Origin of the sequence: Siccibacter colletis (assembly GCF_000696575.1) — a bacterium.
In the GTDB taxonomy this organism is placed as follows: domain Bacteria; phylum Pseudomonadota; class Gammaproteobacteria; order Enterobacterales; family Enterobacteriaceae; genus Siccibacter; species Siccibacter colletis.
Genome location: NZ_JMSQ01000006.1, coordinates 458,124 through 573,466 on the forward strand (window position 1 = coordinate 458,124; position 115,343 = coordinate 573,466).

Genomic DNA, 115,343 nt, shown 5'->3' on the forward strand with positions numbered 1-115,343 from the left:
CGAAGGGGCCGTACCGCTGCAGTGTATTGCTCAGGGTGAAATTGTGGCATGGCGACTTCAGCAGGATTATCACCAGCAGCCTTATGGAGAGGCGGCGGAGGGTGAAGAGGCGATCAACCTGAAGTACTCCAGCGCATTTGTGCTGGTGCGATCCGTGCACAAACCGGATGAAAACCCGGCCACCTGGCTGACGTTTTATACCCTCTATATGCACCTTGCGCCGTTAAGCTGTTTTCCAAAAATGGTGGTGTATGAGGTGACGCCTGAGGGGCAGGATCTGAGGAAGCGGCTTTACAGCGGAACCGAGGAATCTGGTCAAATAGCTCCGGATCCCTGCGGGAAGCTCAGTGCCGGTGATAGGTTAACCTTCTTTGACGAAATCACATTCTTACTGCAGCGGAAAGGCCGGGATAATTCAGGTCGTGCTCTGCCTGATAAGCCCGCACAGTTTGGTCTTGTGCAACTGTTGAAAGATGGCGTTCCCACGGGAGACAAATTCTGGACATCGAGTTTACCGGAACACATAGCACCACAAGGTGAAAAATATGCTTATCTGCCCGACTGGATGGATAAGGCCGTGCAGAACGGGACAATGGATGCGGTGGTGGTTCCTCCTCAACCCATCGCCATTCGTGCCGGGGATGCCATTGGTTTTCTGGCGCAGGATGATGCGCCTGTCACTGGCGGCGCGGTGCAGAGCGACTGGTTTATGCACATTGAAGTGCTCAGCAACGATGCCAATATGCCGGCGTTTTTAAGCAACCCCGGCCATCTGACAAAAGGCACTCTGTACATTGAAGTACAGGGTGGTCAGCCGCTGTACCGGTGCGAAGAGAAGGACGGTAAAAAAATCTTCACGCCACCGGAAAATACCAGTGATGCTGAGGCCGGTAAATTGCTGCGGCGGGACGATGCCAAACCATTTAAAGACGAGGCGGGTATCAGCTGGTATCTCATAAAGCCTGAGACATGGATAAAGCAGGACGGCATAAAAGAGATTATTCAGCACGATCTTAAGGCCCTGCGATTTACCCCGCTTGAGCAGGAACCGGCAAAGGATTTTCAGCAAAGCCTGGGCGAACCATGGCTGAGTAAAGCGTTCAATTTTATCAGCGGTGCCGTTCATCCCGAAAGAGCACTGGAAAGTCAGGAGCTTAGCGAATACTATTCGCAGATAGCGAAGGTGCTGGACGCTAACGGCGATGGCAAAATATCCGCTACGGAATTGAAATTGTACCGGACCGCTGTATTGCAGGGCTTACGACACAACAATGAGGAAGTTGAAATGCTGCTGCGCCGTCTCATCGTTAAGCACGAAAGCGAATGGTACGGTAAAAGCTCGCACCCGCGCTGGCAGACGCTGCTGGGTTCACTCCCGAAAGCCGGACAGGATTACGCCAAGATCTGGATTGATAACCATGAATGGATGAGTCAGGTGCCTGCGTTAGCGAAAGATGAAGCAGTGTGGCATTTCCATCCGGTGGAGTTTGTGCATACTTTATACTTTAAATCAGAACTCATTGATGTTGATTCTTTTATGTCTCAATATGAAAAAGAACATATTTCATTTGCTCCGAAAACGACAGCGCTCTCACAAGTTTCTAAAATTAATTTGCGTAGGATCTTGGCAAATATAAATGAATTCTACCCTAAGCACAAAGAATATAAACCCAATTTATATTGGGTTTCATATATGTTAGCTACTGCCAGGCATGAAACATATCATTATCCTTCAATGGAGTATTTTAGCGAAAAGCCAGAGGTTGGGGATCTGAAGTACTTCAATAAATATGACCCAATACTTGCGGCAACGCCATTCTATAGAAAAAGAGCAATAGATAATGGTAATACAAAACAGGGGGATGGATATAAATATAGGGGGCGAGGATGCGTGCATCTTACATGGAAAAACAACTATCAGAAGGCAAAAGAAAAGTTTGGATCTGACTATGTTATGCAGCCCGAACTCGCAGCTAATTTTGATCATGCTGTCCCTATTATGATTTGGGGGATGTATGGGGGAGTATTCACCGGAGGTAAACTTTCCTCCTACATAAACAGTAAGGAAATTGATTATGTGCGCGCGAGGGGGATCATTAATGGCAGCGATCAGGCGGTTTTAATTGCCTCATACGCAGATAGGTTTCAATCAATTTTAGAAAGAACTTCAAACATTCCAAAGGATTTTTAAAATGAAGCAATGTAATTTTTTAATGTTCTTTGCGCTTTGTGGTTATTCATTATTAAGTTATGCTCATGGCTCTTTTGGTTATGGATATGACAAAGAAAAAAGTGTTATTTACGCCCAAAAAAACAATATGGAATTGACGTTGCAATTCAAGCAGGATTATAACGGGAATCCTTCTTATGCCTTTGATTTTTTTAACGGCTTTCCTGCGATAGTTGCTGACAGCCGCTCGCTACATGATGCTACAATCTATGCCACATTAAACACTATTGATAATGAATTCTTTATTGATTGTGTTTATTTAGCTGTAAAAAGTAAAAGAAATGGTATTTTTGCCAAAGAGGGTATTTGTGGTCTCGAACGGGTATCTGCGCACAACTACAAAAAATTTCTAGATGAAAAAAAATCCGAAGTTGTCAATGATATAGACTCTGTCGACACGAGTTTACTTTTAAATGGCAAAAAAGATTACTTACCGATTGTTATCTTTAATAGCAAAGGCGTGTTGCTTTATAAGTTGTATAAAAGCAAAGAGGCATTATTAAGTGATGAATATTCTATTTTAGCGTTGAAGGATGATGGGCAATGTGAGGTTTATGAAAATAGCCCTTGGACTATATTTCACAGAATATATCAGGATGATATTGTAATCATGGATGAGATTAACGTAGGCGATAAGCTAGAATTAAGTAAATCAATACCCAACAAGTCCGTTGCTAATATATGTTCATCTTATCCTGCGATGATTGTAAAAGCATCAAAGTCTTACTTTTATGATTCTTCCTATAAGCCCAAAAATTCGTATCTTATAAAAGGTGATAAAATCAATTTACTATCAATTAGCGGTAATCAAAAATGGTGTAAAGTAAGATATATTAATATTAAAAATAAATCGATTGATGATGTGATGTTATGTTCAGATTTGATACTTTAGCTAAATTTAAATGTTACATTGTGTTCATCAAGTGTCATTTGTATTGCAGAACCTATGTAAAAAACAAAATAATGATGAGTACAAATCAATAGATTATTTTTGAAATGCATCAGAGAGCTTATTTTACGTAAAAGGGTGCCATTACAAACAAAATATCGAGGTGGTTTATGTGAGAAAAATAATTCTATGCTTTTTATTGATTACTTTTAGGGTGAGCGCGAGTGACTCTTGTGAAAACATTCAGTTGTCCGATCAAATATTTTCATGTGCAAAAAATAAATATGCAGCTAGTGACGCGTTGCTTAATAAGTCTTATAAAGAACTCATGGCTAAAATAGCTAAAGACTATAAATCAAAGCCTGACCTGAAAGCTGATTTCATAGGTAAAGTTAAAATTTCTCAAAGAGCCTGGATTATTTTTAGAGATACTAATTGTTTAGTTTATTCGTACCAGATTGATCCGCAATCACAGGCATATGAAACATCTTTGTACTTATGCAAAATAGATATGACAAATCAGAGGGTTGTTGAAATTAATAAAATGCTGATGCAGTGACAATAATATAAATAACCACAAATCATTGATTTTTTAATTGGGGTCTATCAGGGTAAGTATTAATCAATGTGCCCTTCCCTTGGGACTGATGCGAAAAAATTAAAGACGTCATTAGACGTGTCATGTTCCAACACATGATTTTTCAGCCTAAAAGCACATGCAGGGGATGACAAATATTTTATTAGGCATGTTCGAATACCTTAAAAGGTTGTTTATGGCAAAATAGCGATATCTAATGAAAACACACACAGCGGATGAACTGGTTTATAAATAAAAGTCAAGCAGGCGCAAATCTTACTTAGAAAAAAATTATCGGAATGCAAAATTGGATGTAAATACGAAGTTATTCAAAACATTAAATTTTATTTCTTATATTACAGCCATATTTTCAACTGGAGTACATGCTGATGTCATCATGAAATCTCCCTTAGGAACCGAGCTGAGATTTTCTGATATAAAAACTGGGCAGAACTATGATAGTGATGCCTGGGGAGATATGTTTTTTAAAAATAAAAAAGGACTTATTAACCTTAGCATTGAAGGCCGTTATCTCAGCGGAGAGCGCCGAAGGGGCCGTCCCGCTGCAGTGTATCGCCCAGGGTGAAATTGTGGCATGGCGACTTCAGCAGGATTATCACCAGCAGCCTTATGGTGAGGCGGCGGAGGGTGAAGAGGCGATCAACCTGAAGTACTCCAGCGCATTTGTGCTGGTGCGATCCGTGCACAAACCGGATGAAAACCCGGCCACCTGGCTGACGTTCTATACCCTCTATATGCACCTTGCACCGTTAAGCTGTTTTCCGAAATTGATGGTGTATGAGGTGACGCCTGAGGGCGACGGGCTGAGCAAACGTCGCTATAGCGGAACGGAAACCTCAGGCCAGGTGGCCCCACATTCTTTTGGCGCTCTGAGTGCAGGTCAAAAGGTAATCGTGGAACAGGAGATGATGTTTTTGGTGCCTCAGAGACATCGTGGCAGGGACGGGCAGCGGCTACCCGATGTGCCATTCCAGTTCGGTTTAGCGCGAAATATAAAAGATGGTGCGCCTTCCGGTGAGAAGTTCTGGACCTCGGTTATGCCGCAATTTGTCGCACCAGCGGGGGAAAAATATGCTTATCTGCCCGACTGGATGGATAAGGCCGTGCAGAACGGGACAATGGATGCGGTGGTGGTTCCTCCTCAACCCATCGCCATTCGTGCCGGGGATGCCATTGGTTTTCTGGCGCAGGATGATGCGCCTGTCACTGGCGGCGCGGTGCAGAGCGACTGGTTTATGCACATTGAAGTGCTCAGCAACGATGTCAATATGCCGGCGTTTTTAAGCAACCCCGGCCATCTGACAAAAGGCACCCTGTACATTGAAGTACAGGGTGGTCAGCCGCTGTACCGGTGCGAAGAGAGGGACGGTAAAAAAATCCTCACGCCACTGGAAAATACCAGTGATGCTGAGGCTGGCAAATTGCTGCGGCGGGATGATGCCAAACCCTGGAAGGACGAGGCGGGTATCAGCTGGTATCTCATAAAGCCTGAGACATGGATAAAGCAGGACGGCATAAAAGAGATTATTCAGCACGATCTCAAGGCCCTGCGATTTACGCCGCTTGAACAGGAACCGGCGAAGGATTTCCAGCAAAGCCTGGGCGAACAATGGCTGAGTAAAGCGTTCAATTTTATCAGCGGTGCCGTTCACCCGGAAAGAGCACTGGAAAGTCAGGAGCTTAGCGAATACTATTCGCAGATAGCGAAGGTGCTGGACGCTAACGGCGATGGCAAAATATCCGCTACGGAATTGAAATTGTACCGGACCGCTGTATTGCAGGGCTTACGACACAACAACGAGGAAGTTGAAATGCTGCTGCGTCGTCTCATCGTTAAGCACGAAAGCGAATGGTACGGTAAAAGCTCGCACCCGCGCTGGCAGACGCTGCTGGGTTCACTCCCGAAAGCCGGACAGGATTACGCGAAGATCTGGATTGATAACCATGAATGGATGAGTCAGGTGCCTGCGTTAGCGAAAGATGAAGCGGTGTGGCATTTCCATCCGGTGGAGTTTGTATCGGCGCTAAAAACACAGGAAGATTGTGCGGAATTGATTTGGGGTGAAGTAGTGAACCAGAGGCTAGGATCTGCGAAGGCATGCCTCTTTAGAAAGAAAGTTGTCAAAATATGCGCCGAAATGTGGGGTGAGGATGAAAAATTAAGGTATGCAAATGTCCTAATGGGTTGTATGTCAGTTGAAACGAACCGGATGTTCACATCATCTGTGATTGCATACAGAAAAGCACGCCATAAAAGTGGCGAAATTATATTTGTTTCTACCGCATCGGGAACTAGGCCGAAAATTGAACTTCATGTTTATACAAAGGATGAAATAATAAATGATAAAACCTTAGTGGAAAGGAATGCGGTAGGATTGATACAGTTTACATCAATAGCAGTACAGCAAATAAATATAACATATAATATGGCGCTAACCAAGATGCAATTAGCGCTGATGGACGAAATAGAGCAGTTAGATTATGTGAAGTTATATTTCACATCTAATAAAGAGAAATTCAGTAAGATAAAGAACCCTGAGGATGTATATACCTATATATTTTGTCCAGAGGGAGTTGGTGAACCAGATGATGCGGTACTCTATTCAAAGGCAGACAATGAGAAAGCTTACAATAAAAATGCTAGTTTAGATTCATCAGAAAATGGAAATCAAGGAAATGGCGATGGAGTTATACAAAAAAGAGAACTGCTTGTTCGACTGAATAGGTTGATTTCTGAAGGTGAAAAATATAAAAATCTATGTATGTGTAAAGCACAAACAAACGATGGGCCCGATTGGATGCTAGTCGCTCTCGAAGAATATAAACAATATAAAGGCATGATTGAAACTGACACGTTACTAAATAATAAGATAAAAGAATACCACAATACAACTAATGTTAAAGGTAGTGATGGTGCGATTTCATGGTGTTCATCATTTGTGAATTGGTGTTTCAACCAGACGAAGTATGCATCACTAGCTACAAATAGTGCAATGGCATATTCATGGGGGCAAGGTTCGTGGCGAAATGGCGAAGTGGTGGATAAGCCATTTTATGGAGCTATTGCAGTAATGAAATATAGCCACGTTGGGTTTGTCTGCGGCATGAGTGCGGATGGACGGTTGTTAATACTTGGAGGAAATCAGGGTGGTGGTAGAGAAGGAAAAGCAAACTGCATTTCCGTTAGAGCTAACCCATCATCATCGATTAAGTTTTTGATGAAACCTAAAGGTTATAATGTGAAACCAGAGGATTATGACTTGAAAGTTGTTAACATCATTGGTTCCAGTTCAAGTTATAGTGACACGCATTAAGGGTTGCAAATGAAATATATATTATATTTTCTTATGTTTGTTAGTTTCAATTCGAACGCCAGCGATTCAATATGTTATAATTATTTCAAGGAATTTAGTGCGGTTTTTTCTCGCTCCGCCATTTCTGAATATGATTATTCTAAATTATCTTCTTATAAGCTTACGCCTGCACTGTTTATCAATTTTGATAAAACTCCACCAGAAACATATAATGATAATGAAAGGGAAAATCCGAATGTCATTTTTAATGGCGCGGTTTCAAAAAAATATTTTTTGAAGTTTATAAACTCCAGTTTGCTACAAAACAATGCGGTGAATGTGAATGCTAAAAAGCAGTTCGTAGATGATGCTGGTAGCTATGCCTTTATAGCCACAATAAGAAATGGAAATCTATTAATTATAGAAAACATCCTTATTTCTACTCCATATGATATGGATGCCGAAATTAGTTGCACTTACAAATTCAGCTTATTAAGTAAAGACAAATTAATGTTATCAGACGTAGTTTGCGCAGGATAAAAGGTTAGAATTATGGCGAAGCTAATAAATTGTTTTGGGCTGATGATGTTAATCTTATTTTCAGGCTTTTCGCAAGCATCCGAACGTCCTCAGTCAAAAGAAGAATTTTTTTTTGAAATGAATGGTGAAACATTGTCTGATGGTTCTCAGGTTTATATCAGATATGATATCTCACTATCATATTCAAATAAATTAGCATATGTTAAAGTAACAACCTGGCATGCTCCTGCCCCATGTGAGGGCAATTACGAAATAAAGGAAATTGATGGTGAGTATAATTTGTATTACTTAGGAGGTAAGGATGCTTGTATGTATCCATCGCCACAATTTAATATCGTTAACAAAGGTGGTGAAATGTATATAAAAGGCATGCCTCTTATTTATGAACCCGGCGGGTGGCTAAAGTTATCACGTAAATCACACTAATATATCTTATTATATATCCGGTCAAAATTACTACTGAGAATTCGGAATAAAGAGCATAAACATATTGATGCAAAAACATCGAACAGTTAAGAGAAATTCTGTCGATAAGAGTGAACATTTCAGGTTGAAATTTAAGAGTGCTGTTGACCGGTTTTATACTCACGATTCGAATGTCAGTCGACTTTGGCTACGTAAGTTGTTAACCTTTATTAAAATAAATAATTAGTGGAATAATATAAAACGATACGAAAATTACAGGTTTTTTAGGCAAAAGTAAATCATCAAAGTGGAACTCATGAACTTATTAAAATTTTTGTGGTTGATTTTTTATATAGCAGCCATATTTTCAACTGGAGTACATGCTGATGTCATCATGAAATCTCCCTTAGGAACCGAGCTGAGATTTTCTGATAAAAAAACAGGGCCTAACTATGATCGTGATGCTTGGGAACAATTGGTGTTTAAAAATAACAAAGGCGTTATCAATTTGAGTATTGAAGGGCGTTATTTTGTTGAGAATGGTAGTAAGGATTTCTCTCCTTCTGGAAGATACATTGTTGTCGATAGTGTTGCAGGTGGATATGTCGATATGTTTGATGGAAGGGGCGAGCAGTATGTTGACAAAGCTTACTGCAGTGTAGTGGATATGCAGACGGGATGCATCATCAGTGACTGGGATGGTGAAGCGTGCGGATATGACTGGAAAAAAGATAGTGACGAACTTGCTAGTTCAGACGAGCAAGATACAGAGACTTTTGATTTCCTTTCATTTAAACCGAACATTAATAGCTTAACCAAAAAATTGTCGTCTTTAAATGTCGAAGAAGTTGATGGTTATCTTCGTTGCGATTATGTTAGCAAGGATAATATAAACACATATCAAAAGTTGATAAAAGAGAATAAGTCCGCGAAGAAAGTAGTTGAGCCGTATTTGATAGAATTTATTGATGGATCAACTCAAAATGCGTCAGTAATAAAAAAAACCTTTTTGTATTCTTTACCCGATGAAAGCAGTAAAACTAAGGCTTATTTGATAGAGGGAGATAAGATAAAAGTCATCCAGTTCTCCAAAAACGATCAGTGGATCAATGTAGGCTATGTGACTTCTAAAGGGGCACCTTTAATCGCATGGATTAAAAGTGACGCTATCGAAATGTAAATCCTATATAAGGGATACATATTAAAATAAGCCCTGAGGTTTGTAAGGTTTCGTTAAACATCCAGACTTGTTCATTAGCACTATCAAGTAAAAAAATGAATCTGCTTGTTCATTTGGGACAAGCAAAGGACTAAACGAAACGGTTAAAATATTTCCTTGAACAGATATGCGGATCGTTTAAATAGATTCAACAGAGCCGCTAATTTTTTGAAGGTCGGAGAGGATTAATGCAAATGTTTAAGTTGATTCTCGCTTCATCATTGCTGTTTGCGAGTTTTCTTACTTATTCTAACTCTGAAATAGTACAGGGGGCATTTGAGATAAGACAGAACGCTAAAGTATATCTTCAGAAGGAGAACGATGATGATTATCCTCTTGCTCTTTATTTTTTGAAAGATAATAAATTAACCAAAATTGATACTTATGAGACTGAAGGTGGTAAACCTTCGGTGGAAGCTGTTTTCTTTATGACAATTCATAACAAAACAAATGTCATAGTGTTAATCTCATGGGCACAATTGCATCGAGCAGAAAATATAAATGGTAAGTCGTTTAAAGTTTACGGGTACATTTATGAGAACAATAATCTTACAGTGAACAATGAAATTAATAGTGATCCTAACCTAAGTGGTGCGGAAGGAGATTTTGGCGGCGAGCGACTTTTTTTCAAATATCAAAACGCAGAAAAAATTAAAAATTACATTTTAGGGAAATATTAATAATCATTCAGGAAATTATTTTTCTTGAGAGTGCTTTATCCTGGCATATTATGTTATTGGTTCTGGTCAGAAAAAGTGGAGTGTTTTAAACTGCATGGAAGTGACGGTAAAAATAGCGTATTAATTGATCTAACTTTGGACGTTATGGCAAGGCAAGCCGACCTTCATGGAACTTGTCATTTTAATTGTACATTGGAAGGAATCGACGTTTAAGAATTTAGATAGGTTCTCGTATGGATAATTTACCTATAACAAATAGCGTAACGCTGCCATTATAGTTCCCCATGATAAAAAACATGATCTTTTTTTACCGGCAATTATAATTTTTCGCAGCAATAGCTAAGGAAATCGATGAATAATTATTTTGGTGTAATCTGTGCATTATCTCTAATATTGTCAGGAATGGCACACGCAAAGAATCCACTTGACGCGTCAATTTGGTTTTATAATAAAGTGTCAAACGCTAATGTTTTAGGTAAAAGAGATCCAGTTTTGCTTCATAAAATAGAAAGTAAGTTTAAAAATGTTTCATTGCTTTTTGATAATAAAGCTTTAACAATTAAAAATAAGATGTTAGAAAATAGCAAAATATGCTCAGTAGAATATGCGAGCGTTAAAAAAACACTTTCCGCATACTTCATGTCAAATACAACGACAAATCTTTATGAGGCATTATATGAAAATAATGGCATCACCCTGCCGAGTGAAATCAATTTGATAATTTCAGTAAATCCTGATAATAGCTGCCCATCGCCCTATGATGAAATCATTGCGATTGGTGACTATTTAACAATCATTGAGAATGACTATGTTATATTCTTTAAGAAAATAAAAGATGATGATCAGAAAATATTAAGTTCTCGAAATGGAAATCTGCTTAACTTTTGTAAGGAAGATAACCCCGGTAGAATTTATGACGGGATAGATAGCTATACTTGTTTCTTTCCAGATATGAACATACAAGAATCATATAAACTATTGAAGAATGCTTACTCGGGCAAGCAAGAAGTATTAAAAAGTATACCACCTGAAGCTAATGCTAACTATGAACTGAATGGAAACGAAACTACTTATCAGTGGGAAGGGAGGACTGTATTAAAAGTGACGGTAACCGGAGATAGTGAACGCGGAAGTTATATTTTTCATAAGCAAATATCCGGAACAAGTGTTGCGATCGAAAGTGAAACTCAATATTAGATTAGTATAGTCATTTGGATTGCTTAATTGTGCAGCATTCTTCCTGACAGGCCAGGAGCTTATGACTTGTCGTACTTAGTATGAAAACACAATCATTCATGAGCACGTTTGGAGGAACAGGCAAAGCAACTTTGACCATTAACAATGATAAGCTGATATTTGTTCTTAAAGACAACAAACCCTTTATTGAGGCTAATATGTCAGTCCCTGCTGTGATTGTGTTTGATAGAATCATCACGGAATAGCCAGCAAAGCGAAAAGATGAGTCCTTAATAGCAGGTGATTTAAAAGGCTATGCTATGACATTGATTAACTGGAGCGCAGCGAATGGTTAATAATACATTTATTAATTTTATCTATCTGAATGCAGCATTCGCAACCATTACCTTAACACTCATCTTTCCTTCGGTGGCACTGGCAACTCAAAGTGTTGGCTGTTTCAGCTCAGGAGAGATAAATGTAAAATTTGTGCAAATATCACAGGATGGCCTGGATATGGCCTATGTTAAGTATCAAAAGTCGAAGCAGGCTATACCATTGCTGTTTATTAAAGAAACTGAAGAGAAATTTCCCGAAGGGCGCCCTTCAGCATTTACCACTGAATGGGATGAGGTTTTGAAAAGCAAAATCAATGGTCGTTATACAGTAATGACGCAAGGCGCACGGTATTACCAGTTTGACTACAAAAGTAGCACAGGGCGCGTTGTCAGGTTTACAGAAAACCTGAATGCCTACGATAGCATTCGCCACGACTGTCAATGGTGATAACTGGTGGTTATGCTCGTAACCTGAAAAATGCATGAGAATACTACAATGAACTTTAATCAACGCTTTTCTCCGCTGATGCGTAAAAGCGTGCAGTTAATATTTCTGTTATGCCCAGTTGTAGCTAATGGAAATGTCACTATTTATAAGAATGACTATAGTGTGCTGGCTTATGAAGACGGGCAAGATAACGTTACCACCTTAACGTTGTCAGGTGGAAGCAACGATGCGGGAGCGTCATCACCCGCGGATTGCACAGTGAAACTGGCGCTAAAACAGAAGAAGGGAACCTGGAGTGCCGATCTTGCACCTTTCCATACAGAACTCATGGATTATGACGATGTATCCAGAGATGTCGCACTTATAGAACGCGACAGACAACAAATACGACTCTATTTCCCTGAATCCCTGAGTGTTTGTCCGCTCGGCACCGAGTTCAGCGGTGACTATAAAAAAATCGAAATGAACGATGCTTCTTTCAAAGATAACTTTAACGTTCTTCTGGCCATGAATTATTACAGCGCTATAAGCGAAGCCAGAGGAGGCAAGACGAAACAAGCTATAACGTATCTTGAGCCTTATATGAAGGAGTCATTGAGTAATAATATTTACAATATGGCTGTTTATAATGATTATGGCTACTTTTTGCAAGAGGCAGGGCGGGCCGAAGAATCAATCAGCTATTTTGAGAAGGTCATTGAAAAGAACCCCGGCAGGATAGTTGTTTATTTAAATATGGCTGACTCATACTGGATTATTGGTGAGAAAATCACCGCCAGATCATATTACTCTCATTACAAAAAGCTAATGAGTAAAGCAGGTAAAAATAGCCTTATTCCTGTGCGGGTTGCACATCGGCTGAACGAATAATTTCTCATATATGAAACGTGGTGTTTTCATGCAGCCTTCAAAATGTATGAAAGTTGATATCAATGATGAAGGTATTACAGCGCGCCCTGGAATCAATAATGAAATTTTGTATAAAAGCGATCCTGTCTTCGGTGTTCTTTTCAATCGCGATAGTCTCATCCGCTAATGAGGACAGGACGGTAACAAGCGTAAAACAGCATGATGGTAGTGAATGGTCTGTCGAGCAGGATGCAGATAAATACAGTCTGCTATACGCTAACATTAATAAAAAAGTTTACAGAAATACCGCTCTTATTGAGCCAGACAGTAATGAAAGTGATCTTTTTCTGAGCAGTCACTCTGATGGCACCGTTACAGTAGCCATCGCCTATCCGCGTGATACCCTGGCATATGAATTTTCAGGCGGCACTGTACCCGTGTTACGATCCGCTTGCAGAGAAATAAGGATCGCGTCATCAGATGAGATGGAAGCGGTAGCGCTTATGACACTCTGCGACATAAATATCCAGAAAAACTCTTACTCCTTGCCTGATGTGAAGGCAGATGCTTTATTGCAGGTGGACAACTTACGGCTACAGGCTCCAGTGAGCGCCCTGATAAGCAGCGATAAAGCTTTCTTGTTAGATCGCGCAGGTAATAGCAAACCCAGAAAGCCATACTTAATAAAGGGAGACAAGGTGGTAATCGAAAACTACAAACATCCCCTGGTGAAAATAAATTTTACCTCCCGGGGCAAATTGGCCAGCGCATGGATTAACGTTGCGGATATTCTTTGACAATCTAATGTTAGCTGCTGAATATAATGGGCATCAGCATATTTGTAAGCTTTCTCTGAAGCTGATATTGGTTGAGTTGTTTTTCTTCGGGAAGTTATAATTGATAATAAAAACGCAGCAGCGATTAAATCGTATCAAGAATCCCATTAAAAATAATATACTAAGCGTTTATTTGCCAGGCGGTTGAATATCCATTCTTAAATAAATATGCCGTTTGTTACTCCGCCACTGGTAGTAATACCTGAACAGTTCTTAACTTCATCATTTAAAAATAATCACACCCGGCAGGACGCCGGATATTTATTTTACGGAGATAACCTGTGAATACTTCACACGCATTTCTGTTACACAGCACAAGCTCACAGGCGCAGTGGCTGGAAAAACTTGCTCAGGGTGGCTGCTTCCTTATTGCCGAAGCCGCCATAAATAGCGCGGTTCCCGGCGTGGCGGAACGCTGGGGCGGGAGCCTGGAGCAAACCCGCCTCTACTGGGGCGAAGCCGGCCGCGTTCATGCATCGATCTCCCCGTACTGCTTCCCGGTTAATCCAGAAAACTGGGATGCGGTGCGCGAACAACTGCTGACGCAGCACGGCTGGGGGATTGGGATCCAGCTCGACTGGTTTATGCGCGCCATGCCGCCTGTCGAACAGCTTAAGTCACTGCAGAAGCATCTGCGCGAATGGAATACGGTGGTTACGCCTTCCGGTGAGAATGCCATTTTGCGCGTCGGCGACTGGCGGGTGGTAAAGCCTTTGCTGGAGGCCAGTACCGCCCCGGAGGCTTCCGCCTTTTATGGTCCGATCGGGTCGTTCTGGCAGCTCACACCGGAAGGCGGTGCGGAAACCCTGACCTTAACGCAGCGTGAAAAGGTTGCCGCCGCGCCGCCGCCGCGCACGCTCAGCGCTGCGCAGTGGCTGGCGCTGCTGGGTCCGTCCGAACTGGACGTGTATCAGCGCTACATGGCGCATCTGCGGGAATATCACGGACGCTGGCGGGATACGGATGACGATGCACTACTGGCGTTTACGCAGCAGCAGAGCGAGGCAGCCCAGCTGCACGGGTTCAACAGCGAGCGCGACATTGTGCGCTATCTGGCACTGGCATCTGAGCTGGAGCCGTCGTTTATCGAGGCAGAGTGGGCGCAGCCTGTTCTGAGCCAGCCGGAATATATCGGCACGCAAAATCGCATGGATCGGTTGTTTGAGAAAGCGATTCAACACCTGGAAAATGCCTGAACGGAAAGGGATGTCACATGAGCGAGAACAAATCCGCCACGCTGGTTGAAAGCAACAAAGCCATCGAGCAAAAATTTAACACCGACAACAAAATCTCCGGCGGCTGCACCAAATGCGGCTGCGAAGTGCTGATCTATTACCACTACGATTCCGGCAAACCGGTACCCAATGCGCCCTTTGTACTGACCGACAGCAAGGAAACCAAAATCGTGGGTAAAACGGATGCCAACGGCCTCTGTTTTATTCATGACATGGGCTGCGGTCCCTTCGAGATGCTGATGGAGGAGGGGTCTGACGATTTTAACCCGAAGCAGACGGTCGCTAATAATCCGGTGCTTCAGGCCAACCCGGACTATGCCCGTATTGCCGGGGAGTACTTCACGCTGTTTCTGATCCTGCGTAAGCAGGGGCTGATTGAATATGACGCCGATGACAGTAGCGACAACGAGGTCGACGTTGATGAGAGCGGCATGTTCGGTAATCTGTTTACTTCAATACCCGAGCAGTACCGCAAAGCCTATGCGCGATTCTGGGAGCTTGACCGCAAGATCAACCGCGGGAGCCCGGAATTACGGCGCGCGATAAATAAAATCCATCATAGCCTGGCGGCGGAAGTGGCAGACAAAGGCAACGATAACGCCGCGCTGCTGCTGTTCTGCGAGATTGCTCTCGGATTTATTCCGGTGGTGGGCCAGGCGATGGACGTTTACGCCATTGGCGAGTGGGGCTACCGCTCCTGGGAAACCCCGGCGCTACTGAGCGACAACATGCACATTGCCGAAGGTGCACTGTGCGTCATCGGCGTGATCCCAGGCCTGGGTGATGCGCTCAAAGTGGCCGGACGCGCCATTATCAAAGCGCTGCGCAATTCCGATGCCAAATCAATTCAGTTCGCGATCAAAACCATCCGTAACCTTTCAGACGGTAACCTGATTAAAGGCTTAACCAACATGCGCGGCTGCATTCGCGACTACGGTGCGAAGGCGAAAAAGCTGCTGCAGGAGATCCATGCTGCGCTGGTAAAAGTGATTGCCGAGTCGGCAGCGAAGGGCAACTGGATCGTGTCGATGATGAAAGAGAGCTTCGACGCCATGGTGAAGGCGATGGGCGATCTGATTAAAAAATTCGACCAGGCCCTGACGGATATCGACAGCAAGTTTAATGAGTTCATCGGGAAAGTGATTACCCGGCTGGATGACACCTCCAGAACCAAAGGCAGCTATAAACTCAAGGACGCGGACGGTAAACCGCTGGCGATGGCACCAAAAAATGCCGGGAGGAATGCGGACGAGGCAGCAGACAACACCGCGGCGAAACATCAGGCCGATGAGCAGAACGCGAAAAGTGAACAGTGCCCCACCAAATGCGATAAAGAGGGGGAACCGGTGGATATGGCCACCGGCGCGGTGGTCGACTGGCGTACCGATTTTGCCCTTAGCGGCCTGCTGCCGCTGGCAATGAAACGCTACTACCGTTCTGCGGGGGAGCGTCATCCAGGCTTGCTGGGCCGGCTGTGGCGCAGCAACTGGGACATCAACCTGACGCTGGAAGACGGTCTTGTCAGGCTGATGGACGGCGAGTTCAACCAGGTCTGGTTTGCGCTGCCAAACGAAGGGGAAGTCCTCAAAGCGGCGTCGAACCCGGTGTGGCGCTTGGCACGCGTCAACGGCGTGCTGACGCTGAGCCACCTCGACGGAATGCGCTATCAGTTCGAACATGCGCTCGGGAACCAGCTCTGCCTGACGAGCATGGCAGACCGGGCGGGCAACCGCGCCACGTTCCTGTGGGAGCGAAGCTGGTTGCGCTGGATTGCTTTACCCGACAGCCGCCTGATCCGCGTGGAAACCCGGGCTCATCGCATCACTGCGTTAACGCTCTGCGATGCCATTCGCCAGCCGCTAAAAAACCTGGTGCGCTATCAGTATGACGATAACGGTTATCTGCTCAGCGTGCGGGCTGATGAAGGGCATAGCTTCGATTACCGCTACTCGCCTGAAGGGTGGCTGCTGCGCTGGAACGATCTGGCGCATACCTGGGTGGAACATACCTATGACAAACAGGGGCGGGCGTTAAGCGATAATTGCGCGGGCGGCTACTGGTCCGGGCGCTTCAGCTATGACGACGCTAACCTGACAAACCACTACCGCAGCGGATTCGGCGGCGTGATCAGCTACATCCGTGATGAGCGTAATAACATTCTGGTGCGCCGCACGCCGGACGGCGGGGAAGAGAAAAGAGAGTGGCTCAATAACCAGCTGGTCGCCCACATCGATCCGCTCGGCAACCGCACCGAATTCACGCGCAACGACTGGGGCCAGATTGTTGAAGTGAAACGTCCAGACGGGGCGGTATATCGTTACGATTATGATGACGAAGGGCAACTGCTGAGCTGGACCGATCCGCTGGGTAACACCTGGTCCTACACCCGTAACGCACTGGGGCTGGTGGAGTCGGCCAGCGATCCGGAAGGGCGCAGCTGGCACTATGCCTGGAATGAGCAGGGGTTGCTGACCGCCGCGACCGGGCCAGACGGCAGCGTACAGCGCTACAGTTATAATCGCCGCGGTCTGCTGGACCGGCTGGAGCCGCATCACGCGCCGCCGGCAAGCTTCTTCTATGACTCTCAGGATCGCCTGATTGAACGCCATATCGCCCATGAAACCGGCACGCAGATCCGTCGCTGGGAGTATCACGGCTCGCGCACCACGCCGGCAAAAGTCATTTATGAAGATGGCACTGCCACCCGCTTCAGCTATGACATCGAAGGTAATCTTACCTCGGTGCAGGATGCGCTCGGGCAGACGCATCTTCTGCGCTACGGGGCATTCGACAACCTGCTGGAGGCGACCGATCCGCTGGGTGCCACGGTCCGCTATCACTACAACGCCGAAGCGGAGTTCGCCGGGGTCACCAACAGCCAGGGCAGAACCTGGTCTTACCGGTTCGATATCTGCGGACGGCTGAGCGAAGAGAAGCACTACGACGGCCGCGTCTACCGCTATGAGTACGACGTTGCCGGGCAACTGACCCACCGCCATGCGCCGGACGGCAGTACGCTTTTTTATCAGTACAATAAGGCAGGCCAGCTGGTACAGATTGATGCGCTGCGCGCGAATGGCGACAGCGATGGCATCACCACGTTTGACTACGATGCTGCCGGTAAGCTCCTTAAAGCCGCTGGCCCGGATGCGCTGGTGGAGTACCGCTGGAGCCCGGCCGGGCATATTGTCAGCGAGACCGTGAACGGTGCGGAAGTGCGCTCCGGCTACGATGACGCCGGGCAGCGCGCGGTGGTGGAGGGGCTGACCGCGTCGCTGGGGCTGAGCTGGCACCACGGGCGTCTGGTGACGCTGAGCATCGGGTCGCATCAGCCGCTGGCCTTCAGCCATAACACCCAGGGGTTTGAACAGCAGCGCAGCAACGGCCAGGGGTTTGCCCTGCGGCACGAGTGGACGCCGACCGGGTTGCTGACGCGTCAGAAGCTGGAGACGGACGCCGGACAGGTCAGCGACACGCTGGAGCGCCGCTATCAGTATGATGCCCTCGACCGCCTGACCGGGATCAGCGACAGCCACTGGGGCGACCAGGCGTTTCGTCTCAACGGTACCGGGCAAATTACCGCCGAACGCCGGGATAAAAACCGGGAACGCCAGGCGCGTCTGTTTGGCTATGACAGCGAGCAGAACCTGTGCGACGTGGCGTATGTTGCACCGGGCGCGACGCGCCAGGATGCCACCACTGAAACCGCGCAGTATGACGTTGCCGGGCGCACCATCCGGCGCGGCGACAGCTGGTATCAGTACGATGACTGCGGGCGTCTGGTGATGAAGCGCCGTACTCCCGCGGGGTTCCGCCCGCAGGAGACGCGCTACGAATGGAATGTTCACGACCGGCTGGTGCGCATTCAGCTCCCGGACGGGGCGCGCTGGCGCTACCGCTACGACCCGTTCGGGCGGCGCGTGAGTAAGGTGCGCGAGGGCAACGTGCCTTCCGCGCAGTCCGTGGCCCGCATCGACTACCGCTGGGACGGTGACCAGCTGGTGGGGCAGCAGCATTATCTCGCCGACGGCAGCGCGGCCCGCCAGATTCAGTGGGTGTACGAGCCGGGAAGCTTCCGCCCGCTGGCGCAGCTGGACGCGCAGGGTGAAAGTACGCAGCTGCATTACATCGTTACCGACCTCACCGGCACCGCCCGCGAACTCTGTAGCGAAGAAGGGGAAGTGCACTGGCGCGGCGAGCAGCAGCTGTGGGCCGGGCACCGCGAAGCGCGCAAACCCATGGCGCTGCGGCGCTACCTCGGTGACGCCGCTAATGAGGAAGTGCACTGCGACCTGCGCTACCCCGGCCAGTTGTACGACGCGGAAAGCGGGTTATACTACAATCGCCATCGCTACTACGATCCGGAGGCCGGGCAGTACATCTCCCCGGACCCGATAGGGCTGATGGGCGGATTACGCCCGCAGGGGTATGTGCATAACCCGCTGGAGTGGGTGGATCCGCTGGGGCTTGCTGGATGTCCTGTAAAAGCGTATGAAGTCAGTACTTATAACGACTTAAGAAATAGGTCTCAAAGCGGTGATGAGCTGGATATACATCATGCTATGCAAAAACATCCTGCTGGGCAGGTAGTGACAGGCTATGATCCGAAAACGGGACCATCAATTGCTTTACCGAGAGCGGAGCACCAGCAAATTCCTACTATGAAAGGACCTTACAGCGGCTCAGCAAGAGATTTATTGGCAAAGGATATACGGGATCTTAGAGAGTATACTAATGCACCAGCTTCATCTATAAAAGAATTAATTAAGCTCAATAAAGAAATGTATCCTGAAGCCTTTATGAAGTTTTAACAAAAAGAGACATAAGAATGAACACTGAAAGATTTATAGAAGGTATAAAAACAGTTGTAACAGAATCTTCCGTAAAAGGAGTTACATCTCTTTTGATTTCTCCACCAGGAAGAAAGCCGAAATCCGAATTATTAAAGATGTCTGAGTTTTATAACAAATGTACAGAACAAGAAAGGGAAGTAATTAAAAATATTATAAAACTTTCAGTTGACAATGGGGTGTTTGGTTTTTTGTGTGTTCTGGACGGAGTTCGAGCAATCGAAGATAATGATAGCAAAGGGCGTTTTATATTAACCTATCAGAGTGATGATGAATATGTTCTTAATCAAGAAGAAGATCTACATGAATACTACAATGCTATTTAAATGTTAATTGATATTTGATTTCGGCCAGTTGTACGCCTCGGAAGTCGGGATATTCTACAACCGCCTCGCTACTACGATCCGGAGACAGGCCATTACATCTCCCCAGACCAATATGATTGATGGGGGGATTGTGTCCGCAAAGGTATGTGCATAACTCGTTAACCTGGAACGATCCATTAGGTCTTGCTGGCTGTAGCGCTCAGTTCAAATCGAGAAATGAAGCTTTCAGAGCTGCAAAAAGAGATGCTGGTGTTCCAATGAGTCAACAACCAGATAGGATATTTAATCCTAAAACTGGATTTTATGGCGACCACAGTACTGTACCAATGACTGATTCCAGCAAAGATCCTATTTTCGATAGCAATGGTGATCAAATCTGGACAAGAGAATATCAGTTTACCAAAGCGGATGGCTCTAAAATTATTATACCAGATCATTCTGCTGAGCACGCCTATCCTGGCGGAGTAGGAAATCAAGGCCCTCACTTAAACGTAAGACCAATCGAGAATACGCGAACGGGTTCAGTTCCTGGTACATTTGATCATTATGAATTTTAAGGGGATAAGTATGTACTGGAATGATATTGATGGAAGTCTTTTGTTCAACAGAGTGTTTACGAATGCTATTGAAGTAAGTGAAATTGATATTTTTGAAATAAAAATAGACCGTGAAGTTGCTACCGTAATGATAATTTTTGATCTGGTAAATCAATTGCCAGATAACCCCCGGCCGAAATGGGTTAAAGGTTATAATAGATGCAGGTGTGGTATAAACTGTAGCGGCGTAAAAAATTTAAATATAGACGGTATGTCGACAGATATGTTGGCAAAGATAGAAATAGATACTAATAGTAATGAGGTTATAATAAAGGGAGATAGTATATTCTTAAATCTTGAGTGTGCACACATACAACTGATGGGTCCTTCAGTATATATCAGTCAATAAAATAAAGACGGGAAAGGAATTCAATCTTCCTGCTTTTTTTCTTAACTTCTGCCGGTCGACATATAAAAGGCTACGATGAAGCCGGGCAGCGCGCGGTGGTGGAGGGGCTGCCCGCGTCGCTGGGGCTGAGCTGGCAGCACGGGCGTCTGGTGACGCTGAGCATCGGGTCGCATCAGCCGCTGGCCTTCAGCCATAACTCACAGGGGTTTGAACAGCAGCGCAGCAACGGCCATGGGTTTGCCCTGCGGCATGAGTGGACGCCGACCGGGTTGCTGACGCGTCAGAAGCTGGAGACGGACGCCGGGCAGGTCAGCGACACGCTGGAGCGCCGCTATCAGTATGATGCCCTCGACCGCCTGACCGGGATCAGCGACAGCCACTGGGGCGACCAGGCGTTTCGTCTCAACGGCACCGGGCAAATTACCGCCGAGCGTCGGGATAAAAACCGCGAACGCCAGGCGCGTCTGTTTGGCTACGACAGCGAGCAGAACCTGTGCGACGTGGCGTATGTTGCACCGGGCGCGACGCGCCAGGATGCCACCACTGAAACCGCGCAGTACGACGTTGCCGGGCGCATCATCCGGCGCGGCGACAGCTGGTATCAGTACGATGACTGCGGGCGTCTGGTGATGAAACGCCGTACCCCCGCGGGGTTCCGCCCGCAGGAGACGCGCTATGAGTGGAACGTTCACGACCGGCTGGTGCGCATTCAGCTCCCGGACGGGGCGCGCTGGCGCTACCGCTACGACCCGTTCGGGCGGCGCGTGAGTAAGGTGCGCGAGGGCAACGTGCCTTCCGCACAGTCCGTGGCCCGCATCGACTACCGCTGGGACGGTGACCAGCTGGTGGGGCAGCAGCATTATCTCGCCGACGGCAGCGCGGCCCGCCAGATTCAGTGGGTGTACGAGCCGGGAAGCTTCCGCCCGCTGGCGCAGCTGGACGCGCAGGGTGAAAGTACGCAGCTGCATTACATCATCACCGACCTCACCGGCACTGCCCGCGAGCTGTGCAGTGAAGAAGGGGAAGTGCACTGGCGCGGTGAGCAGCAGCTGTGGGCCGGGCACCGCGAAGCGCGTAAGCCGCTGGCGCTGCGGCGATACCTGGGCGACGCTGCCAATGAGGAAGTGCACTGCGACCTGCGCTACCCCGGCCAGTTGTACGACGCGGAAAGCGGGTTATACTACAACCGCCATCGCTACTACGATCCGGAGGCCGGGCAGTATATCTCCCCGGACCCGATAGGGCTGATGGGTGGATTGCGTCCGCAGGGGTATGTGCATAATCCGCTGGAGTGGGTGGATCCGCTGGGGTTGTTTGGTGGTAAGCCCTTAAATTCTCCAGATCCATTAAAATGGATAGATAAAGGAGGGTCAGTCTGGAATGAGTTAGATGGTACCTGGGTATATCAAAACCGCTCTGGGACTGTTGTGCGCTATCCTAATGGGTATCCAGATTTCAATCCTTATGTAGTTCAGGAGATTGATGTTCCAGATTTGAAAGGGAACCATGGCCGTGGACCTTCAGGTGATTTTGGTAAAGCTGACGCACTAGCACCAGAGGGGCCAGCTGATTACTCGAAAAATACCTGGCACCATCATCAAAATGGTAAAACAATGCAGGAAGTTCCGAAAGATATACATTCAGAATTTACTCATCGCGGTGGCGCTTCTAATATCAAGCAAGATAAATGCGGTAAAAGGTGAAATATATGTCCATAATTAAATCAGTTGGTATTGATGCTGGCGAATTAAAAAAGATAGTTGATTTTTATAATGTGGTCTTACCATCTGACTACATGGATTTTTTGACACGTGAAAATGGGATGATAATTGGGTCGGGATCATATTGTACTATACCATTTTCCAAAGTAGATGATGGTCAGATTGATTTTCAGGAATTGTTTGGCATTGGAACAGTATCACCATTGTTAGATTTATTTAAAATCAACGAGTATAGAGATGAAATCACCGAGTTAGCCAACCCTCTGATTATCGGTGCCGATCCTGGAGGTAATTTTTTTGTAATGAACTGTAAGTTCAATGATGAAGCTATATATTATTGGGACAGGGGTCATATCCACTATAATGACTTCCCTGATCATCCCGAAAAAGACGGTGAGGGAAATATTTATAAGCTTTATGATTCTTTTGCTAGCTTCTACAAGGCAATATTAACTTATGTTGAGGGGGAGAAAAACGTTGAAATAAGTAAACTATAAATAAATATGTGGTCGCTCGTGGTTTAGGTTGTTACTAATAACTTTAAAAATTATCATCAGTGCTAATCAATTACACGCTTTTCAAATAATGTTTAATAAACGAATCAAGTATGCAATGCTAATAGATGGTAACATTTGATTTCACCGTTCATTTTGTGAAAAGAATTTTATTCACCATCGCGATGTTTCTCAAACTAAGTGTGGAAGGATGAATTAATGTTTTATTTGATGATGAACGATTACAACTCTTCAGTAATCCCCAGATATTTACATGCTTTGATTGATTATAGAAAGCAAATCAATTGTGACTGGGACTATGAGTCAAGTGATCAGTCTTTTCCAGAGTTTATGTTGGATGGTTCTTGCCCTGATTCACTATTTTTGTTATGTCGAAAGAATGCAGGAGCGTTAAAGTTTGACTATTATAAGCATGGTGCTGGACATATTGTTTCCAATAAGCTTTTGGATGTGATTAAAAAATTAAAGACGAGTCACTATATCGTCAAAAAGCTTGTTGCTACATCAATAAAGGATGGCGCTATCATCAGAGATGATTTGAATTATATTTATTTCGTTGGTGGTGAGAGTTTTATTAATGTTGATAGTTCATGTCTGGAAGAGGATAAACGCGGAAATATCATCCCAAGTAATTTAGTTTTCAACTCGACTGCGAATGAATATGATGTTGTTTCGATAAAAAAAACGCTGTTTCATAACTTTATTTTTGTTAATGAAGTTGCTTTGGGATCTTTAAAGAAATTTAAAGGGATTAAATTCGTTGCAACGGGAGATGCTTTGAATGAGTACTGCAAGGATTATAGGTATGACCTACAAGGTAATAAAAAAGTGAAAAAAATAAAATTACCTTAAGATGGAATAGAAACTCACTGACTTACGAAAGTTAGAAATATAAAGTTATTGGTGCAAGATTAATGACTTTATGATCTGCGTTCATTTTAGGGGCAGTGCGCTAATGCTATATAGACGCAGTTGGCCCTATGCCTGAAACGTTCGCATGGGCAGCCTGTTTTTGTAAATAATAAAGTTTCAAGGCTTTTCGTTATATTACACCTAATGTTGATAAACATAATGGTGGTTCTTAGAAGGCTGCAGACATTATAACAAGCTTTGTAATGGAATCACCAGAATACGCATATTTGATGAAATATAATAGAAATAAGCGATTGATATGAAGCTGTCTTACAGGATAACAAAATATACAGATAAACATGACAATGGGAGCTATTATAGTCATGATCAAGAATGGAGCAGTTTTTTTGATGTAGGCTCTAAAGTAACCTTGCAGGAGTACATTGCGGTAGAAGAATTATATGTTAATTTTTTGATGGATGCATGCAAATTTTACAAAGTAACGGCTTTACAGATTGTAGGGCTGGAGGTCAATGGATCGACTGAATATGAAGACATGTTGATTTTAGATATAGGTAGTATACCACAGATAGTTAGAGATATACTCCGAGGAAAAATTTGGGCTAAATTAGTGTCACCATATTTGGAGTTCCATTTTGGATATGATTTTTACATTTATTTTTTATGTGAGGATTATAAAGAGATGTTCATTACAACTGTCGACACACCTTTAACAGTAGATGCTTATATTTCACCGTACCTTAATTAACATAAATACAGTTAGGTTCATTATCCAGCACATCTTATAGCATGCATTATTATGATGATTTTTAGCAGTGTGGGGATAACACGAAGAATGTAAACCGGTGCTACTGCGGCGCTACTTAGCCGGCCCCGCCAATGAGTAAGTGCACTGCGACCTGCGCTACCCCGGCCAGTTGTACGACTCGGAAAGCGGGTTATTCTACAACCGCCATCGCTACTACGATCCGGAGGCCGAGCAGTACATTTCCCCGGACCCGCCAGGGCTAAAGATGGATTGCGCACGCAGGGGTATGTGCATAACCCGCTGGGTTAACCCCCGGATGTTCAAGTAATCATACTGATAACGTTAAGAAGAAGTAAACTCTGCTGAAATTGGGGATATGGTGAGAACGCCATCCTCGCACCCTGGTGATTTTACTAAAATTCGTGGAGGTGACTTTAAGAACACCAATACCGGGGAAATATGGAGTAAAAGTAATACTCAACATAGCGATAAGATTGGGGAATGGAAGGTCGGTATTGGGAAAAATGCGCCATCACCTCCCAAAAAAATAACAGTAGGTATGAATGATGGGAAAATTATCAAAATTGACAAATAAATATTTTAACTTGAATGATTTGAACTTCGATAGTTTTAGTCAATCGAAAAATTGGGTGGGATATTTTGAACGTAAGGAGTCTTTTTATTATGATTATGTAGAAAGATCTGTTTCGCATGTCATTGACTATTTTCAACCTGATAGTACTTTATACATTACCCTGTCTGCTTTATCTTATGATGATGAGCGCGAACAGGATCTAACAGTCATAAGTGATTACCGCGATATTTACAATAAAGCAAAAAAACGTAGGCTTCTTCATCCACTAACTGAAGAATACAATTCATTTTTATATGGTGAGTCCAGACTGCCTGTGGCGGATATCATCTTAGGTGTAAATGATAAATTCACATGGGATCTTTGCAGGCTATTTATGATACATGGTGGGGTACTGGGTGAGGTTCTTTTTATAGCATTCATAAATCACGGTGTTATTGTTTATCCGCATAAAGATACTGGCTTCGGAGTTATATCGATGACCCATGAGCTAAGTCATGCGAAGGATTTTTTAAAAGCAGTATCTTTAGATGAGGAATTTAGCGTCCACATGTAAATATGAATCTATCAATGAGTGATGTTAAAATTTAGCATCACTATTTCATCCTGCTAGTTTAAATGCAGAATATTACCAGACGTTTCGTCTCAACGTTATCGGACAGATCACCTTCGAACGGCGGGATTAAAACAGCGAACGCCAGGCGCGTCTGTTTGGCTCCGACAGCGAGCATAACCGATGCGACGTGGGCTATGGCGCACCGGGTGCGACGCGCCAGATACAAATGAAATATTAAGGTCTAAAGGTTCTGAATAGAAGAAATCCTGCAGGTAAGAATTGTTGGTTTGAACATCCAGATGGACATCCTGATGCGGGAATGCCGGGTGCTCCTGAGCATCATAGTGGCGGCCATATACACTCTGTAAATTCTAAAGGCGAAGAGGCAATATTTTTATGGTAAAAAATGAACGATTCATAACTTTCCCTGCTCCTGAATGGAATCTTCCCTATGTGAAAAATAATAATGATGATTTCTATTGTTATTGTGTTTGCTATCAATACGATTTCGATGATTCAGGCTATGGCCCGTATGGACTGACTACAAATAGCGCTGCTAACCTTGTTGGCGATTTTTTTAAAGATGGCTTGTTGACTTATAGTGAATCCCATAAAAATAAATTGGCACTCCATAAGTTTAGTTCCAGAAAGGGGCTTTATTTATTCTCGCGGAAAAAAAGGTCACTAATCTATATAACGAATGCACATTATATGCTAGTAATCTGGTCAAGTCTGAAATACTCAAGAAAAGAGGCGTTAAGATTGAATCGACACCCACCAAACCTCTGGTGCTTTCGTATCTACAAAAGGTTGAACGAAGCGTTGAGGATATTGCTGAGATAATGCATCAGGGTTATGGTGTCATGATAGTTAACTATTATATGCCTCAGGCGGGCGAGACTTTAATGTTTTTCGAGAAAGTAAGTTTCGATGCATTTATGACTAAAATAAAAAACAAGGGTATTGGTTTAGTGCATTTTGACTCGATTGATGAACTTAAAGCATGGTGAGCAAGTAATTCTGAAATAACTTTATCTGACTTGTAAGTAAAATTTTCATGAATTCATTAAAATCAAACCAGCCAGGCTAATTATGGATAATCATTGCAAATGATATGCCGTTTTCGAAAAGAAAGAGAACTTTTGTACCGCAGTGCTCAAAAAAAATTGAAGTTACCGGGACTGCAAAATAAAATAGCAAATCTGCTGGGTGATATAGGTATTAAGTCATTCTTAAGTCTAAGTGAAACGGATGAAATAGTTGAGCAAGCACTAAGGAATAATTTTTTTTACCATGAGGAGTTTGCGTTTTCGAGCTTAAATGATACGTGGAGGTATATTGAAGGGAAAATGCAAGAAACTGATTGTTATCTTTTAGTAGACACTGACTGGCAGTACTGCGGGGCGATTGTTGTTGATAAAGAGTTTCGTCTTTCAGATGATTTCAACTTTGATGATGTTGTATGTGATGAGCTGCGATTCTTTTCGAGGGAGGGAGATAAAGTCGCAACGGTTGATTTCAGCAACTCCATAAATGATGATACATATACATGTTCTTATACTGAGTATGAGAAGTGAAATGCTTTTTCTCCACGAATATTAGAGCCCCTGTAGTCACATACAAAAAAATAGAGGTTTATATGAAAAACCACACTTTTTATTTTTATGAGAATGATGAAGCCATGCAGTAAATTTTAACCTTCATGCTTTTGATGGAGTGAGTATTCGTGTTATTTTCTGTAGCCCGAATCCAGTGATGGAAAAATGATTGATGATATAAACTTCTTGGTTGAATATCAAAATGAGTTTTTTAATCTATCAAAGGTTAGCATATCAATATATGTTACCAGGGATTACAATGCTGGAAGTATTACGTTTAAATTAACTAAGATTTATATTTTGCCTATATGAATAATTGATTCGGCTTCGTTTTTGAATGGGGTGGAGACACTGAGCACGGTACAGGTATCAGATTTCTGGTCTGTCGATAAAAATCAGGAAGTCAGAGGTTTCTTTTTCATAATGTAAAATGTCGCATAAGACCGTTTCGAATATTCCCTCAGGGAAAGATTTTAAAGCTAACACGAGATGCAACTTTCAGAAATCAGACTGAAAATGGAGTCCTGAAATGAAACCTCTGCCGATATAGAAGCAAACAAAGGCTCGTCTTATTATGTGCACGACATGGGGAAAACTATCGGTTATAATAATGGTCAACCGACGCTGTTTATTCGTGTGGAAGTCACTAATAGACCTAATCCAGAATTTCATGGTCATCCAATATCACAGGATGATCATAATAATTATTTAAGGTGAAAAATGAACATTGTTCGCTGGCTAATAAAAAACCACCCTCTGGATAAAATGTTTGTCCCGTCAGGTTGGTTGATAGCGAAAAATAATCTTATCAAACTTGACGCTGGTTTTTTAAATCAGATTCCTGGCGTAGAGGATAGGTTTTTAGTCAAGGAAAATTTCTTTTCATCTTGTATATTTTATGCTAGTCACGAATTTCTAAATGATAATTTATTGTTTAAGTCTGTTATTGACGTCGAGTGCGTTATTAATAGAGATGAAAAGCGTGAGGCCATCATTAATTCATATTATGTTGTTAGTTATAATATTTACAAGGGAAAGTCAAAAAAACATATTTTCGGCTATGATATAAAGTGTGAAAGTCCTGAGTTACTGGCTACGGAGTTAAATTTTATTTTATGGTTTCATTCTTGGGTGCTCACGGATGAACTAAATGGTGGAATTGTTGAAAGCGAGATGCTTGATATGTTAAGTAAAGCAAGGTCAAATTCATGCTCTTAAGGGAGTAAGGATATCACTATTATAATGGCTTAATTCCGATATTATTACGGATTCACTGCCGAGCGGAATCTCCCCCTTTATTACGCTTTATCACAACCCCTCATCTTTGCCTCATTCTACAACTAAAAATATCAAGAACCATTATTCACTACAAGGACGTTACTATGCTCCCCCTGTTTAAAAAAAAGACCCTCCCTGAGCTTATCAAAGCAGGTCGACTGCGAGCTGTTCGCCATATCATCAATGCCGATAATTGTTGCGAGCCGGACGGTCATGGCATCGCACCGTTGCAATACGCATTGCAGTATCGGCAGGCAAAAATCGTTATTTACTTATTTTCGCTTGGATGCTCGCTTGATAACGAGCCTGACACGCTGATTAGCGAATGTCTCAGGCAGGGGGACTATAAAATGGTTGAAGTGCTATGCAATCATGGGCTGGCGCTACCAGCCTGTCTTGATGGCCTTCCACTTCTCCATCAGTTGATACTCAACCCGAAGGTAAAACGAGAGCATTTTACTCTCCTGACAGGCGTGGGTGCGAATATCAACCATATCGATACCCAAATAACACAAATGACAGTGCTGGCCTGGTATGTAAGCCAGCAGAATATTCGTATCAATACATTAACAGTGCGCTGGTTAATCGAGCTGGGCGCAGACGTTAATCTCGCGTCAGAGCCGATCAAAGCACCACTCTGGCAAGCACTTAATAACCCTGAATTACGCGACACGCAGGAAACCATGTCAGTGACACGGTTTGGCAGTGTACTGAATGAACTCGTAAAAGGCGGCCTCAGCTTTGATCTTGATCTGGAACGTTACGGTTTCAAATGCCTTGCAATGCAGCCTCTTTATCAGACACGCTATAACGGATTTATTCAACTGCTGGAAGCGGGTATGCCCGTGCCTGAAACGGCGAAAGAGGAATTAGGTAGTTATCTGGGGTCAGGCCGCTTCGGTAAAAACGGCGTAAAAAAACTGCTCAAAATCGATCGTGAACGTGGCCTTAATTTGCCGATGAGCATTCTCATTTATGATATTCCTCAGCAAAAAAAAGTAGTCGAGGCGTTGAATGACGGCGATACGCGAATCAACACGATGTTCAGCGATCTGGTCTTAGCCATAAATCACCGTATCGATGATAAGTTGTTTATGTTGGGGAGCCTGCTTAAAAAAGGAGCCGACATCAACACACCAACAAAATTCAGCGGCTATCGTTTTAGTCCATTGCAGATTGCAGTGTGCCAGCATCGTGAAATTGAAGATGCCGAGAAACTAATCGCCTGGCTACTTGATCATGGCGCTGCAATCGAGTGTCACGGTTATTCAGCATTACACCTTGCGGTCTGGCTGGATAATACCGCCCTGGTTCGATTGCTGTTTCAACATGGTGCTGACCTGCAGTGGCAGGATGAGAATAAAGGTACCGTACTCTCTTATCTGGTTTCATGTAATCCCTGGCGTGCACAGTCAACATCCACAGAGGCTGCCATGATGTTACGCCAGCTTGGTCTGCTATGGCGCACTAAAGGGATGACATTACCGCTTGCGGATAATATCTACTTCAACGCTGATAAATGGGGAGAGTTTGAGGAGCATAAACCTTTAGGCGTGATATTTGCGAGTTATCGCCCGGTCAACAGTATTACGCTTGTCAGGGCACTCCTCGATAGTGGTTGGCCAGTTAATCAGGTTATGACCACCGGCACTTTTAGCGGGAATATAGTGGCTTTTATGTTGCGCTATCTGAAATTCAATGAAGACATCAGCCCACTGCTGGAAAACCTGCCCGAACCGCTTGATGTTAATTCGCCAGAGTCAGGCGATCCCGTATGGCAAGCCATCAGTAGCATGGCATCACCGAACACATTTACGCGGTTATTGCCATTACTGGATAATATCAATCGCACCATTCGCGTCCACAAAGATAACGGCAGAGGTGGGCAATATATAGATCTCACTTATCTGCTTCATCTGCTCGATTTCCATTATTCCGAGTCTAAGCCAGCGATGCGAACCTGGCAGGTAGAGATCTGCCGGATGTTGCTTGACCAGGGTGCCAGTCCTGATGTTGTCGCGCAATGGGGGCCAGTCAGGTCTGACGATAGAGGATTTCTACGGAATGCATGGACTGCGCTTGAGTGGTCGGTTTATGCAAAAAATTTCGACATTTTCAGGCTGCTCCTCGATCGTGGCGCAAATCCGCACCGTGCTACCTGCGTCATGAAAGAACAGTTAGTTCATTTGCTCTGTTTGCGCGCCAGCGCTGAACCGCCTGAAACCATCATCCGCCATCTTGATGAACTTGAACGTCGCGGTCTTTTGGATATCGCAGCGCTAAATGGAACCAATGCGACGCCTTTGCTTAACGCGGTGTCGAAGTGCCAGATCCCCCTGATGCGTTATCTTATTGCGCGCGGCGCGAAACTGGATGTTTTTGGCGGGTTTGATAATTCAGGGACGCTGCATCGGGCAATCAGTAACTGGAACTGGGTGAATAAAAACACCCGGCGCGAGGCGGTCGAGCTGTTGCTCGATGCGGGTACCGATCCTAATCTGCGCGATCCGAACGGGGATTTGCCACTGATTGTTGCGGCGGAATATGGCAGCGTCACTGCCCTTGAGGTGCTGCTTTCCAGAGGCGCAGATCCAACACTGACACTGCCGGACGGTCAGACAGCCTTGCACCGTGCCGTCGCAGGTGCTGACAGCTACGATAGTTATCCCGACGGGGAGGACGGGCCACGTGGCGAGCATCCGCTTGATGAAAAACTAAAAATTACGTCCTTCGACAAACTTATCGAAGCAGGGGTGGATATTAATGCCGTGGATAATGATGGCAACACGCCGTTGAACATGGCGATCTAGAACGACCGGCCCGCCTTTGTAAAAGCACTGCTGGAAAGAGGCGCCGCGTGTAATAAGCCGGATGGCGATGGCTATTCTCCGCTCATGCTGGCCGTCAGGTATGGGTCACCTCTCATAGTACATACATTACTGAAGCATGCTGATGCGAGCCAGCTTCTGTCGTTTATCAGTAATGACGGTAGCACTGTGTTGCATGCAGTGTGCCTGCGCGAGGATCGCACCACCGCAGAGAAACTATTCCGCATACTTGAGATAAAGTTTGCCCCTGCCTGGAAAACGAACGAACACGGCATAACGCCACTACACTATGCGGCGTGGAAAGGCCATGTCGGGATCGTTGACGGCTGCTGCAAGCGTGGCGTGGATGTCAATACAGCGGATAGCAGCGGCAACACGGCGCTCCACACGGCCATAATGTTTGATACGGGCGCTACCAGCGAAGCGGATGTGCTCAACATTGTTACTACTCTGATTACCGCCGGGGCCGATCCGTCAGCCGTCAATGCGCAGGGCGAGACGGCGCTGTCGCTGGCTGCCCAGCGTAACTTACCCAGCGTAACTGCATTCATCACCCGAATTACCACAGCGCTACCTCCACATCACACCACCACGCTGCTGTCGTGATTTTTACACCTTTATTTTCATTGCCGGTCCTGGGCCGGCTCTATCTGTCAATTGACAAGGAATCACCATGAAACACCATTCGCTCACTTTAGCGCTCATCTCCTGCAGCGCGACTTTCGCCTGTTCACAGCAAGCACTCGCCGCCAGCGGTGTTACCGCCCCGTGGAAAACCATCGACGGCAAAGTGGTCTTTCAGCCAAATGAAAACACCCCACCGCAGCCGTTGACCGGGGCCGATGCGAATGCCTTTGCCGCCATCTATACCGGTGGCGATACCAATATTGCGCAGTCGCAGGGCTATTTTTACTGTAACGGCCAGACGTTGCCGAAGGGGTTCAACCCGGACAGCGCAACCGTGAATGAAAACTTCCTGTTCTCGAACGTCGGTTCCTTTGCCAGCTGTGAGAAAACCGCCGTAACGCTGGATGCGGAAACCTTCCATGCGCTGGCGTTCCCGTACTACACCGACGGCAAAACCGTGGTTACCATTAGCGGTAGTCTGGTGGAAGGGGCGGATGCGGCCAGCTTTACCGTGCTGAGGCAAAACCAGGCGAAAGATAAATCGCACTATTTCTTTAACGCCGGGGAAGATGTGACGCTGCCCGTGACCAAATCTGCCCACGCCTTTGCGCCGTGCTACGGCTGGGCCGATGTCGACGGCACGCTCTATTACGAAGGGATCAAGCAGCCTCATGCCGATGGCGCAACCTTCCGCTGCTTCTCGTTCAGCAATGCGGCGGATAAACACGGCTTTTACAGCGGCGGAGGCAAAGTCCTGGCGCTATTCCCGAAAGGCGTGGTCCCTGATCAGATCCGCGCCATTGATGAAGACGTCTATACCGACGGCAAGCACGTCTGGTTCGTCTCGGTTCGCGGCATGCTGCTGGAAGGCCTTGATGCGAAACACGTTAAAGTTGACAGCGCAATGGGCGATATAGAAGTAAGCGACGGCGCCGTCACCTGGCAGTGCCCGTCAATGGGGATCGTAGGTGAACCGCGCTGCAAAAAAGTGATGCCGGAGGCCTGAGGTTGCCACTTCAACCTTTATAAGGACGTTTATGAAAACGACGCTGTTATTCCTGCTGGCCTGTACCGCTTTCAGCGCCAGCGCCGACTGCTGGGTAGTCACTAACTTCAACGGTGAATTCACCAGCGGGCGCAACGAGTGGAAGTTCGAGCGGCTCAGTAAGCCAAACTACACCCTGCATATCGCCATCGACGGTAAAAAAGCCTCCATCACGGCGGGGCCGGGTACGCAGCAAGGCGAGCCGCGCGCGTTAACCATCCTCAGCCCGACCGCGCTCAACAGCTTTCGCAGCAACGACGGGGTAACCGAAACGGAAAACTTTGCTATCCAGAATGACAAGGTGTTTTACAGCTCGGTGATCCAGAATGTGCGTGGCACCGAAGAAGCCGGCGTGATTGTCATGGTCGGCGACGTTGCCGGCAAGTGCCAGGGCTAATCCCTTACTACGATGTGGTGACAGGCTCACCGCATCGCCTCTTTTTTCTCCGCGTTTCCTCACACCTCCTGCATCCATTAAATCCTGCTTAATATACGTTAATTATTACTTAATTATTGGGTGATATATCTTCGTGTCTATTTAAGTGAAATTGATCAATAAACGATCAATTTCACTGCGGTATCTTTTTTATTAGTAATAATACCGTCATGTGCATTCGCATATGATATTATCCTCCCTAAGTTAAATTTAATTTAGTAATACAGATAACGACAACGCGTAACAGGATTGCTTATATATTTCTCCGCGAAGAATATATCTTTACAATAAGCCAGTGAGTTTGACTTAAGGTCGAAAATAATGCGTAAACACGTTAGTAGATATCGTTAATAACGTTATTAAGGCTAAAAAAAGTATCCTTTTCGCTGGATTAACTGACCTGGATAGAGTAAAAATAGGTTAATTCTTACAGACTGCATAACATTTGGATGAAACGCGGCAACGGCTGGTTACGCGCATGCAGATTTGTTGAGATTCCGCTCGATCGTAAAGGGAACACGTTACAGGGAGGCAGTAGATATCAATGTCCAGACTACTAAATTTGGTAGGCCACGGCGCAATAACAAACGTAATGTAATATTCATTTTGCTGGTAACCTGTAAATAGCTATATGGCTGTTTTTTAAGGTATTTATCGCAAATTAATAAATGCCTTACAAAGCAACGCTATTGCGGTTTCAAAATATGTGCACGGCAGAAATATCGATTTAATCATCGCGTATTCGTCATGCCTGTAATTTTCCTTAGGCACATCTTTTGATCCGTGTATTCAGTCACGCATAACATGAATCTGGTGTGAGAATATGGGAAAAGGAATTGACGGAGCATCTGTAGCGCCGAAGGAACGTATTAATATTAAATACGTTCCGGCAACCGGTGGGCAGCAGGCTGAAATAGAACTGCCGCTGACCATGATGGTTATTGGCAATATGAAAGGTCGCACCGAAGAGACGCCAATTGAGGAGCGTCAGACGGTTTCCGTGGATAAAAACAACTTCACGTCGGTAATGAAAGAGGCCAATCTGGAACTCAATTTCTGCGTTCCCAACCGCCTCGAAGAAGAAAGTGAAGATGAACTTCCGGTGAAGCTGAATATTGCTTCTCTGGACGATTTCTCCCCGGACCGTATTGCTGAACAGGTTCCTGAACTGCGCAAGCTGCTCGAATTACGCGAAGCGCTGGTGGCGCTGAAAGGGCCTCTGGGAAATATCCCGGCGTTCCGTAATCGCCTGCAGGATCTGCTGGCCAGCTCCGATGCGCGTGAGCAGCTGCTCAAAGAGCTGGATCTCGTCAAACCCGCCGAATAACCACGCGGCTAACGTAAAGGGAAAAACACATGTCTACGGTTGAAGATCAACCTCTGGTAGCCGCAGCGGGCGCGTCGTCCTCACTGCTGGATGACATTATGGCGCAGGCGCGAATTACCCCTGTTGACGAAGGGTATACCATCGCGAAGCAGGGCATCGCGGCGCTGGTCTCCAATATTCTCGACAGCGGTAATGCGGCTGAGCCGGTCAACAAAGCGCTGGTCGACAGCATGATCGTTGAGCTGGACAAAAAGCTCAGCAAGCAGGTGGATGTGATCCTGCACGCGGCCGAGCTGCAGGAGCTGGAATCCTCATGGCGTTCGCTGAAGCTGCTGATCGACCGCACCGACTTCCGCGAAAACATCAAGATCCTGATGCTGCACGCCACCAAGCAGGAGCTGCTGGAGGACTTCGAGTTCGCGCCGGAAATCACCCAGTCTGGTTTCTACAAGCACGTTTACTCCACCGGCTACGGCCAGTTCGGCGGTCAGCCGATCGGCGCGGTGATTGGCGACTACGCCATGACCCAGAGCTCCCCGGACATCAAATTGATGCAGTACGTCAGTGCGGTAGGGGCGATGGCGCACGCGCCGTTCATCTCTTCCGTTGCGCCGACCTTCTTTGGCGTGGACAGCTTCGCCGACCTGCCGACCATCAAAGATCTGAAGTCCGTGTTCGAAGGCCCGACCTACACCAAATGGCGTTCGCTGCGTGAGTCAGAAGACTCCCGCTATCTCGGTCTTACCGCGCCGCGCTTCCTGGCACGTCTGCCGTATGACCCGGTTGAGAACCCGATCAAGGGCTTCAACTACAAAGAGAACATCAGCGCCAGCCACGAGCACTATCTGTGGGGCAACACCGCGTACCTGATGGGTACCGCGCTGACCGACAGCTTCGCGAAATACCGCTGGTGTCCGAATATCATCGGCCCGCAGAGCGGCGGCACCATCTCCGACCTGCCGGTTCACGTCTATGAGGCGATGGGTCAGCTGCAGGCCAAGATCCCGACCGAAGTGCTGATCACCGATCGTCGCGAATACGAAATGGCAGAAGAGGGCTTTATCACCCTGACCATGCGTAAAGACAGCGACAACGCGGCGTTCTTCTCGGCGAACTCGGTGCAGAAGCCGAAGGTGTTCCCGAACACCCGCGAAGGCAAAGAAGCGGAAACCAACTACAAGCTGGGCACGCAGCTGCCGTACATGTTCATCATCAACCGCCTGGCGCACTACATAAAAGTGCTGCAGCGCGAGCAGATCGGCTCATGGAAAGAGCGTCAGGATCTGGAGCGTGAGCTGAACGGCTGGATCAAACAGTACGTTGCCGACCAGGAAAACCCGCCGGCAGACGTGCGCAGCCGCCGTCCGCTGCGTGCCGCACAGATCAAGGTGCTGGACGTTGAGGGTGAGCCAGGCTGGTATCAGGTCGCGATCGCCGTGCGTCCGCACTTCAAATACATGGGCGCCAACTTCGAACTGTCGCTCGTTGGTCGTCTGGACAAGGAGTAACCGGCATGTCGTCTCTCTCGTCATGGGACAGAGGGAGCGCCGCCAGCCTGTTCGACAGGATCCGGGGTGAAGAACGCGTCACCTCGCCGGACGCACAGTTGACCGCTCTGATTAGCTCGGTGAAACGCCAGCTCGACAGAGTGCTCAATACCCGACCCGGCAATTGCCGCAGCGCCCCGGATCTTGGCGTCATCGATTTGAATGACGCCACGCAGGGCAGTGCCGATATTCGCAGCCGTATTCGCGAAGCCATCCGGCAGTGCATCTGCGATTACGAACCGCGCATTGTGCAGGTGGAGGTGTCGTTCTCGGACAACGTTTCCACCCCACTCGAAATGGCCTTTCGGGTGACCGCGCATGTGCGCCTCGACGAGCTGGAGCAGGTTACCTCGTTCAACGTCCATATGGACAGCCACCGCCACTACAGAATGATCTGACTATGCAGCTGGAACACTACTTCAGGGATGAACTGGCCTGGCTTCGCCTTCAGGGCCGCCAGTTTGCGCAAGCCCATCCCGAACTGACGCGCTTTTTGTCTGAGCAAACCACCGACCCGGACGTAGAGCGTCTGCTGGAAGGCTTCGCGTTTCTCACCGGCAGCCTGCGCGCAAAAATTGAAGACGAGTTCCCGGAGCTGACGCACGGGCTGCTCAACATGCTGTGGCCGAACTATCTGCGACCGGTGCCGAGCATGACCATCATGCAGTTCTCGGCGATCCCCGGCGCGCTGGCGCAACCGGCGTTTGTTGCCCGCGGCTGTCCGCTCGACAGCAAACCGCAGGATGAGGTGGTGTGTCATTTCCAGACCTGTCACGACATGTGGGTCTACCCGGCGGATATCACCGATGTCAGCGCCCAGAGCGGCAACGACGCTTCCGCCATTACCCTGGACATCGCGCTGCACAGCACGCTGCCGCTGGCCGAACTGGAGCTGAACAAGCTGCGCTTCTGGCTCGGTGGTGATAGCTGGACGGCGTATGAGCTCTATTTCTGGCTCGCCAGCAAGCTCTCCCACATTGAAGTGGAAGTGGACGGGAAACGCTTCCCGCTGCCGGCCAGTATCCTGAAAACCATTGGCTTTGACCGGGAAGATGCGCTGTTGCCCTATCCGGGTAACGTCTACTCCGGCTACCGCATTTTGCAGGAGTACTTCTGCTTCCCGGAAAGCTTCTTGTTTTTTCAGCTTGAAACCAGCGACTGGCCGCAACAGCCGCTGCCGGTGGACAGCTTTAAGCTGCATTTTTGTTTCGAAAGCCCGCTGCCGCCGGAGCTGAAGATCCGCAAGGACTCTTTCATGCTCAACTGCGTCCCGGCGATCAATCTGTTCCAGCACGAAAGCGAGCCGATCGATCTTAACGGGCGTCAGGTGGAGTACCCGCTGAAGGCCAGCTACCGCCAGGCGGACAGCTTTGAGATCTTCTCGGTGGATAAAGTCGAGGGCTGGGTGGAAGGGCAGCCGGGCCGCGCACGCGGTAAACAGCGCCTCTACCATCCGTTCGAAAGCTTCCAGCACCAGATTGAGCGCGCCAACGGGCGCCAGGCGCTCTACTACCGTATTCGCGTGCGCGAAGCGGTGAACGGGGCCGGGTTCGATCACGCGCTGTCGTTTGTGCGCGGGGATGAAACCGAAGTGGTGGGGCTGGATGAGTCGGTATCGGTCACCCTAACCTGCACCAACCGCGGACGTGCCGCCCAGCTGCTGGTGGGGGATATCTGCGTGCCCACCGGCGACTCGCCGACCTTCGCCACCTTCCGCAACATTGTGCGCCCGACGCGTCCGCTGCGCCCGGCGCTCGATGGCAGCCTGCACTGGACGCTGATCTCTAACCTGTCCCTGAACTACGTCTCGCTGCTGCGGCGCGATGCGCTGGTCCAGGTGCTGCGCACCTACGACTTCCCGACGCTCTACGACAAGCAGGCAGAACAGGCGTCGCGCAAGCGGCTGGCGGGCATTGAAGCGATTAATACCGTGCCGGTGGACAGGCTGGTGCGCGGTATGCCGGTGCGCGGCCTGAAGTCGGAGCTGTCGATTCGCCAGTCGGCGTTTGCCAGCGAAGGGGAGCTGTATCTGTTCAGCACCGTGCTGGCGCACTTCCTGTCGCTGTATGCCAGCGTGAACGCGTTTCACCTGCTGGAGGTGGTCAACCTCGATAACAAGGAGCGCTACCGATGGCCGGTGAAAGCGGGTCAGCACTCGATGATGTAATCGACCACAGGGCGCTGGCGAACTACTCCTTCTATCAGCTGGTTGAGTTGCTCAACCGCATGGAAGCTGTCGATCCGGAGCGCGGGCAGGATTTCGATCCGGTCAGCGAGCGGCTGCGGTTCAAATCCACCGCCTCGCTGGGGTTTCATCCCAGCGATATCGTCGGCATGTCGAAGGACGATGCCGGGCGGCATCACCTGGAAGTGGCGTTTATGGGGCTGCACGGCAGCCAGTCGCCGATGCCGGGCTACTACCTCGACGACCTGGCCTGGGAGTATGCCCAGCAGGAGCCGAAGCTCGGGCTGTTTCTCGACTTCTTCCATCACCGCCTGCTGACGCTGCTGCACCGGGTATGGCGAAAATACCGCTATCACGTGCGCTTTCAGGACAACGGCGAAGACGGCTTTTCGCGCTTGATGTTTGCGCTGGTGGGGCTGGGCAACGATGCGGTGCGCGAGAGCCTGCCGGTGAACCGCGCCAAGATGCTCTCCTACGCCGGGATGCTGGCCAGCCCCAGCCGTTCCCCGGAAGTGGTGGCCGGGCTGGTGATGCACTGTTTTGACCTTGAGAGCGTCGAGGTTGAGGTATGGCAGGCGCGCAAGGTGCCGGTGTGCGAAGAGCAGCAGAACCGCCTGGGCCGCGCCAACAGCCGGCTCGGGGACGACTTCGTCATCGGCGAAAAGGTCAGCGACTGCGCCGGTAAGTTTCTGCTGAAGATTAACAACCTGAGCTTTAGCGATTTCCTCAGGTTTCTGCCCAACGGCGATCAGTTTGAACCGCTGGTGCGCTTTGTTTCATTCATTCTGCGCGACCAGCTGGCGTGGGATTTACGCCTCGGTTTTGGCCTGGAGCAGGCCAGCGGGATGCGCCTCGGTGATGCGCGTTACGCCAGCCTGGGATGGAGTAGTTTTCTCGGTAACCCGCCGGCCGACCCGTGGGTAACGATTTGTGTACAGGAGTAAGTGTGAGCGACGGTAATCAGCAACTTTCGCTGTTGGTGCTTAACAGCGAGCAACTGGAAGGGAATACACAGGTTCAGCATCACTTCGGGCCGGAAGGCGGCTCGCTCGGTGCGGCGGATCGCGACGACTGGCAGCTCAAAGAGCGTCTCGGCGCGGTGCAGCCGGAGCACGCGCGCATTGAGATGGTGGATGGCCGTTTTTGCCTGTGCGATCTCAGCGGCCAGACCTACATCAATCAGGCCACCTCGCCGGTGGGCCGCAACCGCCGCGTGGCGCTGACCCAGGGGGACGAGCTGCTGATTGGCCCGTTCCGCATTCGGGTGTTTATCGGTGCCGTGCAGGTGGAGCCGCAGCTGGATCAGATCATCGGCAACCGCCGCGACAACGATATTGACGACTGGCTGGGCGACGAGTTTACCGGTTTTACCGCCCCGGCAGAGGACCGTCCGGGTCACGACAAACACAGCGATCCGCTCTGGGTACTGCAGCAGGAGCGCAACAGCGCCGCGGCCATGCTCAACGGCAGCGCGAGCGTGCCGGACATGATGCCGCAACGTAATCCGCTTTCGGGAATTGAGGACAAGATGGATCAGGAATTTATCGAACTCCCTGACGTTCAGGGTTACAGCAGTGATTTCAACAGCGCCGCTGGCGTATCGCTGGCCCCGCTGATGCGCGGCCTCGGGCAGACGCTGGCGCTGCGGGACGGCCAGCAGAGCCAGGAGATGCTGCACGAGATGGGCAAAACCCTGCGTGCCACGCTGGAAGGGCTGCTGACGCTGCAGGCCGAGCAGGCGGCGCTGGCGGATAAGCTGCTGCGTCCGATCGAAGATAACCCGCTGCGCCTCGGGCTCAGCTATGACGACACCCTGGCGCTGCTGTTCGCCGAAACCAAAAGCCCGGTGCATCTCTCAGCCCCGGCGGCGGTGGCGGAAGTGCTGCGCAATATTCGCGTGCATCACATCGCCAATCAGCAGGCCATTGGCGCGGCGCTTAACAGCATGGTGCAGGCGTTCTCGCCGGACGTGCTGCTCAAGCGCTTCAGCCACTACCGCCGCGGCGGGGAGGAGGTGCCGATGCACGACGGATGGGCGTGGGAGATGTACGAGCACTACTTCCAGGAGCTGACGTCAAGCCGTCAGCAGGGCTTCCAGCGACTGTTCCAGCAGGTGTATGCCCAGGCATATGACCGTGCGGTGCGTGAGCAGCAGGAGCAAGCATAATGCTGAAACCGGCACTGGTTTTTCTGGTGGCGTTAACCCTGGGCGGCTGTACCACCCTCGGCAAAATGGCGGATGTCGCCATGGATCCTGATATTCAGGTGGGCAGCAACAACGATCAGCCCTCCACCGTGGCCTTCAGCATGGTCGCCGAACCGGACATGAACCCCAACGAGAGCGGCGACGCGGCTCCGCTGGAGTTCCAGATCGTGATGCTGTCTGAAGACTCCCGCCTGCTGGCCACCGACTTCGATCAGGTCACCACCGACATCGAAGCGGCGCTGGCAAAAAACTATATCGACCACCAGGACTACACCCTGCTGCCGGGCCAGTTCAAATACCTGCCGCCGGTGAAGCTGGATGAGAAAGTGCGCTACATCGGCGTCATCGCCCGCTACGCCGACCCCGACAGCTCGGAATGGCGCAAGGTGATCAAAGTGAAAAACACCGGCCATGCTTACCAGATCCTGGTGCACCTGCGCCTGGATGAAGTCGAATTACAGCAAGAAGAAGAATAACGATGTCTATTCGAAACCGTGTTATCTGGCGTGAAGGGCTGTTTATCAAGCCTCAGCACTTTCAACAGCAGCAGCGCCACACCGATTACGCGCTCCACGCCCGACTGAGCGCGGTGAGCGACTACTACTACGGCCTGCAGAGCCTGACCATCAACGAAGAGTATCTCAACTTCGGGCGTATCGCGCTGGTGAGCGCCACCGGCGTGATGCCGGACGGTACGGTGTTCAACGTCCCCGGCGACGACGCGCTGCCGCAGCCGCTGGAGATCACCGATGCCTCGGTCACCAATCAGAAAGTCTATCTGGCTATTCCACTGGCGGTGAGCGGCGTGCGGGAAGTGAGCGACGAGGAGCAGCAGGTCTCTTCCCGCCTCGCGGCGCACCGCTATGACGTGCGCGATCTGCACAGCGACGGCGGGGATGTGGTGTCGCTGGACGTAGGCCGCGTCAGCCTGCGCCTGATGCTGGAGCGCGACGACCGCAGCGCCTACGCCTCGATGGCTATCGCCTGTATTCAGGACAAACGCCCGGACGGCGGCCTGATCCTCGACCCGACCTTTATGCCGTGCAGCGCCAGCGTGGCGGCGATCCCGGTGCTGAAACGCTTTCTCGGCGAGTCTGCCGGGCTGGTGGCCGAACGCGCCCGCAGTCTGTCGCAGCGCATTGCCGCACCGGGCCAGCAGGGGGTGGCTGACGTTGCCGAATTCATGATGCTGCAATTGCTCAACCGCGTGCAGCCGCAGCTCTCCCACCTGGCGCGTCTCGGCACGCTGCACCCGGAGCGCCTGCACGAAGCGCTGGTGAGCTTCTGCGGCGAGCTGATGACCTTTACCGACGAGTCGCGCCTGCCGCCGGAGTTTCCGGCCTACCGCCACGACGACCAGCGCGTCAGCTTCGAACCGGTGATGCAGGCGCTGCGTCAGGCGCTCAGCACCGTGCTGTCGCCGCGCGCCGTGTCGCTCCAGCTGCGTAAACACCCGTACGGCATCGTCATGGCGATCGTCGGCGACAGCGAGCTGATGAACAGCGCCGAATTTATCCTCGCGGTGCGCGCCCGCATGCCGCAGGAGCAGCTGCGCAAACAGCTGCTGCAGCAGACCAAAGTCGCCTCCAGCGAGAAGATCCGCGAGCTTATCAGCCTGCAGCTGCCGGGCGTTCCGCTGCTGCCGCTGCCGGTGGCCCCGCGTCAGCTGCCGTATCACGCCGGCTACAGCTACTTCCAGCTCGATCGCCAGAGCCCGGCCTGGCAGATGCTGGTGATCGGCAACACTCTGGCGTTCCATATCGCCGGCGAGTTCCCGGAACTGGATCTTCAGCTCTGGGCCATTCGTGGTCAGTAATCGGGAGAGGGAACGATGACCATCGAGGTACTGAAAAACGACAACCTGGGGGAGCTGCTGTTCGAGCACGCCCGCCAGATGGATATGGATTCCGACTACTGGTTCCGCATGCGCGGCCAGAGCATCAACCCGATGATCGACGCGGTCACGCCGCTGCTCGGCATGGTGGGGCGCGTGCGTCAGATGAACCAGTACACCGGCGTGCCGGATCTCTACCAGACCGTGGTGACAGAGATTCAGGCCATCGAGCAGGAGCTGTCCACCCACGGCTACGAAGCCGGGGTGATCCTCTCGTTTCGCTACATCCTCTGCACCTTTATTGATGAGGCGGTGATGAGCAAGGAGTGGGGCAGCCAGAGCGTCTGGTCGGAAAACTCGCTGCTGGCGCGCTTTCACAATGAGACCTGGGGCGGCGAAAAGGTGTTTGCCCTGCTCGATAAGTTGCAGGAGGAGCCGCAGCGCTACCGCGACATCCTGGAGTTTATCTGGCTGTGCCTGACCCTCGGCTTCCAGGGGCGTTACCGCGTGATGCCCCAGGGCCACGGCGAATTTTTAAACGTGATCCGCAAGCTGCACCGCACCCTGCGCCCGGAGCCGGTTAACGCCCCGACGGTGTTTCACCTTGACCTCGGGCAGCAGGCATCGCGCTACCGCCTGAAGCGCCAGGTGACGCTGCGCACGGTGTTTATCGGTATCTGCCTCACGCTGGCCGGGATTTTTGGCCTCTATCACTATCAACTCAGCAATCAGACCCAGGACGTACTTCGTCAGTTGGGAGAATTATTAAAATAAGGAAGACACCGTGATTCGTATTGACCTGCCGGTACTTGTTGAACGTCTGAACCCGGTATGCCGCCACATGCTTGAAGAGGCGGCGGCGCTGTGCGTTAACCATCAGGGCGCTGAGATCCGCATTGAGCATCTGCTGCTGAAAGCTATCGACACGCCGCTCTCCGACGTGCGGCTGATCCTGAACCGTGCCGGGGTGGATCTGGATGAGGCGAGGACGCTGCTGCAACCCAACGAGCATGACAAAACCCTGAATCCGGGCTATCCGTCGTTTTCTCCGCTGCTGGTGGAGTGGCTGCAGGACAGCTGGCTGCTGGCCTCCGCCCAGATGCGCCATCCCCAGCTGCGCAGCGGCGTGATGCTGCTGGTGCTGCTGATGACGCCGCACCGCTATCTCTCCACGCCGGTGACGCGCCTGCTGGCGAAGGTCAACCGCGACCTGCTTACCCAGCAGTTTGACGAGTGGGTAAAAACCTCCGCCGAAACCGAGGTGGTCAGCAGTGACACTGGCGCAAGCGCCCCGGTGGCTACCGATGCCACCCTGCTGGGCCGCTTCACCCAGAACATCACCGAGCAGGCGCGCCAGCAGCAGCTGGACCCGGTGCTGTGCCGTGATGAAGAGATTGACCTGATGATCGACATCCTCTCACGCCGCCGCAAAAACAACCCGATCATCGTCGGCGAAGCGGGCGTCGGGAAAAGCGCCCTGATTGAAGGCCTGGCGCTGCGCATCATTGACGGCCTGGTGCCGGAAAAGCTGCAGGGCGTGGAGCTGCTGTCGCTGGATCTCGGCGCGATGCAGGCCGGTGCGGCGGTAAAAGGGGAGTTTGAGAAGCGCTTCAAGGGCGTGATGCAGGAAGTAAAAGACGCGCCGCGTCCGGTGATCCTGTTTATCGACGAAGCGCACACCCTGATTGGCGCAGGCAACCAGGCCGGTGGCCTTGATGTTTCCAACCTGATTAAACCGGCGCTGGCCCGCGGCGAGCTGCGCACCATCGCCGCCACCACCTGGAGCGAGTACAAAAAGTACGTTGAGAAAGACGCTGCCCTGTCGCGCCGTTTCCAGCAGGTGAAAGTGGGCGAGCCGAGCGCCGAACAGGCAACGGTGATCCTGCGCGGTCTGCGCACCATCTATGAAAAAGCTCACGGCGTGCTGATCGACGAAGCGGCGCTGCATGCGGCGGCCACGCTGTCGGCACGCTATATCTCCGGGCGCCAGCTGCCGGATAAAGCCATTGACGTGCTGGATACCGCCTGTGCGCGCGTTGCCATCAACCTCACCACGCCGCCGCGCGCGGTGAGCCATCTGCAAACCCGTCTGCAGCAGCGCGAGCTGGAGATCGCTCAGCTTGAGCGCCAGCGCCGCATTGGTCTTGGCGATCACGCCGAGCGTCTGACATCCCTTGAAAGCGAGCAGGGGAGCGACCGCGCAACGCTCGCTGAGCACGAAGCCCACTGGCAGCAGCAGCAGGCGCTGGTGCAGCAGATTATTGCCCTGCGCGCTGAACTGCTGAGCGACGAGCCGCCGGCAGACATTGAGGCCGCCGGTGCGGAACTGAAAGCGCAGGAAGCGGCGCTGGCGGAATTTGAAAAGAGCGCAGTGCGCCTGTCCGCCCACGTTGACGCCGCGCAGATTGCGGCGGTGATCGCCGAATGGACCGGGGTGCCGGTGAACCGCATTTCCCAGAGTGAGCTGGACGTGGTGACGCGTCTGCCGGACTACCTGGGCGACAGCATCAAAGGCCAGGGGCTGGCGATCGCGCATCTGCACAAGCATCTGCTTACTGCCCGCGCCGATCTGCGTCGCGCCGGTCGCCCGCTCGGGGCGTTCCTGCTGGTGGGGCCAAGCGGTGTCGGTAAAACCGAAACCGTGGTGCAGATTGCCGACCTGCTGTTTGGCGGGCGCAACTACCTCACCACCATCAACATGTCCGAATATCAGGAGAAGCACACGGTGTCGCGCCTGATCGGCTCGCCGCCGGGCTACGTCGGCTTTGGTGAGGGCGGCATTCTTACCGAAGCCATCCGCCAGAAACCGTATTCGGTGGTGCTGCTGGATGAAGTGGAGAAGGCGCACCCGGACGTGCTGAACCTGTTCTACCAGGCGTTCGACAAGGGCGAGCTGGCCGACGGGGAAGGGCGCATCATCGACTGCAAAAACGTGGTGTTCTTCCTGACCTCTAACCTCGGTTTCCAGACCATTGTCGATTACGCCGAGCGCCAGGACGTGCTGCTGGACGCGCTCTACCCGGAGCTGACCACCTTCTTCAAACCGGCGCTGCTGGCGCGTATGGAAGTGATCCCGTACCTGCCGCTGGGCCACGACACCCTGAAAGCCATCGTGCAGGGCAAACTGGCGCGTCTGGTGACGCTGCTGCAAACCCGCTTTGGTGCCAGCGTGGAGATTGACGACGCGGTGCCGGAAGAGATCCTGCGTCGTGCCAACCGCAGCGAGAACGGAGCGCGCATGCTGGAGTCGATCATCGACGGTGCGCTGCTGCCGCCGGTTTCGCTGCAGCTGTTGCAGCGCATGGCGACGGGCGAGCCGGTGTCGCGCATCACCTTCACCCTGGCTGAGGGTGAGTTTGCGTGCGGCCTGGAGGGGTGAGCATGCAACGCGCGCTGGAGTTCGCTCTCTCGCTGACCCTGCCGGATGATGAGACCGCCCTGACCGACTGGCTGCTGGCGGTGCTGCACAAGCACTGGCAGCCGCAGGGGGTGCTGGTCGGTCTGCCGGAGTTCAGCGGGCGCCAGCTGGAGTGCCGTGGGCTGGCCGGCAACACGCCGGTCGCGCTCGCGCTCGAAGCCGATGATTTCGGCCAGCCGCTGGCCTACGTGATGCTGAAAAATCAGGTACGCATCTGGGACACGCTATATGGCGGCGCGCGCATCGACAATGCCGCGTTTCGTCAGCTGCTGACCGATATGGGGACGCACAACGGGCTGCTGGCGCTGCCGATCCCTGATGCCGCCGGCAAGCTGTGCGGCGTGCTGGGGATCTTCGACAAGGGCGACCAGCTGTGGGCCTGGCGTAATGCCGGCGATCTGGAGCTGCTGCTGCAGGTGTTTGGCCGTCAGCTGGCGCGGGTGAAATCCCTGCGCCGCAACCAGCGGGAAAGCACCCAGCTGCGCGCCTCGCTGCGCCAGATTGCCGACGAGAGCGAAGCGCGTCGCCACACCGCTACGCTGCTGGAAAATCAGCTGGTGGGGCAGTCAACCGCGGCGCGCCATCTGCGGGATCAGATTGCGCAGATCGCCGGGCACTCGCTGTCCGTGCTGATCCAGGGCGAAACCGGCTCCGGCAAGGAGGTGGTGGCCCGCCTGCTGCACCAGTGCTCACCGCGCGCCGACCGGCCCTTTGTGGCCATCAACTGCGCTGCCATTCCGGAAAACCTGATTGAGAGCGAGCTGTTTGGCTACCTTAAAGGGGCATTTTCCGGGGCGCAGAGCAACAAAGAGGGGCTGGTGGCCCAGGCCCACGGCGGCACGCTGTTCCTCGATGAAGTGGGGGATATGCCGCTGGCGATGCAGGCCAAACTGCTGCGGGTGCTGGAGACGCGCTGCTACCGTCCGCTGGGGAGTGACAAAGAGTGCCACTCGGATTTTCGCGTGATTGCTGCTACCCACCAGCCGCTGGATGAGCAGGTCGCCGACGGTCGTTTCCGTCAGGATCTGTTTCACCGCCTGTGTCAGAGCCAGATCCTCGTGCCCGCCCTGCGCGAGCGCGCCGAGGATATTGCCCTGCTGAGTAAACATTTCATCGCCGGCTTCGGCGAGCGGGAAGGGAAACGCTTCGGCACCCTGCGCCGTCCGCTGCTGGCTATGCTGCTGGCTTACTCCTTCCCCGGCAACGTGCGCGAGCTGCGCAACCTGCTGGAGGTGGCTTGCGCCCACACCGCCGACGGCGGCGACATCGGGCCTGATGCGCTGCCGCTGGAGATGCTCTCCCGTCTTGAGGACGATGCCTGCGACATGGGCGACGACTACAACCACATTCAGGATCTGCGCCAGGCGTTATGCGACTACGAGGCCGCGGTGATTGCGGCCCGGCTGCGCTACTACCAGGGCAATCGCCTGCGGGTCGCCGAGAGTCTGAATATCGCCCGGCGCACGCTGGATCATAAATGCATGAAGCTGGAGGTGCAGTAATGAGCGTCCTCACCCTGTTACCGCTCCTGACCTCGGCCTTCGGCCCGGCGCCGCTGGAGCGCAGCGTTCAGCAGTGTCAGAAGGAGCAGAGCGCTGAGCTGCGGCTGGCCTGCTACGACGCGCTGGGTCGCGTGTCGGCGACCACCGCCGCGCCCGCAGCCGACCCCACCGGCTGGCGGCTGGAGAAAGATGCCCTGAGCGGCGACCTGACCCTGATGCGCAGCGTGCCGCCGGGTGCCACCTTCAGCGTCGCCTGTCTGAACGCCATCACCCACATTCGCGTGCGCATGACCCTGCCCTGGGAAGGGGAGAACGTCACTGCCACCCTCGACGGCGTTCCCGCCTCGGGCAACTGGTTTGTGCGCGATAAGGGCCGCCTGCTGGAGTTTGGCCGTGGTCTGCCGGCCATCGACGAACTGAAGCGCTGGTCCGGTCAGCACGAACTGACGCTGACCAGCGATGAGGGGCGCGAGGTGCGTATCCCGTTAACCGGCATGGGCGAGGCGGTGAAGCCGCTGCGCCAGCTGTGTCGCTGGTAGGGGGCCGGATGGAGCATCGTCACCCCTGGTGTCAGCGACTGCTGGCCGCGCTGCCCGATGAGGCGCAGCGCAGCGCCATCGCAGCCGACGATCCGCTGTGGGAAAACATCGAAACCGAACTGGTGAAGCTTGGGTCGCTGGCGCACAGCCAGGTGAACCTGACCGAAGTGGCAGGCCTGTGCCTGACGCTGCTGGAGAGCAAAACCAAAGACATGCGCGTGCTGGTGCAGCTGGTGCGCTGTCTGCAGCACCCGGCAAAAGCCACGCCCTTCGGCACCGCGCTGATCCTGCTCGACAGCTGGGTCGAGGCTTACTGGGCCATCGCCTGGCCCGCCAGCGCCATGCAGAAGCAGCGCCTGCTGGTACAGATGGTGCGCCGCTTCGACGGGGCGCTCGGTCGCGTCGGCGAGCAGGCCTCTGCGGCCGAGCTGGATCAGCTGCTGGCCCACGCCGAACGGCTGGAGCAGACGCTGCTGCGCGTCGCGCCGGACAAGACCGATCCGCTGGAGACCCTGATCCCGGCGCTGCGTCGCGCCCGATCGCGCCAGCAGGAGCAGGCGAAGGCCGACAGCGCCCCGGCCCCGGTCACCGCCAGCACGGTGGTCACCACCCAGAGCAGCGCCGCCGCGCCGGAGATCGATACCTCGAATGAACGCGCCTGGCGGCAGACCCTGCTGAAGGTGGCCGGGCTGATCGTTGAACAGCAGCCTGATGCGGCGGTGGGCTACCGGCTGCGCCGCCACGCCATCTGGAGCACCATCACCGCCGCACCGGTGACCTCGCGCGGCAATCAGACCCAGCTCGCCCCGGTGGCGGCCGATCGCGTCAGCGAATACCACGCAGCGCTGCCCCAGGCGGATAACGCGCTGTGGAAGCAGATTGAAGAGAGCCTGGTGCTGTCGCCGTACTGGTTCGACGGGCATTGCCTGTCGGCACGCGTGGCCGCGCAGCTGGGCTTTCCCGAAGTGGCGGCGGCCATCGCGGCGGAGCTGGAGGCGTTTCTACAGCGCCTGCCGGTGCTGCGCGAGCTGACCTTCAGCGACAAGAGCGCGTTTCTCACCGAAAGCTGTGCAGAGTGGCTGCGCGGTGCGAAGGGCAGCGCCGGGCAGGGGAGCGAGCAGGGCCAGGATCTGGCCGCCGAGGTGGCTGCCTGCCGGAAAGCACAGGGGCTGAACGCCGCGCTGACGCTGCTGGATGACAAAACGCGGCAGCAGTCGGAGCCGCGCGAGCAGTTTTACGCCGGGATGATGCTGGCGGAGCTGCTGGCCGCCGAAGGCATGAAAACCCTGGCCGCACAGCACTATCACCATCTTTTGCAGGAAGCGCACCGCCTCGGGCTGGCGCAGTGGGAACCGGGACTGGTGAAACGCCTTGAGCGTCTGGCCAAAGCCCGTTAACAGGACTTTTTTGAGCGGTAACCTATGTTAAATAAACTTATTACCTTACTGCGTAAGCAACTGCCGAAACTCAAGCCGTCGTGGCTGCTGCTCGGTATCGTGCTGTGGTGTGTCGTGCTGGTGCTGGCCTGGTGGCTGGGACCAAAGCTGGCGCTGGCCGGGGCGCGCCCGCTGGAGAGCATCTGGGGACGGGTGATCTTCACCGTCGTCTGGCTGTGGGTGGCCTGCGGCGTCAGCGTCTGGCGCATCTGGCAACGTATGCAGCAGCTAAAAGCCGAGCGCAAGGAGCTGGTCGAGGTAGAGCAGGACCCCAACAAGGTGTTCGTCGATAACCAGCAGCGTTTCCTTGACGGCTGGATGACGGCGCTGCGCACCAATCTGGGCGCCGGTTCGCTCTACCAGATGCCCTGGTATCTGATGGTGGGCCTGCCGGGCAGCGGAAAAAGCAGCCTGGTACACCGCGCCAACAACGCCAACAAGCTCAATGCCCGTCTTACCGCCGAGCTGCGTGGCCTGGCGGTGGATCAGAAAGTGGATTGCTGGCTGGGGGAAGAGGCTGTGATCCTCGACCCGAAAGGGGAGCTGCTGATGCAGTCGGTTTCCGATCTGGAGCCGAACGGGCTGCGCAATGAGCGCCTGTGGCAGCACCTGCTGAACTGGCTCAATGACAACCGCAAGCGCCAGCCGCTCAACGGGCTGGTGCTGACCCTCGATCTGGCGTGGCTCTCCCAGGCCAGCGTCGCCGAGCGTAAGGTGTGCGCCCAGCTGCTGCGCGCGCGCCTGCTGGATATTACTTCGACCCTGAACACCCGGCTGCCGATCTACTTCGCCCTGACCCGGCTCGATATGCTGAACGGCTTCAACGCGTTCTTTCAGCATCTGGATAAAGAGACCCGCCAGTCGCTGCTCGGCGTCACCTTCAGCAGCGAGAGCCAGCAGCCGCACGAGTGGCTGGCAGAGCTGGACAGCTTCTGGGATCGCTGGGTGGATGGGCTGAACGATAACCTCGCCGACAAAATGCTGCCCTACACCGGGGAAGCCGCTGCCGCCGAGCTGTTCTCCTTTGTGCGCCAGCTGGCCGGTCTGAAGGATTATCTGCATGAAGTGCTGAGCGAAGCGCTGGTGCAGGACGACCGCAACATGCTGCGCGTGCGCGGCATCTACCTCAGCTCGGTTTACCAGCAGGGCGTGCCGTTCGATGCCTTTGCCCAGGCGGCCTCCCAGCGCTATCACCTGCCGGAGGCGGTCTATGCCTCCCAGCGCGGTGAGTCCAATACCTTCTTTGTGCGCGAGCTGTTTAAGAGCGTGGTGTTCCCGGAAGCGCACCTCGCAGGCGAGAGCCGTCTGCACAGCCTGTACCGCCGCCGCCGCATGTCCACCGGCGTCGGCCTGATGGCGCTGGGTGCTGTGGCGCTCACCGCCGGCTGGCATCACTACTACCGCACTAACGAAGAGGCGGGGCGCAACGTGCTGGCCCGCGCCCAGCAGTTTATTAACGCCCGGGACGTGGAAGAGAGCGGCGGGTTTGGCGTCAGCCAGCTGCCGCGCCTCAACCTGATCCGCGAGGCCACGCTGTCGTTCGGCAACTACCGTGAGAAGGACTCCCGGCTGGCGGATATGGGGCTGTACCAGGGCGACCGCATTGGCCCTTACGTGGAAGGCTCTTACCTGCAGCTGCTGCAGGTGCGTTTCCTGCCGGCGCTGATGGTGGGGCTGGAGCAGGATCTGCGCGATGCGCCGCCGTCGAGCGAAGCCAGGCTCAGCGTACTGCGCGTGATGCGCATGATCGAAGATGCCTCCGGGCGCAACAAGCCGCTGGTGCAGCAGTATATGGCCCAGCGCTGGCAGAAAGCTTTCCCTAACCAGGGGGCGATCCAGGAGCAGCTGATGCAGCATCTGGAGTACGCCCTCGACCACACCGACTGGCATAAAGCGCGTGCCGACCGCGACGCGGAAGCGATCGCAGCCTGGCAGCCGTTCGTTACGCCGGTGGCGGAGGCGCAGCGCGAGCTTAGCAAGCTGCCGCTGTTCCAGCGCGTTTACCAGAGCCTGGTGCTGCGTGCTACCGATGCGCTGCCGCCGGATCTGATGGTGCGTGACGAAGTCGGACAAACTTTCGATAACGTCTTTGCCCTGCGCAATGATAAAGCCGGGGCCGTGCCGCGCTTCTTCACCTGGCCGGGCTTTAATGACTACTTTGTGCGTCAGGATAAAACCCTGTTCGATCTCACCGCGCTGGATGCGTGGGTGCTGGGGCTGCGCGAACGCGTGCACCTGAGCGAGGCGGACCGCAACGAGATCCAGCGCCAGGTCAACGACCGCTACATCACCGACTACGTCAACCACTGGCAGAAAACTCTCGCCAATATTGATGTGCAGTCCTTTGAGACCCCGGAACAGGCGCTGGACGTGCTGACCACCATCACCGGTAACGAGCAGCCGTTCCAGCGCGTTATCACTACCCTGAGCGACAACACCCGTGCCCGTAAGCTGGGCGAGGAGAGCAGCGAGGCGGCGCAGAGTATCAACACCCGTATCGCCAGGCCGTTCATTCCGCTCAACGACACCCTGAGCGGGCGCGGCGACAACGTGGCGCTGATCCAGGAAGTGAACCAGAAACTGACCGACCTCTACCACTGGCTGGAGCAGATTGTGAACGCGGTGGACCCCGGTGCCGCAGCGCTGAAAGCGCTCCAGCAGCGCCAGGCGAACCAGTACTCCGACCCGGCGTTTGTGCTGCAGCAGTACGCCCGCAGCCTGCCTGCGCCGCTGGATCGCTGGGTCACCCAGATTGCTGAGCAGGTATCGGGCCTGACGGTTAACCTGGCGATGTCCTCGCTCAACGATGAGTGGATCAACAAGGTGGTGACGCCGTTTAACGATCAGCTGGCCCACCGCTATCCGTTCGATCCGCAGGCGGAAGACGATGCGCCGCTCTCGGAAGTGGAGCGCTTCTTCGCGCCGGGCGGCACGCTGGATGGCTTCTATACCAGCAACCTCAAACCGCTGGTGGATGCCGGGATGCTGGAGAGTGAATCGGGCAGCGAGGTGCAGATGGAGCTGCTGCGTCAGCTGGAGCGCGCTCAGAACATCCGCAACGCGCTGTTTAACACCCAGGGCGGGCTGGAGTTCCACTTCGTGATGGAGCCGATTGAGTTGACTGCCAACAAGCGGCGCAGCGTGCTTAACCTCGACGGTCAGCTGCTGGAGTACACCCACGGCCGCCGCCAGAAGATCCCGCTGGTATGGCCGAACGCCATGCGTGACGGGGCGCAGAGCAAGCTGATTCTGGTGCCGGACAACGCCGAACGTTCACCGCGCAGCCTGAGCTATGCCGGGCCGTGGGCGATGTTCCGCATGATGGACGCCAGCGCCCGCACGAAGATGAACCGCGGCTCCTTTGATGCGCGCTTCGCGGTGGATAACGGGTCGATGACCTATCGCGTCTACAGCGATGAGAGCCACAACCCGTTTGCCAGCGGCCTGTTCAGCCAGTTCCGCCTGCCGGAAACCCTTTACTAATTCACCGGGGCCGCGTGGCCCCGGTTCTTTGATGGAATTTGGTTATGCACGATGCACAGCAAGCAATGAATGTAGGCCGCGATCCGCGCATGTTGCCGGAGTATGAGCGCCTGCGCGGGGAGATCAACAAGCTCAGCCACGCCTCGCGCCCGGAGATTGACTGGCAGCTGGTTCACCAGATGGCGATGATCATCTTTGAGAAGCAGGGCGTCGATCTGCAGACGGCGATCTACTTCACGCTCGCCCGCTCGCGCCTGCACGGGCTGAACGGTTTTACCGAAGGCTGCGAGTTTCTCGCCAACCTGATCGTTACCCAGTGGGACAACTTCTGGCCGCCGGTACACCAGGCGCGGGCGCGCGTTGACATGCTGGACTGGTTTATCGCCCGCATCAGCGACGTGATCCGCCAGTACAGCATCAGCCATGAAGACAAGCGTTATATCTACCGCTGCGAGCGCGCCCTGCAGTTGATGAGCGAGAAGCTGCACAACGTCGGGTTGAGCCGCGTGCCGCGGGTCGAAAACCTGATCCACTTTATCGAAGGCTATACCCATCTGTTTGATGAAACCGAAATCGTGATTGTCTCGGACGAGCAGGACATTCATCAGCAGGACATGCAGATCCCGCCGATGGTGTACTTCCGTCCGGACAGCGATAGCGCCCAGCCGGGCATGGAGCAGGCAATGCCAAAAGGCAGCATCATCGTCGGGCGCGAGAAGGGCGCACTCAAGCCGACGGTACTGAAAATCGAAACCCATAAAAAAGCCAAACCGGCGTGGTTCTGGTTCGCCAGCGGCCTGCTGGCCTGCGCGCTGCCGGTGGCGCTGTTTGCCGGCTGGGACCGCTGGACCACCACCGAAGCGGCGCGCGAAAACGACGCCATTGCGCTGCTTGGTAAACCGGCGCGGGCGCTGCCGGGCGCGCTTAACTTCAGCGAGCTGCGCAATATTCGCATGGCGCTGGGCGAGCAGACCCTGCGCGAGATGGAGCCAGAGGTGACCAGCAACTATCAGGCGCAGCTCACCCGCGTGCAGCAGGCCTCGCCGCTGTGGCTCTATCAGTTCGGCGACGATCTGCGTAACTCGGTGCGCGTGCTCTACCCGGATTCGCTGGCGGTGAACGCGATGGATACCCAGTGGCAGCAGATGCTGCGCGCCCAGACCGGCGACAAACACGACGAGGCCGCCTGGCAGCAGGCGAACCGCAGCGTTGACGGGCTTATCGCTGAGCTGATGGATCTGGAGCGCAAGCGTAAAACCGTCACCATCTCTTACCTGAAGTCAGCGGTGTATGACATCCAGAAAAACCTCAACCGGGATGTGCCGTTCAGCGTGCGGCTGGGCCAGCTGGAAAAACGTCAGGCAGCGCAGGAGCGCATCAGCCCGACCGAACTGAACGCCATGCTGGACGAGCTGAAGGGGCTGAACACCCGCATGTATCTGCTTGAGCAAACCCGCACCGCGCCATGAAAGGGGGCCATGTGAAACAACGACTCGTCACGCTGGTTATTGGCGGCGTGCTGCTGACGGGCTGTGCTGCCAGTGTGGACTCCCTGTCGGAACGCGATCTGGCGCTGGCGGCGAAAGAGGGCAACCCGCAGGCGCAGTATCGTTACGCCCGCATGCTGGCGGCGCGTCAGGATTACCCGCAGGCGATGACGCTGATGAAGCAGGTGGGAGACAAGAGCATACTCGCGTCGGTTTCCAGCGAGCAGCGCGGCGATGCCGCCAGGCAGGTGGGAGACTGGTACAGCGCCGGGCTGGGTGAGCCGCGCAATGAGAAGCTGGCGCGGGTCTGGTGGGAAAAGGGGTCATCGCTCGGTAATGGTGAAGCCAGCTACCGTCTGGCGCAGGACTGCCAGCAACAGCACAGCGGTAAGCTGGAAACCGACTGCATCGACATTCTCGAAACCGCGGCGCAGCAGGGGCATGCTCCGGCGCAGCTTGCGTTAGCGCAGTGGTTTGCTGACCATGAAGGGGCGGAGCAGGAGGGGCTGGAGTGGCTGCAGAAGTCTGCGGATCAGCAACATCCCCGGGCGCTCTGGCAGCTGGCGCAGCGCTATGAAACCGGGGCGGGCGTGGAGAAGCGCAGCGACATGGCGCAGCGGCTCTACTTCGTCAGCGCTGAAAAGGGTTATGCCCCGGCCCAGCGCTGGATGGGGGAGCACACCAGCGGCAAAGAGGCGTACGGGTGGTATGAAAAAGCCGCCAACGGCAACGATGCCGCCGCCCAGCGCTGGATGGCTGAAACCTGGTTCACCGGCCGTGGCGTGGTAAAGAACGACCAGACCGGGGCGGCCTGGCTGCAAAAAGCGGTTAACGGCAACGATCCGCAGGCGCAGTACCTCTACAGCCAGCGTCAGCGCAGCGATGAGGCCCAGGAGCTGTGGCTGAAACGCGCAGCGGCGGGCGGCTACAGCGATGCTCAGTACGCGCTGGCAGGGCGCTATACCGCACGCGGCGAAGATAAAGAAGCGCGCGCCCTCTGGGCGGCGCTGGCGGAGAAAGGCGATGCGCAGGCGCGGCTGGCCTATGGGGAAATGCTGCGGCTGGGGCAGGGCGGAAAAGAGGATTTCGCCGCCGCCTTTAAGCAGTACCGTCTGGCGGCGAATGCCGGGAACCGCATGGCGCAGTACCGGATGGGCCTGCTGCGTCAGGAGGGCCTGGGTGCGCCGCGCAACCGTATCCACGCTTATGCCTGGTTCTCTCTGGCCTCGACCGAAGGCATGAAAGAGGCGCTGGCCGCGCTTAACGACCTCGAAGCTTCTATGGAGCCGGAGGAGATCAACCGGGCGCAAAAGCTGGCGGTGATCTGGAGCAAGCGCATCGCCAAAGCCGAGCGCGCCGACCTCGATAACGAGGGGTGATTCGGTTAACCGGGAGGCTCGGGTGGCCTCCCGCTCTCTTTTGCGGTGCGCTTCGCAGCGCGACTGCATCCTGAAGGTAACAGCGTAAAAAGCGTTGGCGCCTGCACACATATTCTTGATTTTACCGCTGCGTTTTAAACTCCCGTGCTGCACAGTGTGATATAGGCTTGAGATTATATAGCATTTAACCTATATTGCAGGGAGCAACGATGTGGACCATAGAAACAACGGATAATTTTGATGCATGGCTGAGTGAGCAGCGTGACGGACACCAACGCTTTTACAGCGTAACGATCCCCGTTGCTGACAGGGAGTTCACGCGTCACCTCAACACATTGATCAACAAGGAGTAGCCGATGGGCAGAACACTGGAACAGATGCTGGCGGATGAAAAACCGGAGGTGGTTGCCGCTGCACAGGCCGAAGCGAATGAGATGCTGCTGGAGGTTAATCTGGCCATGCTGCGCGATCGGGTGCGAAAAACCCAGATGGAGATGGCGCAGGCGCTGGGCGTGAAACAGCCGACCATTGCCGGCATTGAAAAGGCAGGGCGCGATCTTAAGCTTTCCACCTTGAAGCGCTATGTTGAGGCGTTAGGCGGAAAGGTTCGGCTTGATATCAAATTGCCAGACGGCACGCGCTACGATTTTACACTTTAGGTGTTATTGAATTATGTAGACATTATCAGCAAGTGATAAATACATATGTTTTTTGCCACTAGTCGCTGTTGCGGGCCAGCGACTATGTTTATTTTTTATTTAATCCAGCAGCCGTAATATTTCAAATGAAAACACCAAAGATAGTAACAGAAAATAATCAAGGCGATACGCACGTAGATTACGTTTCGTTTAAAAAAAATAAACGGTACAAAAAGTAGCAGAACAACCCATGTAAAAACGCCATCACCATCAGAATATGGAATATCGCAAATGCTGTTCACGCTGCCATCATCCACCATCCATTCATACTCTCGGATAGAGAAAACAGTGATGAACAGAGTTAAGAGAACTGAGTACAGATAAAAAACAAAATTTACCGCTATTCTTTCTTTATTCAACATAGCATGCCCTTGCTTTAATTTATTTACTACCCAGAATCTTAGCAACCCGACTTTTGTGCCGTATAAGACTTCGACCATACGAAGACCACTCTCTTTCAGGCGCACCCTCATTAGCATAGATCGAATGTATGAAATCCTCTAAGCTGCGTTGCGTGCCCCGGTTATATCGGGAGCCAAGGACAATTATTTGTTCATCGGACATATGAAGAGGATCTTGATTAGGGTAATCATATTTGATTAGGTCTCTCAAATGGTGTGCAACCATACTTAAATTAAAGTTATCTTTATGCAAACAATTTGAGATGTAGATCATTTCAGTATTGCTTAAACTAACAGGGTCTTTATTAAATATTTCAGCAACAACTCTAATTTGCATAGCTATGATTCCCATCGAGGTCTTTTCAGGCCTTGGTAGCACACCGATCTTATCATCAAGCCAGTTGTTTCCCATATAGTTTATTTGTCTGGAGAGAAGAACAGGATACTTGAAGTTATCAGGCATACCACCTGCTTCTGTTCTTGCTACCAATGCAAGAAGAATTGCTGGTATATTATTATCTTTCGCAATAGATTTTATCCTGTCTTTGTGGAAGGCGACATATCCATCTTTATACTTAGTGATATAGTCACTGCCACCAAAAGTTTTCCACCAGACAGCATCGATGAATGACCACCGTGGATAGTTGTTTGTAGAGTCATCATTGTTACAAACATCCGATAAGGTATTGTTCATAGGTTAATCAAAAAAGCTGTTCAGTTAAAAAGCTATAGCCTGATGTGCCGGCAGTATTATGTTGGCATGTAATATTCTCATATCTTAATGAAATGGTTTCAAATGGTTGCATGTCATTATGTGTTAGAGAATTAGGGTTTTGATTTGAAATGTTTGTTATGGACGCTTGACTAAGCTTTATAGTCATATAATTTTCCTGCGTTCCATTAGCAGACGTTCTGTAATATTTTAACTCACATTCCAGCAGTTCATTATCAGCAATGCTCGTTATCAATAATGGTGTTGCTTTATCTATAGTTTTTGTGATTAAAAATGGATGATGATTAACATGATTATCACGTGACAAGTCGTAATTTGTTGCATATACATAGATCTCATCTTCATGCCCGGCGATGTGCTTATTACCTACAGAATTTATGCTTAAACATCCACCAGATATCAGCCCTTGAGTTTTACCCGTTAACGTCATAAAGATTGAATTAGCCATCAAATTTCCCTTTAATATGATTATTGACTTGAACTATTCTATCACCAGATCCCGCATCACAAAAGTTACAAAATTAGTAGAAAAAGGCCGCGCAGTGTAATTTTAGTTAGGTTGTCTTATAAGCTGGTAAATACAAAAATATCATTATGCTTAAGATGTAAACTAGCAATTTGACTTAAATGAGGATACTGAAGCTATGCGTGAAGAAGTGTGCGCAGCACCTGCCATGGCCCGTAAAAGCAAAAAGCCCGCTTAAGTTTCCTTAAGCGGGCTTCTTAAATGTGGCTCCTCTGACTGGACTCGAACCAGTGACATACGGATTAACAGTCCGCCGTTCTACCGACTGAACTACAGAGGAATCGTGTGAACGGTGCGAATAGTAGCGGGGGGGCGGACGCTTGTCAAAGTCCGATTCACCTGCCGCGCATCGTTTGCTGACAATTTCAGCAGCCATGCGCATTTCTTATCGTTGTGCACCGTGATGGTGCAGAGATACCCCTTATGGGGCATATAACGAACCGATGTTTCAATAATGAAACCAGCCCACCTTATTAGTTTCTCTTATTATCCAGCCCCTTAGCCGGTTACGCAGACAATTCTTAAAACTGGCAAGCATCTTGCAACTCCTCCTGGGACATTACTGCCGACGTTGGCATCGGCATCCCGCACAGGAGACACCACATGAACTTAAGACGGCTGAAGTACTTTGTAAAAATCGTCGATATCGGGAGCCTGACTCAGGCCGCAGAAGTGTTGCACATTGCGCAACCCGCGCTGAGCCAGCAGGTCGCAACCCTGGAAGGGGAGCTTGACCAGCAGCTGCTGATCCGCACCAAACGCGGTGTCACCCCGACCGAAGCGGGTAAGATCCTCTACACCCATGCCAGAACCATTTTACGGCAGTGTGAACAGGCGCAGCTGGCGGTAACCAACGTCGGGCAAACCCTGAGCGGTCACGTTTCGATTGGCCTGGCTCCGGGAACCGCAGCGTCCTCTGTCACTATGCCGCTGCTGCAGGCGGTGCGCGCCGAGCTGCCGGATGTGGTGGTGTATTTGCATGAAAACAGCGGCTCCACGTTGAATGATAAAGTGCTCAACGGCCAGCTTGATATGGCCGTGTTATACGACCGCTCGCCCACCGCCGGCATCAACAGCCAGCCGCTGCTGAAGGAGGATCTCTACCTCGTCGGCACCCGCGACTGCCCGGGCCAGGTGGTAGAACTCTCGGCAGTGGCGGAGATGAATCTTTTCCTGCCGCGCGACTACAGCGCCGTGCGTAAGCGCGTAGATGAGGCATTTTCCCTGCGTCGTCTGACGGCTAAAATCATCGGCGAAATCGAATCGGTATCTACCCTGACCGCCGCCATTGCCAGTGGTATGGGTGCTACGGTGCTACCGGAATCCGCTGCCCGTTCGCTCTCGGGTGCAGCCAACGGCTGGATGGCGCGTATCACCACGCCTTCCATGAGCCTGCCGCTGTCGCTGAATGTGTCGGCGCGGATGCCGCTCTCTCCGCAGGCACAGGCAGTAAAAGAAATTCTTATGTCACTGGTGACGCGTCCGGCGCTGGAGAATCGCGAACTGATGCTGGTCAGCTGATACTTGCTAACAGGTACGGGGCGGCGCATCGCATCGCCCGGTACCTGGCGCTTTCTGTTTTTACCTCTCTTTTCACCCTCGTTACCCATCTCCGGCAATACCGTTTTTTCCCGCAGCTTTTCCATTGCGTTATTCCATAAAGTAATAAAATGCAGGTTTTTATTATTTGTTAACCCCTTTGCCACACTTTAACAATAGGGCCATGTCGGACATGCCCTGGGGGTAATGTGAACTTTCAGCAACTCAAAATTATTCGCGAGGCGGCGCGGCGGGACTACAACCTGACCGAAGTCGCTAACATGCTTTATACCTCTCAGTCTGGCGTCAGCCGTCACATTCGCGAACTGGAAGAGGAGCTTGGCATTGAGATCTTTATCCGACGCGGAAAACGGTTATTAGGTATGACAGAACCGGGTAAAGCCCTGCTGGTGATTGCCGAACGGATCCTGAATGAGGCCAGCAACGTGCGTCGTCTGGCGGATCTGTTTACCAACGATGCTTCCGGCATATTAACGGTAGCCACCACCCATACTCAGGCGCGCTACAGCCTGCCGTCGATCATTAAAGAGTTTCGCGTGCTGTTCCCGGACGTCCGTCTGGAGCTGATTCAGGGCACCCCGCAGGAGATCGAAGCGCTGCTGCAAAGCGGCACGGCGGATATTGGCATCGCCAGCGAGCGGCTGAGCAACGACCCGACGCTAGTGGCTTATCCTTGGTTCCGCTGGTATCACAGCCTGCTGGTGCCGCGGGATCACGCCCTGGCCCAGGTCAGCGCGCTTACCCTGGAGGACATCAGCCGCTGGCCGCTGATTACCTACCGCCAGGGAATCACCGGGCGCTCGCGTATCGATGAGGCGTTTCAGCGCAAAGGGCTGACGCCTGACGTGGTGCTCAGCGCCCAGGATTCCGATGTGATCCGCACCTATGTTGAACTGGGGTTGGGCATCGGGCTGGTGGCGGATCAGGCGAGCGGTGAAGAGGAAGGGCATCTTCTGCGGCTGGATACCCGTCATCTGTTTGATGCTAATACCGTATGGCTCGGCCTGAAGCGCGGGCAGCTACAGCGCAACTACGTATGGCGTTTTATCGAGCTGTGTAACCCGTCGCTGTCGGTGGACGAGATTAAACGTCAGGCGCTGGACACAGCCGAGACGGTCATCGACTATCAGATTTAACCCCGGCCCGCGCAATGCGGGTTTTTTTATGCCAGCGATTCAGTCAGAGCCGTAGCCTGCTTGACCGGGGACGCGGTTTAATAAACTCCATCAATAAATGATAAAGTTTATTTTTCAAATGAATACTTTTCTTTTTGTAAAAATAGATATTTTACTGTGTCCGAAACAGATGACGGTTATGCATTATTTTAATGCGTTTCACTACTTCTGCTTTTAATACCGTTGGCGATAAATTCGCACACAGTATGCTGTGCGTTGGGATACAGGCTTTTATACAAAAAATAAATTAATTATCATAAATGAAGGAGGAGAAGCAGCAGTTTAAACATAAGTTGCAGGCACCAGAATAGAATAATGAGTATTTCTGCGTATATTATGTAGCACGTGCTCGTGCTTATATTCATCGACAGAATAATTTAGTGGAAAAATAATAATCAAAAAATGTGCTGATTTCACTATTTTTTCCTGAAGCTAAGCCGACAGTTGAACATTCACTAGCAAAATAAACCAAGGGGAAAAACCTGAGATAACCACCAAACGTAAATATTACTAATGGATTTCTCATAGAAAGTCTTAAGGTCGCTTATTTGATTTTATTCAGATGCCCGTTTTATCATGGTTGTAAAGATGTGCAGTTCGGAAAATTATTAAATGGCGATGTAACAGAGGGATTTATGAGCGAAAGTTTTCAGAACGAAGTGCCTAAGGCACGTATAAACCTGCGGCTCGACCTGCATACCGGCGGGGCGCAGAAGAAAATTGAATTACCGCTGAAGTTGCTGGTCACGGGGGATTTCAGTAACGGCGAGGAAGCGAGGCCTTTATCAGAAAGGAAAAAAGTTGATATTAATAAAAATAATTTCAACAGCGTGCTTTCAGAATTTTCCCCGTCAGTAAATCTTACTGTTAAAAATACCCTGGCTGATGATGGCAGCGAAGAGAATATCCGTCTGGCGTTCAGGGATATCAAAGACTTCGAACCCGAGCAGGTCGCCCGTCAGATCCCTCAGCTACGCGCCATGCTGGCGATGCGTAATTTATTACGCGATCTGAAATCTAATCTGCTTGATAACGCCACTTTCAGAAAAGAGCTGGAAAAAATCCTTAAAGATCCGGCGCTGTCCCGAGAGTTACGCGATGAAATGAGTGCGCTCGCCCCGAAATAATCTCCGGGCCTGTCTGTTAATGGATTAATCGAGAGAATGCTAATGTCTGTCAATACTGAAACAACGCCTGCACAGGGAAATACGACGGTTCTGGAAAATACTGCGGGTGATAGCGTTTATACGTCGCTGTTTAAAAAAATTAATCTGACGCCCGCATCACGCCTCGGCGATATCAATGACTTTCTGGATGATAGCGCGCTGGCGGAAGCCTCGACCAGCGAGCGTCTCACCGCGGCGATGCAGGTTTTTTTAAATTGCATCCGTCAGTCAGGACAAAACGTCGATAAACTCGACAAAACCTTAATTGATCACCATATCGCCGAACTGGATTATCAAATCAGCCGCCAGTTAGACGCGGTGATGCATCATGATGAGTTCCAGAAAGTGGAATCACTGTGGCGCGGTCTGAAGCAGCTGGTGGATAACACCGATTATCGTCAAAACGTAAAAACCGAAATTCTCGACGTGTCAAAAGACGATTTACGTCAGGATTTTGACGACGCGCCGGAGCTTATTCAGAGCGGGCTGTACTGGCACACCTATACCGCGGAATATGACACCCCCGGCGGCGAGCCGATTGGCGCGATTATTTCGGCGTATGAGTTTGATGCCGGCCCGCAGGATATCACCCTGCTGCGCAATATCTCTAAAGTCTCTGCCGCCGCCCATATGCCGTTTATTGGTTCAGCAGGTCCGAAATTTTTCCTTAAAGAATCAATGGAAGACGTGGCGGCAATCAAGGATATCGGCAACTATTTCGATCGCGCCGAATACATTAAGTGGAAATCGTTCCGCGACACCGACGACGCGCGCTATATCGGCCTGGTAATGCCGCGCGTGCTGGGCCGCCTGCCGTATGGCCCCGACAACCTCCACGATATTCGTCTGCGTCAAGAGGCTGACCTCTGGCTCTCTGTGCGCTCGGATATCCCGGCCTGGCAGATCGCTGAGAAATTCCCTGCACTCTGTCAGGCGGGTTCACCTGATGAAGTCAGCGAGATCTATGGTGCGGCACTCAAGGGGATCCCGTTGATCCCGGTAAGCAGAGTCCCGGCAGCGTTACCAGTACGCATGGAAAACCAGTACTTCGCACTTGATATGGAAAGCCCCGCTGCGCATGAAATGCAGGAGCAGGGGGTGTGTATGTTCTATGTGCCTGAGTTACTTGGTGCCCTGGAACTTGAACTGTTTGCGGTATTGCGCTCATGAGACAGGATATCGATATCGACGAACTGATGACGGAGACCTGGCTCACCGTCACCATGCTGAAAAAAGGCGCCGTCACGCTTGATGGCCCTGCGCTTTATAGCAAATGCGTTGAACAGGTTGAAAGTGTGCGGGAAGCGCTGGAGCGTGCTGGTTATGACGACGCCAGTGTGGAGCATATTTCCTACGCACAATGTGCCTTGCTGGACGAAACGGTGATGAGCCGTAAGCCTGAAAAAAGCGAGGAAGGGGATGCGCCGAAAGTTGATGAAGGCCAGGTGGCCTGGCGTAAAGCTCCGCTTCAGGCCCGTTTTTTTGGCTCACTTCGGGCTGGTGAAGCGCTATGGGATCGGATTGCAGAGGTGCTGCGTCAGCCTACACCGAACCCGGCCGTCTTAACCTGTTATCACCGGGTGATAGCGCTGGGGTTTCAGGGGTTATATAGCCTGCAAGCGGTCAGCCAGTCGCAGCGTGATGAGGTAGTGAAAGCCCTTTCTGAACGGGTTTCTCCGCCTGTTGCAGACTTGTCTCTGGTTGTTCACCGGATGGGAAAGCATCGCTGGAGTCTGATGCGCTCAGTCTGGTTCTGGATAGCGCTCGCCGTCATTCTTACCGGAGTTATGTGGTGGGGTGGTCATCTCTGGCTCCAGTCACTGTTGTCAACACAACTACCGGAGCTGCATGGCTAATGCGTAGAACAGTCGTCATTCCGGTAATCCTGCACACCTTAGTAGCCGTAGCCGCGCTGCTGTGGTTGCTGTGGTATTTCATCCCGACAGGCAACGTTTTTAATGGCCTGACCACTCTGCTGATTCTCTTGCTGGCAGGCTGGTATGTTTTTAAAAACTGCCGCCGGGAGCAGCCAGTATCCGACACCACCGTTTCAACTGCTGATCTGCCACTATCTGACACCCAGGGCCCTGTTGTACTGGTATGCGGTGACAGGCTGGATGCGCTGTTTCAGGGGAGTTCTCTGCGTAAAACAGCCCAGGGGTGGTGGCTTCGTGTCGATGACGTCAGCCGGATAACCGATGTTGTCCGCAGCATACAGATGCAGTTTCCTCGCCAGGCCGGACAGCTCTCGATGATGTACCGTTGCCTGCCTGATTATCATCAGGATGAAGCCGTTCTGCGCTCCACGCTGAAAACGCTCCGCCAGCAGAGTAAACAGATTAAATCCCTGATGGGTTTCACACTGCCCGTTTTGTTGAGCGTCGAATTTTCCGGGCCTGAAACACCGTGGATAATCGTTCGGGGTGACAAGCCGATTGTATGTCCGGTTAATGATTCACCTCAGGCTTTCATTGACTGGCAGCAGGCGGATGACAATATCGTGGCGCTGCCAGCGATCAATCAGGCATTTTCCTTTATCCGTAATACGCTGACAGATGAGCTGGAGAAGCCTGACCGGTTAATGCCGCCTGAGCACGCATTTTCCGTGGCAATGCGCCTCGGAGCAGTCAGTCCAGAGACTCAGTCAGTCTGGTCCGCCTGGCTCTATTCCCGCACCTGCTTACTGTTTTCCCGTGAATCCGCGCAGCCGCTTCATACAGGTCTGTTCCCGGATGCTGTTCTGCCACTTCTGGCACCGTTTGCCTCGACGCTACAGGGGGGCCAGCGTACCCGCCGGCTGGTTGTGCTTATATGGCTATGCGTTCTGACGGCGTTGGGCATGTCCGCGCTCAATAATCGTGATCTTATCCGTCATGTCAGTGCCAATTTACAGCGCTGGAATGCTATTCCGATGAATCACTATCGTCCCAAAGCAGAATCACTGGCTGCACTGAAACAGGATGCGCTCCTGCTTGAGCGATGGCAGCGCCAGGGAGAGCCTTTACGTTACAGCCTGGGCTATTACCCGGGGCAACGCCTGTGGCTGGCCTTGCAGCAGGCTATCGATACCTGGACACCTCCACCCGCCCCTGAACTAAAACCGGTACCGAAAATTGTACGGCTCGACAGCATGTCGCTGTTTGATTCCGGCAAATCGGCACTCAAAGACGGCTCAACCAAAATACTCGTCAACGCACTGGTGGGGATCAAAGCCAGACCAGGCTGGCTCATCGTGGTCAGCGGCCACACAGACAATACCGGCAGCGTTCGGCTTAACCAGACCCTGTCTTTGCAACGAGCGGAGGCTGTCCGTAACTGGATGCGCGATACCGGGGACGTACCGGAGAGTTGCTTTGCCGTGCAGGGTTACGGTGACAGCCGACCGATTGCATCAAACGATACGCCTGATGGCCGTGCACGTAACCGGCGTGTCGAGATCAGTCTGGTACCGCAGGCTGACGCCTGTCGTCTGCCAGGCACGAAACCAGCGTCACAGGAAAAACGTGACGTTTCAACTCAAGAAATGGAGAAGTAAACATGGCAATACCAGTATATCTGTGGCTGAAGGATGACGGCGGCGCGGACATCAAAGGTTCTGTGGATGTGAAAGATCGCGAAGGCAGCATTGAGGTCATTGCTCAGGAACACAACCTGTACATCCCCACCGATAACAACACCGGCAAACTGACCGGAACCCGTATTCACACGCCGTTCCTGTTTACCAAAGAAATCGACTCTTCCAGTCCGTATCTCTACAAGGCTGTGACCACGGGCCAGACCCTCAAGTCTGCTGAATTCAAGTGGTACAAAATCAACGACGCAGGTCAGGAAGCCGAGTACTTCAACACCAAACTGGAAAACGTGAAGGTGGTGAAGGTGAATCCGGTGATGTACGACATCAAGGACCCATCCAAAGAGAAGCACAATCATCTGGAAATGATTGAGCTGCGCTACGAAAAAATCACCTGGACCTACAAAGACGGCAACATCATTCATTCCGATTCCTGGAACGAACGAGCAACTGCTTAAATTTGATGAAAAATATTGCGGTATATGGACGTGCCGCAATGTTTTAACAGGAGAAATAGCATGTCTGTTTCACTCGCTAAGTGGGCGACCAACTGGCAGAAAGACCCACGTTTTAGCAAAAACTATACGGCGCGATTAATCGAGAAAGCGTGTGCCCTTGATGCGCTCCTGGATAACGCTTATCGCAATGGAACACTGAAAGTCATTGCAGGACCACATCGTAAAGCGGGGCCCGGTGGCGGTGGAGATGCCCGCTGGCATATGACCCTGGAGCCCGCTAATAAAGCCAACTGCTGGCACATTATTTTAGATAACAGTGTCACCCGGCCTGTTGAGGTCTGTAAGCGCACCCGGGCAATGAGCGATCTGTGATTGATATTCGCGGCACTGATTAAGCGTCACTGTGCCGCTTTTTGATAATAAAACCTTATGGGCATTGGTTAACGGCTACGGGCGGTAGCGTGCCCGGAAATTCTGACTGAGGGAAAAAAATGGAAAATCCAGCCATCCTGTTGCGACGTCTGAACCCTTACTGTGCTCGTGCGATGGAAAGCGCGGCTTCGCTCTGCCAGACCCGTGCTCATGCGGAAATTTTACCGGAGCACTGGCTGCTGAAGTTGCTTGAACAGGGGGAAGGCGACCTTACCGTGCTGGCACGCCGCTACGACTGGGATATGGATGCGCTGTGGCAGGCGTTGCTCGGCTGGCTGGATACACTTCCCCGCTCGGTGCGCAGTCGCCCGCAACTTTCAGACAGCATTCAGACGCTGATGCAGGAAGCCTGGCTGATTGCCTCCCTCAACAACGAAGAGCACATTCGCAGTGTGCATCTGCTGATGGCGCTGGTCGATAAGCCTGCACTGGTGCGCTGCGATGGTCTTTGGCCGCTGCTGACCCTTGGGCAGAGCCAGCTTGAACGTCTTCGTCCGCTGCTGGATGCGCAGTCAGATGAACGCCCGGATATGCAGCACGAAGCCGAGCTGGCTCAAAGCCATGGTGGTGAAGTGGAGTTTGTCGGTCGTCCGGTCAGCGCTGAGATAAAAGACGGCGAGCTGAACCCGGCCCTGCAGAATGTACTGGATAAATTCACGCTTGATGTCACCGCCAAAGCCAAACAGGGCAAGATTGACCCGGTCTTTGGACGCGATAACGAGATCCGGCAGATAGTGGACATTCTCTCCAGACGCAGGAAGAACAACCCAATCCTCGTGGGTGAACCCGGCGTTGGCAAAACGGCTCTGGTCGAAGGCCTGGCTCTACGTATTGCTGAGGGCAATGTGCCCGATAGTCTTAAGCCTGTCATCGTCAGGACACTGGATCTGGGTTTGCTTCAGGCGGGCGCCGGTATAAAGGGTGAATTCGAACAGCGTCTGAAAAACATCATCGACGCCGTTCAGCAATCCCCGGTGCCGGTGTTGCTGTTTATTGATGAAGCGCACACTATCATTGGGGCCGGCAATCAGGCGGGTGGCGCGGATGCGGCCAACTTGCTGAAACCGGCGCTGGCGCGTGGCGAACTGCGTACCATAGCGGCCACGACCTGGAGTGAATACAAGCAGTACTTCGAACGTGACGCTGCCCTGGAGCGCCGCTTCCAGACGGTCAAGGTTGATGAGCCCGATGATGACACGGCCTGCCTGATGCTGCGCGGTCTTAAATCCCGTTATGCCGAACATCATGGCGTGCATATTACCGGTGAGGCCGTCCGGGCAGCGGTGACGCTATCCCGTCGCTACCTGACAGGCCGCCAGTTGCCTGATAAAGCGGTGGACTTACTGGATACCGCTGCGGCCCGGGTGCGGATGAGCCTGGACACACTGCCAGAACAGCTTACCCGGTTGCAGGCCCAGCTGACATCACTGGCCATGGAGCAACAGGAGCTGCTGGAAGATATTTCTCTGGGTAACACTGTTGATACCAGCCGTCTGCCTCAGATCGAGCAACTGACTCTGGATCTCAACCAGCAGAAAGCTGCCCTTCAGTCACAATATGAAACCGAAAAGCAGCTCACCGACTCGCTGAAAGCCTGCCGTGAAGACATCAACCTCCAGAAGGAGGTCTCCGCTTTCCAGCAGGAGCTGGCGCAGGTACAGAATAACAGCCCGTTGCTGAATCTGGATGTTGATGTCCGCACTGTTGCGACCGTTATCCGTCCGGGATAATAATTCTGGCAGTTTCTCAAGCGGCAGGGCCGGGTAATGCTGTGTTTCCGGCGGCGTAAATTCTCCGTCCAGATCCAGAGCGGGGTTTGATTTGATTAACTGCTTTTTCACCGCATAACGCATGATTTCCGTAACGTAGTTTTTCAGTCGCGCGGTGATCTCCAGAAAGCCTTTGTTCTCCACCTTACGCAGGGTAAACAGCAGATCTTCCGTGACGATTTGATCGATATATCTGTCCCCGATATCCGGAAATACATACATTTCCAGCCTGCGTTGAATGGTCGTCGCATAATGTGCAGACCAGCGGCGGTGATCGGCATGCCAGTTCATGGCGATCTGGCGGAATGTCTGTCCGTTTTCCTTATTCTGTTGCGCGATTTTTTTGTCAACGGCGGGATCGACCCCTGCACGCATTTTAATACGCGCCGAATCGCGGAGCTGGCGTGCCGTAAGCAGGGAAACATCCGGGTAGGGGCCAAAGGCCAGCTTCTTCTCTTTCCCGTCAATGCGGTACTTCATGTACCAGAGTTTTGAGCCGTTGGGTTTGATCAGCAGGTACAGTCCGGCACTGTCGCCGAGTTTGAAGGGTTTGTCAGTAGTTCTGAGCTTGCGGATAGCGGTGTCAGTGAGTGCCATAGCGGGGGGCTCCATTCGTTCAACGAACCGTAAGGCCCCCGATTAAGCCCCAAAAACTACATATGTCAAAAAACCCGGTAATCCTTACCAGGACAACTGGGTCAATCTAACTGATTGTTTTTAAAACGTATTAAGACTCATTAAGACATCTCAATACTAAAATGTGGCTCCTCTGACTGGACTCGAACCAGTGACATACGGATTAACAGTCCGCCGTTCTACCGACTGAACTACAGAGGAATCGTGTGAACGGGGCGCATAGTAATAGCCCCGACGGTGAGTGTCAATTAACGAATCAGGTTTTTGATTCGACTGATTATTTTAGAAACAGTTCGCTGGGTTAGTGCAGCTGACCGGTGGCGTTTTCATCGTCCGGCGAGCTGTCGCGCAGGCGTTTGAGCGGGTCCTGGCGATAGAAGTGACAAAACCGCTGCCACAGCGCCGGGAAACGGGGGGCGAACAGCTCCGGGGCGCTGAAGAAATACTCCGACAGCACAGCAAAGCACTCGGCCGGATCGGTCGCGGCATAGGCATCAATGCTGGCGGCGTTTTCGCCCACGAGGTCGATCTCATCCTGAATATTGTCCATCGCGGCGTGCAGATCGTGCTCCCAGGCGGCGACTTCACGCATCGGGATAAACGGGATCCCGCTTGAGCGGTCGCCGTTGCGGGCGTCGAGCTTGTGCGCCACCTCATGGAAAATCAGGTTGAAGCCCGAGGCGTCAAAGGAGTCCTGAATATCGAGCCAGTTAAGCACGATCGGCCCCTGCTGCCAGCTCTGGCCGGAATGCACCACGCGCTGGCTGTGTACCAGCCCGATGTCGTCTTCCCATTCATCGTCCACCACAAAGGGGGCAGGGTAGATAAGCACTTCATGAAAGCCGTCGAGCCACTCCAGACCCAGCTCCAGCACCGGCAGGCAGAACAACAGGGCGATGCGGGCAGTTTTCAGATCGTCCAGTTCGAAATTTTGCAGCGGAACCAGGCGTTTTTGCTCCACGAAGCGGGTAGCCAGACGGATCAGTTTCTCCTGCTCTTCCGGCGACAGGGGTGCCAGAACCGGGATGGCAAGCGCCTGCTCCCAGGGCAACGCGAGGTGCGGTGAGGATTCGCTAATTTTCCAGGGCCACTTAATCATCGTATTTGCTCGCAACGTCATCACTTGGTCAAAATCGGTCATTTCGGGTCTGTTCATACGCCACAGAACCTGGCATTATGTCGCCCACTGATGCGGAGAGATGCCGGAGCGGCTGAACGGACCGGTCTCGAAAACCGGAGTAGGGGCAACCCTACCGGGGGTTCAAATCCCCCTCTCTCCGCCACTCATTCAAGCAGTTATTTCGTTACATTTCAGTGACAAAAATCCCGTTGAGCGATTTCCGCGCCCCCGCATTCAGACCAAAAACTGTTCTTAATTCTACCGCATCATCCGCTGCGCAACAGGCCGCGATGTGCCTTTTCGGCTTCATCCTGGCGCAACCGTGGGCGGAGTTATTCATGGTGCGGTACTACCTGCGAGGAATTCTGTCGTGTCAGAACACTGGCAGCAACGCTTTGAAGCCTGGTTCAGCGCGCAGCCGCCGTCGAGCGATGCGGCGCACGACCTGGCGCATTTCAGACGTGTCTGGCGCAGCGCGCAGCGCATTATGGCCCAGCAGCAAGCAGACGGCAGGGTAGTGGTAGCCGCCTGCTATTTTCATGACATCGTCAGCCTGCCGAAAAACCATCCTGAACGCCACCTCTCCTCTGCGCTGGCTGCCGAGCGCACCCGCGCTATTCTCAGCGCGGACTTTCCCGATTTTCCCGCCGCGCTTCACGACGCGGTGGCGCACGCTGTGCATGCGCACAGCTTCAGTGCTGGCGTAGCGCCGCGCACCATCGAGGCGAAGATCGTGCAGGATGCCGACCGGCTGGAGTCACTGGGGGCAATCGGTCTGGCGCGGGTGTTTTATGTCTCCGGCATGCTTGGCCGCGAGCTGTTCGACAGTGCGGACCCGCTGGCGGAGCGACGTTCGCTGGATGACAGCCGCTACGCGGTCGATCACTTTCAGCAAAAGCTGCTGAAGCTACCCGCTACCATGCAAACCGCCGGCGGACGCGAGCTGGCGCAGCGCAATGCCGATTTCCTAATCGATTATCTGGCGAAACTGTGCGCTGAACTGAACGGCGACTATGCCTCCAGCGATACCCGCGTGGCGGCGCGGCTGCGGGATTAATGGCACAGGGTGCGGGCAGCCTTCTGTTTTGTGTTAGGCTGTAGAATATTTATTTTTCGGGTCAGGGCGATGCACGATACACAGGCGATTAACGATCAGATGACGCTGCCGGCGAACGATGCCGGTCACGGGGAGCACAGCAGTCTGCTGGCGCAGGTTGCGGCGATCTACGATACCCGGCATCTGCTGGCGACGCTCAACGCGGCGGGGGAACGCAACTGGACGATTGCCCGGCTGAAAAAAGCGCTCCTGACGCCTGAGGCTTTGCCGCTCAGTAGCACAGAGCAGGCCGCATTAGCGCCGCTGGTGCCGCGTCCACCGAAATCGCATCCCGACTATGCGTTCCGCTTTATCGATCTGTTCGCTGGCATCGGCGGGATCCGCAGCGGCTTTGAAGCCATTGGCGGTCAGTGCGTCTTTACCAGCGAGTGGAATAAGCATGCGGTGCGCACCTACAAAGCGAACTGGTACTGCGATCCAAAGCAGCATCACTTTAACGAAGACATCCGCGATGTCACCCTTAGCCACCGGAAAGAGGTGAGCGACAGTGAGGCGGCGGCGCATATTCGCGCCACGGTGCCGCAGCATGACGTGCTGCTGGCGGGCTTTCCCTGTCAGCCTTTTTCACTGGCGGGGGTCTCGAAGAAAAACGCGCTGGGGCGCGCTCACGGCTTCGCCTGCGAAACCCAGGGGACGCTGTTCTTTGACGTGGTGCGCATCATCGATGCCCATCGCCCGGCCATGTTTGTGCTGGAAAACGTTAAGAACCTGAAGAGTCATGATAAAGGCAATACCTTCCGCATCATCATGCAGACGCTGGATGAGCTGGGTTACGAGGTGGCAGACGCCGCCGAGAGCGGGCGCGACGATCCGAAAGTGATCGACGGCAGGCACTTCCTGCCGCAGCATCGCGAGCGCATTGTGCTGGTGGGTTTCCGCCGCGATCTCAATCTGCATCAGGGCTTTACGCTGCGCGACCTGCCGCAGCACTATCCGGCGCAGCGTCCGGCGTTTGGCGAGCTGCTCGACCCGACGGTGAATGCCAAATACATACTCAGCCCGACCCTGTGGGATTATCTCTATCGTTACGCCCTGAAGCACCAGGCGAAAGGCAATGGCTTTGGCTATGGGCTGGTGGATCCGCATAACCCTGCCAGCGTGGCGCGCACGCTGTCGGCGCGCTACTACAAGGACGGCGCAGAAATTCTGGTGGATCGCGGGTGGGATAAAGCCCTGGGTGTGCAGGATTTCCACGATGCCGCTAACCAGCAGCGCCGCCCGCGTCGCCTGACGCCGCGCGAGTGCGCGCGCCTGATGGGCTTCGAAGCGCCGGGGCAGAGCCAGTTCCGTATTCCGGTGTCTGACACCCAGGCCTATCGCCAGTTTGGTAACTCGGTGGTGGTGCCGGCATTTGCGGCAGTGGCGCGCTTACTGTCGGCGCGTATCCGGCAGGCGGTGGCAATGACGCGGGGCGACAAAGCCGATGGCAGACGTACACGACAAAGCGACGCGCAGTAAAAACATGCGCGCTATCGCCACGCGCGATACCGCAATTGAAAAACGCCTTGCCGGGCTGCTTACCACGCTCGGCATTTCCTTCCGGGTGCAGGATGCCGCCCTGGCCGGTCGCCCGGACTTCGTGGTAGACGACTACCAGGCGGTGATCTTCACCCATGGCTGCTTCTGGCATCATCACGACTGCTATCTGTTTAAGGTTCCTGCTACCCGCACCGATTTCTGGCTGGATAAAATCGGCAAAAACGTTGCCCGCGATAAGCGGGATATTGCGCTGCTGCTGGAGCAGGGCTGGCGGGTGCTGGTGGTATGGGAGTGCGCGTTACGCGGGCGGGCGAAGCTCAGTGATGAGGCGCTCAGCGAGCGCCTTGAAGAGTGGATCTGCAGCGGTGGCGTGCGCGCGGATATCGACATTCGCGGCATTCACCTCAGCGACTGAGGTCGCCAGGCTTCTCCGCTTCACACGATGTGATCACCGGTTTCGCCGGAAAGAAATATTTCCCCACCGTTACCAACACCACCGCAAAGATAATCACCCCCAGCGCCAGCCACTCCACGGGAGACAGCACCTCGCCGGCAAAGCCGGTACCGAGCAGCACCGCTACCACCGGGTTGACGTAGGCGTAACTGGTGGCAATCGCCGGGCTGACGTTGCGGATCAGATACATGTAGGCATTGATGGCAATGATCGAGCCAAACACCGCCAGATAACCCACCGCGAGAAAACCGGAGAGCGGCGGCATGGCGGTAAGCGTTTCGCCGGAAATCATCGAGGCGATAAGCAGCACAATACCGGCTGTCAGCATTTCGATGGCCCCCGCCATCATGCCCTGCGGCAGGGTGATGCGTGAGCCGTAGACCGAGCCGAACGCCCAGCTCACCGACCCCACCATGATCAGCAGCGCGCCCCAGGGATTACCGCTCAGGTTGCCGCCGCTGTTGAGCAGCACGATGCCGCAGAGACCGATGGCGATCCCCAGCCACTCGATTCTGCGCGTTTTGATGCCGAAGAAGTAGCTGAAGCACAGGGTGAACAGCGGGACGGTCGCGACGATCACCGCTGCAATGCCCGACGGCACGTGCTGATGTTCCGCCACGGTGACGAACCCGTTACCCACCGCCAGCAGCAGCACGCCAATCAGCGCGGCATTGAGCAGCGGGCGCAGCGGCGGCAGTTTGTGGCCGGTGAGCAGCAGGAAGGCCAGCAGCACCGCACCGGCAGAGAGGAAACGCACCCCGGCCATCATAAACGGCGGCCAGCTTTCGACGCCGATGCGGATAACGAAATAGGTGGAACCCCAGATAATGTAGAGCGCAAAGAGCGATCCAACGAGCGGCAATACTTTTGCGAAACGCATACTCCCTCACGACCAGAAACAAAGAGCCCTTATAGTAATCATCAAAACTATCTGGCGGCGAGCAAATTACTTTAAGGACGACGTTAAACAATTGTTGACAAAGCGTTTACATTTCACGAAGCGCGCTTTTACTCCATACTATGATCTCTGTCACCAAAACAAAGGAAGAAACTGTGGCTGGAAGTAGCTTATTAACCTTGCTGGATGATATCGCCACGCTGCTGGACGATATTTCAATGATGGGGAAGCTGGCGGCAAAAAAAACCGCCGGAGTACTGGGGGATGACCTCTCCCTGAACGCGCAGCAGGTCAGCGGCGTGCGCGCCAATCGCGAGCTGCCCGTGGTATGGCGCGTAGCAGTAGGCTCGTTTTTAAATAAGCTGATCCTCGTTCCGCTGGCATTGATAATCAGCGCGTTTGCGCCCTGGGCTATTACGCCGCTGCTGATGGTGGGCGGCGCGTTCCTCTGCTACGAAGGTGTCGAGAAGGTGATGCACAGCCTGCACGCCCGTAAGCACAAAGAGACGCCGGAACAGCGTCAGCAGCGTCTCGACGAGCTGGCGAAGCAGGACCCGAAGGTGATGGAGCGCGATAAGATCAAAGGCGCCATCCGCACCGACTTTATTCTTTCGGCAGAGATCGTGGCCATCACCCTGGGTATCGTCGCCGACGCGCCGCTACTCAACCAGGTGCTGGTGCTGTCGGGTATCGCCATCCTGGTCACCATAGGGGTGTACGGACTGGTGGGGCTTATCGTGAAGCTCGACGATATCGGCTACTGGCTGTCAGAACGCGCCTCGGCGCTGGCAAAGGCCGTGGGTAAAGGCTTGCTGGTGACGGCCCCGTGGCTGATGAAAGCCCTGTCGGTGCTCGGTACCATAGCTATGTTCCTCGTGGGCGGCGGTATCGTAGTGCACGGCATCGCGCCGCTCCATCATGCCATCGAGCATTTCTCCCACTCTCTGGGCGGGTTTGCCGCGCTGGTGTTGCCAACGCTGCTGAACCTGGTGCTCGGGTTTATTATCGGCGGCATCGTGCTGCTGGGAGTGAAGCTGATCAGCCGTATGCGCGGCAAACCGGCGCACCAGGATTAATCTAATTGTTAGCCGCTGCGCCCAGGCAAAAATCGCGCCTTTTGACTATCCTGAAGAGGTTTTCACCGATGATACCGGAGGCAATGATGAGCTTTGTGGTCAGCGATGAAGTAAAGCGTAAAAATGGTGGTCCGCGTATGGTGGTGACCGGCTACTCAAGCGGCATGGTAGAGTGCCGCTGGTATGATGGTTACGGCGTCCAGCGCGAAGCCTTTCGTGAAGATGAGCTGGTGGCCCAGCGTAACGCAGAGCCGCAGACTGCCTGACACACCCCATTCCCCTCGCGTCCGGCGAGGGGAATTTCATCAACGCTCGCTATTCCCCGCGCATGTCGCGCAATACCTTGATCTGCCTCACGCCGTTTCGGCTGATGCATCGTATCCTCAGCCGGCGTTACGCACGCCAGCGGTGCTTTGCCTCTCAGTGTAATCAGTGGTAATGGCCCGGCGCTGCGTCTACAGTTTACCCATACTAATGTCTAACGGTGCTCGGTCTGGCCGCGCTCTACGACCGGATACAAGGGATGTCGTCACCTGCCGCCGACGGTTACAGGGACGTTACTGAGCCTGTTCAGGGAGTTTTTATGCGTGCAGCGATGATCGCCCGGCGTGAGTTCTGGGGACAACGCCCGATTCGGGTGGTGAATATCTGTTTTCTGGTGGTGTTTATCTGTTCGGTCCTGCTGACCTGGCGCGAGCTGGTAGTGCTTGAGCAGGCTTACGTCGCCTCCCAGCGCAACAGTCTGGATAATGTCGCGACCGGTTTCGACCGCCATCTGCAGTACAGCGTTGATAAGCTGCTGTTTTACCGTAACGCCATGCGTTTTGCGCTGGAAGAGCCGCTGGATACCGATGTGGCGCGCCAGATGCTGCGTGATTTCGCTCAGCAGCGTCGGGAAAGCAGCTGGCAGCTGCTGCAGAATAATACGCGCAGCATGCCGATCAACGGCGTCTCGGACGATTTCGTCAGGCAGAGCCCGTTGCTGAACCGCGATGAGTCCCGGCTGCCCGGAGAGCTGAGCGCAGCCCTTGAGTTTGGCTATCTGATGCACCTTTCGGCTGGGGGCGAAGGCCGGGATATGCAGCAGAGCACCTGGTACACCTCACGCGCTGGCTTCTTTATTGCCAGTGACATTACCCGCGGCACGCCGTCGCTGCTTCCCCGTTACTATCATCAGGTCACCCGCCCCTGGTTTAACGAACACGCCGGGGAGCACCATCGTGCCCGGGGCATCAGCTGGTTTCATCTCTACGATCCGGCGCGACACACCCGCACCGTAACCGCCAGCGTCGCCCTCGACTATCAGCACTACTGGTATGGCGTACTGGCGATGGATTTTCCGCTGCAGACCCTCGACCGCTATTTGCAACGCGTGATTGATGAAGATGAACAGGGCGATATTTACCTGTTTGACAGCCGGCTGCAGATTGTTGCTGCGGCGCAGGATGCGCCCCCGGCGGAGCGGTTATTCGATCCTGTCCAGCAGGCGCAGCTTGCCCATGCTATTGAGCTGGCGGGTGAGGGCGGACTGCGTTTGGATACCCGCTATATCAGCTGGGTAAAACTGAGCAATTTTGATGGCGTGCTGGTCAAGGTGCATACCGTGGAACAGGGAATGCAGGGCGAGTTCGGGAATATCACCGTGGCGCTGATTTTGTTCTGGACGCTGTTTACCGCCATGCTGCTGGTGTCATGGCTGGTGATCCGCCGTATGGTGAACAACATGACCCGGCTGCAGAGTACGCTCACCTGGCAGGCGTGGCACGATCCGCTTACCCGGCTCTACAACCGCGGTGCCTTCTTCGAACGCGCCTGGATGCTGGCGCGCGAGTGTGAACAGCAGCACAAGCCGTACTCGGTGATCCAGTTTGACCTCGACCACTTCAAAAGCATTAACGATCGCTACGGTCACCAGGCAGGGGATAAAGTGCTGAGCCATGCCGCTACCATGCTGGCTACGCTGCTGCGTGACGGGGACATCGCCGGACGCGTCGGCGGGGAGGAGTTTTGCATGCTGCTGCCGGATACTTCGCTGGATGAAGCCGCAAACATCGCAGAGCGCATTCGCGCCCGGCTAAATGCCAGAGAGATTCTGGTAAAACGTCACGGGTCACTGCGGTTCAGCGCCTCGTTCGGGGTGAGCTGCTCGGCTGAGGCAAATAACTATAACTTCGAGCAAGTTGCAGGCCAGCGCCGATGCGCGCCTCTATCAGGCGAAACAGCGCGGGCGCAATCAGGTCTGCGCCCGCTGAGGGTCAGGCGTCAGCAAGAAAATGGTCCAGCCCTTCGCTCCACCCGGCCGGGCCATGCTGTTCCGTGCGGTACACGCGTTCAGGGTTATCCTGCTTCAGAATCACCGGATTGCGGCTGTAGCCCTTCACGATCACGGCGTAGTCAACCGCATCCAGCAGTGGGGCATCGCCAGGGGCATCGCCCAGACCCAGTGTGGTCAGGCTACTCCCGCGCTGCGCCCGGTACTGCTTCATTAGCCAGGCTACTGCCTGGCCTTTACCGCCCTGCTGATCGAGCACGTGCCAGAAGCGGCCGCCTTCAATCAACATCAGCCCGTTCTGTTCCAGCTCGGTGGTAAAGGCTGCCAGCCTGTCATCGCTGTCGCGCCATATGAGGGTTTCCGAAGCCTCCTGCAGCATCGCCAGCGATACGCGCTTCGGCGGCAGACCACTCCACTCGGCCAGCGTATCTTCGTCCACGTCGCTGATGCCGGTGAACTTGTAGCCGTGGGTGTCGCGCAGGCGGCCCAGTAACAGGCGGATTTCTTCATGCCGCGCGCCGGCCAGCAGGCGCGGGTAGTCCGGGTGATCGTTCCAGCTCTCATCCAGCGCGATCACAGCTCCGTTCTCGGCGATAAACGGCTGCCCCTGCAGGCCAAGCTCCTTCTGCAGGGCAATAATCTCTGCCGCGGTTTTACTGCTGCACAGCACCAGGGGAATTTGCTTGCTAGTCAGGCGCGTCAGCCACGCCCGGGCGGCATCCCACTCATGGGTGTTGTGATCCAGCAGCGTGCCGTCGAGATCGGAGAAAATGACTAATGACTCATTTAACGCTGGCATAACGTGCTCTCCTTAAGCAGATGAAAACGGCGGGGCGAAAACGCCCGAGATTAGGATAAATCCCAATTCTTTATTATTGTTGATGGCTCATTTTTGGGAACGTTACCGTTCAGGCCGCAGGGCACAAGGGATGCAGACCCATAGCTAAAAGATATAAGTAAGAAATTGTTATTTACCAATAGAATATATCCTTGTTATTGAAAAAAAATGCGGATATGTTGGTCCCACATCAGATTTCCTGGTGTAACGAATTTTCAAGTGCTTCTTGCAAAAGCAAGTTTCATTCCCGGCCTCCCCGGCCGGGTTTTTTTTGCCTGTCTTCCGGCAGGGCGCTGACCAGACTCATTTCCGGCAGGTGATTTCACCGACGCTGAAATCCCGAATATCCAGCTCAAACGCCTCAGCCAGTTCGCGACAGGTATGATATTCACGCCCGTCCACGCTGACGCGCAGGGGATCGTCGCTGTTTTCAACCCGGCGCACTTCACTTTCGCTTATCTCGTTGATAGCAGCGAGCAGCGCATCAACGTCCACGCTGCTATCGGGATGATCTTTGACAGTTTTCATCAGCACTCCCTCCGGCAAACCCACCTGTAAGTATAGACGTTTACGGGCAGGCAAACGGTCATCGGGGCGGTGCCAGCGCGGCGCTTTTGTTCTACACTGGCACAAAACCAGTAAGAGGAGAGGGGAATGAATGTTAACGATCGCGTCACGGTGAAAACGGACGGCGGGCCGCGCAGGCCTGGCGTGGTGCTGGCGATTGAGGAGTTCAGCGAGGGGACGATGTATTTAGTGTCACTCGAAGACTACCCGCTGGGCATCTGGTTCTTTAATGAAAAGGATCACCCGGACGGCATCTTTGTTGAAAAGGCCTGATGTATTTGCCCCCCGCGTCAGCGGGGGCGAGTAGCTCGCACCGGCAAATCACATTTACTTATCACCGCATGCAGGCGACATCATTGCTTAAAGCCGGTGATAATGTCTGAATTCGGGCCGCAACCCGTTATATTTATTTGGCGTGTAGGGTAAAGAGTGAAATTATCGCATATTTACGAAAATACCATTTGTCACGTTATCCGTAAGACGCACCACGTGATATATGACTTGCTTATTATGCGTTTTAATTTTCCTTTTAATATTTCCTTTATGTGACGATACCGTTTTGGCCTTAATATTCATCTGATCGGAGATCTGAATCGTATCCTGACCCGACATCCACATTTTCAGCATGCTTGATTCAGTGCGGCTTAAAGAGAGTGTAGGGAGATTAATGTTTCCGGTACACTGCATATCTTTGGCCAGATAATCGCCTAATATATTATCCAGCGATTCTGGTTTGATCGATTTCGAGCTAATTAACAGGTTTTTACGTACTAATAAATACTCATCAAAATGAATATTGGCAATTGCCATAAAGACAATAAATAGCGTGTCGGGATGTTGAGTAATGACCTGCTTAATCTGCTCGCTGCTGTCCGGGCAGTGGATAAAACAGTCTTCATTAATGAACACCACATGGGGTTGTCGTCTCTGGCACTCCCCGGCCAGGCCGTCCACACTTTCTACGTCACAAATTTGCCGCTTCTTAACCCCCCGACTGGCTAAATAGCCGGTAAGTCCGAGTCTGGTATAGCTGCATAAATCCATAATAATCGTTGACATAGCAAACCCTCACTAAACGCGTTATCCGTTAAAGCACAACGATATCTACCCTGAGCGCTCACCTGAGTAAGTCTGGCATTCGTCCTGAACGGCACAATACGGGACTCCAAAAATATATCCTGGCGTCTGCACAGAATATATGCTGTAACCAGCGCATTAATTATCGGGTAAGCGAAACGCATCGATAACAAATAACCCTGGTCCTGAGATACATAAGCTGTTTCTTGAGCAGACGACTACACACTCTTCAACTGCAGCGAAGAATGCAAAAAAACAGGGCGAAGACAATCAGGCGAACTCACTATCCCGTAAAGTTACGTATAATTTGCCAGGAATGTTCTCAAAGTAAAGTAAATGTTTAGTTATGTGAAACGGCTTAAAACTATTAATCCGCGCCACGTATATCCTGGAAGGATGTCCTTAATAAAAATTTTAGGATTATCCTCATGATGACAATAATATTATTGTGGGATTGGGGTAGTGGGAATTTCGCTTACCAGATCGGCCAGTAAATCGAAGATTTCACTGAAAAGATGTTCGCAGAAAGGGGCAATTAACGGCATCATCGCCGCCATCACCATAATGCCAACGGTGAGCGTAACCGGGAAACCGATCACGAATACCGACAGCTGCGGTGCCATACGGTTGAGCATGCCAAGCGCCAGGTTCAGCGTCAGCAGCAGGGTGATGAGCGGTAGCGCCAGCATCAACCCGTTGATAAAAATCATACCGCCGGCGCGGGTCAGCGCCAGAAACGCGTTGCTGTTCATCGGCTCGCCGCCGATGGGCAGGGTATGGAACGTGTCCACCAGCAGGGAAATCAGCCACAGATGACCGTTGAAGGTCAGGAACAGCAGCATCGCCAGCATATCCATAAAGCGCGCCAGCACCGGCATGTTGAGTTTCGATGCCGGGTCCACAAAGGTGGCGAACGACAGCCCCATCTGCAAACCAATCAGCTCGCCCGCCATCCTTACCGCAGCAAAAGCAAACTGCATGGTGAACCCCAGCGCTATGCCGATAAGGATCTGCTGTAGCGCCAGCCAGAAGCCCTGAGGCGAGAAGATGGTAACGCCGGTAACCGGCAGGGTCGGGGCAATGATGATGGTAATCATGATCCCCAGCCCGATTTTTACGCGCTTGGGGATCATGCGCTCACTCAGGATGGGCGCGGTGGAGATCAGCGCCAGCACGCGCAGCAGCGGCCAGAAGTAGAGGCTCAGCCAGTGGAGCCATTGATCGCTGGTAACCTGAAACATGCGCGGGGAATTATCCGATGATGTAAGGCAGGCGGGTAAACAGCGTGCGCACGTAGTCGAGCAGCAGGTTCAGCATCCACGGGCCGGCAACGATAATGGCACAGACCACGGCGAGGATTTTCGGAATGAACGACAGCGTCATTTCGTTAATCTGCGTCGCCGCCTGCAAAATACTGATGATAAGGCCGGTGACCAGCGCCACCAGCAGCAGCGGGGCCGCAACAAACAGCGCGACTTTCATCGCTTCTGTTCCCATCATCATCACCGATTCAGGCGTCATTGCGCACCTCGTTAACTGTAGAAACTTTGTGCCAGTGACCCGACCAGCAGCTGCCAGCCGTCAACCAGTACAAACAGCATAAGCTTGAAGGGCAGGGCAATGGTTGCCGGTGGCACCATCATCATACCCAGCGCCATCAGCACGCTGGCGATAACCAGGTCGATGATCAGGAACGGAATAAAAACGGTGAAGCCAATCTGGAATGCGGTTTTCAGTTCGCTGGTGACGTAAGCCGGCAGCAGAATGCGCATCGGCACCGCTTCCGGGCCAGCCATCGGGCCGGCATTCGCCAGGCGGGCAAACAGCGCCAGGTCGGCTTCACGGGTCTGGCGCATCATAAATTCGCGCAGGGGCTGGGCGCCGCGCTCAAGCGCCACGTCCATGGAAATTTTATCTTCAGCAAACGGCTGATAGGCATCGGTATAGATCTTGTCGAACACCGGAGCCATGATGAAAAAGGTCAGAAACAGCGCCAGGCCAAGCATTACCTGGTTTGGCGGTGCCGACGGCGTACCGAGGGCGTTACGCAGCAGGCCGAACACGATAATGATGCGCGTAAAGCTGGTCATCATCAGCAGAATCGCCGGGATAAAGGTCAGCGAGGTGATAAACACCAGCGTCTGCACCGGCAGCGACCAGCTCTGACCGCCGTTGGCCAGCGGCTGGCTAATCAGCCCCGGAAGCTGGGCGAACGCCGCAGGGGCAATGCCCAGCAGCGCGAGCAACGAGAGAGACAACAAGCGACGCATCAGGATCTCCCGTTACGCTTAAGCAGATTTTTCAGTAATGCCTGGAATTCCGGCCCGGCAGGCGCGGACGTGGACGGCGCTTCTTCCGGGGCAGGAGGAAGGGTATGCAGTGTGGTGATCTGCGTCGGCGTGACGCCGAGCACCAGGCGCGCATCCTGCACATCAACAATCACCACCCGCTCACGGGTGCCGACGCTGATGCTGGCGCTGATTTTCAGATCGCGGCTGTTGCCTTTTTTCGGGGTAAAGCCGGCGCGTTTGGCGACCCAGGCCGCGAGCAGAATAAACAGAATAATGACGAGCAGGGCGCCGCTGACCTGCATCAGCGGCGAGCCGGATGACGCGCTGGTCTCCGGCTGTGTCACAGTGGCCTGGGTTTTCATCAATTAACGGCTCAGACGGCGCATACGCTCGGACGGGGTGATGATATCGGTGATGCGCACGCCGTACTTGTCGGCGACCACCACAACTTCACCCTGGGCAATCAGGTAGCCGTTGATAAGAATATCCAGCGGTTCACCGGCCAGACCGTCCAGCGCCACAACCGACCCCTGGGTCAGACGCAGCAGCTCTTTGATGGTCATACGGGTGCGGCCCAGCTCCACGGTCAGCTTGACCGGGATATCCATAATCAGGTCGATATCCTGGAGTGAACCGGCGACATCGCCACCGTCCATCTGACGGAAGATATTATCGGCGCTGCTTTTGCCCGCTGCTTTCTGTTCGCCTAACGCGTCAGCCCACAGATCGTCCACGGAGCCTGCGTTGTCGTCGGACGGATTGTTCATGTCACTCATTTGGGCTGTTCCTCATTCAGCGAATTCAAAATCGGGTTGATCAGATGTTCGACGCGCAGGGCGTATTGTCCATTCATGGTGCCGTACTGGCTGGTCAGTACCGGGACGCCATCGACGTGCGCGATGATGCGGTCCGGTTTCTCCACCGGCAGTACATCGCCAGGCTGGAGCTTCAGGATCTGCGACAGGCGCAGCGGTATATCAGCGAAATGGGCGATCAGCTCCAGTTCGGAGTGCTGTACCTGGCGTACCAGGTTATCGCGCCAGTTCTGGTCCTCGTGGAGGGAGTTCTCCAGCGGCGGGTTGACCAGCACTTCGCGCAGCGGCTCGATCATGCTGAACGGCAGGCAGATGTTGAACTCGCCGGTCAGGTTACCGATCTCTACGTGGAACGGCGTGTTAACCACGATGTCGTTCGGGGAGGTGGTGATATTGGTAAATTTCACCTGCATCTCAGAACGCACGTACTCCACTTCCAGCGGGTTAATCGCCTTCCATGCGTCGCTGTACGCTTCCAGCGCCAGCTTCAGCATGCGGTTGATTACGCGCTGTTCGGTATGGGTAAATTCACGGCCTTCCACTTTGGTCGGGAAGCGACCGTCGCCCCCGAACAGGTTATCCACGGCGATAAACACCAGGCTTGGCGAGAACACGAACAGGCCGGTTCCGCGCAGCGGTTTGAGGTGGATAAGGTTAAGGTTGGTCGGCACCGGCAGGTTACGTGCATATTCGTGGTAAGGCTGAATACGAATGGCACCCACCGTAATATCGGGGCTTCTGCGCAGCAGGTTAAACAGCCCCATACGGAACTGACGGGCGAAACGTTCGTTAATGATCTCCAGTGCCTGCAGGCGCTCGCGCACCACGCGACGTTGCGTATTGGGATCATAGGGTCGAATGTCGCTGTCGCCCGCGGCGCCGGTTTTCGCGGCGTCGCTTTGCTCGCTGTCGCCGTTTAACAGCGCGTCGATTTCGGCCTGAGAAAGAATACTGTCGCCCATGGGTTTACCGCAAAATGAAGGCTGTATACAACACGTCGGTCACCACTTGTTTTGGTTGACCTTCAACCAGCGGTGCCTCAAGCGTCGATTTAATGGCATCGACCAGTTTCTGTTTGCCTTCGTCCGTCGCCAGCGCGTTAGCGTCCTGACGGGAGAACAGCAGCAGCAGACGGCTGCGTACTTCCGGCAGGTACTCGCTGATGCGCATGCGCGTTTCGTCATCTTTCAGGCGCAGCGTAATGCCGATGTACAGCACGCGATCCGCATCACCGAGGTTAACGGTGAAGGTATCGAGCGCGAAAAAGACCGGCGCAGGCGGTGGAACCGGCTCAGCAGCTGCAGTAGCGGCAGCCGCATCCGGATGCTGCTGCATCCGCCAGTAGCTGTAACCTGCGGTGGCGCAGGCTGCGAGAGTGATAAGCACCAGCAACGGCATCCAGATGGAGCGTTTGCGGCCTTTGTTGATAGCGGTGTCAGTCATCTAGTGCGGTCTTCCTGTATCGGTACTGCATATGGGCTGATTATCCCGTGTCTCTCCGCGGTCAAAGCGCGGAAAAGACACGTATAATCGCGCTACCTCTGGCGTTTAGGCGAAGATGTCTACCGCGTTATTACCGCGGGCCGCCGCCTGAAGCGCAGCGGGTGCGCTCAGCACTTCATCCTCGCTGCCCGAGAAACTGAAGCCATTTCCGCGACTTGCCTGCTGCTGCTGTTGGTCAGTCTGCTGGCCGCCAGCGGAACTTTCACTGCTGATACTGCTCTGGCCCAGCTGAATGCCGTTCTCCGCCAGCTGGGTGCGCAGCATCGGCAGCGCTGCTTCCAGCGCTGAACGTACGTGGCTGTGCGGGGAGACCATCTGCAGCTGCGCCTGGTTATCATCAATCTTCAGGCTGATCTGCACGCTACCCAGATCTTCCGGATGCAGACGCAGCTCGGCGCTCTGCTGACCCTGGCGGGTGAACAGGGTGATATGCTGGGATACCGAGGTCTGCCACTCCGGCGTACCCAGCTGCGCATTGATGTGCGGCGCAACAGGGGTAGCGATCTGCGCAGTGGTGGTGTTGACGCTGGCAATGCTGGCCGCCAGCGGCGTCAGGTTATGACTGGCCGGTGACGCGGTAGCGCTGGTATCAGCCTGCACTTTTTCGCCTGCTACCACCGGCTGCACCACCTGGGTGTCTGCCAGCTGCTGGGCAGTGGCCGCCGGCGTTACCGCCGCGGCTGCGCCCGCGCCTTTGCTGTCAGCGGCGGTTGCGCTGGCGGCGGCGGTACGGTTATTCAGGGTGTCGGCGAGGGACGCGCGCGCACCGGAGGTGGTCACGGCGGCAATGCTCTGGCCAGCGGTCGCGGTGCTCAGGGTGGCGCTCTGGGCGGTCGGAACCTGCTGCGGCAGCATGGCGAACAGCGCGCTCAGTGCCGCCATGTCGTCATCAGAAAGCTTTTTATCGCTCTCCAGCGTCGGCTTCTCACCTTTCACATCGGCGGTCTTCACGTTACCGAGCAGCTGACCCAGCGAGGCCAGCGGATCTTCGCCGTCTGTCGCTGCCAGCAGCTCCGCCAGCGGGTTCTCTACTGCGCTGTCGGCGTCGGCATCGGCGGCGTTGACCAGCGCAGCCAGGGCGCTTTGCGGTGCGCCTTTACCGGCCACTTCCGCTTTTAACTCCGCCAGCGTCAACGGCTTGCCGTCGGCACCAGGAATGCCACCCGGCAGGGCCTGGCTCAACAGGGCCAGGAAATCCCCTGCGCTGGCCGGCGCTTTGCCGTTCGCGCCAGTGGCGGCGACGTCGGCGTCGGTAAGCACAATGTTGGGCAACGTAATCATTCGCTTTTCCTCAGTGATGCCCGCTGGGCAAATTCATCCATTTTTTTCTGATCGAGCCGGTTTTCCGCCAGCAGCGCGGCGCTGGTGCGCCGATCCTGCAGGGTCTGCCAGGCCTGAAGTCGTATTTTCTTCTCTTTCCAGAAGTCCAGCGCCTGTTCCACTTTGGTGGCCCACTGCGCCAGCTGGAGGCGATGCTGCTCGATAGCCTTCTCCAGCGTGGAGATAAACTGCTGGTAGTTCTGCCAGCGCTGGCTGCCGATCCCCTGGCTCATATCGCTGTTCAGGTTGTTGCGATATTCAAACTGGTAGTTGATCAGCATATTGAGCTGCTCTTCTGCCTGCTGACAGCAGCGGCGCATTTCGCCCAGCTGCAGCGCGGCATCGTCAACTTCTTTTTCCGCCATGTCTTTCAGCGTATTCAGTGCGCTATGTTGCGTCATCGCCTGTTACTCCCACTTCATCACACCGTCGGGAAGATGCGCTCCAGCGACTGCACGGAGTCTTCCCACCCTGAGCGTTCAAAAATGCCCTGCTGTAAAAAGCCTTCCAGTTCCGGCCACAGCGTGATGGCGCGGTCGAGCAGCGGGTCGCTGCCTTTGGCGTAAGCGCCGACGCTGACCAGGTCGCGGTTGCGCTGGAAACTGGAGAGCAGCTGTTTAAACGTGCGTACCCGCGCGTAATGCGGTTCGCTGATGATGGCGGTCATTACGCGGCTGATAGAGGCTTCAATATCGATAGCCGGGTAGTGGCCGGCTTCCGCCAGACGGCGCGAAAGCACCACGTGACCATCGAGGATGGCGCGCGCCGAGTCGGCGATCGGGTCCTGCTGGTCATCGCCTTCGGTCAGTACCGTATAAAACGCGGTAATCGACCCGCCGCCGTGAATGCCGTTCCCGGCACGTTCCACCAGCGCCGGCAGCTTGGCAAATACCGAAGGCGGATAGCCTTTGGTGGCCGGCGGCTCGCCGATAGCCAGCGCAATCTCACGCTGCGCCATCGCGTAGCGGGTGAGGGAGTCCATGATCAGCAGCACGTGCTGACCGCGGTCGCGGAAATCTTCGGCGATGCGGGTGGCGTAAGCAGCACCCTGCATACGCAGCAGCGGCGAGACGTCCGCCGGGGCGGCAATCACCACCGAACGCGCGCGGCCCTCGGCGCCGAGAATGTTTTCAATAAAATCTTTTACTTCGCGGCCACGCTCGCCGATAAGCCCGACCACAATCACGTCGGCTTTGGTGTAGCGCGCCATCATGCCGAGCAGCACGGATTTCCCGACGCCGGAACCGGCGAACAGGCCCATACGCTGCCCGCGACCGACGGTCAGCAGGGCGTTAATCGGACGTACGCCGACATCCAGCACGTCGGTGATTTCGGTACGTTGCAGCGGGTTAAACGGGGCTGTGACCAGCGCGCCGGTCTCTTTGGTGTCAGGTGCCGGCAGGCCGTCGAGGGGTTTACCCGCCCCGTCCAGCACGCGGCCAAGCAGGGCAGGGCCGAGCGGCAGCTGTTTACCGCTCTGCATACCGTCGCCGTTACCGGTGCGGGCGTAGACGCGCGCGCCAGGCAGCACGCCTTCCACCTCTTCAAGCGGCATCAGAAACAGCTTGTGGCCGTTAAAACCGACCACTTCCGTTTCGACTTCTTTAAGCTGTTCCCCGTCCTGACGTTCGATGATGCAGGTGGCACCCAGCGGGAGCTGCAGACCGGTGGCTTCCAGCACCAGACCGGTAGCACGCGTCAGCCTGCCGTAGCGGCGCAGCGCCGGGAGCTGCGTCATGCGCGCTTCGAAATTATCAAGCGTGTTGAGCCAGCGGGTCAGACGTGCGGTCATCACACCACTCCTGGTGCGGCGAGGCGGCACAGTTCCTGCCAGCGCGTCGCCACGCTGGCATCAAGATCGCCTTCGTCAGCCGAGACTTTGCAGCCACCCTGGTGCAGGGTCGGGTCGCCGCGCAGCCGCCAGCCGTGCAGGCTGAGGGTCGCGCCGAGCATCTCTTCCACGCGCTGCAGGTCGTCCGGATGGACGCGCAGAATAGGTTTGCCGCTGAACAGCGGTTCCTGCTGCAATAGCAGCTGGATCTGCTTAATCAGCGCATTGTTATCGACGCTTGGGGTATGGCCAATCACCTGACGCGCGGCTTCCAGCGCCATCTGCATCAGGCGTGAGGCGATAACGCTGTCCAGTGCATCCAGGGTGTACTGGAATTCGCTCACCAGCTGCTGCATGCGGGCATGAACCGGCGCCTGCTGCTGGCGCGCCTCGTTCAGACCCTGCTCCAGCCCCTGGGCAAAACCCTCTTTACGTCCCTGTTCCACACCCTGTACGCGGCCATCTTCATGCCCGGCGGCAAAACCCTGTTCGCGGGCCTGGGCCTGCATCAGGGCCAGAGTCTGCTGCAGGTCCGGCTCCGGGATCTCGCCGTCATCCAGACCGCTGACTTCCACCGGCTCCGGCAGTTCAAAGCTCTGCGCAGGGGAGAGGTCTTCCGGTGACCACGGCTGCCACGGCAGTTGATTAGACATAGGTATCCTCGCCGCTGCCAATCACCATCTCGCCGGTCTCCGCCAGACGGCGGACGATGAGCAGGATAGCTTTCTGTTCGTTTTCCACCTGAGACAGACGCACCGGGCCACGGTTGGCAAGGTCGTCGCGCAGGATGTCTGCTGCACGCTGGGACATGTTGCGCAGGAACTTCTCGCGCAGCGGGGCTTCGGCACCTTTCAGCGCCACCAGCAGCGATTCGGACTCCACTTCCTGGAGCAGGCGCTGGATGCTGCGGTCGTCCACTTCCACGAGGTTTTCGAACAGGAACATCTCGTCGATGATTTTCTGCGCCAGCTCGCCGTCGAACTCGCGAACCGCGGTGATAACCGCTTCTTCCTGCTGGGTCTTCATCAGGTTGATGATTTCCGCTGCGGTTCTCACGCCGCCCATTTTGCTGCGCTTGAGGTTCTGGCCGTCGAGCAGGTTGTTGAGCACTTCGGTCAGCTCCGCCAGGGCGGCTGGCTGCACGCCGCCGAAGGTGGCGATACGCAGCATCACGTCGTTACGCAGACGCTCGTCGAACAGCGCCAGGATATCGGCAGCCTGGCCACGCTTGAGGTGAACCAGGATGGTAGCGATGATCTGCGGGTGTTCGTCGCGAATAAGGTCGGCGGCGCTCTGCGGCTCCATGAAGTTGAGCGTCTCCATGCCGGTCGTCGTCTCTTTCGATTCGAGGATGTCTTCCAGCAGGCTGGAGGCGCGCTCTTCGCCCAGCGCCTTCACCAGCACCGAACGCAGGTAGTCGTTGGCGTTGATGCTCAGCGCCGCGAACTGCTCTGCTTCCTGCTCGAATTCAGCCAGCACTTCGGTCAGCTGTTTGTTCGAGATCTGGCGCACGTTGGCCATCGCAGCACTCAGGTGCTGCACTTCGCGCGGGGCGAGGTGTTTGAACACCTCTGCCGCACGATCTTCACCGATGGTCATCAGCAGGATGGCGCTTTTATCGGTTCCTGTCAGGGGGCTGGTGCTACTCATAGTTCGTTACTCATCCACTGGCGGATGACCAGCGCTACCACGCGCGGGTCGTTATCAGACATGTCACGAATACGTTGACTCATCACTTCGGCGCTCAGGCGCTGGTTGGTGCGGCGCTGCTGGGTCTGCTCGTCTTTGCTGAGGCTGACTTCGACGGACTCGGCCATCTCTTTACGCTCGCGCTCCGCTTCCACTGCCATGCGTGCGGCTTCTTCGCGACGCTGGATCATTGGACGGATACCTTTACGCCACAGCAGCCATGCCACCAGCAGGACAATCAGCCAGCGACCCGCAGAGAGCATCTGGTCGATGAAGGACTGCTGCTGCCAGAACGGCAGTTCGCCACCGGTCTCATCCGTTGCGGTGAACGGTGAGTTGACCACGTTCAGGGTATCGCCGCGCTTCTCGGTGAAGCCCATCGCTTCGCGGGTCAGATCTTCAATCTGTTTGATCTGTTCTGCGGTCAGCGGCAGCGGTTTGCCATCTTCCAGCGCACGGTAGTTCACCACCACGGCGACAGAAAGACGCTGAATGTCGCCTACGTTCTGTTTGGTGTGGCGAATGGTGCGGTCCAGCTCGTAGTTGGTGGTTGAGTCGTTAGACGAGTTACGCGGTGCAGAGGTATTCGCCGTGGTGGTCTGCTGACCATTCTGGTTGTTCTGACCATTCTGCCCGTTCTGGTTATTCTGATTCGCCGCCGGGGCATCAATCGGTGCGTTGTTTGCCGGTGCCGGCTGGTTAGACAGCGCGCCCGGAACGCCACCCGGATACGGACCGCCAACCTGCTCGCTGGTGTTCAGCTGACGGGAGCGAATGGCTGCCTGAGACGGATCGCCGTTTGGACGATACTGCTCTTCGGTCTGCTCTTTGGTGGCGAAGTCAATCTGCGCGGTGACCTGGGCGTGGACGTTACCGTTCCCAACAATCGGGCCGAGGATCGATTCGATACGACGCTGGATGCGGCCTTCGACGTCGCTGGCGTACTTCAGCTGGGCGTCGTTCAGGTCGCGACCGTTGGTTTCAGATTTGGTCAGCAGGTGACCGCCCTGATCCACCAGGGTTACGTTGCCCGGCGGCAGGCCGGCGACGGCGCTGGATACCATGTGCACCACGGCGCTGATCTGGCCTTCATCCAGCGCGCGGCCGGGTTCCAGATTCAGGGTGACCGAGGCGGACGGTGATTTCTGCTCGCGCACGAACAGCGACGGTTTCGGCATGGCAAGGTGCACGCGGGCGCTCTTCACCGGACCGAGAGTCTCGATAGTGCGGGCCAGCTCACCTTCCAGCGCGCGCTGGTAGTTCACCTGCTCACTGAACTGGCTGATGCCGAACTTCTCCTGATCGAGCAGTTCAAAACCAACCGCGCCGCCTTTCGGCAATCCCTGACCGGCAAGGCGCAGACGCAGCTCATGCACTTTATCGGCAGGCACCATAATGGCGCTGCCGTTATCAGAGAAGCGGTAGGGGATGTTCATCTGCGTCAGTTGGGTGACGATGGCCCCGCCATCCTGATCCGTCAGGTTGCTATAGAGGGTGCGATAGTCTGGGGTTTTGGCCCATAAAACCAGCGCGATAACAATCGCGACGGCAGCAGCTGCGGCCACCATTAACGGGATTTTAGGGTTAGCGCGTAAGCGGTTCAGCCACTCGACAGGTTTGTTTTGTGAGGGTTGAGCTGTAGCTGCGGCGTTCATTGCTTACCTCGCGGCTCTGCGTTAACTGAATGTTTCGTGTAATGAAGCAAGACGGACTCCCGGGTCGGCAAACACGACAAAAGTTCCATAATGATGGCTGTGCCATTATTTGATGATTCCGGATTTTCTATGGCTCAAATAGCTCGATTTTTTGCGGCTATTTAACGCCTTTATCTCATTGACAAGCTGGTATTCTCATCCCGGTAAAAAAATATCCAGGGGATTACCATGGCAATACAGGGTATTGAAGGCGTTCTTCAGCAGCTGCAGGCCACCGCAGGCGTAGCGCGCAACCAGGCCGTAGAAGCACAGCCGGCGGTGAGCTTTGCCGGTGAGTTACAGGCCGCGCTGGGCCGTATCAGCGAGGCGTCCACCACGGCGCGTACTCAGGCGGAGAATTTCGCGATGGGTAAACCGGGGGTAGCGCTGAATGATGTGATGGTCGATCTGCAAAAATCATCCGTCTCTCTGCAGATGGGTATTCAGGTGCGCAATAAACTGATCACTGCGTACCAGGACATCATGAGCATGCAGGTGTAGTATCCGACGTTCTCACGTCCGTTTTTAGCACGGCGTGGGCAGCGGGCCGGTGCGGCAGAGCAGGGGGTGGTTCCATATGCTCGCCGCCGCGCAGGCTGGCAACCTGAGGCAGGCGATTGCTGCGCTCAGGGCCCACGGCGGTTAATCTTTGCGTTGTTCATCTCCGGTGCGGTTCAGCACCTTATTCATATTTATTCCCGTCACGTTAAATCCGCAGGCGTCATAGACCCGTCTGGCCGCTGTATTGTGCGCCGCGACGCGCAACATCATCTGGGTATAGCCTTCGGCCGCCAGCTGCGTCTCCAGCTGATGCAGGGCCGCTTTGCCGAAACCCTGACCGCGGCAATGCGCAAACAAGAAGAAATCGCAGATGAAGACCGAACGCATGATCGGATCGGGTTTGTACCACAGGTAGCCGATGGACTGGCTGCTCTCCCCATCCGCCGCAAGAATATGCACCAGTTGCTGGCCCGCCGTGCCGGGGCCATCCGGGAAACTCAGTTCGACGTCCCGGGCTGCCTGGCGCTGCGCCTCTCCGGGAGTGAGGCGGTAGTTTTCAACAATTTCCCGCGCATAGTCGGAGATAAAATAGTCCCGCCAGGCGGGGAAGTCCGCAGCGGTCAAGGGGCGAAAAGCGATCATAGAGGCGTCCTGATAAAAGCGTGCGTAGCGGATGACGATAGCAGGGCTTGCGCAGCGGGTACAGTCGCTAAGTGGTTCAACAACCAGCGCTTATCACGGCTGGCACCCGTGCGGCTTTGATGCCAGAATAGGTTTTTTCGCCCCTGACAGGATTGATGATGAAAAACGTTGCACTCGTAGCGGCACTGCTGGCCCTGAGCGGCTGTGTGCAGGTCGATGATTACACTGCCGTGGTAAAAACCCCGGCACCGGCGGATCTGGTGGGCAACTGGCAGTCGAAAGGGCCACAAAGCTCGCTGGTCAGCCCGGAAGCGATCGGTTCGCTTATCATTACCGCTGAAGGCGATACCCTTGACTGTCGCCAGTGGCAGCGGGTGATTGCCCTACCGGGCAAGCTGACGCTGCGTTCCGGAACGCTGTATAACGTCACGGCTAAACGTGAGATCTATGACATCGAACGCGAAGGCAGCACGCTTGAGTATGACGGTATGACGCTTGAGAAAGTGGATCGACCGACCCAGGAGTGTGCGGATTATCTGGCGAAGAACCCGCTCAACGGCGTGACGCCGTAATCCCGCTCCAGAAGTCAGTCAGTGTGACTTCTGGAGTATGACGAAAACATGATAAGCGGGCGTTTATTGATTAAAATCGTGCGGGAAAAGGATATTGCCCGACAGCTTGCCATAGGTGGTGGAGACGGACTTCTGCCGGCCGGTCTGATCGATAAGCTCACGTAGCTCATCCATACGCTGCTGCAGCAGGGTACGCAGTTCAGCTTCATTGCCCAGCACTTTCGTCAGCAGCTGGCGTGCCTGTTCCTGATGAACGATGTTGCCCGGCGAGACGGGGTTACGCGCGATGGTTTCTACCAGGGTAACGTATTTGACTTCCTGTTCAATCAGCTCATCCCATTTCCCGGAGTGAGCCAGGTTGAGCATGGTATTGCTTAATGCGTGTAGTGCGTGCCAGTTGTTGAGGGATGAGAGGAGGTCATTCATCAGATCGAATCCTGGAAAGTAGGTGAACCTGCGCCGATCTGTTTCCAGGCGTCAGCAATATTAGATAGCAGGGCTTCCACTTCGCTGATGGCATCAACGTCATTGCGCAAATTGGCCTGCAACAGTCGTCGCACCATGTATTCATAAAGTGAAGCAAGGTTCTGCGACAGCTCGCCACCGGCTTCCATATCGAGCCCGGCTTTTAACCCGTTATCAATAATGTTGATGGCTTTCGACAGGGCTTCGCCTTTCTCCGCCATCTGACCTGCTTCCAGGAACAGGCGTGCGCGAACAAGGGCACTGTGTGCCCCGTCGAACAACATTACGATCAACTGGTGTGGGCTCGCACTCATTACCGCACTTTCCACTCCTACCTTCTGATAGGACTGAACACCAGAGTTGTTGTACATATCTAATCCTTAACTACTGCTTTTTGAGAACTGCTGCGTGAGATAATTAGCGGTATTCGTCATCTTGGTCATCATCACGTCCAGGTTGGTGAACTGCGTTTTATAACGGGCCATGGTGGCATCAATTGAAACTTCCATCGCGTCGTAGCGTTCACCCAGGGTTTTCAACGTCTTGTTGATACCGTCTTTGGCTGTCTGAATCACACCGGTTTTGCCCGCGCTGGTGCTCAGCATATCGGTCAGGGTGTTGTTCATTTTGGTCGCCAGACCGGTGGTTTTACCGTCGCCGATAAAGTAGGCCTGCACCGCTGCCGGGTTTTCGGACAGCTGCTTGTTCAGCTTGTCAGAATCAATCTTCAGGGTGCCCATGGTGCCTTCACTGCCCTTGGCGGTATCCTGGGTGATGCCCAGCTGCGCCATGATCTGCACGGAACCCGCCTGAATGTCGGTCAGCATGCCGCGCAGCTGCGACTGAATGCCGCGCACGTTGCCGTCGCCAACCAGCGCGCCGTTGCTGTTGGACTGCGCGTCGGTGCCTTTATCCACTGCCACGTATTTAGTCACAGAGCTGATGGTGGCCTGCAGTGAGTTATAGGCGCTGACCCAGTCGGTAATCGCTTTCTTGTTGGCGTCGGTGGCGCGGGTAACGTCCAGCGTCTCGTCGGCTTTGCTTTCCGCTTTCACGGTAAAGGTGACGCCCGGCAAGGCATCGGAAATGGTGTTGCTCTGACGTTCGATTTCCACGTCGTTCACCACCACAATGGCGTTCTTCGCCGCGGTCTGCTGAGAGAGTGCGCCGGTGCCGGTCGCGGAGTCGTAACCAATGGCGCTCTGCAGCTTCGCATCACCGGTGACGGTGACGGTCATGGCGCTTTCGGTGCCGGTGGTTTTTGAGGTCAGCATCAGACGGTAGTCGCCATCGTTTGCTTTAATGATGCTGGCGCTGACGTTGCCGTTCGCTTTGTTAATGGCGCTGGCGATCCCGGTCAGGGAGGTATCGGCGTCAGACAGCTGAACCTCCAGCGGCTTTTCAGTACCCGGCTGGCTGATGGTAATGGTGCGCGACGCCCCGGTGATGCCACCGAGCTTTTCGGTATTGCTGGCAATCGAACCGGTGGTCAGCACCTGGGCTTTTGCCACCTGGTTTACGTTGACGGTGAAGCTACCGACGGACGCATCGGACGTAGTCGTCGCGGTAAAAGCGGTGTTAGTGCTGCTGACGGAGGTGGAATTCCAGGTGGCCGCTTTACCCAGCGCCGCCGTGGCGGTCTGCAAGCTGGTCATCGCGCTCTGCAGTTTGCCGTAAGCGCTCAGCTGCGCATTATAGTTGGTCTGCTGAGTGGTAATGGTGGTCAGCTTGGTTCTTTCTGCGGTTTCTAACTGATCGTACAGATCCCCGAGTCCGGCAGAGCCTATCCCGAGATTACTGATAGTAGCCATGCATGTTTTCCTTAAAATACGATAGTAGTTCAGGACTCTATATCGGCGACCGATGACGAAAGTTTACGGCCAGGCAAAAAAAATAATCCGTGGAATAGCCAGGCGCTTCGCGTGTATTTAGGTCGATTGGTCAAAAGCGGCAACGGAAATAACGGGAGGCAGAGCAGGGGAGGCGCAAACGCGATCTAATAATAAGGAAGAAACCGGCGCTGATGAAAAATCTGACGTGGCCGCAAAGAGTTGAATTAAATAGCGAGTTAAAAAACAGCTTGGTAAATAAATGTTCTTTAAATACATAGCGTTACGATTTTTTTAAAATTGATTCTAAAGTCTTTTTAAGGCCCGTCGATAACCTTGTTGACGGTGAGAGACGCCGTGAGTGTTAGGCACCGAATCTAAAAACCCATTATTTGAAGGAAACAAAATCATGGCAGTTATCAATACTAACCTGTTGTCCCTGACTACTCAGAACAACCTGAACAAATCTCAGTCTGCACTGGGTACTGCAATCGAGCGTCTGTCCTCTGGTCTGCGTATCAACAGCGCGAAAGATGACGCTGCTGGCCAGGCAATTGCCAACCGTATGACTGCACAGGTTAAAGGCCTGACTCAGGCTGCACGTAACGCTAACGACGGTATCTCTGTTGCTCAGACTACTGAAGGCGCGCTGAACGAAATCAACACCAACTTACAGCGTATCCGTGAGCTGACCGTTCAGGCGAACAATAAAACTAACTCCGGTGACGACCTGGTTTCTATTAACAATGAAGTTGTTGATCGTCTGAAAGAAATCAACCGTATTTCTGAAGAAACCAGTTTTAACGGTGTGAAAGTTTTAGCTACCGATCAGGAACTGGCTATTCAAGTTGGTGCCAACGATGGAGAAACTATTAGCCTGTCTCTCAAGCAGATCGACTCCTCTAAGTTGTTTGAAGGTGTTACTGGTATGGAGACGATTGATGAAGCTGACACAGGTGCTAGCAAGATTGGTATCTTAGAAACATACTCAACTACAGGTGGTGTTACCACTGCAACTGTTTCAGATGGCTTACTTAAGAGTATCGATACTGCTATTTCTAAAGTTGACTCCCTGCGTTCAAGCCTGGGTGCGAGCCAGAACCGCTTCGAATCTACTGTTAACAACCTGAACAGCACTGTTAACAACCTGACCGCTGCGAAAAGCCGTATCGAAGACGCCGACTACGCTACCGAAGTTTCCAACATGAGCCGCGCGCAGATCCTGCAGCAGGCTGGTACTTCTGTACTGTCTCAGGCTAACCAGGTTCCGCAGACCGTACTGTCTCTGCTGCGTTAATATCGCATCAGCAATCACAGTAATTAGCATAAAAAATAGCGGGTATTATACCCGTTATTTTTTTTTGCGTTTTTTATACTGGGCCTTAGTCTGACAGGGTTCCCGAGCGTGAAGACGCAGCGACCCGGTCGTTAACCTGGAATGAAGCGCGCACATGAAAAAGTCACTCGCTAAACCTGCCCCACACGCCAATAAAGCGGCCGAACCTGCCGTGAATAAAAAAATCCGTCTCGCACTTGACTGGCTTTCCACCCAACCTGAAAATTCACTGGCACTGGTGGACGAGCTGCTGGCAAAAGATGTCGGTAATCCGCTGCTGTGGGTCATCGCCACCAAAGCCAACCAGCGACTCGGGCAGTTTTTCCAGGCTGACGAATGCGTGGATAAAGCGCTGAAGATCGCCCCGGACTATATCGAAGCCATCTACGCCAAAGCCGACCTGCTCTACCGCAGCGATCGTCTGGCGGAAGCCGAAAGGTATCTCACTGACGCGGTCACGCGCATTGGCAAGAGCGAGTCGCGCCCGCTGCGCTCCCTGTTCGCCACCGTCCTGCAGAAACAGAAAAAATATGAGCAGGCGCAGGCGCTCTATCAGGAGCTGACCGATGAAGCACCGGACAACTGGCTCTACTGGAACAACCTCGGCATGGTCGGGCAGGATCGCAGCCAGTTTGCGGCGATGGATGCCGCCTATGTCAAAAGCTGTGCGGTGACCAAAGACAACCCGACGCCGTATTTCAACCGCATCGTCGGTGCTCACTACGATCCCGAACGCAGCGCGGAAGATATTCTGCAGATGTGCCGCGACTGGCAGCAGAAGTTCGCGCCAAAAAGCGTGGTGCGCGCTGTGGCAAAGAACAAATCCGCCGACAAACGCCTGCGCATTGGGCTTATCTCTGACGGGCTGCGCTCGCACCCGGTCGGGCAGATGATCACCCTGGGGCTGAGCAATATTCCCGAGTCGCAGATCGAGTTTTATGCCTATAGCACTAACTATAAAGAAGATCACCTGACGCACCGCATCAAGCGCATGTGCGCCAAATGGCAGGTGATCGAGCATATCTCGCCGGTGGAGCTGGATAAAATTATCCGCGCTGATCAGATTGATATCCTGTTCGACCTCAGCGGCTACAACGCCAACAGCCGGATGCAGACGATGCAGCTGGCTCCGGCGCCGGTACAGATCAAGTGGGTCGGCGGGTTAATCAGCAGCACCGGGCTGGAAACCATGGATTACCTGCTCAGCGATGGCATCGAAACGCCGGAGGGGAGCGATGCGCTCTACACCGAGAAGCTGATTCGTATGCCGGACGACTACATCTGCTACGATCCGCCGTTCTATCTGCCGTCAGTCAATGAAAACCCGGTGAAGAGCAACGGGTATATCACCTTCGGTTGCTTTAACAATGCCTCAAAAATTAACGATCCGCTGCTGGCCCAGTGGGCTGCGCTGCTGCACCGCGTCCCGGATTCGCGCCTGTTCCTGAAAAGCTTCAACTTCGACAACGTCTCCCTGAGCGAGCACGTGCTGAGCACCCTGGAGAGCCACGGGATTACCCGCGATCGCGTGCGTATCGAAGGCGCGTCGCTGCACCAGGCGCTGCTGGCCAGCTACCACGATGTCGATATCGCCCTCGATCCCTGGCCCTACTCCGGTGGGTTGACCACCTGTGAAGCAATGGCGATGGGCGTGCCGGTAGTGACCCTTCCTGGCCCGACTTTTGCCGGACGCCACTCCGCCTCGCACCTGGTGAACGCTGGTTTGCAGGAGCTGGTAGCCAGCGACTGGGAAAACTATCTCGATATTACCGTTGGCTTAACCCACGACCTTGAAAGCCTGGCGATTATCCGCAGTAATCTGCGCGACATTCTGCTCGCGTCACCGGTCTGCGACGCTCAGCGTTTTTCGAAACACTTCTCCGAGGCGATGCGCGCCGTATGGCAGCGCTACTGCGAAGGCAAAGCCCCGGCGGCATTGACCCTCAGCCATGAGCATGCGCCGCAGTTTGCCGATGACGCTGAGCCGATGACGCTGGCGATGCCGGCGGGCGCGGCGGTAGAAAGCACCGCGGTACAGAGCAACGATTTTGCCTTCAAAACCGGCGGCAAAATTTTCATGATGGATTACGGCGGCAACTTCGCAACCGGCGGCAAGTTCATCACCCTGAGCGGGCTGGATGCGTTCTGGTTCATCCTGATGGATACCGTGGGGGCGGTGCAGGATGACCATCTGCCGCTGCGCAAAAAAGCGATCCAGCATATCAAGCTGCACGCGCTCGGCGACGGCGAAATGCAGCCGGTCTACATCTGTCTGGATAATGCTCATAGCTCAAACCTGAAGCCGCTTGGCGGCAGCGGGGCGCAGGTCATCACTGAAGTGCAGGCCCAGAGTTCGCGCCTGGATGAGATCCACGGTCTCGACAAGCTGGAGTGGTTCGTGCTGGATAATCGCTTCGATCTGCAGGCGGTGCTGGCGCACGGGCAGCGCATTCTCTCCGGCTGCCTGGCAATTGAAGTGCGCGTCACCTTTGACGACACCCATGAAAATCAGATGTCGTTCGATGCCATTCGCCGCGCGCTGGGCGAGTTCGGGCTGACGTTCCACGCCTTTACCGCGACCGAACAGGCTCAGCCGCTGGTCAGCGAGGCATTTGGCACCCTGGACTCGTCGAAAATGACCGCCGCGAGCGCGCTGTTTATTCCATCGGCGCAGCGTCTGAAGGTGCTGGACGATCAGCAGCGCGAGCGGCTGGCGTTCATTATGCACGCCGCTTACGGCATGAAGGACGTGGCGTACAGCGTGTTCAAAGCCGGCTCTGCGGAACGCGCCGAGGACTATCTCGGCAGTATGCAGGGGCAGTAGAGCACTACCTCCGCACCGGCGGCGAATAAATCGATTATTCCCGAGATGCCGCGCATGTCCCTGCGTGAAACGGAGCTGTTCGAGCGTCATCTGAAAAACGCCGGTAGCTACTTCGAGTTCGGCAGCGGCGGCTCTACCAAGCTGGCGACCCGCAACAATGTTGAAGTCTGGGGCGTGGAAAGCGATAAATTCTGGGTGGATACCCTGCATAAAGAAGCGGGGCCGCTGTGCAAAGTGGACTACGTGGATATCGGGCCAACCAAAGCCTGGGGTTATCCGGTGGATGACACCCACAAAGAGAAGTTCACCGACTACAGCGAAGCGATCCTGAAGCACGATCGCGCCTTCGACTTAATTCTGGTGGACGGTCGCTTCCGCGTTGCCTGTACGCTCAACGCCATCAAACATACCCTAAAGAAACAGCAGAACCCTGCCGATACTTTGATTTATATTCACGATTTCTGGGATCGCGCTGACTACCACGTGGTGCTGGAGTTCCTCGACACGGAACAGGTTGCGGAGAGCGCAGGGCTGTTCCGGGTGAAGAAGAACATCAACCCGGCGCTGCTGGAAAAAGTGCTCGAAAAGTATAAGTACGTGGCCGTCTGATGCCGCGGCGGGCCATACGCGTGGCCCGCTGACGCTGTGATAACGCTGTCGCCCGCCTCACCGGAACCGTTCTGGTGAGGCGGGCGATATGTCGCTTTTATTACGCGTTTCCCTTAGTGCTATCTTCAGCTTTTTTAACGAAATTTGGCTTAACAATCAAAATAACCCCCTCTTTTACCCACTATTCATCCGATTAAAAGCCCTCCAGAAACGGATAATCAAGCCGATAACTCAACTAACGCAGGGCTGTTTATCGTGAATTCACTGTATACCGCTGAAGGTGTAATGGATAAACACTCGCTGTGGCAGCGTTATGTACCACTGGTGCGTCACGAAGCATTGCGCCTCCAGGTGCGATTGCCGGCGAGCGTGGAACTTGACGATCTGCTTCAGGCGGGCGGCATCGGGTTATTGAATGCAGTTGAACGCTACGATGCTCTGCAAGGAACGGCATTTACGACTTACGCAGTACAACGTATTCGTGGAGCGATGCTGGATGAATTGCGCAGCCGGGATTGGGTGCCGCGCAGCGTCCGACGTAATGCCCGCGAAGTGGCGATGGCGTTAAGCCAACTGGAGCAGGAACTGGGTCGCAACGCCTCGGAAACCGAAGTGGCGCAGCGCTTAGGGATTGCTATCGAAGAGTATCGCCAGATGTTGCTCGACACCAACAACAGTCAGCTTTTTTCTTATGACGAGTGGCGTGAAGAGCACGGCGACAGCATCGAACTGGTAACGGACGAGCATCAACAAGAAAACCCGCTACAACAATTGCTGGAAAGCAATTTACGCCAGCGCGTAATGGACGCCATCGAGGCACTGCCGGAGCGCGAACAACTGGTGTTGACACTGTACTATCAGGAAGAGCTCAATCTCAAGGAGATTGGGGCTGTTCTGGAAGTAGGGGAGTCGAGGGTCAGTCAGTTGCACAGCCAGGCCATAAAACGGCTTCGTACCAAGCTGGGTAAGTTATAGGCGGTAGCGCTTTACGCCGCCTGAGAATGCCGCACAACGCATTGACAACCAGGAGTTATCATGACTGTGCTGCAAAAAAGACGGCCATTAAGCCGCTACCTGAAAGACTTTAAGCACACGCAAACCCATTGCGCTCACTGCCATAAATTGCTCGATCGCATTACGCTGGTCCACCGCGGCGCCATCGTCAATAAACTGGCTATTGCACAGCTCGACACGCTCATCGACGAGGCCACCTGGCAGCGCGAACAAAAAGAGTGGGTGGCGCTGTGCCGCTTCTGTGGCGATCTGCACTGCAAAGAGCAGAGCGACTATTTCGATATTATCGGCTTCAAACAGTATCTCTTCGAACAGACCGAGATGAGCCACGGCACCATCCGCGAGTACGTGGTGCGCCTGCGCCGCCTCGGCAATCATCTTGGCGTGCACAACATCCCTCATGCTCAGCTTCAGGGCGGCCTGCTCGATGAACGGCTCGAACCCTGGCTGCCGCCGACCAGCACCAATAATTACCGTATCGCCTTGCGCAAATACGCCCAGTTCCAGCAGCTGCGGGATCACGGGATGATGCATAAAGAAGAGCACAAAGCGACTTCTGATATATATTAAAAAGGCATAAGTTGTAGCGGAGTGGTTTATGTTATTCGGCATTAACTCATTACACTACAACCAAAATTTTACTATTCGGGGTAATTATGAAACTAGCAAAACTGGGTCGCCAGGCGCTGATGGGCGTGATGGCGGTGGCGCTGGTCGCCGGAGTTAGTGTTAATGCCGTGGCACAGGATAACCTGCTCAATAAAGTGAAAGAGCGCGGTACCTTGCTGGTGGGGCTGGAAGGCACCTACCCTCCGTTTAGTTTCCAGGGCGATGACGGCAAGCTGACCGGCTTTGAAGTGGAGTTTGCCGAAGCGCTGGCGCAGCATCTCGGCGTGAAGGCGTCGCTGAAGCCGACCAAGTGGGACGGGATGCTGGCCTCGCTGGACTCTAAACGCATTGATGTGGTGATTAACCAGGTCACCATCTCCGATGAGCGTAAGAAAAAGTATGATTTCTCCACGCCGTACACCGTATCCGGTATCCAGGCGCTGGTGAAAAAAGATAACGCGGGCAGCATCAAAACTGCCGCCGATCTGAAAGGCAAGAAGGTTGGCGTGGGTCTTGGCACCAACTATGAAGAGTGGCTGCGTGCTAACGTGCAGGGCGTGGACATCCGCACCTATGACGACGACCCGACCAAATACCAGGATCTGCGCGTAGGGCGTATCGATGCCATTCTGGTTGACCGCCTGGCGGCACTGGATCTGGTGAAGAAAACCAAAGACACCCTGGCGGTCGCGGGCGAGCCGTTCTCCCGTCAGGAAGCCGGTGTCGCGGTGCGTAAAGACAACGCCGATCTGCTGAAAGCTATCGATGCGGCTATCGCCGAGATGCAGAAAGACGGTACGCTGAGCAAGATTTCTGAGAAGTGGTTCGGGGCCGACGTCACGAAGTAAGCGACGCCCTGACAGTAAAAAGGTGCTGATATCAGCACCTTTTTTATTTGTCGGCGCGGAAAGCCCGGCCCTGTCGTGCATAATGAAATCATTGCTTAACCTGAATACCGGAGGCTGCATGTCCCTTCACAACCTGACCCGTTTTGCGCGTCTTGAACTTATCGGCGCGCCGACGCCGCTGGAATACCTGCCGCGACTCTCTGATTATCTGGGGCGCGACATCTTCATTAAGCGCGACGACGTCACCCCACTGGCGATGGGCGGCAACAAGCTGCGCAAGCTGGAGTTCCTCGCGGCGCAGGCGCTGCAGGAGGGGGCTGACACCCTGATTACCGCCGGAGCGATTCAGTCCAACCACGTGCGTCAGACCGCGGCGGTGGCGGCGAAGCTTGGTCTGCAGTGCATTGCGCTGCTGGAAAATCCGATTGGTACCCACGCCGAAAACTACCTGACCAACGGCAACCGGCTGCTGCTCGATCTGTTTGATGCAAAAGTGGAGCTGTGCGAGGCGCTGAATCGCCCGGACGATCAGCTGCAGGCGCTGGCGACCCGCGTTGAAGCTCAGGGGTTCCGCCCTTACGTTATCCCGGTCGGCGGCTCGAATGCGCTGGGCGCGATGGGCTACGTCGAGAGCGCGCTGGAGATAGCTCAGCAGTGCGAAGGGGCCGTCGCGCTCTCTTCGGTGGTTGTGGCCTCCGGCAGTGCCGGCACCCACGCCGGGCTGGCGGTAGGGCTGGAGCAGCTGATGCCGGACGTGGAGCTGATTGGCGTGACGGTTTCGCGTCGCACGTCCGATCAGAAACCGAAAGTGGTCGCGCTGCAGCAGGCAGTGGCGCGCGATCTGGAGATCGCCGCCCGGGCGGATATCACCCTTTGGGATGACTACTACGCGCCGGGCTACGGTGTGCCAAATGAAGAAGGGATGGAAGCCGTGAAGCTGCTGGCGCGTCTCGAAGGCATCCTGCTCGACCCGGTGTACACCGGCAAGGCGATGGCCGGGCTTATCGACGGCATCAGCCAGCAGCGTTTCAAAGACGATGGCCCGATCCTGTTCGTGCATACCGGCGGCGCGCCTGCGCTATTCGCCTATCATCCCCATGTCTGAACCGGCAGAGTGAAATAAGCTAATGCAAGAGAGTATTCAACTGGTGCTGGATTCCGCACCTTATCTGCTGAACGGCGCGGTGTTTACGCTGCAGCTCAGTATCGGCGGGATGTTCTTCGGTCTGGTGCTGGGCTTCGTGCTGGCGCTGATGCGTATGTCGCCGATCCTGCCGGTGCGCTGGCTGGCGCGCTTCTACATCTCTGTCTTTCGCGGTACGCCGCTTATCGCCCAGCTGTTTATGATCTATTACGGTCTGCCGCAGTTTGGTATTGAGCTGGACCCGATGCCGGCGGCGATGATTGGCCTGTCGCTGAATACCGCCGCCTATACATCTGAAACGCTGCGTGCGGCGATTTCGTCCATCGACAAGGGGCAGTGGGAAGCGGCAGCGAGCATCGGCATGACGCCGTGGCAGACGCTGCGTCGCGCCATTCTGCCTCAGGCGGCGCGGGTGGCGCTTCCGCCGCTCTCCAACAGCTTTATCAGCCTGGTGAAGGATACCTCGCTGGCGGCCACCATTCAGGTGCCGGAGCTGTTCCGCCAGGCGCAGCTGATCACCTCACGCACGCTGGAGGTCTTTACCATGTATCTGGCGGCATCGCTGATCTACTGGGTGATGGCGACGGTGCTGTCGGCACTGCAGAACTATTTTGAAAATCAGCTTAACCGTCAGGAGCGCGATCCGAAATGAGTGCGATTGAAGTTAAAAACCTGATTAAAAAATTCCACGGCCAGACGGTGCTGCACGGCATCGATCTTGAGGTGGCGCAGGGCGAAGTGGTGGCGATTATCGGCCCGAGCGGTTCGGGAAAAACCACGCTGCTGCGCAGCATCAACCTGCTGGAGCAGCCCGACGGCGGCACCGTGCGCGTGGGAGAAATCATCATCGACGCCGCGCAGCCGGTGAGCAAGCAGAAGGGGCTGATTCGCGCGCTGCGTCAGCAGGTGGGCTTCGTATTCCAGAGCTTTAACCTGTTCCCGCATCGCACGGTGCTGGAGAACATCATCGAAGGGCCGGTGATTGTGAAGGGCGAAAACCGCGAAGAGGCAAGCACCCGGGCGCGGGAGCTGCTGGCGAAGGTCGGGCTGAGCGGGAAAGAAACCAGCTACCCCAAACGGCTTTCCGGCGGGCAGCAGCAGCGTGTGGCGATTGCCCGCGCGCTGGCGATGCGCCCGGAAGTGATTCTGTTCGATGAGCCGACCTCGGCCCTCGACCCGGAGCTGGTGGGGGAGGTGCTCAACACCATTCGCCGTCTGGCGGAAGAGAAGCGCACGATGGTGATTGTGACCCATGAAATGAGCTTTGCGCGGGACGTTGCCGATCGCGCCATTTTCATGGATGAAGGTCGCATTATTGAGCAGGGGCCGGCGAAAACGCTGTTTGCCGATCCACAGCAGCCGCGCACGCGTCAGTTTCTCGAAAAATTCCTCATGCAATAACCCTTATTCCGCTGGTATTAACGCAGCGGAAAAATTTTCATGATGGCGTAACGGGTACGTTCAGCCCCCGCTATCGCGGGGCTGAGCAATAATTTTCTCAAGAACGCAGAATACGCGCCGATAGTTATTAATTAATTGACCACCGGAATGTGGTATTTTGATATATCAGCAACACAAATAAAACGAACGCGGGGAATTACTATAAACAATGAGGGATTGTGACTTTTTTAGCTGGCGGCGGGAGATGCTGACCAGATTTCAACATATTCAGGATGGCAGTGAAGTATACGCGCTATTACAACAGCAGACGCAGCAGCTGGAATTTGATTACTACTCGTTTTGTGTCCGGCATCCTGTTCCTTTTACGCGCCCCAAAATAACGGTGGAAACCACCTACCCAAAGGCGTGGTGGCAGCAGTACACCGCAGAAAACTATTTCCTCATCGATCCGGTACTCAAACCGCATAATTATGAACGCGGCCACGTGGTGTGGGAGGGGGCATTATTTACCCCGGATACCCTGACATTCTGGGATGCGGCGCGCGACCATGGTCTGCGCCAGGGTTTCACCCAGTGCGTAATAAGCCCGGAGCGCATCACGTCATTTCTGTCAGTCTCACGTACCAGTACGCGAGGACAAGTGCCCAATATGGATGAGCTGGCGATGCGGCTTCAGTTGCTCGGCGAATTAAGTATGTTTACCCTGATACGCCTTGGCGACCCGACGATGCTGCCGCTGGAGATGAAATTAAGTAAGCGCGAGCGGGAAATATTGCAGTGGACGGGGGAGGGCAAGACCTCGGCGGAAATAGCGATGATCCTTTCCATTTCAGAAAATACGGTTAATTTCCACCAGAAGAATATGCAGAAAAAATTCAACGCGCCCAATAAAACGCAGATTGCGTGTTATGCGGCAGCGACGGGGATTATTTAACCTTACGGCTGGAAAGGGATGAAGTCCGGCTGAAGCGCTAACGTCCAGCCGGCACGGTATTACTGGCGATATGCCTGTTTAATCTGCTGAACGGTATTGGCAAATACCGCTGCCTGCGAGGCATCTTCCATCTGTGCAATTTGCTTTTCAAGCTTAAGGATCACGCGACCGGCATCCGCCTGGCCCATCGCCTGAAGCATCAGGGTAAGCAGGGTTTTGAGGCAGGCGACTTCAACGGCCAGGTTCTGGTTATTATCCGCAGTGAAAAAGTCGGGAGTGCTCATTTATTTTCCTCTTTACGTGTGCAGCGCGCAACGACAGCGGCTGATGAAAACTGAAGGCGGCGGAGTATAACACAGCGCGGAAAAAATCAATTAACGGGTGCACAGGTTTTAACGAAAAGATGCATTTTTTCATTGATGGCGTGAAAAGCGTGGCGCAATGGCGTTTTTTATCGGCGTTGAAAAATAACGCTATCTATAAAGTTTAAAAAGCGTTAAATAGTGATTTGCGTTAGGGTGCCTCAGGTTGAGTTGCAACCGGGCGGGGCATCAATGTTAAGTCAGAGCAATTAACGCCCGGCTTACCCTCTCTGGCTGGCTATGCTAACCGGTTGTTTCTGTTCGATGTAAAATCTGATTTCCAAAAATGAGCGCAAAAACCGGCGCTCTACATTTTAAAGTTAGCTTAAAACCCGCTAATATATGGCAAATTTAATTTCAGCCGCGTTATCCCCTTTCAGGAGATTGTTCCTTTGATCAACGTTCTTCTTGTTGATGACCATGAACTGGTGCGCGCAGGGATACGACGCATTCTTGAAGATATAAAAGGCATAAAAGTTTCCGGTGAAGCCTGCTGCGGTGAAGATGCCGTTAAATGGTGCAGAACAAACCCGGTTGACGTTGTGCTCATGGATATGAACATGCCAGGCATTGGGGGCCTTGAAGCCACCCGCAAAATTGCCCGCTCATCTTCAGACATCAAAGTCATTATGTTAACGGTTCACACGGAAAATCCGCTGCCGGCGAAAGTCATGCAGGCGGGTGCGGCTGGCTACCTGAGTAAAGGTGCCGCGCCGCAGGACGTGGTGAATGCGATTCGCTGTGTGCATTCCGGCCAGCGCTATATCGCTTCCGATATCGCTCAGCAGATGGCATTAAGCCAGATCGAGCCAGAAAAGACCCAATCGCCGTTTGCCAGTTTGTCTGAACGCGAATTGCAGATTATGCTCATGATTACCAAAGGTCAGAAGGTCAATGAGATCTCTGAGCAGCTTAATCTGAGTCCGAAGACGGTAAACAGCTATCGCTATCGGATGTTCAGCAAACTAAACATACACGGCGATGTTGAACTGACGCACCTCGCAATTCGACATGGCCTGTGTAGTGCGGAGACGTTAACAAGTCAGTGAGTGAAGTTTTCGATTCAAAAAGGTTTCTACAAACCGTCACCAGCCAGCCTGGCGTCTACAGAATGTACGACGCCGCTGGCACGGTCATCTATGTTGGCAAGGCCAAAGATCTTAAGAAGCGCCTCGCCAGCTATTTCCGGTCCAATCTGGCCAGCCGTAAAACCGAAGCGCTGGTAGCGCTGATAGCCCAGATTGACGTTACCGTCACCCATACCGAAACCGAAGCCCTGCTGCTTGAGCATAACTACATCAAGCTCTATCAGCCGCGCTACAACGTGCTGCTGCGCGACGACAAATCCTACCCCTATATTTTCCTGAGCGGAGACGCGCACCCGCGGCTGGCAATGCATCGCGGCGCCAAACACGCGAAGGGGGAGTATTTTGGTCCGTTCCCCAACGGTTATGCGGTGCGCGAAACCCTTGCGCTGCTGCAAAAAATCTTCCCGATCCGCCAGTGTGAAAACAGCGTCTACCGTAACCGCTCGCGTCCGTGCCTGCAGTATCAGATTGGGCGCTGTCTCGGGCCGTGCGTGGAGGGGCTGGTCAGCGAAGCCGATTACGCTCAGCAGGTCGAGTACGTGCGTCTGTTCCTCGCCGGCAAGGATGACCAGGTGCTGAACCAGCTGGTGGAGCGTATGGAAAAGGCGAGCCAGAATCTGGAATTTGAAGAAGCGGGGCGCATCCGCGACCAGATTCAGGCCGTGCGGCGCGTCACGGAGAAACAGTTCGTCTCTAACACCGGCGACGACCTCGACGTTATCGGTGTGGCGTTTGATGCGGGCATGGCCTGTGTCCACGTGCTGTTTATCCGTCAGGGCAAAGTGCTCGGCAGCCGCAGCTACTTCCCGAAAGTGCCGGGCGGGACCGATCTTGCCGAAGTGGTGGAAACCTTTGTCGGTCAGTTCTACCTGCAGGGCAGCCAGATGCGCACCCTGCCGGGGGAAATCCTGCTCGACTTTGCGCTCACCGACCAGACGCTGCTCGCGGAATCGCTCTCTGAACTGGCAGGACGCCGGATTAACGTCCAGACGCGTCCGCGCGGCGACCGGGCGCGCTACCTTAAGCTGGCGCGCACCAATGCCGCCACAGCGCTGGTAACGCGCCTGTCGCAGCAGTCTACGGTTCATCAGCGCTTAGCCGCCCTGGCTCAGGAGCTGGAGTTGCCGGAAGTGAAGCGCATGGAGTGTTTCGATATCAGCCACACCATGGGTGAACAGACCGTGGCCTCCTGCGTGGTATTTGACACGAATGGGCCGGTGCGGTCGGAATATCGTCGCTATAATATTACCGGCATTACCCCCGGGGATGATTACGCCGCTATGAACCAGGTGCTGCGTCGCCGCTATGGTAAGGATATCGAAGAGAGCAAAATCCCGGACGTCATTCTTATCGATGGTGGGAAGGGGCAGCTTGGCCAGGCGAAGATGGTGTTTGCCGAACTGGATGTGAGCTGGGACAAGCATCACCCGCTGTTGCTGGGGGTAGCGAAAGGCTCCGATCGTAAAGCCGGCCTGGAAACGCTGTTCTTTGAGCCAGAGGGGGAGGGGTTTAACCTGCCGCCCGATTCGCCGGCGCTGCACGTTATCCAGCATATTCGCGACGAATCCCACGATCATGCGATAACCGGGCACCGTAAAAAACGTGCGAAGGTGAAAAGCACCAGTACGCTTGAGACCATCGAAGGCATCGGCCCGAAACGGCGGCAGATGCTGCTCAAGTACATGGGGGGATTACAGCCGCTGAAAAACGCGACGGTGGAAGAAATTGCGAAAGTGCCGGGTATCTCCCACGCGCTGGCAGAAAAGATCTTCTATTCGTTGAAACATTAGGGCCTATGTAGCAACATACTGGGTAAATTTTACTGATGACAGACAGTTACCAGCACTATGCAATTTAATATCCCAACGCTGCTTACGATTTTTCGTGTAGTTATGATCCCGTTTTTTGTGCTGGCGTTCTATCTGCCATTCGTCTGGGCACCGTTTGTTTGTGCCTTCATTTTCTGCCTCGCGGCGATCACCGACTGGTTTGATGGTTACCTGGCACGTCGCTGGAACCAGAGCACCCGCTTCGGGGCGTTTCTCGATCCGGTAGCGGATAAAGTGATGGTCGCCATCGCCATGGTGCTGGTGGCGGAGCACTATCACAGCTGGTGGGTGACGCTGCCCGCCGCGACCATGATTGCCCGTGAGATCATTATCTCGGCACTGCGCGAGTGGATGGCAGAAATGGGCAAACGCAGCAGCGTCGCGGTCTCCTGGATCGGTAAGGTGAAAACCACCGCTCAGATGCTGGCGCTGATTGGCATGCTGTGGCGTCCGAATATGTGGATCGAATACGCCGGGATCGCGCTGTTCTTCGTCGCTGCGGTGCTGACGCTGTGGTCGATGATGCAATATCTCAATGCCGCGCGTGGGGATTTGCTCGATCAGTGATCACATCGTCGTAAAATTCAGCAAACGAGTGGGGATGCTGAAAAATATCGTTGACTCACTGCGCCAGGTAAGTAGAATGCAACGCATCGAACGGCAGCACAGTTTGCGGTAAGATAACAAAATCAAACAATTAGTTAAAAGTTTGATGATGCGGGAATAGCTCAGTTGGTAGAGCACGACCTTGCCAAGGTCGGGGTCGCGAGTTCGAGTCTCGTTTCCCGCTCCAGATTTTGATATCAGCCTTCAGCTGGTATCGCCTGCAAAGGCCAAAAGTTTACGGCGCGTTAACAAAGCGGTTATGTAGCGGATTGCAAATCCGCCTAGTCCGGTTCGACTCCGGAACGCGCCTCCACTTTTCTTCCCGAGCCCGGATGGTGGAATCGGTAGACACAAGGGATTTAAAATCCCTCGGCGTTCGCGCTGTGCGAGTTCAAGTCTCGCTCCGGGCACCATGGGAAATAAAGAATAATCAAAGCAATAAGCAGTGTCGTGCAAACCACCTTCGGGTGGTTTTTTATTGCCTGTCGATCGGGAAATAACGCTTTACCCTGTAAAAAAACCGGCCCTCAGGCCGGTCGATTTATCCCACTTGTTTCAGCATCCCGCTACTCATCAGCGCCTGTATCAGCACAATCCCCAGACCACAGATAAAAATCAGCGTCAGCACCGGCTTGCCGCCGGCCACGCGCCAGCGGGAATCCGGGTGGTGCTTGCGGCTCTGCCACACCAGCAGCGACGGCAGGATCAGTGCCAGCACCGCCAGCGCCACCCCCGCGTAGCCCAGCGCCATGACAAAGCCCTGCGGATAAAACAGCGCAAAAGCCAGCGGCGGCAGGAAGGTGATGGCTCCGGTTTGCAGACGTCCACTCAGATTACGCTTACGAGCAAACATATCGCTCAGGTAATCGAACAGCCCCAGCGTCACCCCCAGAAACGACGTTGCCAGCGCCACGTCGGCAAACAGATGCACCGCCAGCTCCACATGCGGTGTCGCCACCACATCGCGCACGGCCTGCAGCAGGCCGTTCAGGCCGCTTTTCGCCGCCAGCAGACCGACAAAAGTATCGGACGGAATGGCACCGAGGGTCGCCAGCTGCCAGAAGATATAAGCAACCAGCGGGATGGCGCTGCCGGTGACAAAGATGGTGCGCAGCTTTTTCACATCGCCCTGCATATAGCTGACGATACTGGGTACGCTGCCGTGAAAGCCAAACGAGGTGAAAATCACCGGGATAGCCGACAGCACCAGTCCTTTCTCCACCGGCATGGTAATCAGGTTGGCGCTGTGAACATGCGGCATCATCAATACCAGCATAACGATCAGCAACACGATTTTGGCGCTGAACAGGATGCGGTTGAAGAAATCCACGCTGTGGGTACCAACGCAGACAATGCCGCCGCCGATAAGCGTAAACAGCAGCACGCCAGCCGCAGGCGGAATATGCAGCCCCAGCCCGCTCTCAAGGCTGGCTGACAGCAGCTCGCCGGCCCCGCTGATGTAGGCCGCGGTAAGTGCATACATCAAAAACAGCATACTGAAGCCTGCCAGCCACTGCCCCGGTCTGCCCAGATAGCGACGCGACAGCGTTGCCAGCCCTGTGTCTGCCAGCTCATGCTGATACACTTCGACCAGCAGCAGAGCGGTGTAGCACATCACGGCCCACAGGCCGGTTAACAGCAGCAGCGTCATACCGAACCCGACGCCTGCTGCCGCCAGCGGCATTGCCAGCATTCCTGCGCCAATGGTGGTACCGGCGACGATGAAAATACTCCCTAACGTTCTGTTCTTCACGTATTCCTCTGTAATCAAACCACACGCTAACCACATCTGCGGCGCAGAGTAAGGCAAAAGCGCCATGCCGTCAAACAGCCATTACATAGGTGTTTCGTTATCTTTACAGATGGTTGCGCCAGGGCAAATGTCTGTGAACATTCAGGCAACCCTCTACTTCATAAGGACAATATTTTTCGGCAACAATCGGGCGTACCTTAAAAAAAATTCATAAGGAATAAAAAGAGGTTGAGATGACGAGCGAGAATCCTTTTCAGGCGTCGTGGAGTCGGAGCGGAAACCTGTTGTGTCATGGGCACTGGAACATCAGCTGGCAGGGCAGAGCGCTTGAGCTCCCTGAAACGCGCCGCGAGAAAGATATGGCGACCAACGGGATCTATTCCATCATCGATCCCGAAGACGAAACCTACCGCGACGGGCTGGAAGAGGATGAGTGGATTATTGAGAATGTTGAATGGCTAACGGATTTCTTCTGCGATAACGCCATTCCTCTGGAGACGGCGAACTACCGCTGGTTCTTTCGCGCCATTAACCCGCACGACTGGCGCTGTACCAGCTGTGCGGGCTGTATGTAAAAACGGTACGTTTGCGGGATCAGTTCTGCGCGTCGAGCGTCGCCAGCTCTTTGTCGATAAAGTACAGCGCTTCGCCGCTCTTACCCACGAGGCTGAGTTTATCCAGCACCGACTTGAACAGCTTCTCTTCTTCGTGCTGCTCAGCCACATACCACTGCAGGAAATTGAAGGTCGGATAATCCTGGGAGATCATCGCGGCGTGGGCCAGTTCATTAATCTGACGGGTGATCAGCTGCTCATGCTCGTAGGTGGCGGTAAATAGCGCATCCAGAGAAGCGTATTCGGCAAACGGCGACGCGATGGCATTGATGCGCGGCAGGCTGCCGGTGTCGGTCAGGTAATCAAACAGGCGCTGCATGTGGGTCATCTCTTCCTGCGCATGACGACGCAGGAACGCAGCGGCACCTTCAAAGCTGTGATAGCTGCACCAGGCGCTCATCTGCTGATAAAGCAGAGATGAGAATAATTCCAGGTTCATCTGTTCATTTAATTTTTCGATCATGTCCGCTTTCAGCATAATAACTCCGCAGGTAATAGTGTTGTTTCGCGACACTATAATTTGCAGTTTATTTATTTGCAAAAGGTTAAATAAAATAATTTATTATTAATAATACGAATGGGAATAACTCGTATTGCTGCGCATAATTAAAATAAGCGAATGTTATTCATTCTTATTTAATACGCAGCAGTACGACGTTACGAGGCCTGCGGGAGGGGTATGGTTTTGCCGGCCAGCCGGAAGACATCAACCATCTCCACCGGCTGGCTGAACAGGAAGCCCTGCATGTAGTGAATGCCGCAGCGCTGCAGCAGGCGCGCCTGCTCCTCGCTCTCCACGCCTTCGGCAATAATGCGGAAATTGAGCGAGTGCGACATATTCATTACCGCCTCGACAATAGCCAGTCCTTTATCCTCAATTTTCTGAATAAAGCTACGGTCAATTTTCACAAAGTCGATATTTAAATTTTGAATAACCGACAGGCTGGAATAGCCGGTACCGAAATCATCAATCGATATTTTAATTCCCTTACGCTGCAGCCAGATGATTTTTTCCGTCAGATCGCTCTGGCCGGAGTGAAACAGCGATTCCGTCACCTCAATGTGCAGGCGACCGGGATTAATATGATAGGTCTCCAGCAGCCGGCTTATTTTCGCCACGAACTGCTGATCCTGGAACTGCACAATCGAAACGTTAACCGCAATTGACGTGTCATCGTTCGGAACATGCGCGAGGGTTTTACACGCCTCTTCCAGTACCCAGTAACCAATATTGACGATCTGCCCGCTGCGCTCGGCGATGGGAATAAACACTGACGGTTCGATGATCTGTGTTCCGCGCTTCCAGCGCAGTAGCGCTTCAAAGCTGCGGATGGCAAAGGTTTCAGCATCAACAATCGGCTGGAAGACCAGACGCAGCTCATGGCGGGCGAGGGCATTATTCAGCGCCTCCTGCAACAGCACTTTGCTGCGCAGGTTCTCTTCCAGCTGGTGGTTATAAAACAGTACCCGCTCCGGCTGCTTGCCCTTCAGGGCATACATCGCGATGTCGGCAATCTGGATGAGACGCGTCAGGTTGGTGCTGTGCTCCGGGCAGATGGCGATACCTATCGTCGCGCTCAGGGTGATCTCCTGTTCACGCAGATAGAACGGCTGGCTGAAGCTTTTCACCATCTGGGCGGCAAGGTTACGCAGCGTGCCGTGGTCAACCTGCGGTGTGCAATAGATAAACTCATCTCCGCCCCAGCGGCACAACAGCGTGCCGTTATCCTGAAAGGCGGCCAGGCGATTACTGAATGCCAGCAGCACCCGATCGCCGACGTCGTGGCCGAGGGCGTCATTGATGGACTTAAAGCCGTCGAGGTCGATAAAGAACAGGCTGAAGCCGGGGATTTCACCGCGTTTATACTGATAAATCAACTCCTCGGCTTCGGTCTGAAACGCCACGCGGTTGGAGAGGCCGGTCAGGGCGTCCTTGTAGGAGATCTCATAGATTTTCTGGGTGCGCTCGCGGATGGTGTCCTCCATGCGATCCACCAGCCGCTGGTTTTTATACTTCAGCGCTATGGCCTGTTTGATGTACGTCGCCGAGCGGATGGCTGAGAAGATCATGGTCGCGGTGAAGAACAGTCCAAGAAAGCCGAGACTGCGTTTGTAGTCGAGCGGGGACTCTATCAGGATGATCGACCAGGGAAGCAGCACGATTAACGTATAGAGTGAAGCGAGGATAACATTGCCCGACAGCACATTCGCCGCACCGCCCACCATGGCAGAGAGTATGACCACCGTTGCGGTGAACTCTTCTACCGTGAAGTGGCGTTCGAACAGGCAGAAATAGCTGCTCCACAGCACCGCGGTAAGCAGGCACCCGACGGTAAAACGCAGGTAGAACCCGCGTTCGTGTTTACGCTTGTCGGAGCAGCGCTGCCAGAGCAGGGTGTCGATCAGCCGCCACACCAGCACGGTGCAGAGTGTTCCCCACCAGAGCAGTTTCCCGTCACGCTGGCCGTTATCAATAAAGGTAAACGTCAGCATGGTGGCCGCGATAAAAGTGATAATAATGCCGGGCAGCGCATTGCTATAGAGGAGCTTAATCCCCTCGCTTCGGTACAGCTGCTGTCGCTCGCGTTTTTCGCTCATGCTAGATCCACAGTAACACCCGCGTTATCAGCCCGTATCAGGCCGTTCCCTTCCGGCAGGCTGGCGAAACGCCGCCCGCCCCTGGATTAATACCAGTGTGACGCTGCCGTGGTGGTGTTGATAGCGATGCCGCGGCACTGATATTCCAGCACGACGCTTTTCGCCAGGCATTGCGTCCCGCTGACCACGCTGCAAGTGGTGATAGGGTTACCGTAAGCCAGCGCGGTAGCAAAACCCCACTGCTGGCACTGGCGCGTCGCGGTTGAGTTAGCGGCGTAGCTGTCCACTTTTCCTTTCTGTAACGGCGCAAGCGTATAGCCGAGGCGCACGGTACCGGTGGTCTGATTAACATCAACCACGTCGGGAGATTTCGTAATAGTGCAACCGCTCAGCATAACCAGCATCGCGGGGGCCAGATATTTCAACATGATAAAACTCGCAGCATTCTCAGGTCTTAGCATCATGCCAGAGTGGTTGACAACCAATCGGCGGAATAACAAAGGATTTTGTGCGTTTCAACACCCCTGAAAAATCAAGAATTAAGTAACACTAAAATAGATTGCGGATTCTATTAAGTTTTAC

General features: G+C 53.7%; 105 protein-coding genes, 6 tRNA genes and 7 pseudogenes (1 of these 118 only partly in view). 85 read left to right on the top strand and 33 right to left on the bottom strand.

Annotation, left to right across the window (positions count from 1 at the left end; genetic code table 11):
- The 48 genes and pseudogenes from ET34_RS21250 to ET34_RS0108015 all read left to right on the top strand — a co-directional run.
- Positions 1 to 2,191, top strand: the 3' portion of a protein-coding gene (locus ET34_RS21250; RefSeq protein WP_051640493.1) for a hypothetical protein. Its footprint begins 185 nt before the window's first position; 2,191 of the gene's 2,376 nt are visible here — the last part of the coding sequence; its start codon lies beyond the left edge, outside the window; the stop codon is at positions 2,189 to 2,191.
- Between the two features lies 1 nt (position 2,192).
- Entirely contained in the window at positions 2,193 to 3,122 is a 930-nt protein-coding gene (locus tag ET34_RS0107790; protein ID WP_031520937.1) for a hypothetical protein, read from the top strand.
- 169 nt (positions 3,123 to 3,291) lie between these two features.
- Entirely contained in the window at positions 3,292 to 3,678 is a 387-nt protein-coding gene (locus ET34_RS0107795) for a lysozyme inhibitor LprI family protein (protein WP_031520938.1), read from the top strand.
- Positions 3,679 to 4,151: 473 nt separating this feature from the next.
- Complete coding sequence (locus ET34_RS0107800) at positions 4,152 to 7,031, top strand: TIGR02594 family protein (RefSeq protein WP_031520940.1); 2,880 nt, start codon at positions 4,152 to 4,154, stop codon at positions 7,029 to 7,031.
- Positions 7,032 to 7,040: 9 nt separating this feature from the next.
- Positions 7,041 to 7,550, top strand: coding sequence for a hypothetical protein (locus tag ET34_RS0107805; protein WP_031520942.1), 510 nt, complete (start codon positions 7,041 to 7,043; stop codon positions 7,548 to 7,550).
- A gap of 12 nt (positions 7,551 to 7,562) precedes the next feature.
- A complete protein-coding gene (locus ET34_RS22485; protein WP_152548362.1) occupies positions 7,563 to 7,976 on the top strand; it encodes a hypothetical protein in 414 nt (137 codons plus the stop codon).
- 295 nt (positions 7,977 to 8,271) lie between these two features.
- Positions 8,272 to 9,135, top strand: a complete 864-nt coding sequence (locus ET34_RS0107810; RefSeq protein WP_031520944.1) for a hypothetical protein — start codon at positions 8,272 to 8,274, stop codon at positions 9,133 to 9,135.
- Positions 9,136 to 9,368: 233 nt separating this feature from the next.
- A complete protein-coding gene (locus tag ET34_RS0107815) occupies positions 9,369 to 9,854 on the top strand; it encodes a hypothetical protein (protein WP_031520946.1) in 486 nt (161 codons plus the stop codon).
- A 351-nt stretch (positions 9,855 to 10,205) separates the two neighbouring features.
- The gene (locus tag ET34_RS0107820; protein ID WP_031520948.1) at positions 10,206 to 11,051 is read left to right on the top strand and encodes a hypothetical protein; all 846 of its coding nucleotides are present in this window, start codon (positions 10,206 to 10,208) and stop codon (positions 11,049 to 11,051) included.
- Positions 11,052 to 11,378: 327 nt separating this feature from the next.
- Positions 11,379 to 11,816 carry a hypothetical protein gene (locus tag ET34_RS0107830; RefSeq protein ID WP_051640494.1) on the top strand — a complete coding sequence of 146 codons (438 nt, stop codon included), beginning with the start codon at positions 11,379 to 11,381 and terminating at the stop codon, positions 11,814 to 11,816.
- Between the two features lie 48 nt (positions 11,817 to 11,864).
- On the top strand, positions 11,865 to 12,686 hold the full coding sequence (locus tag ET34_RS0107835; protein ID WP_031520952.1) for a tetratricopeptide repeat protein: 822 nt from the start codon (positions 11,865 to 11,867) through the stop codon (positions 12,684 to 12,686).
- 62 nt (positions 12,687 to 12,748) lie between these two features.
- Positions 12,749 to 13,462, top strand: a complete 714-nt coding sequence (locus ET34_RS0107840; RefSeq protein WP_152548364.1) for a hypothetical protein — start codon at positions 12,749 to 12,751, stop codon at positions 13,460 to 13,462.
- Between the two features lie 320 nt (positions 13,463 to 13,782).
- Positions 13,783 to 14,697 carry a DUF4123 domain-containing protein gene (locus ET34_RS0107845; protein ID WP_051640495.1) on the top strand — a complete coding sequence of 305 codons (915 nt, stop codon included), beginning with the start codon at positions 13,783 to 13,785 and terminating at the stop codon, positions 14,695 to 14,697.
- 17 nt (positions 14,698 to 14,714) lie between these two features.
- Positions 14,715 to 19,547 carry an RHS repeat-associated core domain-containing protein gene (locus ET34_RS0107850; RefSeq protein ID WP_035890967.1) on the top strand — a complete coding sequence of 1,611 codons (4,833 nt, stop codon included), beginning with the start codon at positions 14,715 to 14,717 and terminating at the stop codon, positions 19,545 to 19,547.
- A 17-nt stretch (positions 19,548 to 19,564) separates the two neighbouring features.
- Positions 19,565 to 19,912: a hypothetical protein gene (locus ET34_RS0107855; protein ID WP_031520959.1), complete on the top strand. Its 348-nt coding sequence runs from the start codon at positions 19,565 to 19,567 to the stop codon at positions 19,910 to 19,912.
- 257 nt (positions 19,913 to 20,169) lie between these two features.
- Positions 20,170 to 20,469, top strand: coding sequence for an HNH/endonuclease VII fold putative polymorphic toxin (locus ET34_RS22305; protein WP_236633822.1), 300 nt, complete (start codon positions 20,170 to 20,172; stop codon positions 20,467 to 20,469).
- Between the two features lie 10 nt (positions 20,470 to 20,479).
- Positions 20,480 to 20,857, top strand: a complete 378-nt coding sequence (locus ET34_RS0107860; RefSeq protein WP_031520961.1) for an Imm50 family immunity protein — start codon at positions 20,480 to 20,482, stop codon at positions 20,855 to 20,857.
- Positions 20,858 to 20,925: 68 nt separating this feature from the next.
- A pseudogene (locus ET34_RS0107865) lies at positions 20,926 to 22,176 on the top strand (RHS repeat-associated core domain-containing protein); the annotation flags it as partial.
- Between the two features lie 267 nt (positions 22,177 to 22,443).
- A pseudogene (locus ET34_RS23190) lies at positions 22,444 to 22,560 on the top strand (HNH endonuclease); the annotation flags it as partial.
- 5 nt (positions 22,561 to 22,565) lie between these two features.
- Positions 22,566 to 23,075 (top strand): SMI1/KNR4 family protein, encoded by a 510-nt coding sequence (locus tag ET34_RS0107870; RefSeq protein WP_031520965.1) that lies wholly within the window; start codon positions 22,566 to 22,568, stop codon positions 23,073 to 23,075.
- Between the two features lie 216 nt (positions 23,076 to 23,291).
- Positions 23,292 to 23,945 carry an Imm43 family immunity protein gene (locus ET34_RS0107875; protein ID WP_031520967.1) on the top strand — a complete coding sequence of 218 codons (654 nt, stop codon included), beginning with the start codon at positions 23,292 to 23,294 and terminating at the stop codon, positions 23,943 to 23,945.
- Positions 23,946 to 24,264: 319 nt separating this feature from the next.
- Positions 24,265 to 24,714, top strand: coding sequence for a hypothetical protein (locus tag ET34_RS0107880; protein WP_031520968.1), 450 nt, complete (start codon positions 24,265 to 24,267; stop codon positions 24,712 to 24,714).
- A gap of 139 nt (positions 24,715 to 24,853) precedes the next feature.
- The gene (locus tag ET34_RS21660; protein ID WP_072001988.1) at positions 24,854 to 25,042 is read left to right on the top strand and encodes an RHS repeat domain-containing protein; all 189 of its coding nucleotides are present in this window, start codon (positions 24,854 to 24,856) and stop codon (positions 25,040 to 25,042) included.
- Between the two features lie 235 nt (positions 25,043 to 25,277).
- A complete protein-coding gene (locus ET34_RS0107885) occupies positions 25,278 to 25,862 on the top strand; it encodes a hypothetical protein (protein WP_051640496.1) in 585 nt (194 codons plus the stop codon).
- Positions 25,863 to 26,965: 1,103 nt separating this feature from the next.
- Entirely contained in the window at positions 26,966 to 27,439 is a 474-nt protein-coding gene (locus ET34_RS0107900; RefSeq protein WP_152548365.1) for a hypothetical protein, read from the top strand.
- Between the two features lie 741 nt (positions 27,440 to 28,180).
- Entirely contained in the window at positions 28,181 to 28,678 is a 498-nt protein-coding gene (locus tag ET34_RS0107905; protein WP_031520976.1) for a hypothetical protein, read from the top strand.
- Positions 28,679 to 28,842: 164 nt separating this feature from the next.
- Positions 28,843 to 31,548, top strand: coding sequence for an ankyrin repeat domain-containing protein (locus tag ET34_RS0107910; protein WP_031520977.1), 2,706 nt, complete (start codon positions 28,843 to 28,845; stop codon positions 31,546 to 31,548).
- 21 nt (positions 31,549 to 31,569) lie between these two features.
- Positions 31,570 to 31,773, top strand: a pseudogene (locus ET34_RS23130) (ankyrin repeat domain-containing protein); the annotation flags it as partial.
- Positions 31,747 to 32,172: an ankyrin repeat domain-containing protein gene (locus ET34_RS0107915; protein WP_330217963.1), complete on the top strand. Its 426-nt coding sequence runs from the start codon at positions 31,747 to 31,749 to the stop codon at positions 32,170 to 32,172. The pseudogene ET34_RS23130 and the gene ET34_RS0107915, both read left to right, overlap by 27 nt.
- 67 nt (positions 32,173 to 32,239) lie before the next feature.
- Positions 32,240 to 33,199, top strand: a complete 960-nt coding sequence (locus tag ET34_RS0107920; protein WP_031520981.1) for a DKNYY domain-containing protein — start codon at positions 32,240 to 32,242, stop codon at positions 33,197 to 33,199.
- 31 nt (positions 33,200 to 33,230) lie between these two features.
- Positions 33,231 to 33,635 carry a hypothetical protein gene (locus ET34_RS0107925; RefSeq protein WP_031520982.1) on the top strand — a complete coding sequence of 135 codons (405 nt, stop codon included), beginning with the start codon at positions 33,231 to 33,233 and terminating at the stop codon, positions 33,633 to 33,635.
- Positions 33,636 to 34,497: 862 nt separating this feature from the next.
- The gene (gene tssB, locus ET34_RS0107930; RefSeq protein ID WP_031520984.1) at positions 34,498 to 35,001 is read left to right on the top strand and encodes a type VI secretion system contractile sheath small subunit; all 504 of its coding nucleotides are present in this window, start codon (positions 34,498 to 34,500) and stop codon (positions 34,999 to 35,001) included.
- A gap of 29 nt (positions 35,002 to 35,030) precedes the next feature.
- On the top strand, positions 35,031 to 36,509 hold the full coding sequence (gene tssC / locus ET34_RS0107935) for a type VI secretion system contractile sheath large subunit (protein WP_031520986.1): 1,479 nt from the start codon (positions 35,031 to 35,033) through the stop codon (positions 36,507 to 36,509).
- 5 nt (positions 36,510 to 36,514) lie between these two features.
- The gene (gene tssE / locus ET34_RS0107940; protein WP_031520987.1) at positions 36,515 to 36,946 is read left to right on the top strand and encodes a type VI secretion system baseplate subunit TssE; all 432 of its coding nucleotides are present in this window, start codon (positions 36,515 to 36,517) and stop codon (positions 36,944 to 36,946) included.
- A gap of 2 nt (positions 36,947 to 36,948) precedes the next feature.
- Complete coding sequence (gene tssF, locus ET34_RS0107945; protein WP_031520989.1) at positions 36,949 to 38,715, top strand: type VI secretion system baseplate subunit TssF; 1,767 nt, start codon at positions 36,949 to 36,951, stop codon at positions 38,713 to 38,715.
- Entirely contained in the window at positions 38,679 to 39,677 is a 999-nt protein-coding gene (gene tssG, locus ET34_RS0107950; RefSeq protein ID WP_031520991.1) for a type VI secretion system baseplate subunit TssG, read from the top strand. The genes tssF and tssG overlap by 37 nt, the downstream gene beginning before the upstream one ends.
- A gap of 2 nt (positions 39,678 to 39,679) precedes the next feature.
- Positions 39,680 to 40,900: a type VI secretion system-associated FHA domain protein TagH gene (tagH, locus tag ET34_RS0107955; RefSeq protein WP_031520993.1), complete on the top strand. Its 1,221-nt coding sequence runs from the start codon at positions 39,680 to 39,682 to the stop codon at positions 40,898 to 40,900.
- The gene (gene tssJ, locus ET34_RS0107960; RefSeq protein WP_031520995.1) at positions 40,900 to 41,415 is read left to right on the top strand and encodes a type VI secretion system lipoprotein TssJ; all 516 of its coding nucleotides are present in this window, start codon (positions 40,900 to 40,902) and stop codon (positions 41,413 to 41,415) included. The genes tagH and tssJ overlap by 1 nt, the downstream gene beginning before the upstream one ends.
- 2 nt (positions 41,416 to 41,417) lie before the next feature.
- Entirely contained in the window at positions 41,418 to 42,755 is a 1,338-nt protein-coding gene (gene tssK, locus ET34_RS0107965) for a type VI secretion system baseplate subunit TssK (protein ID WP_031520997.1), read from the top strand.
- Between the two features lie 15 nt (positions 42,756 to 42,770).
- On the top strand, positions 42,771 to 43,547 hold the full coding sequence (icmH, locus tag ET34_RS0107970; protein ID WP_031520999.1) for a type IVB secretion system protein IcmH/DotU: 777 nt from the start codon (positions 42,771 to 42,773) through the stop codon (positions 43,545 to 43,547).
- 10 nt (positions 43,548 to 43,557) lie between these two features.
- A complete protein-coding gene (tssH, locus tag ET34_RS0107975) occupies positions 43,558 to 46,152 on the top strand; it encodes a type VI secretion system ATPase TssH (protein WP_031521000.1) in 2,595 nt (864 codons plus the stop codon).
- A 2-nt stretch (positions 46,153 to 46,154) separates the two neighbouring features.
- Positions 46,155 to 47,693 carry a sigma-54 interaction domain-containing protein gene (locus ET34_RS0107980; protein WP_031521002.1) on the top strand — a complete coding sequence of 513 codons (1,539 nt, stop codon included), beginning with the start codon at positions 46,155 to 46,157 and terminating at the stop codon, positions 47,691 to 47,693.
- Positions 47,693 to 48,232 carry a type VI secretion system-associated protein TagO gene (locus ET34_RS0107985; RefSeq protein ID WP_031521003.1) on the top strand — a complete coding sequence of 180 codons (540 nt, stop codon included), beginning with the start codon at positions 47,693 to 47,695 and terminating at the stop codon, positions 48,230 to 48,232. The genes ET34_RS0107980 and ET34_RS0107985 overlap by 1 nt, the downstream gene beginning before the upstream one ends.
- An 8-nt stretch (positions 48,233 to 48,240) precedes the next feature.
- Complete coding sequence (tssA, locus tag ET34_RS0107990) at positions 48,241 to 49,629, top strand: type VI secretion system protein TssA (protein ID WP_031521005.1); 1,389 nt, start codon at positions 48,241 to 48,243, stop codon at positions 49,627 to 49,629.
- Positions 49,630 to 49,653: 24 nt separating this feature from the next.
- Positions 49,654 to 53,151 (top strand): type VI secretion system membrane subunit TssM, encoded by a 3,498-nt coding sequence (gene tssM, locus ET34_RS0107995; RefSeq protein WP_031521007.1) that lies wholly within the window; start codon positions 49,654 to 49,656, stop codon positions 53,149 to 53,151.
- Positions 53,152 to 53,195: 44 nt separating this feature from the next.
- On the top strand, positions 53,196 to 54,620 hold the full coding sequence (locus ET34_RS0108000; RefSeq protein ID WP_031521008.1) for a VasL domain-containing protein: 1,425 nt from the start codon (positions 53,196 to 53,198) through the stop codon (positions 54,618 to 54,620).
- Between the two features lie 11 nt (positions 54,621 to 54,631).
- Entirely contained in the window at positions 54,632 to 56,017 is a 1,386-nt protein-coding gene (locus ET34_RS0108005; protein WP_035890971.1) for a tetratricopeptide repeat protein, read from the top strand.
- Between the two features lie 356 nt (positions 56,018 to 56,373).
- Positions 56,374 to 56,676, top strand: coding sequence for a helix-turn-helix domain-containing protein (locus tag ET34_RS0108015; RefSeq protein WP_031521011.1), 303 nt, complete (start codon positions 56,374 to 56,376; stop codon positions 56,674 to 56,676).
- A gap of 95 nt (positions 56,677 to 56,771) precedes the next feature.
- Here the strand turns inward: ET34_RS0108015 and ET34_RS23195 are convergent, their stop codons facing one another.
- The 4 genes from ET34_RS23195 to ET34_RS0108025 all read right to left on the bottom strand — a co-directional run bounded on the left by ET34_RS23195 (position 56,772) and on the right by ET34_RS0108025 (position 58,655).
- Positions 56,772 to 57,194 (bottom strand): DUF2645 family protein, encoded by a 423-nt coding sequence (locus ET34_RS23195; protein WP_031521013.1) that lies wholly within the window; start codon positions 57,192 to 57,194, stop codon positions 56,772 to 56,774.
- Entirely contained in the window at positions 57,097 to 57,810 is a 714-nt protein-coding gene (locus ET34_RS20900; RefSeq protein ID WP_035890974.1) for a hypothetical protein, read from the bottom strand. Before ET34_RS20900 ends, ET34_RS23195 begins: the two co-directional genes overlap by 98 nt.
- Before the next feature lie 7 nt (positions 57,811 to 57,817).
- Positions 57,818 to 58,297: an Hcp family type VI secretion system effector gene (locus tag ET34_RS21665; RefSeq protein ID WP_072001989.1), complete on the bottom strand. Its 480-nt coding sequence runs from the start codon at positions 58,295 to 58,297 to the stop codon at positions 57,818 to 57,820.
- A 282-nt stretch (positions 58,298 to 58,579) separates the two neighbouring features.
- Positions 58,580 to 58,655, bottom strand: a tRNA-Asn gene (locus tag ET34_RS0108025).
- 323 nt (positions 58,656 to 58,978) lie between these two features.
- Between ET34_RS0108025 and nac the strand changes: the two genes are divergently transcribed.
- From nac to ET34_RS0108070, 10 genes and pseudogenes are all read left to right on the top strand, one after another.
- Positions 58,979 to 59,896, top strand: a complete 918-nt coding sequence (gene nac / locus ET34_RS0108030; protein WP_031521015.1) for a nitrogen assimilation transcriptional regulator NAC — start codon at positions 58,979 to 58,981, stop codon at positions 59,894 to 59,896.
- A 227-nt stretch (positions 59,897 to 60,123) separates the two neighbouring features.
- On the top strand, positions 60,124 to 61,071 hold the full coding sequence (gene cbl, locus ET34_RS0108035; RefSeq protein WP_031521016.1) for an HTH-type transcriptional regulator Cbl: 948 nt from the start codon (positions 60,124 to 60,126) through the stop codon (positions 61,069 to 61,071).
- Positions 61,072 to 61,745: 674 nt separating this feature from the next.
- The gene (gene tssB / locus ET34_RS0108040; RefSeq protein WP_031521018.1) at positions 61,746 to 62,237 is read left to right on the top strand and encodes a type VI secretion system contractile sheath small subunit; all 492 of its coding nucleotides are present in this window, start codon (positions 61,746 to 61,748) and stop codon (positions 62,235 to 62,237) included.
- A 36-nt stretch (positions 62,238 to 62,273) separates the two neighbouring features.
- Positions 62,274 to 63,110, top strand: a pseudogene (tssC, locus tag ET34_RS0108045) (type VI secretion system contractile sheath large subunit); the annotation flags it as partial.
- Between the two features lie 42 nt (positions 63,111 to 63,152).
- The gene (tssK, locus tag ET34_RS22925) at positions 63,153 to 63,446 is read left to right on the top strand and encodes a type VI secretion system baseplate subunit TssK (protein WP_236633830.1); all 294 of its coding nucleotides are present in this window, start codon (positions 63,153 to 63,155) and stop codon (positions 63,444 to 63,446) included.
- Entirely contained in the window at positions 63,443 to 64,132 is a 690-nt protein-coding gene (tssL, locus tag ET34_RS0108050; protein ID WP_031521022.1) for a type VI secretion system protein TssL, short form, read from the top strand. The genes tssK (ET34_RS22925) and tssL overlap by 4 nt, the downstream gene beginning before the upstream one ends.
- Positions 64,132 to 65,811 carry an OmpA family protein gene (locus ET34_RS0108055; RefSeq protein WP_031521023.1) on the top strand — a complete coding sequence of 560 codons (1,680 nt, stop codon included), beginning with the start codon at positions 64,132 to 64,134 and terminating at the stop codon, positions 65,809 to 65,811. Before tssL ends, ET34_RS0108055 begins: the two co-directional genes overlap by 1 nt.
- A gap of 2 nt (positions 65,812 to 65,813) precedes the next feature.
- Positions 65,814 to 66,305, top strand: a complete 492-nt coding sequence (tssD, locus tag ET34_RS0108060; RefSeq protein ID WP_031521025.1) for a type VI secretion system tube protein TssD — start codon at positions 65,814 to 65,816, stop codon at positions 66,303 to 66,305.
- Positions 66,306 to 66,365: 60 nt separating this feature from the next.
- Complete coding sequence (locus ET34_RS0108065; RefSeq protein ID WP_031521027.1) at positions 66,366 to 66,677, top strand: hypothetical protein; 312 nt, start codon at positions 66,366 to 66,368, stop codon at positions 66,675 to 66,677.
- A gap of 119 nt (positions 66,678 to 66,796) precedes the next feature.
- A pseudogene (locus ET34_RS0108070) lies at positions 66,797 to 68,455 on the top strand (AAA family ATPase); the annotation flags it as partial.
- On the opposite strand, the pseudogene ET34_RS21670 reads toward ET34_RS0108070, so the two are convergent.
- The 3 genes and pseudogenes from ET34_RS21670 to mtfA form a co-directional block, all read right to left on the bottom strand.
- Positions 68,450 to 69,103, bottom strand: a pseudogene (locus ET34_RS21670) (tyrosine-type recombinase/integrase); the annotation flags it as partial. The pseudogenes ET34_RS0108070 and ET34_RS21670 overlap by 6 nt on opposite strands.
- Before the next feature lie 164 nt (positions 69,104 to 69,267).
- A tRNA-Asn gene (locus tag ET34_RS0108080) sits at positions 69,268 to 69,343 on the bottom strand.
- Between the two features lie 100 nt (positions 69,344 to 69,443).
- The gene (gene mtfA / locus ET34_RS0108085; protein WP_031521032.1) at positions 69,444 to 70,241 is read right to left on the bottom strand and encodes a DgsA anti-repressor MtfA; all 798 of its coding nucleotides are present in this window, start codon (positions 70,239 to 70,241) and stop codon (positions 69,444 to 69,446) included.
- A 94-nt stretch (positions 70,242 to 70,335) separates the two neighbouring features.
- On the opposite strand from mtfA, the gene ET34_RS0108090 reads away from it, so the two are divergent.
- From ET34_RS0108090 to ET34_RS0108105, 4 genes are all read left to right on the top strand, one after another.
- Positions 70,336 to 70,425: transfer RNA gene (locus ET34_RS0108090), tRNA-Ser, on the top strand.
- 207 nt (positions 70,426 to 70,632) lie between these two features.
- A complete protein-coding gene (locus tag ET34_RS0108095; protein ID WP_031521033.1) occupies positions 70,633 to 71,319 on the top strand; it encodes a phosphohydrolase in 687 nt (228 codons plus the stop codon).
- Between the two features lie 69 nt (positions 71,320 to 71,388).
- Positions 71,389 to 72,837, top strand: a complete 1,449-nt coding sequence (locus tag ET34_RS0108100; protein ID WP_031521035.1) for a DNA cytosine methyltransferase — start codon at positions 71,389 to 71,391, stop codon at positions 72,835 to 72,837.
- Positions 72,803 to 73,273, top strand: a complete 471-nt coding sequence (locus tag ET34_RS0108105) for a very short patch repair endonuclease (RefSeq protein ID WP_031521036.1) — start codon at positions 72,803 to 72,805, stop codon at positions 73,271 to 73,273. Before ET34_RS0108100 ends, ET34_RS0108105 begins: the two co-directional genes overlap by 35 nt.
- On the opposite strand, the gene yedA is transcribed toward ET34_RS0108105, so the two are convergent.
- The gene (yedA, locus tag ET34_RS0108110; protein WP_031521038.1) at positions 73,263 to 74,192 is read right to left on the bottom strand and encodes a drug/metabolite exporter YedA; all 930 of its coding nucleotides are present in this window, start codon (positions 74,190 to 74,192) and stop codon (positions 73,263 to 73,265) included. The genes ET34_RS0108105 and yedA overlap by 11 nt on opposite strands.
- A 173-nt stretch (positions 74,193 to 74,365) precedes the next feature.
- Between yedA and ET34_RS0108115 the strand changes: the two genes are divergently transcribed.
- The 3 genes and pseudogenes from ET34_RS0108115 to dgcQ all read left to right on the top strand — a co-directional run.
- Entirely contained in the window at positions 74,366 to 75,286 is a 921-nt protein-coding gene (locus ET34_RS0108115; RefSeq protein WP_031521039.1) for a DUF808 domain-containing protein, read from the top strand.
- Between the two features lie 86 nt (positions 75,287 to 75,372).
- Entirely contained in the window at positions 75,373 to 75,552 is a 180-nt protein-coding gene (locus ET34_RS0108120) for a YodC family protein (protein ID WP_031521041.1), read from the top strand.
- Between the two features lie 329 nt (positions 75,553 to 75,881).
- Positions 75,882 to 77,411 (top strand): annotated as a pseudogene (gene dgcQ / locus ET34_RS20905) (cellulose biosynthesis regulator diguanylate cyclase DgcQ); the annotation flags it as partial.
- A 130-nt stretch (positions 77,412 to 77,541) separates the two neighbouring features.
- Here dgcQ and ET34_RS0108130 read toward each other — a convergent pair.
- Together ET34_RS0108130 and yodD are read right to left on the bottom strand one after the other, a co-directional pair.
- The gene (locus ET34_RS0108130) at positions 77,542 to 78,357 is read right to left on the bottom strand and encodes a mannosyl-3-phosphoglycerate phosphatase-related protein (RefSeq protein WP_031521043.1); all 816 of its coding nucleotides are present in this window, start codon (positions 78,355 to 78,357) and stop codon (positions 77,542 to 77,544) included.
- 342 nt (positions 78,358 to 78,699) lie between these two features.
- Positions 78,700 to 78,924, bottom strand: coding sequence for a YodD family peroxide/acid resistance protein (gene yodD / locus ET34_RS0108135; protein ID WP_031521045.1), 225 nt, complete (start codon positions 78,922 to 78,924; stop codon positions 78,700 to 78,702).
- 126 nt (positions 78,925 to 79,050) lie between these two features.
- Between yodD and dsrB the strand changes: the two genes are divergently transcribed.
- A complete protein-coding gene (dsrB, locus tag ET34_RS0108140; RefSeq protein ID WP_031521046.1) occupies positions 79,051 to 79,236 on the top strand; it encodes a protein DsrB in 186 nt (61 codons plus the stop codon).
- A 162-nt stretch (positions 79,237 to 79,398) separates the two neighbouring features.
- Here dsrB and rcsA read toward each other — a convergent pair whose 3' ends face one another.
- The 14 genes from rcsA to fliF all read right to left on the bottom strand — a co-directional run bounded on the left by rcsA (position 79,399) and on the right by fliF (position 91,144).
- A complete protein-coding gene (gene rcsA, locus ET34_RS0108145) occupies positions 79,399 to 80,022 on the bottom strand; it encodes a transcriptional regulator RcsA (protein ID WP_031521048.1) in 624 nt (207 codons plus the stop codon).
- 461 nt (positions 80,023 to 80,483) lie between these two features.
- A complete protein-coding gene (gene fliR, locus ET34_RS0108150) occupies positions 80,484 to 81,281 on the bottom strand; it encodes a flagellar biosynthetic protein FliR (RefSeq protein WP_031521050.1) in 798 nt (265 codons plus the stop codon).
- A 10-nt stretch (positions 81,282 to 81,291) separates the two neighbouring features.
- On the bottom strand, positions 81,292 to 81,561 hold the full coding sequence (gene fliQ, locus ET34_RS0108155) for a flagellar biosynthesis protein FliQ (protein ID WP_031521051.1): 270 nt from the start codon (positions 81,559 to 81,561) through the stop codon (positions 81,292 to 81,294).
- An 11-nt stretch (positions 81,562 to 81,572) separates the two neighbouring features.
- Positions 81,573 to 82,310, bottom strand: a complete 738-nt coding sequence (gene fliP, locus ET34_RS0108160; RefSeq protein WP_031521053.1) for a flagellar type III secretion system pore protein FliP — start codon at positions 82,308 to 82,310, stop codon at positions 81,573 to 81,575.
- Positions 82,310 to 82,693, bottom strand: a complete 384-nt coding sequence (fliO, locus tag ET34_RS0108165; protein WP_031521055.1) for a flagellar biosynthetic protein FliO — start codon at positions 82,691 to 82,693, stop codon at positions 82,310 to 82,312. The genes fliP and fliO overlap by 1 nt, the downstream gene beginning before the upstream one ends.
- A gap of 3 nt (positions 82,694 to 82,696) precedes the next feature.
- Positions 82,697 to 83,107, bottom strand: a complete 411-nt coding sequence (gene fliN, locus ET34_RS0108170) for a flagellar motor switch protein FliN (protein ID WP_031521057.1) — start codon at positions 83,105 to 83,107, stop codon at positions 82,697 to 82,699.
- Entirely contained in the window at positions 83,104 to 84,108 is a 1,005-nt protein-coding gene (fliM, locus tag ET34_RS0108175) for a flagellar motor switch protein FliM (protein ID WP_031521059.1), read from the bottom strand. Before fliM ends, fliN begins: the two co-directional genes overlap by 4 nt.
- A 4-nt stretch (positions 84,109 to 84,112) precedes the next feature.
- Entirely contained in the window at positions 84,113 to 84,589 is a 477-nt protein-coding gene (gene fliL / locus ET34_RS0108180; protein ID WP_031521060.1) for a flagellar basal body-associated protein FliL, read from the bottom strand.
- A gap of 105 nt (positions 84,590 to 84,694) precedes the next feature.
- Complete coding sequence (locus ET34_RS0108185; protein ID WP_031521062.1) at positions 84,695 to 85,930, bottom strand: flagellar hook-length control protein FliK; 1,236 nt, start codon at positions 85,928 to 85,930, stop codon at positions 84,695 to 84,697.
- Positions 85,927 to 86,370 (bottom strand): flagellar export protein FliJ, encoded by a 444-nt coding sequence (gene fliJ / locus ET34_RS0108190; RefSeq protein ID WP_031521064.1) that lies wholly within the window; start codon positions 86,368 to 86,370, stop codon positions 85,927 to 85,929. The genes ET34_RS0108185 and fliJ overlap by 4 nt, the downstream gene beginning before the upstream one ends.
- Before the next feature lie 20 nt (positions 86,371 to 86,390).
- A complete protein-coding gene (gene fliI / locus ET34_RS0108195; RefSeq protein WP_031521065.1) occupies positions 86,391 to 87,761 on the bottom strand; it encodes a flagellar protein export ATPase FliI in 1,371 nt (456 codons plus the stop codon).
- The gene (fliH, locus tag ET34_RS0108200) at positions 87,761 to 88,453 is read right to left on the bottom strand and encodes a flagellar assembly protein FliH (RefSeq protein ID WP_031521067.1); all 693 of its coding nucleotides are present in this window, start codon (positions 88,451 to 88,453) and stop codon (positions 87,761 to 87,763) included. The genes fliI and fliH overlap by 1 nt, the downstream gene beginning before the upstream one ends.
- Complete coding sequence (fliG, locus tag ET34_RS0108205; RefSeq protein WP_031521069.1) at positions 88,446 to 89,450, bottom strand: flagellar motor switch protein FliG; 1,005 nt, start codon at positions 89,448 to 89,450, stop codon at positions 88,446 to 88,448. Before fliG ends, fliH begins: the two co-directional genes overlap by 8 nt.
- Positions 89,447 to 91,144 (bottom strand): flagellar basal-body MS-ring/collar protein FliF, encoded by a 1,698-nt coding sequence (gene fliF / locus ET34_RS0108210; protein ID WP_031521071.1) that lies wholly within the window; start codon positions 91,142 to 91,144, stop codon positions 89,447 to 89,449. Before fliF ends, fliG begins: the two co-directional genes overlap by 4 nt.
- A 228-nt stretch (positions 91,145 to 91,372) precedes the next feature.
- Here fliF and fliE point away from each other — a divergent pair, with 228 nt between their 5' ends.
- On the top strand, positions 91,373 to 91,684 hold the full coding sequence (fliE, locus tag ET34_RS0108215) for a flagellar hook-basal body complex protein FliE (RefSeq protein WP_031521073.1): 312 nt from the start codon (positions 91,373 to 91,375) through the stop codon (positions 91,682 to 91,684).
- A gap of 141 nt (positions 91,685 to 91,825) precedes the next feature.
- Here the strand turns inward: fliE and ET34_RS0108220 are convergent, their stop codons facing one another.
- Positions 91,826 to 92,326 (bottom strand): GNAT family N-acetyltransferase, encoded by a 501-nt coding sequence (locus tag ET34_RS0108220; protein WP_031521075.1) that lies wholly within the window; start codon positions 92,324 to 92,326, stop codon positions 91,826 to 91,828.
- A gap of 158 nt (positions 92,327 to 92,484) precedes the next feature.
- On the opposite strand from ET34_RS0108220, the gene yedD reads away from it, so the two are divergent.
- Complete coding sequence (gene yedD, locus ET34_RS0108225) at positions 92,485 to 92,898, top strand: lipoprotein YedD (RefSeq protein WP_031521077.1); 414 nt, start codon at positions 92,485 to 92,487, stop codon at positions 92,896 to 92,898.
- 63 nt (positions 92,899 to 92,961) lie between these two features.
- Here the strand turns inward: yedD and fliT are convergent, their stop codons facing one another.
- From fliT to fliD, 3 genes are read right to left on the bottom strand one after another with little or no spacing between them, the layout of a single operon-like run.
- Entirely contained in the window at positions 92,962 to 93,324 is a 363-nt protein-coding gene (gene fliT / locus ET34_RS0108230; protein ID WP_031521079.1) for a flagella biosynthesis regulatory protein FliT, read from the bottom strand.
- The gene (fliS, locus tag ET34_RS0108235; RefSeq protein ID WP_031521081.1) at positions 93,324 to 93,734 is read right to left on the bottom strand and encodes a flagellar export chaperone FliS; all 411 of its coding nucleotides are present in this window, start codon (positions 93,732 to 93,734) and stop codon (positions 93,324 to 93,326) included. The genes fliT and fliS overlap by 1 nt, the downstream gene beginning before the upstream one ends.
- Before the next feature lie 9 nt (positions 93,735 to 93,743).
- Positions 93,744 to 95,174, bottom strand: a complete 1,431-nt coding sequence (fliD, locus tag ET34_RS0108240; protein WP_031521083.1) for a flagellar filament capping protein FliD — start codon at positions 95,172 to 95,174, stop codon at positions 93,744 to 93,746.
- A 427-nt stretch (positions 95,175 to 95,601) separates the two neighbouring features.
- On the opposite strand from fliD, the gene ET34_RS0108245 reads away from it, so the two are divergent.
- The 10 genes from ET34_RS0108245 to sdiA all read left to right on the top strand — a co-directional run bounded on the left by ET34_RS0108245 (position 95,602) and on the right by sdiA (position 105,911).
- Positions 95,602 to 96,489: a flagellin N-terminal helical domain-containing protein gene (locus ET34_RS0108245; protein WP_031521085.1), complete on the top strand. Its 888-nt coding sequence runs from the start codon at positions 95,602 to 95,604 to the stop codon at positions 96,487 to 96,489.
- A 154-nt stretch (positions 96,490 to 96,643) separates the two neighbouring features.
- On the top strand, positions 96,644 to 99,352 hold the full coding sequence (locus tag ET34_RS0108250) for an O-linked N-acetylglucosamine transferase, SPINDLY family protein (RefSeq protein WP_051640498.1): 2,709 nt from the start codon (positions 96,644 to 96,646) through the stop codon (positions 99,350 to 99,352).
- Positions 99,353 to 99,406: 54 nt separating this feature from the next.
- The gene (locus tag ET34_RS20910; RefSeq protein WP_152548368.1) at positions 99,407 to 99,961 is read left to right on the top strand and encodes a hypothetical protein; all 555 of its coding nucleotides are present in this window, start codon (positions 99,407 to 99,409) and stop codon (positions 99,959 to 99,961) included.
- Between the two features lie 255 nt (positions 99,962 to 100,216).
- The gene (gene fliA, locus ET34_RS0108265; protein WP_024550596.1) at positions 100,217 to 100,936 is read left to right on the top strand and encodes an RNA polymerase sigma factor FliA; all 720 of its coding nucleotides are present in this window, start codon (positions 100,217 to 100,219) and stop codon (positions 100,934 to 100,936) included.
- A 60-nt stretch (positions 100,937 to 100,996) separates the two neighbouring features.
- Positions 100,997 to 101,545, top strand: coding sequence for a flagella biosynthesis regulatory protein FliZ (gene fliZ / locus ET34_RS0108270; RefSeq protein WP_031521092.1), 549 nt, complete (start codon positions 100,997 to 100,999; stop codon positions 101,543 to 101,545).
- Between the two features lie 86 nt (positions 101,546 to 101,631).
- A complete protein-coding gene (gene tcyJ, locus ET34_RS0108275) occupies positions 101,632 to 102,432 on the top strand; it encodes a cystine ABC transporter substrate-binding protein (protein ID WP_031521094.1) in 801 nt (266 codons plus the stop codon).
- Between the two features lie 118 nt (positions 102,433 to 102,550).
- Positions 102,551 to 103,537, top strand: coding sequence for a D-cysteine desulfhydrase (dcyD, locus tag ET34_RS0108280; RefSeq protein WP_031521095.1), 987 nt, complete (start codon positions 102,551 to 102,553; stop codon positions 103,535 to 103,537).
- A 22-nt stretch (positions 103,538 to 103,559) separates the two neighbouring features.
- Positions 103,560 to 104,228, top strand: coding sequence for a cystine ABC transporter permease (tcyL, locus tag ET34_RS0108285; RefSeq protein ID WP_031521097.1), 669 nt, complete (start codon positions 103,560 to 103,562; stop codon positions 104,226 to 104,228).
- Complete coding sequence (gene tcyN, locus ET34_RS0108290; RefSeq protein ID WP_031521099.1) at positions 104,225 to 104,977, top strand: L-cystine ABC transporter ATP-binding protein TcyN; 753 nt, start codon at positions 104,225 to 104,227, stop codon at positions 104,975 to 104,977. The genes tcyL and tcyN overlap by 4 nt, the downstream gene beginning before the upstream one ends.
- A gap of 208 nt (positions 104,978 to 105,185) precedes the next feature.
- Positions 105,186 to 105,911: a transcriptional regulator SdiA gene (sdiA, locus tag ET34_RS0108295; protein WP_031521101.1), complete on the top strand. Its 726-nt coding sequence runs from the start codon at positions 105,186 to 105,188 to the stop codon at positions 105,909 to 105,911.
- A 59-nt stretch (positions 105,912 to 105,970) separates the two neighbouring features.
- Here the strand turns inward: sdiA and ET34_RS0108300 are convergent, their stop codons facing one another.
- The gene (locus ET34_RS0108300; RefSeq protein WP_031521103.1) at positions 105,971 to 106,195 is read right to left on the bottom strand and encodes a DUF2594 family protein; all 225 of its coding nucleotides are present in this window, start codon (positions 106,193 to 106,195) and stop codon (positions 105,971 to 105,973) included.
- 470 nt (positions 106,196 to 106,665) lie between these two features.
- Here ET34_RS0108300 and uvrY point away from each other — a divergent pair, with 470 nt between their 5' ends.
- From uvrY to ET34_RS0108335, 6 genes are all read left to right on the top strand, one after another.
- Complete coding sequence (uvrY, locus tag ET34_RS0108310) at positions 106,666 to 107,322, top strand: UvrY/SirA/GacA family response regulator transcription factor (protein ID WP_031521105.1); 657 nt, start codon at positions 106,666 to 106,668, stop codon at positions 107,320 to 107,322.
- Positions 107,319 to 109,151, top strand: a complete 1,833-nt coding sequence (gene uvrC, locus ET34_RS0108315; protein WP_031521106.1) for an excinuclease ABC subunit UvrC — start codon at positions 107,319 to 107,321, stop codon at positions 109,149 to 109,151. The genes uvrY and uvrC overlap by 4 nt, the downstream gene beginning before the upstream one ends.
- A 57-nt stretch (positions 109,152 to 109,208) precedes the next feature.
- A complete protein-coding gene (gene pgsA / locus ET34_RS0108320) occupies positions 109,209 to 109,757 on the top strand; it encodes a CDP-diacylglycerol--glycerol-3-phosphate 3-phosphatidyltransferase (protein ID WP_031521108.1) in 549 nt (182 codons plus the stop codon).
- 150 nt (positions 109,758 to 109,907) lie between these two features.
- Positions 109,908 to 109,983: transfer RNA gene (locus ET34_RS0108325), tRNA-Gly, on the top strand.
- 52 nt (positions 109,984 to 110,035) lie between these two features.
- Positions 110,036 to 110,109, top strand: a tRNA-Cys gene (locus ET34_RS0108330).
- Between the two features lie 13 nt (positions 110,110 to 110,122).
- Positions 110,123 to 110,209, top strand: a tRNA-Leu gene (locus ET34_RS0108335).
- A gap of 128 nt (positions 110,210 to 110,337) precedes the next feature.
- Here ET34_RS0108335 and tyrP read toward each other — a convergent pair.
- Positions 110,338 to 111,549: a tyrosine transporter TyrP gene (tyrP, locus tag ET34_RS0108340; protein WP_031521110.1), complete on the bottom strand. Its 1,212-nt coding sequence runs from the start codon at positions 111,547 to 111,549 to the stop codon at positions 110,338 to 110,340.
- A gap of 233 nt (positions 111,550 to 111,782) precedes the next feature.
- Here tyrP and ET34_RS0108345 point away from each other — a divergent pair, with 233 nt between their 5' ends.
- The gene (locus ET34_RS0108345; RefSeq protein ID WP_031521112.1) at positions 111,783 to 112,124 is read left to right on the top strand and encodes a hypothetical protein; all 342 of its coding nucleotides are present in this window, start codon (positions 111,783 to 111,785) and stop codon (positions 112,122 to 112,124) included.
- A 19-nt stretch (positions 112,125 to 112,143) separates the two neighbouring features.
- Here ET34_RS0108345 and ftnA read toward each other — a convergent pair whose 3' ends face one another.
- The 3 genes from ftnA to yecR form a co-directional block, all read right to left on the bottom strand.
- A complete protein-coding gene (gene ftnA / locus ET34_RS0108350) occupies positions 112,144 to 112,641 on the bottom strand; it encodes a non-heme ferritin (RefSeq protein ID WP_031521113.1) in 498 nt (165 codons plus the stop codon).
- Positions 112,642 to 112,820: 179 nt separating this feature from the next.
- Positions 112,821 to 114,761 (bottom strand): putative bifunctional diguanylate cyclase/phosphodiesterase, encoded by a 1,941-nt coding sequence (locus tag ET34_RS0108355; RefSeq protein WP_051640500.1) that lies wholly within the window; start codon positions 114,759 to 114,761, stop codon positions 112,821 to 112,823.
- A gap of 86 nt (positions 114,762 to 114,847) precedes the next feature.
- On the bottom strand, positions 114,848 to 115,189 hold the full coding sequence (gene yecR, locus ET34_RS0108360; protein WP_031521116.1) for a YecR family lipoprotein: 342 nt from the start codon (positions 115,187 to 115,189) through the stop codon (positions 114,848 to 114,850).
- Positions 115,190 to 115,343 lie beyond the last annotated feature (154 nt).

Coding starts and splice junctions, on each gene's coding strand:
- ET34_RS0107790 (WP_031520937.1), top strand. CDS start 2,193: ATGAAGCAATGTAATTTTTTAATGTTCTTTGCGCTTTGTGGTTATTCA.
- ET34_RS0107800 (WP_031520940.1), top strand. CDS start 4,152: ATGATAGTGATGCCTGGGGAGATATGTTTTTTAAAAATAAAAAAGGAC.
- ET34_RS0107805 (WP_031520942.1), top strand. CDS start 7,041: ATGAAATATATATTATATTTTCTTATGTTTGTTAGTTTCAATTCGAAC.
- ET34_RS22485 (WP_152548362.1), top strand. CDS start 7,563: ATGGCGAAGCTAATAAATTGTTTTGGGCTGATGATGTTAATCTTATTT.
- ET34_RS0107810 (WP_031520944.1), top strand. CDS start 8,272: ATGAACTTATTAAAATTTTTGTGGTTGATTTTTTATATAGCAGCCATA.
- ET34_RS0107815 (WP_031520946.1), top strand. CDS start 9,369: ATGTTTAAGTTGATTCTCGCTTCATCATTGCTGTTTGCGAGTTTTCTT.
- ET34_RS0107820 (WP_031520948.1), top strand. CDS start 10,206: ATGAATAATTATTTTGGTGTAATCTGTGCATTATCTCTAATATTGTCA.
- ET34_RS0107830 (WP_051640494.1), top strand. CDS start 11,379: ATGGTTAATAATACATTTATTAATTTTATCTATCTGAATGCAGCATTC.
- ET34_RS0107835 (WP_031520952.1), top strand. CDS start 11,865: ATGAACTTTAATCAACGCTTTTCTCCGCTGATGCGTAAAAGCGTGCAG.
- ET34_RS0107840 (WP_152548364.1), top strand. CDS start 12,749: ATGATGAAGGTATTACAGCGCGCCCTGGAATCAATAATGAAATTTTGT.
- ET34_RS0107850 (WP_035890967.1), top strand. CDS start 14,715: ATGAGCGAGAACAAATCCGCCACGCTGGTTGAAAGCAACAAAGCCATC.
- ET34_RS0107855 (WP_031520959.1), top strand. CDS start 19,565: ATGAACACTGAAAGATTTATAGAAGGTATAAAAACAGTTGTAACAGAA.
- ET34_RS22305 (WP_236633822.1), top strand. CDS start 20,170: ATGAGTCAACAACCAGATAGGATATTTAATCCTAAAACTGGATTTTAT.
- ET34_RS0107860 (WP_031520961.1), top strand. CDS start 20,480: ATGTACTGGAATGATATTGATGGAAGTCTTTTGTTCAACAGAGTGTTT.
- ET34_RS0107870 (WP_031520965.1), top strand. CDS start 22,566: ATGTCCATAATTAAATCAGTTGGTATTGATGCTGGCGAATTAAAAAAG.
- ET34_RS0107875 (WP_031520967.1), top strand. CDS start 23,292: ATGTTTTATTTGATGATGAACGATTACAACTCTTCAGTAATCCCCAGA.
- ET34_RS0107880 (WP_031520968.1), top strand. CDS start 24,265: ATGAAGCTGTCTTACAGGATAACAAAATATACAGATAAACATGACAAT.
- ET34_RS0107885 (WP_051640496.1), top strand. CDS start 25,278: ATGATGGGAAAATTATCAAAATTGACAAATAAATATTTTAACTTGAAT.
- ET34_RS0107905 (WP_031520976.1), top strand. CDS start 28,181: ATGAACATTGTTCGCTGGCTAATAAAAAACCACCCTCTGGATAAAATG.
- ET34_RS0107910 (WP_031520977.1), top strand. CDS start 28,843: ATGCTCCCCCTGTTTAAAAAAAAGACCCTCCCTGAGCTTATCAAAGCA.
- ET34_RS0107920 (WP_031520981.1), top strand. CDS start 32,240: ATGAAACACCATTCGCTCACTTTAGCGCTCATCTCCTGCAGCGCGACT.
- ET34_RS0107925 (WP_031520982.1), top strand. CDS start 33,231: ATGAAAACGACGCTGTTATTCCTGCTGGCCTGTACCGCTTTCAGCGCC.
- tssB (WP_031520984.1), top strand. CDS start 34,498: ATGGGAAAAGGAATTGACGGAGCATCTGTAGCGCCGAAGGAACGTATT.
- tssC (WP_031520986.1), top strand. CDS start 35,031: ATGTCTACGGTTGAAGATCAACCTCTGGTAGCCGCAGCGGGCGCGTCG.
- tssE (WP_031520987.1), top strand. CDS start 36,515: ATGTCGTCTCTCTCGTCATGGGACAGAGGGAGCGCCGCCAGCCTGTTC.
- tssF (WP_031520989.1), top strand. CDS start 36,949: ATGCAGCTGGAACACTACTTCAGGGATGAACTGGCCTGGCTTCGCCTT.
- tssG (WP_031520991.1), top strand. CDS start 38,679: ATGGCCGGTGAAAGCGGGTCAGCACTCGATGATGTAATCGACCACAGG.
- tssJ (WP_031520995.1), top strand. CDS start 40,900: ATGCTGAAACCGGCACTGGTTTTTCTGGTGGCGTTAACCCTGGGCGGC.
- tssK (WP_031520997.1), top strand. CDS start 41,418: ATGTCTATTCGAAACCGTGTTATCTGGCGTGAAGGGCTGTTTATCAAG.
- icmH (WP_031520999.1), top strand. CDS start 42,771: ATGACCATCGAGGTACTGAAAAACGACAACCTGGGGGAGCTGCTGTTC.
- ET34_RS0107980 (WP_031521002.1), top strand. CDS start 46,155: ATGCAACGCGCGCTGGAGTTCGCTCTCTCGCTGACCCTGCCGGATGAT.
- ET34_RS0107985 (WP_031521003.1), top strand. CDS start 47,693: ATGAGCGTCCTCACCCTGTTACCGCTCCTGACCTCGGCCTTCGGCCCG.
- tssA (WP_031521005.1), top strand. CDS start 48,241: ATGGAGCATCGTCACCCCTGGTGTCAGCGACTGCTGGCCGCGCTGCCC.
- tssM (WP_031521007.1), top strand. CDS start 49,654: ATGTTAAATAAACTTATTACCTTACTGCGTAAGCAACTGCCGAAACTC.
- ET34_RS0108000 (WP_031521008.1), top strand. CDS start 53,196: ATGCACGATGCACAGCAAGCAATGAATGTAGGCCGCGATCCGCGCATG.
- ET34_RS0108015 (WP_031521011.1), top strand. CDS start 56,374: ATGGGCAGAACACTGGAACAGATGCTGGCGGATGAAAAACCGGAGGTG.
- ET34_RS23195 (WP_031521013.1), bottom strand. CDS start 57,194: ATGCTAATGAGGGTGCGCCTGAAAGAGAGTGGTCTTCGTATGGTCGAA.
- ET34_RS20900 (WP_035890974.1), bottom strand. CDS start 57,810: ATGAACAATACCTTATCGGATGTTTGTAACAATGATGACTCTACAAAC.
- ET34_RS21665 (WP_072001989.1), bottom strand. CDS start 58,297: ATGGCTAATTCAATCTTTATGACGTTAACGGGTAAAACTCAAGGGCTG.
- nac (WP_031521015.1), top strand. CDS start 58,979: ATGAACTTAAGACGGCTGAAGTACTTTGTAAAAATCGTCGATATCGGG.
- tssB (WP_031521018.1), top strand. CDS start 61,746: ATGAGCGAAAGTTTTCAGAACGAAGTGCCTAAGGCACGTATAAACCTG.
- tssL (WP_031521022.1), top strand. CDS start 63,443: ATGAGACAGGATATCGATATCGACGAACTGATGACGGAGACCTGGCTC.
- ET34_RS0108055 (WP_031521023.1), top strand. CDS start 64,132: ATGCGTAGAACAGTCGTCATTCCGGTAATCCTGCACACCTTAGTAGCC.
- tssD (WP_031521025.1), top strand. CDS start 65,814: ATGGCAATACCAGTATATCTGTGGCTGAAGGATGACGGCGGCGCGGAC.
- ET34_RS0108065 (WP_031521027.1), top strand. CDS start 66,366: ATGTCTGTTTCACTCGCTAAGTGGGCGACCAACTGGCAGAAAGACCCA.
- mtfA (WP_031521032.1), bottom strand. CDS start 70,241: ATGATTAAGTGGCCCTGGAAAATTAGCGAATCCTCACCGCACCTCGCG.
- ET34_RS0108100 (WP_031521035.1), top strand. CDS start 71,389: ATGCACGATACACAGGCGATTAACGATCAGATGACGCTGCCGGCGAAC.
- ET34_RS0108105 (WP_031521036.1), top strand. CDS start 72,803: ATGGCAGACGTACACGACAAAGCGACGCGCAGTAAAAACATGCGCGCT.
- yedA (WP_031521038.1), bottom strand. CDS start 74,192: ATGCGTTTCGCAAAAGTATTGCCGCTCGTTGGATCGCTCTTTGCGCTC.
- ET34_RS0108120 (WP_031521041.1), top strand. CDS start 75,373: ATGAGCTTTGTGGTCAGCGATGAAGTAAAGCGTAAAAATGGTGGTCCG.
- ET34_RS0108130 (WP_031521043.1), bottom strand. CDS start 78,357: ATGCCAGCGTTAAATGAGTCATTAGTCATTTTCTCCGATCTCGACGGC.
- yodD (WP_031521045.1), bottom strand. CDS start 78,924: ATGAAAACTGTCAAAGATCATCCCGATAGCAGCGTGGACGTTGATGCG.
- dsrB (WP_031521046.1), top strand. CDS start 79,051: ATGAATGTTAACGATCGCGTCACGGTGAAAACGGACGGCGGGCCGCGC.
- rcsA (WP_031521048.1), bottom strand. CDS start 80,022: ATGTCAACGATTATTATGGATTTATGCAGCTATACCAGACTCGGACTT.
- fliR (WP_031521050.1), bottom strand. CDS start 81,281: ATGTTTCAGGTTACCAGCGATCAATGGCTCCACTGGCTGAGCCTCTAC.
- fliQ (WP_031521051.1), bottom strand. CDS start 81,561: ATGACGCCTGAATCGGTGATGATGATGGGAACAGAAGCGATGAAAGTC.
- fliP (WP_031521053.1), bottom strand. CDS start 82,310: ATGCGTCGCTTGTTGTCTCTCTCGTTGCTCGCGCTGCTGGGCATTGCC.
- fliO (WP_031521055.1), bottom strand. CDS start 82,693: ATGAAAACCCAGGCCACTGTGACACAGCCGGAGACCAGCGCGTCATCC.
- fliN (WP_031521057.1), bottom strand. CDS start 83,107: ATGAGTGACATGAACAATCCGTCCGACGACAACGCAGGCTCCGTGGAC.
- fliM (WP_031521059.1), bottom strand. CDS start 84,108: ATGGGCGACAGTATTCTTTCTCAGGCCGAAATCGACGCGCTGTTAAAC.
- fliL (WP_031521060.1), bottom strand. CDS start 84,589: ATGACTGACACCGCTATCAACAAAGGCCGCAAACGCTCCATCTGGATG.
- ET34_RS0108185 (WP_031521062.1), bottom strand. CDS start 85,930: ATGATTACGTTGCCCAACATTGTGCTTACCGACGCCGACGTCGCCGCC.
- fliJ (WP_031521064.1), bottom strand. CDS start 86,370: ATGACGCAACATAGCGCACTGAATACGCTGAAAGACATGGCGGAAAAA.
- fliI (WP_031521065.1), bottom strand. CDS start 87,761: ATGACCGCACGTCTGACCCGCTGGCTCAACACGCTTGATAATTTCGAA.
- fliH (WP_031521067.1), bottom strand. CDS start 88,453: ATGTCTAATCAACTGCCGTGGCAGCCGTGGTCACCGGAAGACCTCTCC.
- fliG (WP_031521069.1), bottom strand. CDS start 89,450: ATGAGTAGCACCAGCCCCCTGACAGGAACCGATAAAAGCGCCATCCTG.
- fliF (WP_031521071.1), bottom strand. CDS start 91,144: ATGAACGCCGCAGCTACAGCTCAACCCTCACAAAACAAACCTGTCGAG.
- fliE (WP_031521073.1), top strand. CDS start 91,373: ATGGCAATACAGGGTATTGAAGGCGTTCTTCAGCAGCTGCAGGCCACC.
- ET34_RS0108220 (WP_031521075.1), bottom strand. CDS start 92,326: ATGATCGCTTTTCGCCCCTTGACCGCTGCGGACTTCCCCGCCTGGCGG.
- yedD (WP_031521077.1), top strand. CDS start 92,485: ATGAAAAACGTTGCACTCGTAGCGGCACTGCTGGCCCTGAGCGGCTGT.
- fliT (WP_031521079.1), bottom strand. CDS start 93,324: ATGAATGACCTCCTCTCATCCCTCAACAACTGGCACGCACTACACGCA.
- fliS (WP_031521081.1), bottom strand. CDS start 93,734: ATGTACAACAACTCTGGTGTTCAGTCCTATCAGAAGGTAGGAGTGGAA.
- fliD (WP_031521083.1), bottom strand. CDS start 95,174: ATGGCTACTATCAGTAATCTCGGGATAGGCTCTGCCGGACTCGGGGAT.
- ET34_RS0108245 (WP_031521085.1), top strand. CDS start 95,602: ATGGCAGTTATCAATACTAACCTGTTGTCCCTGACTACTCAGAACAAC.
- ET34_RS0108250 (WP_051640498.1), top strand. CDS start 96,644: ATGAAAAAGTCACTCGCTAAACCTGCCCCACACGCCAATAAAGCGGCC.
- ET34_RS20910 (WP_152548368.1), top strand. CDS start 99,407: ATGTCCCTGCGTGAAACGGAGCTGTTCGAGCGTCATCTGAAAAACGCC.
- fliZ (WP_031521092.1), top strand. CDS start 100,997: ATGACTGTGCTGCAAAAAAGACGGCCATTAAGCCGCTACCTGAAAGAC.
- tcyJ (WP_031521094.1), top strand. CDS start 101,632: ATGAAACTAGCAAAACTGGGTCGCCAGGCGCTGATGGGCGTGATGGCG.
- dcyD (WP_031521095.1), top strand. CDS start 102,551: ATGTCCCTTCACAACCTGACCCGTTTTGCGCGTCTTGAACTTATCGGC.
- tcyL (WP_031521097.1), top strand. CDS start 103,560: ATGCAAGAGAGTATTCAACTGGTGCTGGATTCCGCACCTTATCTGCTG.
- tcyN (WP_031521099.1), top strand. CDS start 104,225: ATGAGTGCGATTGAAGTTAAAAACCTGATTAAAAAATTCCACGGCCAG.
- sdiA (WP_031521101.1), top strand. CDS start 105,186: ATGAGGGATTGTGACTTTTTTAGCTGGCGGCGGGAGATGCTGACCAGA.
- ET34_RS0108300 (WP_031521103.1), bottom strand. CDS start 106,195: ATGAGCACTCCCGACTTTTTCACTGCGGATAATAACCAGAACCTGGCC.
- pgsA (WP_031521108.1), top strand. CDS start 109,209: ATGCAATTTAATATCCCAACGCTGCTTACGATTTTTCGTGTAGTTATG.
- ET34_RS0108345 (WP_031521112.1), top strand. CDS start 111,783: ATGACGAGCGAGAATCCTTTTCAGGCGTCGTGGAGTCGGAGCGGAAAC.
- ftnA (WP_031521113.1), bottom strand. CDS start 112,641: ATGCTGAAAGCGGACATGATCGAAAAATTAAATGAACAGATGAACCTG.
- ET34_RS0108355 (WP_051640500.1), bottom strand. CDS start 114,761: ATGAGCGAAAAACGCGAGCGACAGCAGCTGTACCGAAGCGAGGGGATT.
- yecR (WP_031521116.1), bottom strand. CDS start 115,189: ATGTTGAAATATCTGGCCCCCGCGATGCTGGTTATGCTGAGCGGTTGC.